Genomic DNA, 102875 nt, shown 5'->3' on the forward strand with positions numbered 1-102875 from the left:
AATGCGTCCCCGCTACCCGACAAGGTCCGCGGCGCCGACCAGCTCGCCACCGCATCCGTCCGGGCCGCCGGGAAGCGATGGCGTCCCGCCAAGTGGTGTAGGGGATCAAGGCACCGGAATTCGCAGGCCAGGGACGGTGGCTCCGCACGTTCGGGTGTTCAACTCGCGTTACCGGCCGGCTTCGTGGGCTACGCCTACACGTAGATCGTCTTCGGTCTCGAACCGGAATGCGTAGTACTTGATCCCCTACACCACGTCGCGGGACACGATCCGGGAAGCAGCACACCGCCGTTCCCGGCGAGAAGATCACCGCACAGGTCGTGCACTCCCTCGCCGGGGAGGTGATGGTCGCGCCGAAGCGGGATTCGAGCGCGGAGTCCTCGTGGAGCGGGCTGACGATGCAGTTGCTTGATTCCGAGGTTCTCCCGCCGTGGTCCTCATAGGATCAGCGAGATCGGCCGACGTGCAGGCGGATTCGTGGGGAGGCCACTGGTGGTGCTGCAAGTGCGCGGCGTCGTATTGCCGCAGCGGGAGGAGCGATCCTTCTGGATCGATGGCGACCAGCTCAGGGCCGGGACTGCCCCGGATGCCGACCTCGCCATCGACGGCGGCTGGCTGCTGCCGGGCCTGGTCGATGCGCATACCCATCCCGGCACCGAGACTATCGAGGACCCGTTCAGTGACACGACGCTTCGGCGGCACCTGACCGATCACCGCGACGCCGGAGTGCTGCTGGTACGCACGCCCGGGTCCGCAGCCCGCATCCCCGACTGGGTGAACGAAGACCCGGACATGCCCCGTGTCCACTCGGCCGGACGCTGGCTGGCCACCCCGGGGCGTTTCTTCCCCGGCTTCGGAAGAGACGTGAGTGAGGCCGACCTGGTCCACGCAGCCGTGGAAGAAGCCACCGCGTCCTCGGGTTGGTGCAAGGTCATCGGGGACTGGAGGCACGACGAACCCGCACTGCCACTGGACATCCTCACTGCTGTCGTCCAGGCCGTGCACACGATCGGCGGCCGGGTGGCCGCGCACTGCCAGACCAGCGAGGGCAGTCGCAACGCCGTCCTGGCCGGAGTCGACAGCCTCGAGCACGGCATGCACCTGGACCCGGGCCTGATCGATCGGATGGCGGACCAAGGCACCGCGTTCGTCCCCACGCTCAGCGTCTTCGGCTCCGGAGCCGACCGGCGGCGGGCCGCCGAGCCGAGCGCCCGCCGGGACTGGTGGCTGGCCGGATGGGACGCGATGCTTCCCAACGTGAGGGCCGCATACGAGGCCGGTGTCACCATCCTGGCCGGCACTGACAGCTTCCCGTGCGGCACCGTCACCTCGGAGATCGAATGGCTGGTCCGTGCGGGGCTGTCGCCCGAGGCGGCGCTGGGCGCGGCCTCCTGGTCGGCCCGGTCCTACCTTGGCCTGCCCGGCCTGGTCGACGGAGCCCCCGCCGATCTTGTCGCCTACGACACCGACCCCACGCTCGACGCTTCCGCTCTGGCCCACCCCAGCCGCATCATCCTCCGCGGCCGGGTCATAGCCTGAAGGTCAGTGTCAATCCACCACTCTTGACAATGACTCCGGCGGCGCACGTATATGCTGCCCGCCGCCGAGGGGGGCGGGACGTCAGCACTGCTCGGCTCCCTCCTCCTGACAAGCGGCTGCTTCGCTCTCTTCCTGATCAGCACCGGTTTCGGCTTCGGCGACGTGAAGCTCGCCCTGGTCCTGGGCACGGTCAGTGACGGCCTCGTGAGCCTGCCCGAGCCGTTCCAGCTGCGCTTCCGCCGCGCTGATCGCGGCCGTGATCCGCTCGGCCTGCTCCTGCAGCCGGGCCACCCTCGCGCGGACCTTCTTCTCCCGGGCCTCCCGCAGACGGTGCACCGACTCATCAGCCACCTCCACGAACATGACGCGAGCAGCCGAACGCCCGAACTCCCCCGCCACCAGCCGAAGATCACGCCCGACCAGCAGCAACCCACCGATCACATGCGGAATGCAGATGGCCTCTCCATGCCTCGCCTGGTCCGGGGCGTCCTCACTGCCGGCCAGCGCCTCGTCGCCTTGGCCCAGTCACCCGAAGATCCGCCGACCTTGTCGGCCGGTGAATCGCTTGCCCAATTACCGCCATATCCGGCTCAGTTCGTCTGCGAGCGGTCGGTCATCGCGGGGTCAGGGGTCCCGCGACGGCTTCGAGGTCCGAACGCAGCATGGGGCGCGTCTGCTGGGAGAAGGAGCGGACATACGGCCACATGACCGCCCGGCCGGCCCACATCGCGGGGGTGACGGCCCACAGGACGCCATTCCGGTCAGTGAGGTGCGACCAGGCGTGGGCGTAGCCACGGGCCACGTCGGCTCCCAGTCGCTCGACGAGGTCGCCGGGGATCAGGGTGGCGCGAGGCAGCGGTGGCGTCCATCTTGGCAACCTCCCCCGGAAGCCGACCCCATGCCGACGTCGGAGCCGACACACCTCGATCACCGCCGTGACCGTCACGCCGACAGGACCGGCGAACAGGGCGACGAAGTAGGCCGGAGGCAGGTCCGCGGAGGGGTAGGTGTAGACGAGGTCGACAAGGAGGGCGTGCCCCACAGCGGTCAGCCAGACGAGAGGCACGCAGGTGAGAGGGCGGACGAGGGGATGGGGCCCACGTTGAACGCGTTGCGGTGAACCAGGTAGAGGACATGAGGAGGCCGAGCCCGAGCAGCGCACGCGGCAGCAGCAACCGCTCGATGACCGGGTCGACCACCTGCTCGGCAACGGCGCTCGCGACCGGCTGGCCGAACTTCCCGGGCAAGGCACCGGGCCCGGCGAGGCCCACAGCATCCGCGGCGGTGAACCGGAGAATACGGAACGGCCCGTAGATCCGCCGGGCCGGCCGCCACGGCAGGAGAAAATCGAGCACCCACGCCCCTGGCCCACCCGCCTGAGGCCGGCTGACGGCACGGTAGGGCGCCCTGTCGTCGAGGTCGGCGCCGGTCACAACGTCATTCCCCCCTGGGCCTTGAGCAGAGCAACGCCATGATGACATGGCAACGTCAAGCTGCTCGCCGCACCGTCCGGGCATCCGAATGAACGAGAACCACGACTCGGTCGATATGGCCAGCGGCCTCCGGTCGGGCACGGGCGAGCAGCCTTCGACCACGGCCTCGACCAGGACGGCGAGTCGTCCGCTGCGGGGCCGCGCCCAGGGACCACCTCACCGGTGGCCCGGCCGGCGGCTACCAGGGCATGGTGTGGTCCTGGTAGTCGAGGTACTTCAGACCCGGCTCGCCGCGGTGTCGGTCGATGGTGTCAGCGAGCCCGGGGACGACCTGATCAACCGTCAGGGGTGCATCAGGACCGCCCAGTTCGGTGCGGACGTGCCCGGGGCACATCAGCAGGAGGCTGTGCGCGGCGTCGGCGTACCGTGCGGCGTAGCTGCGCATCAGCTGGTTGAGGGCGGACTTGCTGGCCCGGTAGGCGTCCTGGCCGCCGCGGGTGTTGTGGGCGAGGCTGCCTTGCCGGGAGGACATCACGCCGATGGTGCCGTCGGCGACGACCAGCGGGCGCAGCGCCTCGACGACGCGCATCGGGCTCAGCGCGTTGGTGACCATGACGTCGGTGAACATCTCGGTGGGGACGTCGGCGATCGGCAGGTCGCCGCGGGTGATGCCGGCGTTGACGAAGAGCAGGTCGAGGCCGCGCCCGGCGAGCCGCTCGCGGAGCGCGTCGACCTGCTCGGGTTCGTTGATGTCCAGCTGCTCGACGGTGACCCTGCCGTCGGAAGCGTCCGCGAGGTCGTGCAGACCGGTACGGGCCTCGCCGCGAACGGTGCCGACGACGTTCCAGCCGCGGCGCGCGTACTCGGTGGCGAGGCCGAGGCCCAGGGTGCGGGAGGCACCGGCGATCAGAGCGGTGGGGCCTGTGGTGCTCATGCGTCCACCGCCGGCCTGAGGACCTCCTCGCACCAGGTGCGGAAGGCGGTGGGACTCCCCGTCTCCGCGGTGCGACGTACACCGTTGTCGAGGCCCTCGCCCTTGGCACGCATCATCGCGGCATAGCCCTCGACGAGGGCTTCTCCCGTGCCGTGGCCCTGGAGCGCGGCGCGGAAGTCCTCCAGGGACTGCCGGCGGTAGCGGACCGGGCGGCCGAGGACCTCGCTCATGATGCGGGCCAGGTCCGCGGCGGAGAGGTCCTCCGGGCCGAGCACGGGCACCTCGCCGGTCCCGGTCCAGCTGCGGTCGATCAGCAGCCGGGCCCCGGCCGCGGCGATGTCGCGGGTGCTGGCGACGGGGGCCTTGAGGTCGGCGGGGAGGGTGTCGGTGAAGACACCGTCGTCGCGGATCGAGGCGGTCTGGCGCAGCAGGTTCTCCATGAAGCTGGGGTTGGCGAGGGCCCGGTGGGCGACGCCGCTCGCCGCGATCAGGTCGTCCATCGCGAGGGAGGCGGTGACCAGCCCGGCGCGGTCGGCGACGGGGGTGCCGCGGCCGAGCGCGGAGACACTGACGACATGGCCGACGCCGTGGGCGGCGAAGGCCTTGGCGGCGGGGCGGGTGAAGTCGGCGTAGACGGCGTCCAGGGTGGGTGCCTGGCGGTTGGGCGGGGCGACCCAGAAGACGGCGCCGGCGCCGGCGAGGGCGCGGTCGAGCACGGCGGGGTCGCCGTGCGAGCCGGTGACGGCGTCGACGCGGTCGCGGACCGCGTCGGGCAGCCGGGCGGGGTCGCGGACGACGACACGGATCGGCTCGTCGGTCCGGTCCAGGAGGCCGCGCAGCAGCCGGCTGCCGATACTTCCGGTGGGAGTGGTGACTACGATCATGCCTTCGAGTCTCGGCCCGGGGGTTTCGGGCGTCCAATACCCTTTGCCCCCGCTCGATACCCTGAGGGCATGAGTCTCGATCTGCGCAAGCTCCGCTACTTCGTCGCGCTGGCCGAGCACGGCAACTTCGGGCGGGCAGCACAGCAGTTGTTCATCGCCCAGCCGGTGCTCAGCCGGCAGATCAGGGCGTTCGAGCGGGAGTTGGGGTGCACGCTGCTGAACCGGACGACGCGCCGGGTGGAGCTGACGGCGGCCGGGCATCAGCTGCACGAGGAGGCGAAGGGCATCCTGGCGGCGGTGGAGGCCGGGCTGCGGCGCGTCCGGGACGCCGACCGAGGCGTGCGGCGGCTGCTGGTCGCCTTCTCCCCCGGGCTGCATGTCTCGGAGGCGATCCGTGCCTTCGGGGAGCACCACCCGGAGGTGGAGATCGACGTCGTCCCGGCGCGCTGGTGGGAGAAGGACCTCCCGCTGCGCGACGGCCGCGCCCAGGTCGGCTTCCTGCGCCGCCCCTTCGACGACACGGGGCTGTCCGTCGTCCCGATCGGCAGAGAACCCCGGGTGGCCTGCCTCCCGACCAGCCATCACCTGGCGCGCCGTCAGGAACTGGCCCTGGCCGACCTGGAGGGCGAGCCGGTCCTGGACACCCCGACCCGCCGCCGCACCACCTCCGCGGAGGAGAAGTTCGAGCTGATCGCCTCCGGCCACGGCATCGCCCTGGTCCCACTGAGCGTCGCCCGCACCTACTCCCGCCCCGACCTGACCCACGTCCCGGTCACCGACCTGCCCTCCGAGGAAACCTGCCTGGTGGCCCCCACCACCACCCGCGAACCGCTGGTCCTGGCCTTCCTGGACATCGCCACCACGGCGCTCCGCCGCAGCTAGAGCCGGTCTCCTCGACGAAGGCCCCTCCCCGCCGAACGGAAATCCCAACGATCCGAGGGGACCGCTCGCCCACGGCCGGTGAACGATGCTCACTTCCCGGAGCCGGGCCACGTCGCCACGAGTGCTCGCCGATCTGGAAAGCGGGGACCGGGGACTGGCTCCTGGGCCGGTTCACCGTTGAGCCAGCACACTTGCTCGGGGGCGCCGTCGCCGGTGTCGTACAGACAGCACACTCCTCCGCTGTCGGCGGTGAGGTCGGTGAACGCCTTCCTGATGTTGGCCGACCGTGCGAACAAGCGGCTCATCCGCGACGTCGCTGCCCAGCACTCCACCGATGTGTAGCCAGGGTGCAGAAGGGACTCGAACCGGATCGTCCCGTAGATGTACCCGATCTGGACACGCCCGTCCGCCTCGGGCTCACGGCCGTTCGTCTGCGCGTACTCACGCAGTGCGTCATCGACGTCGAACAGCAGAGACATGTCGAGCTCGAGCGTGCTGCTCGTAGAGCAGCCGACCGGCTCGCTCTTGAAACCGGACGTGAACGGGAGGACGAGCCGTTCACCGCCGGGCAGGGTGATCTCAAGCGGCGGTACGGCACGTGCCGGTGGCGCCAGTTCCGCCAGTCCGGCCAACACCCTGGCGACGTTCCGAGGACGAAGAAAGATGTCGTAGCCGTAGACCAGCCCCATGTTTCCCCCGTCTCCGATCGATCCGCACCCTCTCACGACCCGCCCCTTGGGCGCTCGTCGGTTTGAGGAGCGTTTCGGAATGAGGTCCGCAGGCAGCGGAGGCGGCTGAGGCCGTCGGCCGGTTCGAGCAGGACCGTGGACGCCTGGGTCCTAGCGCAGCGCGGCGGCGACCAGGCCGTCGAGAGCCTCGCGCCGTACTTCGCCGCCGTTCACCAGCCGGTCGAAGACCAGTCCGTCGATGCAGGTCAGCAGAGTGTGCGTGCGGTTCTCGACGTCCGTGACGCCGTGCGCGGCGAGGAACAGCCGGACGGCCTCGCGGCCGGCGTTCTCGCGGGGCACGAGGATCTCCCGCAGCTCCGCGTCGCGCACGCTCTCGACGGCGCAGGCATGGCGGGCGAGCGAACGGCGGCGGCCCTCACCGGTGAGCCGCTGCCGGATCAGCAGCATCATGCCGTCCACCAGCTCCTCGACGGTGCGCAAGGGCAGAAGCTCTTCGGCCATCGTGTGAAGTTCCGCCTGGTCGCGTTGGACCAGACGTGTGACGAGTCCGGTCAGCAGCGCGGCACGCGTGCGGAAGTAGGCCGAGGTGGTGCCCGGCGGCATGGCGGATCTCCGGTCGACAGCGCGGTGAGTCAGGCCGCGTATCCCTTCGTCGACGAGCACGTCGAGAGCCGCGTCTGCCAGAAGGGTGCGCCGATCGGAAGCCATGCCCCCCTTTCTACACCCGTAGAGACTCGGATAGGGTGAGCTTCTACAGATGTAGAAGAGGGGGATGTCGGCATGGGGAACACGGCAGTGGTGGTCGGAGGGGGCATCGGCGGGCTGGCCGCCGCGATCGGTCTGTACCGCATCGGATGGGACGTGACGGTCCTCGAGCGTGCGTCCGTGCTCGAGGACGCGGGGGCAGGCATTTCGCTGGCCGCCAACGGACTGCGGGCACTGGACGAACTCGGCGTGGGCAAGGCGGTTCGGGAGGCGTCGCAAGGCCAGTACAGCGGCGGCACGCGGACGCCCCGGGGTGGCCGGCTGACCCGGATGGACGGCTCGGCACTGGAGAGGGCGGTGGGCACGCCGATCATGGGCATCCCCCGCTCCACCCTCCACCGACTGCTCCGCGACTGCCTGCCTGCCGAATCACTGGTGATCGGCTCGGAGGTGGCCGAGGTCGAGCAGACCGGCCCCGGGACGGTCCGAGTCGACTGCGGCGCCACGGTCCTGAACGCCGATCTGGTGGTGGCGGCCGACGGTATCGGCAGCAGAGTCCGCAGTCGTCTCTTCCCGGACCATCCCGGTCCGGTCTACAGCGGCTCGACGGTGCTGCGCGCCATCACCGAGCACGCGGTCGATCTGGACGCCGACTTCGAACTGACCTGGGGCCGAGGCGCGGAGTTCGGGCACATCGCCTTCCTGGACGGGCGGGCCGAGTGGCACGCCGTCCTCAGCCGCCCCGCCGCAACGCGGTTCGCCGACCCGCTGGCCGAAGTGCGCCGACGGTTCCACACCTGGCACGACCCGATCCCCGCCCTGCTCGACGCGACCCGGCCCGCGTCCGTACTGCACCACGACGTGAACGAACTCCGCACGCCGCTCCCCGCATACGCGGTCGGTCGGATCGCGCTGCTCGGCGACGCGGCCCATGCGATGACCCCCAACCTCGGACAGGGTGCCTGCCAGGCACTGGAGGACGCGGTCACCCTGGCCGCCGCCCTCGGCACCGAGTCCACCGTCGAGGCCGCGCTCGCCCGCTACGACGCCGAACGCCGGCCCCGCAGCCAGGCCGTCGCACGGGCTGCCCGGCAGGCCGGTCGAATGGGCCACCAACTGTCCCACCCACTGGCCGTCACCCTGCGGAACACGGCGATGCGACTGACACCGTCCAAGGTCGCCACACGTATGATCCTGCGCCATCACGCCTGGATCCCGCCGTCGCTGAACTGATCCGGTTCGCGCCCGCCGGCTCACTACCGGACACCTTCCGGGCCAAACGGCAGTGGCCCACGAGGAGACCTGCGGCCGATCGTGACGGCGCCGTCCTTCGACACCGATGAGGAAGCCCTGATCCTGGCCCGCGGCGTCCGGGCCGGAACCGTAGCCGTAGCCGTAGCCGTAGCCGTAGCCGTCAACGGATACAGCGAAGGCGACATCGGCACCCCCCTTGGGCGGTACAAGACCTCCGGATTCGGCGAACGGACCGACGCAGCCCGACTCGCCCCCAGGACGCCGGCGACCCCAGGCACTCCAACCGTCCCATCTCCGAACAGCTGACGCCCAGGGTCGGAAACCGGCGGTGACACTCCCGGAAGACAGAGGCCATGGCGTGAGTGAATAGGGGGCATGCTCTTCGACTTCACGCACGACCACGACGGCGAACGGCTCAGCGGTGCGCACGACGGCGACCCTCCGAGGCCACCGCTGTGGTACTGCATGGCGCAGCGCTCAGACACCAGCAGCACGGAGCTAGTTCTGCCGCTGGTACGGGAGTTCGTGGCCCACGGCTGCCGAGGAATCGCCTACGACTTCTCCGGACATGGCGAAAGCACCGGCAGACAGAGCGAGTTGAGCCTGCGGCGACAGGTTCGAGCAGGCCGTAGCGGTGATCGACGCGTACGCGGGGGCGGGCGGGCCGCGCTCCGGGCCAGGGCCGCCGCGGGCACACCCCGACCGAACCCACTGGCCACGGCGAGTGGGCGGGACGGCAGCCTGCGCAGCAAAACCGCCTTCCTGCTCGCCGTCCTGCGGTGCCGCACGCTCGCCGCCGTACGCTCCTTGCCGGTGCCGCCCACTGCGACCGACCCCGCCGTGCCCGATCCCACCGCATCCGGTCCCGCCGTGCCGACTCCCACCATGTCCCGCCCCGTCACGCCGGACCGCACCGGCCCTCACGTGCCATCCGCAGCCCCGGCCACTCCTCCCAGGAACAGGCGAATCCCGTGACACGACGCCAAGCCGCCACCGCCCCCTACCGCACCGGCCTGCTCGGCAACGACGACCCGCGCGAACGTGACCGTCTGGAGTCCATCCAGCGCAGCGTGGACAGGTTCACCACAGACATCGTCGACGGCCTTCCCGTCCAGGCGTCCTGGAACTGTCTGGAACTGGGAGCAGGCGCCGGCTCGGTCGCCTACTGGCTCGCCGCCCGCTGCCCCGAGGGACGCGTGGTCGCCGTCGACCTCGACACCCGCCATCTCGACGCCGGCCGGGCCGCCAACCTGGAGATCCACGAAGCCGACATCACGCGGCACGACTACGTGCCCGGCACCTTCGACCTCATCCACGCCCGCTACCTGTTCTGCCACCTCCGCGACCGGGACGAGATGATCACCCGGGCTGCCAGCTGGCTCTCCCCCGATGGCTGGCTCGTCATCGAAGAACCCTACGACCTGCCGCCCACGGACTCCCCGTTCCCGCTGGTCCAGCGCATCCTCAGCGCCTACCAGCACACCTGCAGGCAGCACGGCGCCGACATGACCTGGGCACGCAAAGTGCCCGCGCTGCTCGCCCGCAACGGGCTGACCGAGGTGGCCTACGCCGCAAACCCCGGCTGCATGGGTGGCCTCGACAAGGACCGCTGGCGCCCGCTGATCGAGCGGGCCGCCCCCGCCCTCCTGGCCGCAGGCCTCGTCACCGAGGGAGACCTCGGTCAGTTCACCGAACTGCTGAAGGACCCGGCGTTCATCGACATCCCTCAGCTGACCGTCTCCGCCTGGGGCCGTCGCCCGCCGCACACCCCACCGCCGGCCACACCCGTCGGCGAACGTGCGCGGGGGTGAGAGGCCTGGCCAGTTGCCTCGACCGGAGATCCCTGTGCAGAACAGCTGATGCAGGCTGGGCAGGGCATCCTGCACCGGCAACTACCACCGTCCGAGGCGGAGTTCGGCTCCCGGCAGGCCTGCTGGTGGCGGCTGGGCCGGTGGCACGAGGCCGGCGTCTTCGAGCAGCTGCATGTCGAGCACGGTGGTGCCCCTCCCTCAGATGCGGGTGCCGTCGCGGTCGAACTGCAGTGGGGTGACGCCGCCGACCGCCTCCCACAGGCGGCGCCGGAACTCCTCCTCAACGGAGCCGTACAACGGATGCCGGCGAAGGTGAGCGGGGTCGGCCCGGACGTGCTGACTCGGGCGCTGCCGGCCTTTTCCCACGAGGACGCCGAAGCCGGAACGGCCGGAGGCGCGACGCGCGCGGGTTCACTGCGGTGCCCGGCCGGACACACGCGTTGCGAAAAAACGGTTCGTTCGGTAGTTCTCATCGCCGGACGCGAGCAGTGCCTCCGGCGAACGCGCCGTGCCGGTCGCCTGATGCTTGACCGGCCTTCTCACCAGCGTCGATGAGACATCGGGAGAACCCTTTTGCGTACTCACCGTCCGCCCCGGCGGGAAGGCGGCCGTGATCGGCGACCACGGTTCCGTGAAGTACACGCTGCTGCGCCTGATCGTGGGCGTGGAGTGGCCGGACGCCGGCGGGTTGACCGTCGAGGCGCCCGGCGGGACGGCCTACCTGGCCGAGACCATCGATCTGCCCTGCGGCCGCACGACTTCGCCCACATCCTCTTCGCCGACCTCGCCGCCCGTGCGATCAGGGGCAGGGACGGCACCCGCTGGTCCGACTTCGGGCACCGGACCACCCCGGCCGACCTCGAACCGTGCACCGGCTGGCGATGGGCAATCCGGGCATCGTCCGTGAACTCCTGCGCTTCGCACGGCTGAGCCGCGGTGACGATCCCCGGTACGCGTTCTGACGGAACCAACCCGGTTGGCGGTGGCTCAGGCACTCCGACGACAAGCCGGCTTCTTGATGCTCACCCCAGCCGTGCTCGACAACACCCTCCACGTGGCCCGGCGTGGCACGGCGGGCAGCCACAGGCGGGCTCCCTCGACGGGCGCGGAGCAAAGGAAGCGCAAAGCCCGGGTTCGGAGTGTGGCACCGGCCGCGGAAAGCGCATGGGTTCCGGGGAGGCGCACTGGGCGGACTCTGCGGTTCTCGTCATCTAAACCGGGGTTCTGCCGATGGAATTCGTTGATCACCACGGCTTGTGATGAGGATTTACTCATGCCACTCTTCAGACTGTCGCGGCGCCGAGATCACTGCATGACGGGACGCATCAGCGAAGGGCAGCCGTGTATTTCGAGACACTCAAGGCCAAGATCCACCGCGCGACCGTCAGTCATTCGCACCTGGACTACCTCGGCTCCAGCACCATCGACTCGGACCTGATGGAAGCTGCCGGGATCCGACGTCACGCGAAGATCGACCTGGTCAACGTGACCAACGGAGCCCTCGCCGGGAGCGGCCTGATCCGCGGCGACCAGGTGGCCAGGCGTCTGACTCGCCGAGCCCCGGACCGGATCGTCGATCCCGGGGCCCGGCATCGACGGCGGAGCTTCGCCACCTGTGCAACGCCGACACCCCAATCCCTCCTCCCCGCCCCCTCCCAACGAGCCGGAACGAATTGGCCGCCACGCTTTCCGCACCGACGATGCCACCCACCTCCCGGACAACTCCGCGGAACACCCCACCGACAGCATCGACAGCATTCCGGGACTGACCAGACACTGCTCACCCTGCGAAATGTTGCGAGCGAAGCCGTCCTGACAGCACATCCGAAACCTCCGTCGGCCGAGCCCAGCCCGCTGCACGCTGCCCGCAGCCACCGCACGCCCCGGCGTACCCGATTCGAAGGAGACCGAAGATCACTCAGCAGACCATTCATCGCGGCAGCGCGGCGGCATGGATCGGGCGCGGGCTCGGGGCCGTCCCAGCCCCCGGACTCGTCATCGGCGGGATCGTCGGACTGCAGGGCGGCGCGGCACTGACCACCCACCTCTACCCGGTGGTAGGGCCAGCCGGAGTGGTCACCCTGCGGCTGCTCATCGCCGCCGCTGTACTGATCGCCGTATGGCGTCCAGGACTGCGATGGGACAGGACCACGTGGGCCGTGGTTGCCGGTGCCGGCGCGCTCCTCGCGGTCCATCACCTCAGCTACTACGAGGCCGTGGACCGCCTCCCGTTGGGTGCCGCCACCACCGTGGAGTTCGCCGGGCCCTTCCTGATCGCCGCGGTAGGGTCCCGCCGCGCAGCCTACCTGCTGTGGGCCTGCCTCGCCGCCGCGGGCGTGGTGCTGCTCAGCGCCTCAGGCCCTCACCTGAACGCCGAAGGCCTGGGGTTCGCCGCCCTGGCCGGCTGCTGCTGGGGCGGCTACATCCTGGTCGGCAAACTCCTCGCCGACCGCGTTCCTGATGGCCGCGGCCTCGCACTGGCGGTGGCCTGGGGCGCCCTGCTCAGCCTCCCCTACGGCATCGCCCAGGCGGGGACCCGGCTCTTCGCCCCGGCCACGCTGGCCCTGGCCGCCGCCGTGGCAGTCCTCTCCAGTGTCCTCCCCTACTCCTTCCAACTCGAAGCACTGCGCGGGCTCTCCCCGCGAGTCTTCGGCGTACTCACGAGCCTCGAACCAGCCATCGGCGCGCTGGTCGGACTTCTCCTTCTGGACCAGCACCTCACCATGCCGCAGTGGCTCGGCATCACCGCCGTGGCACTGGCATCCGTCGCGGCCACCCGAAGCGACCGCGGCAAACAGCGAAACAACAACGATACCGACGCAGCCCGGTCACCCGTCACCATGCTCGACCCATGAACACGCCGCGCCTGGCTTTGTTCACGTCCCTGGGCAGCAATTCGGCAGCACTTTCGGTGTCGCTCCCACGATGGTGATTGTCGACAATGTTCACTGGCGGAGCGGCACCAGGACCATCCTCGTGGGGTCGGGCCGCGGCTGTTCCTCCATCTGGTCTCGTGGAGCCATGACCGTCGACCGAGTAACTCTCTGCAGCCACCAGCAGGAGCTGTGACTCCGTGCGGGCGGGTCGCTCTCGACGTGGACGGGATGTCAGCGTATTCACCCGCAATCCGCGCAGAGCAGACGGACGTCTCGATGGCGTCGAAGAAGCCCGGCATCGTTTTCGCCCACGGCCTGCGGCGCCCGTTGTCCGGGGCCATCCCGCTGTGTGGCTGGTGGTGCAGGGGCTCGCCGTCGCGGTGGTGGTGTCCGCCGGTGTCTCGGCAGCCGCACTCTGGCGCCGACGGCCGACGCCGAGCCGGGCTGTCTGGCTGCGCCTGGGCCCGGTCGCGCCGTCCGCGGCCGGGTTCGTACCGTGGGCAGTGTGGTGGGTGTCGCCATGTGACGACCATCGTCCCCTCCACGGCTCCAACGGCCTTCTGAACACCTCCTGTTGGCTTCCTCCCCGGGCTGAGGCCCGGGGAGGAAGCCGATCAAGACGTACTCCTTTGACCGGGCGCTCACCCCTCCACCGCCCACAGTGGTGAAATGACCGCGCCGCGCAGGGATTTGGCGTGGAGTGATTCCATTCCGAGGTGGAGGGCGGTGGCGCCGCGCGTGTAGGCGTGGGTGATGGGGAGGTAGTAGGCGATGTTGAAGTACTCGTGGGCACCACGGAGCGTGGGGTAGTCGTAGCCGGTGGAGCGGAGCCAAAGGGTGTTGGCGTGGTGGTAGAAGAGGCTGAAGGCGGCCATACGACCCTCGGCGTAGGCGGCTTGGACGATGCCGGTGCCTGCCATGTTGTCGGCTTGGTCCTGGAGAAGACGGGCCATGACGGCGGGGTCGGCCGGGTGACCGTGGCGTTGCTGGAGCTGGGCGGCCAAGGCGCCGGCGGATTCCGCGCATTCGGAGAGGCGGAGGGTGCGCAGTTCGTATCCGGCCTCGGCGAAGGCACGGCGTTCGCGACGGATGGCGGTGCGCCGCTTGCGGGGCAGGGCGGCGAGGTAGTCGTCGAAGGTGGTGCCGGGGAGCGGGATACGGGCATCCTGGTTGAGCTGCAAGGGTTTGGTGCCGCAGGTGTCGGCGAGTTCGGCGGCGGCCGTGTCGGTGACGTACAGCCACCATGGCTGGGCTTGGTGGGCGGCGGCGAGCGACCTGGTCGCCACCACAAGTGCGCCAAGGGCTGCTCGCCGCGGGCCAGGGGCGAGGGCGTGGTGGAGCAGCGGGGCGTTGAGGTAACCGCGGCGGGCTCCGGCGAGGAGGGTTCTGGCGGGTGTGCGGCCGGGCAGGAGTTCGTGGACGCGGTAGAGGTCGTTGGGTTCGGTCCTGACCACGTACAGCGGTGCTGCGGCGACGAGCCGGCCGTCGTCGTGGACCAGGGCGTAGTGGACCTCGGCGGTCGGGTCGTGCTGCTGGGCGGCGAGCCACTGGTGGGAGAGGTAGAAGCCCGCTTGCTCGGCCAGCGCGTCCCAGGAGGCGGCAGGAACGTCCATGATGTCGCGGACCAGTCTGAGGATCACGGCGGGCTTCCTTCCGGGCGGCGGGTGTGCCCGCGATCAGTGGGACGTGGGGGTGGCCGCAGAAGCGGAGGCCGATGCCGATGCGGCGCTGTCGGTCGCTGCCGCCGGTGATACGCCGGCGGTGCGACGCGGGAAGATCCCGGGACGTACGAATACGCACGCGACGGCGACGGCCACGGCTCCGGAAGCACAGGTGAGCACGAAGGCGCTGTGGTATCCGGCCGACCCGGAGTGCTGGGCCAACTGCCCTGCCGCCAGCGCTGAGATTCCCTGACCGACGATCAAGCCGCTGCCGAGCAGAGCCATGGCCTCCCCCATGCGTTCCAGCGGGGCGGCCTGCTCCGCAAGGCTGAAGAGTGCGGTGAGGTGGGGGGCCACGGCCAGTCCGATGCCCGCGACAGCTGCAGTTGCGGCGGGGAAGCCACCCACGGCGAGCAGCGGCAGCAGCAGGACGGCCTGCGCGGAGATGGCGATGCGGAGCTGGAGCGTCACTTCGAGGGCGACTGGCCGGACCGTGATGAGCAGTCCGGCAAGTGAGCTGGTCACGGCCATCGCTCCCCAGACGAATCCGGCCATGCCGGTGTTGCCGAGGTGCTCGGAGAGTGCGCTGGTGCCCGCGTTGGCGCTTCCCCAGATCATGCCCTGGAGCAGCGCCATGCCGAACAGCACGACCAACGCGGGGTGCAGCAGCCTCGCCTGGGAGGCGGCTTCGGCGGGTGTTCCGGCCGGCGCGGTGGGATGCAGTGCGAAGAGCGTCCCGAAGACCGCGATGAGCAGTCCGGCCAGGACGAGCCCGGCCTCAGGCGCGATCAGGACCACCATGACGCCCGCGAGCGCCGGCCCCGCCATGAAGCTCACTTCGTCGACGGAGGTGTCGAACGAGAGCGCGCGGCGGGTCAACTCCTTTGCGGCTGCCTGGTCCTGGTCGTCACCGGGTTCGGTCAGGACGACCCACCGGGTGCGGGAGAGCGGACCGATCTGCGGCACGGTGAGGCCGACGGCGCCGGCAAGTGCCGCCTGCACGACGAACGGCATCGCGGTGAGCGCCGACGCGACGAAGAGGGCGATGGCCGCCGCGTTCGCCAGGGAGGCGACCAGGATGACGGGGCGGTGGCCGCGACGGTCGGCGCAGCGCCCGAGGAAGGGGCCGCCGACAGCCTGTCCGGACCACAGCATCCCGGCCGCGACTCCGGCGGCGCCGATGCCCCTGAGCTCGGTCAGCATCAGGAGAGTGCCGATGGGGCAGATCGCGGCAGGCAGCCGTGCCGCGAAGGAGATCGCGGGCAGCGCGGGACCCGCGATCTGCGTAACTCTTGGGGCGGTACGCCTCACTGACACGTCTTCACCTTCCAGTCATCACGGGGCGGACGCCGGGTCCTGCCGTACGGGCTCGGCCGGCGTCGCCTCCGGCGGTATGGAGTCCTGCGATCCGGCTTCTTGCGGTGCGGGGTCGCCCAGGCTCAGCACCGCCGGCACCGCCAGCAGATTCACCGCGCCGAGGACCACCCACGGCCAGGCGGGTCCCTGCCCCAGCAGCAGGGTGAGCACACCGGGGGCGAGCGCGTTCCCAAGACTCCAGGAGAGCTGGAAGACGCCGAGACAGCGGCCGCGGATGCGCTCGGGCGCCAGGGAGGCGCTGAGTTCACTGCTCGACGGCAGACTGAGCATCTCGGCGACCGTGAACACCGCCATCGCCAGCAGCAGACCGGTGGACACCGCCCAGCCCGGAAGGGCGAGCAGCACCCCGAAGACGGCGAAGGCCACGGCGTTGACCACAGCGGCCAGGGCCAGGACCCGTGTCGGGGACCGATGCTCGATCAGACGGGCCACCAGCGTCTGCACCAGAGCGACCAGCGCCATGTTGCCGACGATGCAGGCGCCCACCGACCAAGGCGCGGCGTGGAGCGTCTCGGTGGTGTAGACGGCGAGCAGTACCGGTGGCACGCTCGCCGCGAGGACGAAGGCCAGGTTGGCCACGGTCAGCCGCATGTAACGCAGATCGCGCAACACGGCTGCGTAGCCGTCGCGTCGGGTCACACCGGTGCGGTGCGGCACGCTGTTCTCGGAGTCCGGGCGCCAGGCGGCCATCAGGCACGCGGTGACCACGAAGGTCAGCGCGTTGGCCACGACCAGTGCTCGGACGCCGCTGTGGTCCATCGCGAGGGCTGCGGACGCCACGATGACCCCGAAACCTCCGCCGACGTTCCTCAGCGCGCTGATGAAACCGAACCAGCGGGCCTGGTCGTCACCGCGGGCGGCCAGCAGCACCAGGGCACGGCTCGACGTCCAGTAGGCACTCGATCCGGCCTGGACGGCGAACTGCACCACGATGATCTTCGCCACGGAGTCCGCGGCGAGGAAGGCCGAGAATCCGGCGGCCGAGATGATGTTGGCGACGATCACCACCTTGCGGGGTCCGAACCGGTCGGTCAGCGGGCCTGCGACGACCGCCGTGGGCAGAGCGAGGAACTGCCCGGCCGACAGCGCGGCGCCGATGGAGCCGAGAGACAGCGACGTCGTGGTGGTGAAGTAGATGACGGTGAAGGCCAGGACGAGCCCGTTGCCGAGGCTGTCCAGGATGTTCGCCGACACGAAGCGGCCGTGCCCCCTCGTGTCGGGAAGTCCCCACTTCTCCAGCAGGTTCCGTCCGGTCATCGCCGGCCACACGGCTCGGGGCGGCGCGCGGAGCGGGGCCGGACGCCACAGCCGTCCGCGTACGCCGTGCCGGTCGCGGTGGGCAGCCGGGGCTCGCTCACGACGCCGCCCGAGAGGCCTCGCCGAGCGCGCCGGCGGCGCGCGGGAAGAAGTCGACGAGCATCATGTCCCGGACGCCGACGGGCATGTCCCCGGCCACTTCCACGGCCGATACGCCGTGGAACACCCGCCGGTCGTCGATGATGACTGTCTCGAACGGTTCAGTGAGCAGGGTGGTGTAGAGCGGGGCCTTGTTCCGGTCGTACACATGCGAGACGCCGCCCTCGACGTCCTTGCGGAGCATCAGCACCTGGGCGACGAAGTGGTGGCCGTCCTCGTGGATGCCCTCGGGAGCGGGGAGTTCGCTGCCGTCTCGGGAGGCGACGATGCGGATCTGGTGGATGCCGATGGCGCCGGTGGCGGTGTCGAACGTGCCGGGGAGCCGGGTGAGGAGTGTCCGGACGAGGGCCTCCAGCAGCGGGGATTCGGCCACTTCCTGCTCGATGGGCTCGAACTTCCGGGACACCCCTCCGTGCAGAGGGTTGACGGCCAGGGACTGCCGGAAGGCGCGGTGCGGGGCGCGGACCAGCCTGGCGCGGTTCAGGTGGAACTCGCTGTAGCGGCGACGGCGGTAGCCCGCGCCGTCCTTCATGAAGCGGTCGACCGGCAGACCGTCCCAGGATCCGCGCAGTTGCTTGATCTCGGTCTCGCTGAACGCGTCGAGCGACTCGAGGATCTCGGCGGCAGGCAGGTGGACGTACGGCTCGGGCATGGTGCGATGGGGCCTTTCGTGTGGGGCGGCGCTGGAGGTGCTGTCTCCGCTGCTCCGGCGGTCAGGAGACCGTCAACGGACGGCTTGCACGGCGGGACCGGTGAGCAGCTCCTCGAGCTGCCCGAGCATCTCCGGCGACAGGACGTGGTGGCCGGCGTCAAGGGCCGTGATCTGCCGGAGGAAGGCGGTCTCGGCGCCGTACTCGCACGAGGCGATCATCAGGCCTCCGTACTCACGGCCGTCGACCACCAGAGTGGGGGTGATCTGGACGACGTCGAGGACCTGTTCGGCTTCCTTGATGAAGATGTCGGTGACGTTGTTGACCGGGAACTCCAGCGACCAGCGGCGCCTCGGGAGCACCGGCGTGGCCGGGGCCTTCCATCGGTCCAGCAGGATCTCGGTCATGCTCACGTAGGTGTTGCAGCCGGAGGCCGCCACCCCGAGCGCGGTGGCGCCGGACACCCGGGGATTGATCTCCAGCACGTAGTACGTGCCACCGCTGTAGATGATGTCCAGGTTGATCACACCGGTGATGCCGAGGGTGGTGCAGAGCTGCTTCAGCTTCTCCGCCACCGGCTCGAACGCCGCGTCGTCAGCGTCCCGGGGTGCGGAGGACCGGAGTTCCCAGAAGGCGAACGTGGGCTTGCCGCCGGTCGGGCCGGTGAAGCAGAGCGGCTGGACCGCGTACTGTCCGTCCGCACCTACCAGTTCGACCGTGCACAGCTCGCCGGTGATGCACCGTTCCATGACGAAGTTGCCCTCGTCAGGGGTGGCCAGGTACTGCTCCAGCTCCGCCGGGTCGCGGATGAAGCGGATGCCGTTGCCCGAACTCCCCCACACCGCTTTGGTGAGCAGCGGATAGCCGATCTCCTCGGCCTTGAGGCGGATGATGTCCGCGTACACCGGTACGGCGGCCGCGCCATTCTTCAGCAGTGTGCCGTCGATGAGGATGCCCTGCGGGGTGTCCAGGCCGTGGTCGGCAAGAATCTTCTTGGTCTCCCACTTGTCGGCCAGCAGACGGGAGGGGTCGATCCCGTTGGAGACCATGGGGATTCCGTGCCCGGCCAGCTTTGCCTTCACCACTGCGTCACGCAGTCCGGCCTCGTCCGGGAAGGACAGGGAGACCACGCCGTCGGCGCCCCAGGCCAGCAGGCGCTCGACGATCTGATCGGGGGTGGCGTCTTCGGGCAGCTTCTCCCAGCTGCCTCCGGGGAAGTCCTCGGCGCCACAGTCACCGTCGGTGTAGAAGATCCTGGCCTCGCGGCCCTCGTCAGTGACGGTACGGGCCAGCTCCGGGATGTACGGGCCTGCCCGAGAGATGGGGATCGAGCGGATATAGGCGATGCGCTTGATGTCTGACGCGGTCATGGATGATCCCCGTTCGATCGTGGACTTGGCTACGGCGGCCCCTCAGTCCGCCTCCCGGCAGACCTGCCGCCCCGGATCACGCCCGGCCCCTGTGACGGCAACGGACCTGACTCGTGCGACTTCTGACGTCTCGCCACATTTGGTGAGCGCCCGTTCAGGGGCACACCAACGGAGTCACCGGTGGGGCCGCCTCGCCGGGCGCACAGGCATGCCGTCAGATGTGCGTTCCGCCGGCACGGGAAGCGGAAGCATGAGTTACGGATTCCAGCTGCCCGCACGGTGCGGTGAGCCCGTGTCGGACAGAACGTCGACCGTTCGCAACGTGCCCCCACATGTCGCTCTGTTCGGTCCGGCGAACCTAGCCGGACCCCCATCTCCGGAACACTGCACGGGACTGACAATCTCAGCCCGTGGACAAATTTGGAGGATGCGATAAATCCGTCCGGTCGCGAGAGGCCGATCATCATCGGTTCTGTGCCTGTCGGACCGCTCGCCACCGCCCTTCTACTGGTACGGCCTTTGCTGTTGACCCACGCATCGGCCACATCGCCTGCCGAACCGAGTAGTTGGTGAACAGTCCAGTACTCGGGTGACCAGAGCGCCTCCGAAGAACCGGCGCCGGCACCGATCCACTTTCTCTGTACCTTCAGGCACGCCTCATTCCCGTCCGCACGGATCTGCAGCACCACTCGTAAACCGACAGGTAGTTCGAAGCCGCATCTCCGCATGTAAGGATCAGGCACGTGAGCGCAATTCGCGAAGACCTCGAACGGCACATCGAACAGGGCGTGATTCCGCCCTTCAACTACGCGTACCCGTCCCGCTCCGCCTACCGGCCCCTGAACGGAGCCTGGAACATCCAGGAAATCTGGGCAGAGGACTTGAAGCGACACCCCGTCCCCGAGCTCAACCTCTATTTGCACGTGCCGTTCTGTCGCTACAAGTGCGGATTCTGCAATCTGTACACCGTCATCTCCGAGGACATGGACGTGTACGACGCGTACATGGACGCGCTGTGCACCCAGATCCGCGATCACACAGAGATAATCCAGCGCCGCAGGCTGCGCACCATCTACATCGGCGGCGGCACTCCGAGTCTGCTGAGCCTGCGTCACTTCACCCAGCTCTTCGAGACATTGGACGACATCTATCCCAACTGGCGCAGCACCGTCGAAGAGGTGGCGATCGAGGCCACCCCCGACTCCATCGTCAAGGAGCCGGATACCTTGGAGGGCCTGATCTCCATGGGCCTGACCAGGGCCAACATCGGCATCCAGTCGCTGGTGCCCGCAGAGATCAGGGAGGCGGGCCGCGGCCAGGCCAACGAGCGGGTCATCCGCCGGGCCATCGACACCATCCGGGACAGGCAACTACCCAACCTCAGCACCGACTTGATCATGGGTTTCGCAGGTCAGACGAAGGAGAGCTGGCGGCACTCGGTCGACGAACTCGTGGCGCTCGCCCCGGAGACGATCAGCACATACTTCCTGACCGTCCGGCCTGACGCCTGGTTCTCCAAGACCGGCGCGTATCAGTACATGATGAGCCCGGATCTGTACGAGCGGTACGACTACGCCAACGCCGCGTTCCGCGAGGCGGGTTACACCCAGGAATCCAACGTCCGCTACAAGAAGCTCGGACGCGGCGGTTACCAGCAGAAGGTGCTGACCTTCCACGGTGTTCCATTGTTGGGACTCGGTGCCGGCGCCCGCAGCTACACCAGTTCCGTCGACTACATGGTCGGCAGTGTGAAGCCCAGCCTCACCGAGGTCGCGGATTACATCGACAAGGCCAAGAACCACGAACTCACCCCGGTCACCGGCTTCGTCCTCGATGACGAGGAGATCATCCGTAAGCGGCTGGTCCTGGACACCTTCGACCTGGATCTCAACGAACTCAACCGCTTCGGATACCGGGAGAAGGCACATCTCTTCGAACCGGTGATCACAGCAGCCGAGGAAGTCGGCCTGCTGCGCCGCCTGCCGACCGACCGTGTCCAGCTCACGCCGGAAGGCTTCAAGTACCGCGACATCCTGTCCTGGATGTTCTTCTCGGACAACGTCATCAACCTGGACCGTGAGTACTACGCCGGGCTGCACAGGAACAACAAGCGCGCGCAGAAGCACATGGGCAGCGAACCGCTCAGCATCTCGGGCCTGAAGACATCGACCGCCTGACAGACGCCTCACCGGCTTTTCGAGCACGCGAATATCCTGGTGCGGTCATCAAGTGCCGATGACCGCACCGGGAATCGTGATACGCCCGAAATCCCGGTCGCACACGGCCTGACGTACGACGACCTGTTCATGGCGCCGAGCCGTTCCGCCGTGGGGAGGCGGGTGCGTCCTGCCGCAGGACATCAACTGCCGGCGGGGTGTGCGGAAGGCATGGCGCTGCACACCAGTCGGTGATTCCGCCCCGGTCCGGACCGATCAAGGAGAAGAGTCGTGACTCAGCTGCTCATTGCCGCGGGCGGCGGTGGTGACGTGATCGGCACGACGCTGGTGCACCACGCGCTGCATGGCGGCGAGCCGGCCGTCGTACTCAGCTATTCGTGGGAGCGGCTGGTCGTGGACCCGATTCCCGGTCCGCGTTCCGAGCGGGACTTCACCGGTCTGCGGCCGCTCACCCCGCACCTCTCGCAGATCACGGCGGACTCGGGCACCATCGCCCCGGCGGGTTCCACTCTGCCCCGGCTGGCCGCCGAGCTGCCGATCACGCTGGGGCTGCTGAACCCGTACGGGGGCGTTCCGCAACTGGCCCGCCAGGTCGCGGAGGCAGCGGAGAAGTACGCCGTGGACGAGGTCGCGGTGGTGGACGTCGGCGGGGACGTCTTCGCGCGCGGCGACGAGCCGACGCTGCTCAGCCCGCTCCCGGACGCCCTGGTGATAGCCGCCTGCGTCGCCGCAGGGGTTCCGGCACATCTGCACCTCGCGGGCCCGGGTCTTGACTGCGAGATCCCTGAGCAGGACCTGCTGCCCGACCTGGGCACGGACTGGCTCACCCTCACCGAGGCCGATACCCGCGGCGTCGCTCACCTCTTCGACTGGCATCCGACGGAGGCCAGCGCGCTGCTCGCCGCGGCGGCGCGCGGACGGCGTGGCGGCTGCTTCGTACGCGACACCGGCAGACCGGTGGTACTCAGCGATGCCAGTGCCCGGGTCTACCGCATTCCCGTGGACCGGGTACTGGCCCGCAACCGGCTGGCCCACGAACTGTACACGCGCTCGGCCGCCACCCTGGACGAGGCGGAGCAAGCCAGTTGGAACGTCTGCGGATTCTCCGAGCTACGGCGCGAGCGCGAACAGTCCCTCCTGCTCCAGGAACGGAACTCCCCCGACAACTCGGTGGACGACGCCTGGCTCCGCCTCGACGCCTGGCTGGAACAGCTGGAGAACGCCGACTCCCAGGCCCATTACGCCACTTTCCGCTACCTGACCGAAGGGCTCGGCCTCACCGGCGACGCGGCACTGACCCTCCGCGCCCGGCTCGTCGAGCAGCGCCCGCACCAGTACGCCACACCCCTGTTCGCCCTCCGGTAACGGCCCACATCTCTCCTGCACCTGCTCGTCATCCTGTGCACCCCTCAGAAGGGACACCACTCCATGCCCAAGCTGCTCCTGCTCGAAGCGATGGGGAACACCGGCGAATATGTCTTCGATGCCGCCCGGGACATGGGCGTCGACGTCATCGTCGTCACCCACCAAGACGTCTTCGAGGACTGGTACTCCCCCTCGCTCCAGGCCAAGATCAAGCAGTACGGGAAGCTGGTGTTCACCGACTTCTCCGAGAGCGAGGGCGCGCTGCGGCACCTCGCGGAGCTGGCGCGGGCCGAGGACGTCGACGGCGTGGTCGCCTGCTGGGAGTTCCTGACCCCGCTCGTCGCGCGGCTCACCGCCGACCTCGGGCTTCCGGGCAACGACCCGGCACGGGCCCTGAGTTGCAGAAACAAGCGCATCATGGCGCGCGCCTTCACCGAGCACGGCATCCCGGCCCCCAGGACCGTGGCCGCGCGGACCGTCGCGGAGGCGTACGCACTGGTGGATGCAGCGGGCCTGGAGTACCCGATCGTGGTGAAGCCGGCCGAGCAGTCCGGTTCCTGGGGTGTGTCGGTGGTCCGCAGCGACGAGGAACTGAAGGCGGCCTTCACCACAGCCCAGTCCCATTTGTTCCAGATGCCGCACGGCATACCGCTGGACCCGCATGTGGTGATCCAGGAGTACGTCGACGGTGTCGAGTTCAGCATCGAGACAGTGGTGGCACGCGGGGTGGCGACCCCGCTGTGCCCGTACGACAAGTTCACCACCGACGGCGCCAAGCGGGCCGAGTTCGGACACACCGTCCCGGCGGAACTGGACGAGGCATCGGTACGTGTCGTGCAGCAGGCCGCGGTGGCCGCCGCGCAGGCGCTCGGCATCACCAACGGCGTCGCCCACACCGAACTCAAGCTGCAGCCGGACGGCACCACCCGGCTGATCGAACTCGGCGCCCGGCTGCCCGGTGACCATGTGGTCGCGCTGATGCGGCAGGCGCGCGGGATCGACGAAGCCAGGATCTACGTACAGCTGGCACTCGGCCTGGAGCCGTCCCTCACGCCCACCGCCGACACCGCGGCCGGCATCCGCTTCCTGACCCCGCCCCGCGGCGGGGTGCTCCGGTCGGTCAGCGGCATCGGACACTCCGACGCGGTGGCCGTGAGCCGCTTCACCGTCGAGCCGGGCGGCGAGGTGCGCGAGCCCGGGGACAACGACTCCCGGGTCGGATACGTGATACTGCACGCCGACACCGCCGCCAAGGTCAACGCGGCCGCGGCCAGGGTCCTTGCGGACGTCACCATCGAGGTCGCCTGATGTCCGCCGCTGCCAGGATCACCCGGCAGTATCTCGCGGGCCTGCCCGCCGGGTGCGCACCGGAGCGCTCCTGCGAGAACTCCCCCCTGGCCGGGGACATCTACGGCAGCGCCTTCCTGACCCGCCCGGTCTTCCTCGGCCGCGGCGAGAGCAACGCCCTCGGAGCCCGGCTCAGTGCGCTGTACGACCTGCTGCTGACCCTGCCCGACCGGCTGCACGACGGCGACCTGCGCGCCTTCGCCACTGCCCTCGGCTGGACTCCGGAACAGATCAGCGCCGCCCTACGGGCCGACGGTAGACCCCGCCGACTCCCGCGCAGCGCCCGCGCCGACCTCTATCGGAGTCAGGACGGATTCCGGCTTCTCGAACTGAACGGCGGTAGCCCGCTGGGAGGTTGGGATATCTCACTGCTCAATCGCGCGCTGCTCCAGGAACCGTACATCGCCTCGTTCGTGGACGAACACCGCCTGGAATCCACCGACGGAATCGCGGTGCTGACAACGCTGTGGCGGGAGTCCTTCCCCTCTTTCGACTCCGCCACCCGACCGGTCGTCGCCTTGCTCGAGTGGCCGGGGAGCTACCCCGTGATGGAGACACATCTGCGCCGGATGGCCACGCTGCTCGCCGCACACGGCGTCGAGGCGGTGCCGTGCCACCTCGGACAGTTGGAGTACTGCGCGGATGGCGTCCATGTCGGCCGGCGCCGGATCGACCTGGTCCACCGCTGGTTCGTCATCAACGACGTGGCCACCGCCGAGGACGCTGCCTTGCTCGCCCCGCTCTCCGAGGCCGCCGACCGGGATCTGGTCAGCCTCTTCACCCCGCTGGAGAACGAGGTCTACGGCAGCAAGGCCGCCCTGGCTCTGCTGAGCGACGATCGCCACCGTTCCTTGTTCGACCGGGCCGAGCTGGACGTGATCGACGGACTGCTCCCCTGGACCCGGCTGGTCCGCGACGAGAAGGTCGAGGCTGCCGGGGAACACGTGGATCTGCTCCGTTACGCGCTGGCGCACCGGGACGACCTGGTGCTCAAGGCAAGCAGCTCGCACAGCGGCCTCGACGTGCTGGCGGGCTGGCAGACGTCTGCCGACGCATGGGCGGCCGCCGTCCGCGCGGCGGTGGACGGCCCGGTCATCCTTCAGCGCCGCGTTCGCCCTGTGCCCGAGGACTTCCCTGCCCCGGGCGGCGGCCCGCCCGTACCCGCGGTCCTCACCTGGGGCGTCTTCCTCGCGGGGCACGGCTACGGCGGCGCATATCTGCGCGGCACCACCGCGCTGGACAGCGGAGTGATCAGCTCGGGGGCAGGCGGCCGTCTGGGCACCGTGTTCCTGGCCGAGGACGGGTAGGAGGGCGACACCCACGGCACGTGCGTCGGGATGGTAGAGGGCGTACGGTGCTTGGCGGAGCGAGGACTCCCTCCGCCGTGGCGGCCAGGCCTCTGCGCGATGATGGGTGCTTTCTGCCGCGCGGGCCCGGTATACGACATGGCCGACGCCGACCGCGCCGTCGGGCTCTTCTCCCATCCGGGGCCTGCGCGTCGGGGAGATCAGGCCGGCGGCGCCGGGCACCTTGCTGCTCACGAACATCCGGCGAAGCGGCTGGTGTTGGGGGGCGCCCGCATCTTGGAGGGCGCCCGCATCTTGGGGGGCGCCCGCATCTTGGGGGGCGCCCGCATCTTGTGCGGCGTCCGCTCGTGCGGCGTCCGGTAGGGTGCCAGTTGCCGTTGCCGCCCACTGGGACGTGCCCGCCCTTCTGGGCCTGCTGGCAGCGCACCGCCGCGGCCTGTCCACTCTCCGCGCCGCCGCAGCGCACTTCTGGGGGTCACGACACGCGAGGTCAGGCGGGTGGCAGCTGCCCGATGACGGACACCTTCCGGCGTGAGGCGGGGCAGGTCCACCATGCGTTGTCGGGTTCGACGCTCGGCCGCATCGGATGCCGGTGGCCGGGGCAGCTGGGCCACTGGATGAACTCGTAACCGGCCAGATGATCCTGGACAGCTTCGGCGAGACCGACGGTCATCGCGGGCACGTCATCGTCGGGCACGACGCGGCTACCGAACCGGGTCCCCTCATCGGTGCGCAGCCCGACGAGGATGCCGGGCAGCGTTCCTTCCCGGCCGGCCCACCAACGCAGCCCGGGCAACCGGACGGGCTCGGCCAGGAGATCGTGGCCAACCCGCGCGCAGGATGCGGCGAGGCCGGCCGGCACGCCCTCGACGGGCGCTCCGGCCAGCTTCCACTGCGCGAGAACCTGCATACTGACGACCTTAGCGCCGGGAAATCCCGTCAGCGGATGGTGGCCTTGGAGGTCGGGGCCGATCCGGCGGTGTCGGTCACGGCGTCCCCGCCGCCGTGTCCCACCGCTGATCACGAAAGAGAACGCGACCGGGTTCTCCTTGAACGGCCGCCCGCCGGAGACATGAGTGACCTGAGCCGTGAAGTGACCGTCTGCGCGGCTGCCTCCGGCTCAACCAGCGGTGTGTACGACTCGGGGTCAGCTCTCGGCTCAAGCGCCTACGGCACACCTGCCGCAGGCGCGGGCGAGAGACGACGATCCCATGCACCGACGAACTCTCCTCGGCGGCGCCCTCGCGGCGTCCTGACAGCGATCTTCTGGAGTAGTTCCGGCCTCAGTGGGGCGTCGCGACCGCAGTGCCGCAGGTCCGCTCGATCTCGGTGGCCGGGAACGGCGTCTGTTTGCTGTCGGTGAACCACCGGCGGTGGAATTCGCTCATGGCCACGCCAGTGCGGGCATGCCGGTCGATGATCCCGGCGATCTCGCGCGGGACGTCGTCGGGCTGGTGGCCGTTGATCCACTCACGCAGGAACGCCTCGTGTTCCACACCGCCGCCCAGGCCGTCAGGAAGGTGGTGGCGGAGCAGATGGCTCACGGTGTGGCAGTGGTCGTACGCGAGGTGGTCGGAGAGGAACTTCGCCTCGGTTGCTGACAGTTCGAAGCCGGAGCTGAGGGCGAGCCCGAAGTCCGCGAAGTACAGCAGGCGGCCGTCGGTCAGGACATTGGCGAAGTGGGCGTCGAAATGGACGAGTCCGTGCGAGCTCATGAAGGCGGTGCCGCGTGCCAGGGCTTCCTCCACCCACAGATACGCCGATGCCGCCCCGCCCTTGGGCGCGGCGGTCCGGTGGTCGTGCAGCCAGTCGGCGAGGGTCTGCGGGACATGTTCCAGGAAGAGCACCAGGCTGGAAGACGACCGGTCGATGGCCTCCAGCCGCTCACGCACGGCCGATGAGCCCTCCCAGTGCGCGACCGCCCCGTCGATGCCCCCGAACTCGTCGGCGAACCCATGGGGAGGGGAGTCGGGCAGGACGCGCCAGTGGTACATCAGCGGAAAGCCCTCGTACTCGTTGCCGAGGACCCAGTTGGTCGACATGACGTGCACGGCAAGTTCCCGCCAGGCCCCGAAACCGGCCGAGCCCGCCCCGTACTGGTAGAACGTCGGCAGTCCGAAGAGGTTCGCCGTCGACCGCGCGTTCTCGGGCCGTAACTCGGTGTCCGTCAGGGGGACTCGCTTGACGAATACCCGCGTGCCGTCGATGTCCAACTCCGCCGACCTGCCACCGACGCCGGATCCGAGCGGGTCGGCGGCAGCCACGGCCTCGCCGAGTCGACGGTCACTCAGCAGGGACAGGCGCGTGGCCACGGTCGCATACGTGGCAAGCCGCGCGGCATGGAACGGATCCGAATCACGCATCGACAACTCCTCGGTGCCCGGGGCCAGGGCTTCGGTGATCTCGCGAACGTGGTCGAGCGTATCCGCCACAGGAACCGCCGCAGCCGTAGCCCTGTCGCCCCGGGCCGAAACGAGAACCACCCCGGACGGCGACACGAGAACTTCCCGTCAGGTCCCGCTCTCGCGTCCGAAGAGTTCCGTCCGTACCCGCAACAAGAATGCTTGCCGGGTCGTGGTCTTGACCAGTGCCCTCTGGATCGCGTCGCGGAGTGTGGGCACCGAATTCAGGAAGGCGAGTGCCCGCACGGGGGTCTCCCGTCCGAGCTGCACAAGTGCGGGCTCCCAGGTGGAGCCTGTTGTCATGGGCAAGGCTCCCTCTCCCTGTGCGGTGAGCGCCTGAGGCGGCTGGTCGTGGTCGGCGAAGATGTTGAACGCCTGCTCCCCGCGCCAGCGGGATGGCTCGGCGAGGCATGCGCAGACAAATTCGTCGACCTGTTGCTCGGTCGCGCCGCCCGGACGACTTTCCGACTCGGCGTCGAGGGCATCGATGATGGCGCGAAGGCTGGGTCCGGTGAGTCGTCCTTGGTAAAGGACGGGTTCGTCGCTGCCCACCTTCGTTGCGTAGTAGTGGCCTTCGCCGAGCTTCTGCAGGGAATAGCTTTGGCCAAAGACTGTGTACGTTCCACCGCCGGGTGTTTCTCCGGCCGTCATGTAGCGGTTCTGCTGCTCTGTCAGGATCCTCTTCGCCGTTTCCCAGCGAACGGGATCAGCCGTGCCACCCTCGAGTTCGTCGGTTGCGCCGGCGGCGAGGCCGACGAGGTAGTCGACCGCTTCCTTGACGGCTGCCCAGGTGGCCACCTGCCGGGCACCCGGGAACCGGTACTCCACCTGGCTCTCGATCAAGTCCATGACGAGCTGCTGCAGCCAAGGTTGTTTGGTGACGATCCTCTGGTATTGCGTGTCCGTTTGCAGTTGGGCCAGGGTCTGAGGCTGGTCCTGCCCCGGCTGCCCCACTCTCACCGACCGCTGCACTGCCGCTGTCGCTCTGCCGTCGACACCGCCGTTCCGGTGACCGTCCAGGGCCGGTTCCGCACCAGTCCGCTGTACCGGTGCCGGCTTCGTCACCCGGGTCGCGTTCGCCTCCGCCTCCCTTTCGAAACGGTCGGACGGGTCCGACACACGCAAGCCGGAGCCGTTGTCGGCCATGACGGGCCCCTGACGCTGCTGGACGACGTGGGTGAGTTCATGAGCGAGGGTGTGCTTGTCGTTCCCGCCGTCTCCCATCACGACATGACTGCCGGAAGTGTACGCACGGGCACCGACCTCGGCCGCGGACGCCTTGGCCGTGCTGTCGTCATGGATACGCACGTCGGAGAAGCCGGCGCCGAGCCGGGCCTCCATATCACTGCGGGTCGCGTCGTCGAGCGGCCGGCCGCTGCTGCGAAACACCTCGTGGACGGCGGAGCGCTGGACCTGGGACTGTTCGGTCTGGTGACCGCAGCCCGGACCGTGCTGATGTTGCCCCTGGGCCTCTGACTGACCCGCCTGCTGCCGGATCATCTGTACGACCACTGCGTTCCCGACGGAACGCTGCAATGCGAGCAGAGCCCCGTCCGGCATGGCCGCGGGGCCGGGCGCGTCGGACGCAGCGCGGGTCGCCGGACGGCGCCGGCCAGTGACCGAGGTCTTGGCAGGCTCGTGTGCACGCATAAGCGGGCCTTCCGATAGGCAGGTGTGTCGTTTCCCCTTGCATACGTGACGGTTGGCCCGCGTACGAGAGCCGGAAGGGCAGAGTTCGAGGGTGCGGGGGCAGACTGTCGGGTGCGGTCATCGTGCTGATCTCCTTCGGGCTTCCACACCTCGAAGATCGGCCGGTGGCCGTTCGTCTATGCGGACTCCACCCCGATGCCGGAGCAAACCCCGGATCAGGTCGAACCCATACACCACTTCCATGGACGCAACCACCTCCGTCGTCGAGCACCCGGCCTGCCTGATGACTGGAGTACCGACGGGTTCCCCGACATTTCGGCACGCCGTCCACGTCCTCGCGAGCGGCGGTGACGGCCAGGACGACGGCGGCGATGTCATGGGGCCGGAACACGCATGCTGGTGGCGTACGGGGCGCGGTGGATGCCGCCCGGGTCGATGGCGCCGGTGCGCGGCGCGCGGGGCCTGGTCCACGGAGACGGCGAGCCACCAGGCCTCCGCGTCGTGCACGGTGCGGACTTCAGCCTTTCAGCCCGCGCCAGTGTGACGGTGCGTCATCCGGATACCCCCTCCATACCGTTCCGCAACGCGCGCGTGATCGGATCAATGGCATGCGGCGAATTGAGGCAGTGGTGGGACACCGGCAGGGTGTGAAGAGTGAGGGGATGGCGGGTCATCGGCTGCCACCGCTGCGCCGAAGCGGCGGGGATGACCGTGTCGGCATGAGGGCTCCACACCGTGATCGGGTACCCCAGCGGCCTGAGGTGGGGACCGTGCTCGTAGCCGTCGATCATGGCGAGGTCGGTACGGATCGCGCGCAGCGCCTCGCGTCGCACCTCGGCGCGATCCTCACGGGGCAAGGGGATGCCCAGCGTGGCCGCCAGGTCGACCAGGGCCGCGTCGGTCATCACCCGGGTGTTCAGGCCGACGGCGGCATACTCGGGTGGCGAGAAGGCCGCGCACACATGGAGGGCGAGTGCGGGGCTCCCCTGGCGGGCGAGCTCCCGCGCGGTCTCGTACCCGATGACGGCCCCCCTGCTGTGGCCCAGGATCATCAGGGGTTCCATGACATGGAGCGCGAGTTCCGCGGCCAGCCGGGCCGCGAACGCGACGAGTCCGGTGGCTGGGTCAGGGGCGGCCCGCCCCGGCCCGAGCCGGCGTGGATGCCGGATTCTCCCTGGTGTCGAGGCGGCCCGGGTAACGGGCGGTCAGGAATCTCACCTCGGGGCGCGAGGCCACGGGGCCACAGCGCGAAGTCACCGACGCCGCCGCCCACTCCGGGGAGCAGCAGCACGGCGGCTTCCGGGCCGAGCCATCCTCCGACTCCCATGCGGTCAGTACGGCGGCCGGTTCCGGTCGAGACCAGCGTGCCAGCGGCCGGCATCCCGGTCCCGGCCGGGAGTTGGCAGGCCAGGCCTTGGCCTCGGCGACCTGTACGGGCGTGAAGCGGGCCGGGCGCCCGCTGCGTTTGCGGTCGGCCAGGGCTGGCAGGCCGCCCTCGGCCAACCGGCCCCGGCAGGTGCGCACGGTGTCCACATGCACTCCGACCTCGGCGGCGATCCACGCGTTGGACCTGCCCCGGATCGCCAAGAGCACGATCTGTGACCGGACCCTGGCCTGGTACGGAGTCTTGTGATCGTAGGCCGCCTTTTCAGCCGTTGCCGCTCGGCGCGGTCAGAGTTATGGGGCGGGCGGCGGGAACTGGCACGGCAGACAGCCCGATCAGCAGAAGTGGATCGCAACGCCAGGGGGTCCTGCTCATGTCGTCTCGCGGTGGAAGGGGTCCAGGGCGGTGAGTTCTTCCTCCGACAGGCGCAGGGAGCCGACGGCGACGTTCTGGACGAGGTGGTCGAGGTCGCCGGTGCCGGGGATGGCCAGGACGTGGGAACCCTGGTGCAGCGTCCACGCCAGCCTGATCTGGGCTGCGCTGACGCCGTGGGCGCGAGCGACGGTGTGGACCTCTGGGCTGTGCTCGGTGGTCACGCCGGCGGTGCGTCCGGCGCCGGCGATCGAGTAGAACGGCACGAACGCGATGCGCTGTTCACCGCAGAGGTCGAGGAACTCCTTCTGCTCGGGCGATGCGCCGATGCCGTACATGTTCTGGACGCAGACCACCGGCGCGATGCTCTGGGCCTCGGCCAGGTGGTGAGGGCGGATGTTGGACAGGCCCAGGTGACGGATGAGTCCGGCTTCGCGCAGTTCGGCGAGTGCGCCGAAGCGTTCGGCGATCGAGTCGGTGCCCACGATGCGCAGGTTCACAACGTCGAGGTGGTCGCGGCCGAGCTGGCGCAGATTCTCCTCGACCTGGCTGCGCAGCTGCTCTGGGGTGGCGTGCGCCAGCCACTGGCCCGAGGGATCGCGGCCTGGTCCGACCTTGGTGGTAATGACGAGGTCGTCCGGGTAGGGGGCCAGCGCCTGGTTGATCAGCTCGTTGGCCGAGCGCAGCGGCGAGAAGTAGAACGCAGCAGTGTCGATGTGGTTGACACCGAGCTCGACCGCGCGGCGCAGCACACGGATCGCCTGGTCGCGGTCGCGTGGTAGGGCATCTGCCGCGAACGCCTCGCCGTGCTGCGGCAGGCGCATCGCGCCGAAACCGACCCGGTGGACCGTCAGGTCGCCGAGCTTCCAGGCGCCCGATGCCGCCGCGGTGATCGTCTGTGAGGTCATGGCGGGATGATCTCCGCACGGTAGGCTGGCCCGCCATTGATTCAGATATGTGTGAATCTATTGAGGAGTGGTTGTCCTGGCAGAGCTGGCGTTCTCGACAAGCGATCTGTCGCAGGTGCGGTTCGCCGTCTCACCGATGTGGGAGGTGGCGCCCAGCTTCCGGCTGCTGAGGTCCGGCACTGCGCATCCGGTCCACCGGCCCTGGGTCGACCAGGTACGCCCACGCCTGGTGGCGGCCGGGCTGGACCGGGGATGGCTCTGCGAGCTGATCCCGCCCACCGGCGGCTACGTCCCCGACTTCCTCAACCCGGCCCCCGCCGGCCCGGCCCCCAACCCGGCTGCAGAGCGGGACGCGGTCCGCGCCGCGCCCGCCGACCGAGTACGCCAGGACCTCGACCACCTGGCCCGCCACCAGGGAACCCTCGGCTCCCGGCTACGCGCTCTGCACAACGACCCACAGGGGCTCCTCGCCAAGGTCACAGAAGAAATCGAAACCTACTGGGAACTGGCCCTCGCCCCCTACTGGGCGCGAATCCGGGCGGTCCTGGACGCAGACATCCTCTACCGGGCCCGCCTGGCCGCCGAGCACGGCACCGGCCACCTCCTCGACGACCTGCACATCTCCGTGAGCTGGGACAACAACGTGCTGCGGATGTCCCGCCGCAAACAGCCGCTGACCCGCACGACGGCAGGCACAGGACTGCTGCTGATCCCCTCGGCCTTCACCGGACCGGGGCTGCGCACCCGAACGACGCCGCCGGATCCACCCCAACTCGCCTACCAGGCGCGCGGTGTCGGCTCACTCTGGCAGGCACGGCCCGTCACACGAGCCGACACCCTCTCCGCCGTACTGGGCCGCTCACGCACCCTGCTGCTGACCGAGTTGGAGATCCCGGCCTCCACCTCACAACTGGCCCACCGCACCGGACTCTCCTCAGCCGGGGTGTCCCAATGCCTCACCACGCTACGCGACGCGGGCTTGGTAAGCGCCCAACGCGCCGGCCGCTCCGTCCTCTACGCCCGCACCACCGCAGCCGAAACCCTCCTCCAAGCGGCCTCCACCTGACCTCACGTCAAACCCCCGAAGCCTTTTCGGAGCGGACTGCTCACCCGTAGGTAACGTCGAGGACGGTCCACCCCTGGTAGCCCGCCTCCTACGAGGGGCCGTTGCAGGGGTCCTCCACCTGTCCGCCGCGAGTGCGGACGGCCGCGTTGAGCGCGTCGGTAACGTGTTCGGCCCGCATGTGATCGTGGTGCAGTTCCGCCGCCGTGGTCAGCGCTGACACCGGCGCCCACACCAAGAAGGACGGCTCGACGGCAGTCGGGGAGCCCCAGGCCCGGAGTGATCTCGTCTGAGTGGAGGCCGGGCTCGGCGCCCTGGACTCCCTGCAGGCCGGTACTGCGCCGCTGCGCGAGACCCTGATACGCAAGGTCCTGGCCCGTCGCTGCCGTGGCACTGGTGCTGGTCGTGCGGCAACCACCGGTGTGGGCGGACGTCGCCCCCGACTGCAGGCTGCCCGCGCCCTCCGACCTGTGGGGCGAGGCGCGCGATGCCTTAGGGACAACCACCTTTGCGAAATCTCGCGCTGAGCGCCTCGTCGGTTTTCTCGTGGGCCGTAGACCCGGGGGCCGGCAGATCTCCCCACGTGTCCCACGAAACCCTGGTTCGCCGGACGACGGTCAGGGATTCGTCCAGGCCGCGGGGTCCTCCGCGAGGCTCAGGACCTCGTCGGGCAGCTTGGCCGCGGCCACGTGGGCCAGGGTGACCTCGCCGAGGATCTTGCGGACGTTGGCGCGTACGGCGATCCACAGCGGCAGCAGCGACTCCGCGGGACCGCAGTAGGAGAGCTCGGGTGGGCGCACTCCCCGCACCGAGACCAGGGGGCCGTCCGCCACGCGGATGACGTCGGCGATGGCGATCGACTCCGCCGGGCGGGCGAGCCGGTAGCCGCCCTTGCCGCCCCGCTGGCTGACCACAAGACCGCCCCGGCGCAGGTCGCCGAGGATGCCCTCCAGGAATTTGTGCGGGATGCCCTGCGCCGCGGCGATCGCCTCGGCCTTGAGCGAGGCCTCGCCCCCTGCGGCGGCCAGCTCCAGTGCCGCCCGCACCGCATAGTCCGCCCGCGCCGAGATCCGCATGCCGCGATTATCCATCACTGTCGTGTCCGCCCGCGCACCGGTCGCCCTCCCGGTCAGGCTGGAAGGGCGAAGGGTGGGTGCGCTCCGTTGAGGAAGTAGTCGCCCACCTCGCGCAGTCTGTGGGTGACCGGCTCGCGCAGAGTGTGTGTCCGGGTGTCGCGCCAGAAGCGGTCGAGGCCGTGCCGCGCGGAGGCGGCGTCGGCGCCGATGACGTCCAGGGCACGGGTGGTGATCTCCTGCGCGGCCCGGAAGGCGGCGGACTCGGCCACGCTCGCGAGGACGGAGATCTCCGCGCACTCCTCGTCGTCGAGTTCCTCGCCCTGTACCAGGCCGCGCACCAGGGCATCCACCGCCTGCTCGGCGAGGGCGGACGCGGCACGTGCGACGACGGTGAGCTCGCCGTACACGGTCAGCGCGTACGGATCTTGCGGCGGGCTGTCCGGCCAGGGCTGAGGCTCGAAGGGCTGCCAGGGGGACCTCATGACCCTTCCGTACTCGCGAATCTCGGCCAGCAGGCCCTCTGCCACGCCAAGACAGAACTGGACGGAGACCAGACGCGCGGTCGGCGCGGCCAGAGAGGCGAAGGGTGACAGGACGCCCTCGTCCGGCGAGAGGGAGCCGAGCACGTCGTCGGCCGCCACGGGCACGGAATCGAACTCCACGCCCCCACCGGCCGCCAGCCGCTGGCCGAAGGCGTCCCCGCTGCTGCCGCTCACGACGCCCGATCGGGCGGGGTCGACCAGGACGGCCAACGGCTCACCGGTGCCGTACCTGGCGGCGCGAACCACCAGCCGGTCGGCGATCCCGACTCCGGTGGCATACCTCTGGTAGCCGTTGAGCAGATAGCCGCCCGACCTGGGGGTCAGGATGAGTGGTGGTTCATGTGAGGCGATACCGCCTCCCCAGCACCACTGCCCTGCCGTCGACTCCCGCTCGATGCGGGCGGCACGGGTGTGGTCGGCGAAGAACCGGGCGCTGCAGGACAGGAAGTAGTGGTTGCCCAGCAGGTGGCCGATGGCACCGTCGGCCACGGCGACGGTCCGGATGACCGCGTAAGCCGTGCGCCAGTCCCCACCGCCGCCCCCGAGTTCGGCCGGTGCCGGCAGTGTCAGCAGCCCCGACTCGCGCAACCGCGCCACCTCGTCGAGCGGTGCCTTGCCGCTCTGTTCGCGCTCGACCGCGTCCGTTGCCAGGTCGTCCGCCATCTCACGGGCTATGTGCAGCCAGTCGACCTGCCCGGCTCCCGCGTCGGTCACCCCGTCCGCCGTCACCGTCATGTCCTCACCCGCTTCATGCGACTGCGGCTGTCGTTACAGCTCAGTGCTGTGGTCATGGCGTCTTCCTTCAGGGGGTCGAGGACGACGCGGTGCCCGGCGAGGCGGCGTGGGAGTGCAGCGGTGCGCAGTGACGCGTCGGCTTCATCATCCTCACCCCCCTCTTCGACCACCGTCAACGCTTTCCTAGTAATTCGATAGGGAAACTAGGAAAGCTGGCGTGTTCCGGCTGCTGCACGCTCCCGGATGGCGAGTTCACGATGTCGACCTCCCGCGGCCCTGGCCGCATGTCGTCGACGACGCGGCGACCTCGACGGTTGCCGCGGAGACGGCGAGTTCGCCGTGGGTGGCCAGTGTGCAGGGGTCCCGGGTGGCGGAGTCGACGGCCGACCGCGGTCAGGGACAGGGGTGCTGCGGGTCTGCACCTCGGGCACCGAGAAGCCCTCGTAGGCCCGCTGCTCGGCTCTCGCCGCCGGTGACCACGTTGAGCAGGAGCCGTCCGCCGGCCTGCCGTTGGAAGGTGGGGGCCATCTGCGCCGCGAGCCTCGGCGAGACGAAGCCGGGGCGGAAGGCGACGAGGAACGCCAGCCGCTCGGTGCTCCTCGGCGGCGCGGGCGATCTGGCTCAGGTAGGCGACGGTCGGCGGCCGGTCGCGCCGGACTCCGTGGCGGGGATGCCGTGGCCGCCGCCGACGAGGTGGCGGCTGTCGCCGTCGGCGGACAGGAACCAGTGGAAGGTGAGGGACACGCGGGGGCTCCGATCGGAGTTCGTTCAGCGCTCGTTCAGCGCTCCTCAGAGGAGGCCGTGCCGGGGCGGCTTGGTGCCGTTGAGCACGTAACGGCCGATGTGCTGGACCTTCCAGCGGACCGGGTCGTGCAGGGTGTGGGTGCGCGCGTCGCGCCAATGGCGGTGCAGGCCCAGGGAGTCGAGCACCGAGCGGGTGCCGGAGACCTCGAAAAGGGCGCTGGCGACCTCCACGGCGGCCTCCGCCGCCGTCACTTTCGCGGTGGCCACCGCGATCGACGCCTTGGCGGCCGAGTCGTCGGTCAGGTCGGCGCGGGCGTCGTCGACCGCGCGGGCGGCCTCGCGAAGCAACGCTTCGGCACCCCGTTCCCTGATCGCCAGTTCGCCGAACCGCTGGATCAGCAGCGGATCCTCCACGGCGGCCGCGTGCCCTTCGGCGGCGCTCTCGAACCAGGGGCGGCTCTTCGTACGGACGAACTCCACCGCCTCGGCCAGCGCCCCGGAGGCGATCCCGGCATCGATGGCCGCGTGCAGCAACTGAGCCACCGCGCCGTGGAGTTGGGGACCTTGGAAGGTGAGGTGGTGCGGCACGACGCGGTCGGCGGGCACGGGCACCGACTCCAGGCGGACGGTACCGCTGGCGGTGGTGCGCTGTCCCATGCCGTCCCAGTCGTCCACGACCGTGAGGCCGGGCGCGTCGCGCGGGACGTACGCCACGTGCAGGGTGTCGTCCTCGGTGCGGGCCAGGACGGGGATCCAGTGGGCGAACAGCGCGCCGGTGGAGTAGTGCTTGACGCCGTCGAGGACGTACGACCCGTCCGCGCGCCGGGCGAGGCGGGTGCGGATGTCCTGGACGTGCCGGGTGCCCGCCTCGGACTGGGCGTTGCCGAACCGTTTGCCGGCCAGTACCTCGCCGAAGAAGAACTCCTGCTGCTGGTCGGTCCCCTGCCGACGCAGCACGTTGACGTACACGAAGTGGCTCTGCGGGATCTGGGCCAGGCTGGCGTCGGCGGCGGCCAGCAGTCGGAAGATCTCGGCGAGCGTGTCCGCACGGACGTCCGCGCCGCCGAACCGGGCGGGCACGGTCACGGCGAGCAGCCCGGAGGCGGACAGCCGCTCCAGCTCCGCCTGCGGGAGCCTGCGCCGGGCGTCCCGCTCGGCGGCGCCCTTGCGGAAGTCCGCGGCCAGCTCCGCGGCCACGGCGAGGGCCTCGACGTCGTCCGCGATGACGTGCGCGGCGCTCATCCGGCGGCCGCCAGCACCGCCGTACGGCCGCCCAGCGCGGCCGAGAACTGGTCCGTGAGCTGTGCGAGAGCCTCGGCCGATCCCGGCGCGACGGTGAGTGTGCCGTCCTCGCCCACGGTGATGTCCTTGTCGAGCGTGAACCAGCCCGGCGTGATGTGCGCGGGACCCATGGAGGCCAGCACCGGGCGCAGGGCGCAGTCGATGGCCAGGACGTGGGCGGTGGAGCATCGGGTGGCCAGCGGGAGGACCGTCTTGCCCGCCAGGGCGTACTGCGGGAGCAGATCGAGCAGGGACTTCAGCAGTCCGGAGTGGGCGGCCTTGTAGACGGGGGTACCGATCACCACCCCCTCCGCCTGCTCGAACAGGGCGATGGCCCGAGCGATCGCCGGATGACCGAAGTCGGCCCCGAGCAGCGCCTCGGCAGGCAGGGTACGAACATCCAGCGCAATCACCTCGTGCCCCTGCGCGATGAGCCGCTCGTCCAGGTGACGCGGCAGCCGAGCGGTGCGGGAGGCGGCGGAGGGGCTTCCTGAGACGGACAGGACAGTGGCCATGGGAGGACCCTTCGGTTCGTCGTTTCGTGTGCGGGCCACGGTCAGGCGTGGGCGTCGGCGGGCTCGGACGCGGCTTCGTGTGCCTCCAGTTCGCGCACCAGGGGCAGCACCCGCTTGCCGAAGTACTCGACCTCCTCCAGGTAGTGCAGGAAGCCGAGGAGGAAGAGGTCGACCCCGAGCCGCTTGTAGGCGACGATCCGCTCGGCGATCTGCTCAGGGGTGCCGATCAGACCCGTGCGGAAGCCGTCGTTGTACTGGACGAGGTCCTCGAACGTGGAGTCCTGCCACATGCCCTTGCCGTCGCCGGTGGACGGACCGGCCTGCTGGACGGCGTCGCGGAAGCCGTGCACGGCCGGCGTGTCGGCCTTGGCGACGATCTCGCGGAGCGTCTCACGGGCCTCGGCCTCGGTGTCGCGGGCGATGAGGAAGCCGTTGAGGCCGAACCTCGGCGGCGTACGGCCCGCTCGGGCGGCTGAGCCACGGACGTCGTCGATCTGCTCGGTGACGCCGTCGAAGTCCTTGCCGTTGGAGAAGTACCAGTCGGAGACGCGGCCCGCCATGGCGCGCGCGGCGGTGGAGTTGCCGCCCTGGAAGATCTCCGGGTGCGGGCGCCCGGGGGTGTTCAGCGGCTTGGGCTTGAGGGAGAAGTCACGCAACCGGTAGAAGTCACCCGCGAGTTCGGCATGATCCTCGGTCCAGATCTGCCGCAGGGCGCGGATGAACTCCTCGGAGCGCCGGTAGCGCTCGTCGTGCTCCAGCCAAGGCTCGCCCAGCGCGGTGAACTCGCCCTTGAACCAGCCTGATACGACGTTGACGGCGAAGCGGCCGTTCGACAGGTGGTCGGCGGTGGCCCCGAGCTTGGCGAGCACACCCGGGTGCCACAGCCCGGGATGAACGGCGGCGATGACCTTGAGCCGCTGAGTGGCGAGCAGCAGGGCGAGACTGAAGCTGGTGGACTCGTGCTGGTACTCGGCGCCGTAGCTGGCCATGTAGCGGACCTGGCTGAGGGCGTAGTCGAAGCCGTTGTTCTCGGCGAGGACGGCGAGTTCGCGGTTGTAGTCGTAGCCCCAGTCGGTGCGCTGCTCGACGGTGCTGGTGACCAGACCGCCACTGACGTTCGGCACCCAGTAGGCGAAGCGGACGGGATCGGATCCGAGGTATGCGGAGGATGCGGGCACGGGAACTCCTGGCAGGAGAATGCTGCGCGGGCAGGACGAATGAGCTCCGCGGAATGCTGACACGCTGGAGCGGCGTTTCCGGGAAAGCCGTCGTCGCGACGGAACGGAGCCGTGACCGGAATTCACGGAAGGAAGTCGCGGAGGGACCGGGTGGGAGGGTTTCCCTCGGGAGCGCTCAGACCCGACAGCGACAGAAGGCGCTGGAAACACGCGCAAGGTCGACGTGGCGTCGTCGCGTGAGTTCCTGTCGCTGCATGTCACCGATCGAACCAGGAGGGAGTCCGGCCGGTCAAGAATGCCCGGACGTGATTCCACATGGTGAGAGTCGGTATTCACGAGGTTGTGACAGGGAATCCCTTGAACCCGGTCCTCAGGAGGACGCAGTCTCCTCTTCGTGCGTATCGAACAGCTCGAATACATCGCCGCCGTCACACGGCTCGGATCGCTGCGGCGCGCCGCCGAGGAACTGCACCTGTCCCAGCCGGCGCTCAGCGAGACCGTACGCAATCTGGAGCGCGAGCTCGGCGTCGACCTGCTGGAACGCAAGCGGACCGGGGCGAAGATCAGCGACGAGGGACGCGAGCTGCTGCCGCACATCATGAGCGTGCTGGACGCGGTCGACCGGCTGCGCGGCGCGGCCGGCGACCAGCACCGCATCCGCCGCATGGTCCGGCTCGGCACGGTGAACACCGCTACCGTGCCGCTGGTCATCCCCACCGTGCGCGAGTTCCGGGACGCGCATCCCCTCACCCAGGTGGAGTTGGTCGGCGCGCAGCAGGCCGACATCCACCGCGGACTGTTGGAGGGCGCCTTCGACCTGGGACTGGTGAACTACCTCCGGGGCGACGACCTGCCGCCCGGCTTCGAGACGACGGAGTTGCTCTGCGGCCGGCCGGTGGTGTGCGTGCGTCCGGACAGTCCGCTGGCGGCCCTCGATGCGGTGGACGCGGACAGTCTCCTGGCCGAGCCGCTGGTCGTGATGCGGTCCGGCTATGTGATGCACCGTTTCGTGCACCGGCTGCTCCGCGGCCGGACTCCGTCCTTCTCGTACTCCACCGACGGCGCGGAGATGGGCAAGCTGATGGTGGCCGAGGGGCTGGGGGCCACGGTGCTGCCGGACTTCAGCGTCGTCGGCGACCCGCTGGAACGACGGGGCGCGATCGCTGTGCGGCCGCTCGCGGGGGATGCGACCGACGTACTGCTGGTACTGCAGCGCCGCCATTCCGGCTCCGTTCCACGGGCGGTCCGCGACCTGCACGAGCTCTTCGTGCACAACGCTCAGACGTACGCGGCAGCTACGCGCCGGCTGACGGAGAGTTGATCCCGTGCTCATCGTCATGGGCGGACTGCCCGGCACCGGCAAGACCACGCTCGCCCGTCTCCTGGCGGCCCGGATCGGTGCGGTCCATCTGCGGATCGACACCATCGAGCAGGCCATCGTCCGATCCGGGGTGACCCGGCACCCGGTCGGTCCCGTGGGCTATGCCGTCGGATATGCCCTGGCCGGGGACCATCTGCGGCAAGGGCTGACCGTGATCGCGGAATCGGTGAATCCGCTGGGTGTGACGCGTGACGCCTGGCGGGACACGGCCGTCGGGGCGGGCGTGCGTGTCACCGAGGTGGAGGTGGTGTGCTCGGATCCGGCGGAGCACCGGCGCCGTGTGACCTCGCGGTCGGCCGACATTCCAGGTCTGCCGCTGCCGGACTGGCCGCAGGTCGTCGACCGGGAGTACGAGCCGTGGGCCCGCGTGCGCGTCGTCGTCGACACCGCGGGGCAGAGCCCGCAACAGTCACTGGCTCTGCTCCTCCGCGGCCTGGCATCGGGCTGACCGGTGACGGGTGGCTGTGCCAGCACCCGGCTCGGCCAAGTCGCCGCGAGCGCCCGGAGGTTCACGCCCCTCGACGTCGGTACCGAAGTCGAGGGGGCGGCGTCGTGCAGCGAGCGAGAGCCGTGGCGAAGGACGAACACGAGGTGGTCTCAGCATGGTTGTCTTCAGCGGTCGTCTTCACGTGGTCGTCTTCGCACGAAACGGTCTTCCGCTGTCGGCGCGGTGACGAGGCGGGCCGCGCCGAAGCGTGGCGTGCGGCTGCTGGGTGCGGTACTCCCGAGCATCAGCTCGCCGGGAAGGAGTGACCCCGGCGGCGCCATTCCTCCGCGAGCAGTTCGTACGAGCGGACCCGGTCCGTGTGGTCGTGGGTGATCGTCGTGATGAGCAACTCGTCCGCGCCCGTGGCCTCCTGGAGTTGTTCGAGCTGGTCGGCCACGCGGCCCGGTGAGCCGACGAACTGGGTGTCGAGGCGGTCCTGGACGAGGGCCCGGTCCTCGTCGGTCCATGTATGGGCACGTGCTTCCTCCGGCGTCGGGAACTCGATGGCGCCCTCGGCGCTGCGGATGCTGCGCACCCACGGGCCGTAGCCGGTGGCGAGTGCGCGGGCGGTGGCGTCGTTCTCGGCGACGACGACGTCCGCCGAGACGCTGACGTACGGCTTGTCGAGGAACTCGGAAGGCTGGAAGAAGGACCGGTAACCTTCCACCGCCTCAAGGACCGTGGCCGGGCTGACGTGGTAGTTCGCCGCGAACCGCAGACCGTTGCGGCCCGCGACAGCGGCGCTCTGACCACCGCTGCTGCCCAGGATCCACACCTCCAGGTCGGCGCCCTCCCCCGGCACGACATGCGCCTCGACGCCCTCCGGGGAGCGGTAGGTGCCGGCGAGCAGCGCGAGGATGTCGTCGATCTGCTCGGCGTAGTCCTGTGACTCGGCGCCGGGCAGCAGAAGCAGCCTGCGCTGCAGTGCGATGCGGGGTGAGCCGAGCAGGTGCTCGAAGGAGAAGCGGGGCGGGATCAACAGGCCGTTCGGGGCGCGGCCGTCGACGACCGGGGTCGCCGTCGGCAACGGTGCGGCCGGCTGTCCCGGCGGGCGGCCGCCCGAGCGGCCCAGGCCCAGATCGAAGCGGCCCGGGTGCAGCGCGTCCAGCAGGCCGAACTCCTCCACGGTGGACAGCGCCGTGCGGTGCCCGAGCTGCACGGCCCCGGAACCGAGCCGGATGGTGGAGGTGGCGGATGCGGTCAGGGCCAGGGCGACCGCGGGCGACGTGCCGGCGACGCCCGGATTGAGGTGGTGCTCGGCGAACCAGTAGCGGGCATACCCGAAGCGCTCGGCCTGCTGTGCGAGGTCGATGGAGTTGCGCAGGGCATCGGCTGCCGTCGAGCCGGAGGGGACCGGAACCAGGTCGAGAACGCCGAGGGCAGCATCAGACATGGACGGACTCCTGGGTGAGCGGCGGCGCCGGAAGCACGGGACCCCATACGAACGGCGGGTCCGGGATCTCTCGGCGCAGCACGGGGGCGACCTTGGACTGGAACAGCTCGAGGGAGGCACGGTGCTGGGACTCCGTCAGCCCGCCCGCGTCGGCGTGCAGGTGGAGCACGGTGTGTCCGAACCGTTCGTGGTAGCGGTGCACCTTGTCGATGACCTGCTGCGGGCTGCCGATCAGCGCGGAGCTGCGTTCGGCGAAGTCCTCCAGCGTCTCGAAGACGACCGGTAGGCCCGCCTTCTTGAAGAAGGCCAGGTTGGACTCGAAGACCGGCCGGTATGCGGCGAGGGCCTGCTGGGAGGTGGGCGCGACGTGGATGCCCGCCGTGCCCGCGCCGACGGCGATCTTCGCCGGGTCGTGGCCGTAGTGCTCCCAGCGCTCGCGGTAGTGGCGGATCAGCTCGGCGTACGGCTCGATGGGGTGGGTGACGTTCGCCGAGAAGAGCGGGTCGCCGTAGCGGGCGGCCAGCTCGACCGACTCCTTGCTGGTCGCGCTGCCGTGCCAGACCCGGACCGGCCGCTGGTACGGCCGCGGCCACACCTCGGCGTCCGTCAGCGGGGGACGGAAGCGGGTGTCGGCGGTGACCTTGTCCTCGCGCCAGATCTTCCGGAAGACCTCGTAGCTCTCGGCGTTGCGGTCCCACTGGTCCTCGGGCGTGACGTGGAACAGGTCGCGCTGCGCGGCGCCGTTGCCCTTGCCGATGATCAGGTCGAGGCGCCCGCCCGACAGGTGGTCGAGGGTGGCGTAGTCCTCGTATGCCCGGACCGGGTCCAGCAGGCTGAGCGTCGTGACGGCCGTGAACAGGCGGATCCGCTTCGTCAGGGCGGCGACATGGCTGAGTACGACGGTCGGCGAGGAGGAGATGAACGGCCGCTCGTGCCGCTCTCCCACGCCGAAGCCGTCGAAGCCGAGCTCCTCGGCGAGCAGCGCGTTGTCGACGACCTCCCGGAAGCGGTCGTGGGTCGGCTTCTGTACGCCGGTGAGGGGGTCCGGGCGGTGCACGATGAGTGTGATGGCGAGGAATTTCACGACGCCGCCCGCTCCTCGCCCCGCAGGTCGTCCGGGTGGGTGAGGCCGAGGTGGTGGCGGAGGGTCGGGCCCTCGTAGTCGGTGCGGAACACGCCCTGTTCCTGCAGGAGCGGGACGACCTTGTCGGCGAAGTCGTCCAGGCCGGTGGGGGTGATGTGCGGGACGAGGATGAAGCCGTCGCTGGCGTCGGCCTGGACGTACGCGTTGATGGTCCGGGCGACGGTCGCCGGGGAACCGATGAAGTTCTGGCGGTTGCCCGTCTCGATGACCAGGTCGCGGATGGACCAGTTGTGGGCGGCGGCCAGTTCGCGCCACTCTCGGGCGGTGGCCAGCGGGTCACGGTACATGCGGACCTGGGCGCGGCCCTTGGAGATGTGGTCGGCGCTGACGTCCGGGTCGATGTCGGGCAGCGGGCCCTCGGGGTCGTAGGAGGACAGGTCCCGGTTCCAGACGAACTCCAGGTGCTTGATGGCGGTGGCACCGCTGACCTGCTGTCGGCGCACCTCCTTGGCCAGTTCCTCGGCCTCTTCGTCCGTGTCGGCGAGGACGAAGCTCGCGGCGGGCAGGATCAGCAGCTGGTCGTGGCGGCGGCCGTACGTGGCGAGACGCTTCTTGACATCCGTGTAGAAGGCCTGGCCGCCCTCCAGGGTGGCGTGCCGGCTGAAGATGGCGTCCGCTTCGGAGGCGGCGAACTCGCGGCCCTCCTCGGAGTCGCCGGCCTGGAAGATCACGGGACGGCCCTGCGGCGAGCGCGGGACGTTGAACTGGCCGTGGATGTCGAAGTGCTGCCCGCTGTGGACGAAGGAGCCGACCTCGGCGTCCCGCAGGAAGGCGCCGGTGGCCTGGTCGGCGAGGATCTCGTCGCCGTGCCAGGAGTCGAAGAGCTCGTTCGCCGTGGCCAGGAACTCCTTCGCACGGGAATAGCGCTCCTCCTGGGGGAGGAAGCCGCCGCGACGGAAGTTCTCGCCGGTGAAGGCGTCCCAGGAGGTGACGACGTTCCAGGCGGCGCGGCCACCGGAGAGGTGGTCGAGGCTGGCGAACTGGCGGGCCACCTCATACGGCTCGTTGAAGGTGGAGTTGATGGTGCCGGTCAGGCCCAGGCGCTCGGTCACGGCGGCGAGCGCGGCGAGCACCGTGAACGTGTCGGGGCGGCCGACGACATCCAGGTCGTAGATCTTCCCGCCCTGCTCACGCAGCCGCAGGCCCTCGGCGAGGAACAGGAAGTCGAACTTGGCGCGTTCGGCGGTCTGCGCGAAGTGGACGAAGGAGCTGAACTCGATGTGGCTGCCGGCCTTCGGGTCGCTCCACACGGTGGTGTTGTTGACGCCGGGGAAGTGGGCGGCCAGATGGATCTGCTTCAGCGGCTTGCTCATGGTGGGTGCGGTCCTTCCGGCTCAGGCGGTCGCGGCGTAGCGGTTGGCGGGACGGGCGAGGCCCAGCAGGCCGCGCAGGGTGTCGGCCTCGTAGGCGGTGCGGAAGACGCCCCGGCGCTGGAGTTCGGGGACCAGGCCGCGGGTGATGGCCGGCAGGTCGTGGCCGGCGACGGCGGGCCGCAGCCGGAAGCCGCTCAGACCCTCCGCTGCCCACTCCTGCAGCAGGTCGGCCAGTTGGGTGGACGTACCAGCGAAGATCCGGGCATCGCTGGTGTAGGGCTCCCCCGCGAGGGCGTCGAGGCGCGCGCGCCGGTCCTCCGCAGCGGCCTGCTCATCGTTCAGGAAGACCACCAAGTCCCCGAAGATGTGCGGAAGTTCGGCTGCCCGGTCGGCGGTCTCCCGCTCGGCACGGATCTCGGCGACGATGGCGCGGGCCTGCTCGGCGTCGTGCGGGGTGACGTAGCCGATGTCGGTCTGGCGGGCCACGAGCCGGTACGGAACGCTCTGGTGGGCGAGGGCGGTGACCAGCGGCTGGCCCTGCGGCGGACGCGGGGTGATGGACGGGCCCTTGACGCTGAAGTGCTCGCCCTCGAAGTCGATGTAGTGCAGTTTGTCCCGGTCGATGAAGCGACCGGTGGCCACGTCCCGGATCTCGGCGTCGTCCTCCCAGCTGTCCCACAGCCGCCGCACGACCTCGACGTAGTCGGCGGCCTCGTCGAACAGCTCGGTGAGGCGCTCCTGCCCGGACGGCGTCCGCAACTCCTCCAGGCTGATCGGCGGGAAGGCGCGACGGCCGAAGTGGTCGGCCTCGTGCGGGCGGGCGGAGATCTGCACCCGCAGACCCGCGCGGCCGGTGCTGACGTAGTCGAGGGTGGCGATCGCCTTGGAGATGTGGAACGGCTCCGTGTGAGTGGCGATCACCGTCGGCACCAGGCCGATGTGCCGGGTGAGGGGAGCGATGCGGGAGGCGGTCAGCACGGCGTCGAGACGGCCGCGGACCTGGTCCGTACGGCCGTCCAACTCGCCGATGGGGGTCCCCCCGGTCGAGCGAAGTCGAGACTGGGGGAGCGAGGACTGCAGGCCGAGGCCGTCCTCGAAGGTGACGAAGTCGAGCAGGCCGCGCTCGGCCTCGGCGACCAGGTCGGCCCAGTACCCGGCGGTGAACAGGTCGCGGGGGCGGGCGACCGGCTCACGCCAGGAGGCCGGGTGCCAGCCGGTGCCGTCCAGGGCGACGGCAAGGTGCAGGTGGGAAGGGGGAGTTGAGGACACGAGGGTGCCTTCCTGGAGGTCCGTATGAGATCACCGGCCCACGGCCGGGGTGGGCGCACGGCGCTGGGAAACGGGGTCAGGAACAACAGAGGGCGCCGGCCACGCGCTGGAGGTCGATGTGGGGCCGGCTGTGGAGGTGCACAGCACGCAGGACACGTGTCACCCGGCCCACCTCCACGTCATCACGTCATCGCCTTCGACAAGGACAACGGCACAGCTATGCCGTTTCTTCCAGGACGGCTGCCTCGGTCTGCCGTACGAGTGAGAAGACCGTACGGCGGCGCAGGGTGAAGCCGATCGACTCGTACAGCCGGATCGCGTTCGCGTTGTCGGCCCTGGCGTGCAGGAAGGGCTGCTCGCCGCGCTCCTTGATGCCGGCCGCCACGGCGCGGACCAGCCGGGTGGCCAAACCCCGGCCGCGATACGCCGGGTCGGTGCACACGGCGCTGATCTCGGTCCAGCCGGGTGGGTGGAGGCGTTCGCCGGCCAAGGCGATCAGGCGGCCGCGGTGGCGGATGCCCAGGTAGGTGCCCATCTCGACGGTGCGGGGCAGATAGGGGCCGGGTTCGGTGCGGGCGACCAGGTCGAGGATCTCGGACACGTCGTCGGGGCCGAGCCGTACGGCCTCGGGGTCGCGCTCCGCGCGCAGGCCGGTGTCCACGAGCTGGACCCCGTGTCCGGTACGCACGACCTCCCAGCCCTTCGGAGCCTCGGTGACGCCCCGCACCGAGGCGGTGCCGCCGGGGCCGACGAGCGCGGCGAGGTCGGCCCAGGCGCGCGGGTCGTCCTCGTCGGAGACGGCGTGGAAGGGAGCCACGTCCTGGTGATAGCGAGCGGCGTGGCCGATGCGTTCGGCGAAGTGGGCGTGGGGGCCGGTGAGCGCGGCCCAGGCGGGGTTGTCCAGGATGTGCCAGGCGCTGGTGTCGAGGGTGGTGACGGACATGGTGTGGCGGTCTCCGGGGTGCGGCTCGGGGTGTTCTGCGCGCGGGGACTCCACCGCGGGGCGACGGACGGTGGAGTCCCCGGCGCACGGTGGTCAGGAGTTGTCGAGCGGCAGGCCCGGCGGGTTGACCTCGGACTTGGCGACGGCCTCGTTGGAGAGGTTGTACGCCTTGAGCCACTCGGCGTACTGACCGTTCTTGATCAGGTAGTTGATGGCGTCGGCGAGCGGCTTGGCGAGTCCGCTGTCCTTCTTCGCCGTCGCCGCGATCAGGCCCTGCAGGCTCGCGCCCGCGCCGGAGTAGGTGCCCGCGGTGCGGGTGGCGTTGGGCGTGTCGGCCACCTGACGGTTGTGGTAGGCGAAGCCGGGGTTGGGGCCGAAGGAGGCGTCGACCTTGCCGCTGTTCAGGGCCAGGTAGGTGCTGGTGCTGTCCTGGAAGTACTTGACGGTGAGCTTCTTGCCCTCCTTGGCCAGCTTGTCCCTCCACTCCAGGAGGATCCTTTCCTGGTTGGTGCCGGAGCCGACGGCGATCGTCTTGCCGGCGAGGTTCTCGTAGGTGCCGCCGAAGTTCCAGGTGCTCTTCTTCGGCACGATGAAGGCGAGGTTGTCCTGCCGGTAGGAGGCGAACTCGTACTTCTTCTTGCGCTCCTCGGTGTCGGTGACGTTCGAGAAGGCCACGTCGGCCTTGCCGCTGTCGATGCCGACGAAGAGGTTCTCCCAGGTGGAGTTCTTGACCTCGGCCCTGAGCCCGAACACCGCGGCGACCAGACGGCCGAGGTCGGGCTCGGAACCGGTGAGGGTCTTCTGGTCGTTGCCGACGTACGCCAGCGGCGGCAACCCGGCGGGCAGGGCACCGATGCCGATCTCCAGCTTGCCGCTCTTCCTGACGGCGGCGGGCAGTTCGGCGCTGATCGCCTTGACCTCGGAGACCTTGATGGTGGTCTGGGTGGCGGCGCCGTTGGAGACCCGTCCGATGACGACCTCGCCGGCCTTGGCGGCGTCGGTGGAGGTGGCCGCGTCGCTGTTGCCACCGCAGGCGGCGAGCCCGGTGGCGAGGGAGGCGACGGCGGTCGCCGCGGTGATGCCGCGTATCAGGCTGCGTCGGGTGAAGTGGGTGCGCATGGCCGTTCCTTGTCGCTGAAGGTGATGAGGGTGGCGGGGGGAGGTCGTGGGAATGCGGCGGGTCAGAGGACCTTGCTCAGGAAGTCCCGGGTCCGCTCGTGCCGCGGTGTGTCGAGGACCTCGGAGGGCGGGCCCTGCTCGAGGATCTTGCCGCCGTCGATGAAGACGACCCGGTCGGCGATCTCACGGGCGAAGCCGATCTCGTGGGTGACGATGACGAGCGTGGTGCCGCTGGCCGCCAGGTCCTTGATAACGGCGAGGACCTCACCCACCAGTTCGGGGTCGAGGGCGGAGGTGGGCTCGTCGAAGAGGATGACGCCGGGGCGCAGGGCGAGGGCGCGGGCGATGGCGACACGCTGCTGCTGTCCGCCGGAGAGCTGGCGGGGGTACGCGCCGGTCTTGTCGGCGAGACCGACGCGGCCGAGGAGTTCGCGGGCGAGTTCCTGTGCCTCGGGCTTGCCGAGCCGGCCGGTGGCGACGGGAGCCGCGGCCACGTTGTCCAGCACGGTCAGGTGCGGGAAGAGGTTGAAGTTCTGGAAGACGAAGCCGATCCGCCCGCGCTGGGTGAGGATGGCCCGCTCACTGAGCTCCTTGAGCCGCTCGCCCTGCCGCTTCACGCCGATCAGCTCGCCGTTGATGCTGACGTGACCGATCTCCGGCCTCTCCAGATGGTTGATGATCCGCAGCAGGGTGGACTTGCCGGAGCCGGAGGGGCCCAGGATGACGGTGACCTCGCCCGGGCGGACGGTCAGGTCGACGCCGTCCAGTACCCGATGGGTGCCGTACCACTTGTGCACGTCGTGGACCTCGACGGTGGCGGCCTCGACGTCCGCCAGGGCCTCGCGCGTCGTGACGGTCATACGGCGGCCTCCCGGCGGATACGGGCTCGCAGGTCGGTGAGACCGGTGCGGAGTTTCTGCAGCGGCGTCGGCGGCAGGCTGCGGGTGGCACCGCGGGCGTAGTGCCGCTCGACGTAGAACTGGATGACGGAGACGACGCTGGTCAGGATCAGGTACCAGACGGTGACGACCAGCAGCAGCGGCACGATGTCGCCGGGGTAGGTGGAGCCCATGGTCTGTGCGGAGCCGAACAGGTCGAGCAGGGAGACGTAGAAGACCAGCGAGGTGCTCTTGATCAGTCCGATGAGCTGGTTGACGTAGTTCGGGACGATCGAGCGCAGTGCCTGCGGGAAGACGATCCGGCGGAACTGGTAGCCCTTCGGCAAACCGAGCGCCGCGGCCGCCTCGTGCTGGCCCTGGTCGACGGAGAGGATGCCGCCGCGTACCACCTCGGCCGCGTAGGCGGCCTCGTTGAGGCTGAGGCCGACGACGGCGACGGCCATGTCGGTGGCGAGTCTCGACTCGTCGAAGGAGAAGAAGGCCGGGCCGAAGGGGATGCCGACGCTCAACGTCTTGTACAGGGCGCTGAAGTTGTAGAGGAAGATCAGCACCACGATGAGCGGAATGGAGCGCAGCGCCCAGACGTAGGTCCAGCTGACCGCGCGCAGCACCGGGCTCTTCGAGAGCCGGCCCAGTGCGAGCACGATGCCGCCGGCCAGGCCCAGCACCGCGCTGCAGGCGGTGACTTCAAGGGTGATCAGCAGGCCGTCGAGGATGGTGGGGCGCAGGAACCAGTAGCTCCAGCGGTCCCACTGGTAGAAGGGGTTGGTGACCAGTCCGTGCACGAACTGGGCGACGAGGAGCAGCACGATCGCGGTGACGATCCAGCGGCCTGGCCGCCGCAGCGGAAGAACCCGCTGGGCGGCAAGGAGTTTTGACGGTTCGTCGGTGGGCGGCGCCTCGGCGAGGGTGACGGTGTCACCAGGGGGTTCACTCATGGTGGGCTCCGGCTGGGTGGGAACACCCCGGAAGCACGGCGGTGTGCGACGGCGCACACGACGGCGAGGTACCGGGGGCGGGGAGGGCAACGGCACACCGCGCGGGCGCGGTGTGCGTCAGGAGGTGCGGGGGCTGCGGGAAGGTGTCAGCCCCGACGGCGGGCGCGGCCCGGTGCGGTACACAGTGCGCTGTTCACGCGGAGCAGATCGACGGCACGGTCGGCGACGAGCGGGGTCAGCAGGCTCGCGTACGGCTGTGCGCAGCCCTGGGGGCGGCGCCTCGCCGTCCGGGGGGCTGCGTACATGGCGTCACCGTCACTGTTCCGGCCCCAGGGGCCTCGCGCTTACCGAGACATCATCGGTCGGGTCGTCACCTGGGGCACCCCACCGCGGTGGGAGGGTTGCCGGTCAGCAAGCCAGGGCTTATCGCTGACGCTCATGACCGTTCTGGGCGCTAGTTAAGACAACGGCACGAACGTATGTCAACGCCGGTCCAGCAGATGGAACAGCAGGGCGGGCGGCGTGGGCCGTCCGGTCCAGGATGCGGACGGCTGCTCCGGTGGTCTCCAGGCCCTGGCAGCGGGTGCGATGGCGGCGTTCGAGGCCGTCGACGTCGAGGTGGCCGCCGAGGGCCGGGTGGGCGGCCGGGCGGCGGCGCGCAGGGCACACGTCTCCCACCGCCGCGCCGGCCCAGGCCGGTCGGTCCGGACACTCCGGTCCGACCGCGGTGCGGGCGGGTTCCCGCCGCTCCGGGAAGTGGAGGCGGCGGGAGTCGCGAGCGGACCGGCCGCGGAAAGCGGTTCAGCCATGGAACTGGTTCGCCGGAACCTGGAGGCCGTAGTGCTCGCGCAGGGTCGTACCCTCGTACTCCTCGCGGAACAGGCCCTTGCCGCGCAGGATCGGCAGCACATGCTCCGCGAAGGCCGCGAGGCCGGACGGCAGGGCGGGCGCCATGATGTTGAACCCGTCCGCGGCACCGCCCTCGAACCAGGCGATGATGGTGTCCGCGATCTGCTCGGGCGTGCCGACGGACTCGAAGTGGCCGCGCCCGCCGCCGAGCCGGGAGATGATCTGCCGGACCGTCAGCCGTTCGCGTACCGCGAGGTCGATGATCAGGTCGGAGCGGCTCTGCGAGCCCTCCAGCTTCGGCCTGGCGAGGATGGAGTCCGGCAGGAGTTCGTCGAGTTCGAAGACCGACGGCTCGGTCTCGAACACGGCGGCCAGCTGGCGCAGCCCGTACTCCGGAATGCGCAGCTCGTCGAACTCCCGTGCGAGCGCCCGGGCCTCCTCCTCGGTCGACCCTATGTACGGGACGATCCCCGGCAGGACGATCAGTCCGTTCGGGTCGCGGCCCGCTGCCCGGGTCCGTGCCTTGATGTCGGCGTAGAAGGCGGCGGCGCGTTCGTACGTCGTGTGGGCGGTGAAGACCGCCTCGGCGTGGCGGGCCGCGAAGTCCTTGCCGTCCTCGGAGGAACCGGCCTGGACGAGCAGCGGGTAACCCTGCGGCGGACGCTCGACGTTGAGCGGGCCGGCCACCTTGAAGTACCGGCCCTGGTGGCCGAGCCGGTGCAGCCGCGCGGGGTCGGCGTAGCGTCCCGTGGTCCTGTCCGCGATGACGGCCCCGGCCTCCCAGCTGTCCCACAGCGCCTTGGCGACCTCCAGGAACTCGTCGGCGCGGGCGTAGCGCTCGGCGTGGCCGGGACGGTCGTCCCGGCCGAAGTTGGCCGCCTCGTCAGCCCCGGCCGAGGTGACGATGTTCCAGCCGGCGCGGCCCTCGCTGACGTGGTCGACGGACGCGAGCCGGCGAGCGAGGTTGTACGGCTCGTTGTACGTCGTCGACACGGTCGCGATGAGGCCGATCCTGCTGGTCGCCTGGGACAGCGCGGTCAGCAGTATCAATGGTTCGAGCTGGCCCGGCGGCCGGAACTCGCCGGTTCCGATGAGGGCGGGGCCGTCCGCGAGGAACAGCGAGTCGAACGTGGCGCTCTCGGCCAGCTGCGCCAGCTCGATCCAGTGCCGCAGGTCGAAGTCCGCCCGGGGGCTGCTGCGCGGGAGCCGCCACGCCGCCTCGTGGTGGCCCGCCTCCATGAGGAAGGCGTTGAGGTGGAGCCGCCGTCTCGCGCTCATGAGGTGACCTTCAGCTTGGAGCTGTCGTAGCCGGCCGGGAGGAGGTTGTCGGTGATCGACTTGACGTCGACCTTCTTGGTGATCTGACCGGCCGTCAGGAAGGCGTCGGCGAGCTTCTGCTCCAGCTCGATGTCGGGCTGCTCCAGCGGGGTCACCCGGTTCGAGTAGGCGGCCAGGGACGCCTTGGCGTCGTCCAGTGGGATGCCCTGCTCCTTCGAGAGCGCCTGCGCGTAGTCGTCGGGATTCCTGACGGCCCAGGCGAATTCCCGAGAGAGCCTCTTCAGGACGTCCGTGAGAGCCGCGCGTTTGGTCTTGTCCTTCAGCGACGTGTCACTGGCGACGTAGTAGCTGCTCGTCTGGTCGATCGGCGGCAGACCCTTCACCAGGATGCGTGCGCCGTTCTTGACCGCGATGGCCGACTGCGGGTTCCAGATCGACCAGGCGTCCACCTTGCCGGTGTTGAACGCCGTCGCGCCGGCCGCCGGGTCGAGGAAGACCAGCTTGGCGTCCTTGGGGGTGAGGCCGACGCTGCTCAGCGCGTTCAGGGCCAGACCGTGGGCCGAACTGCCCTGCGGAACAGCGATCTTCTTGCCTTTGAGGTCGGCTGCCGTCCTCAGCTTCGAGCCCTTCGGCACGATGATGTTCTCCACGGCCTGGTCGGGCGTGAGCGAGCGGTTGGCGGCGACGACCTTGAAGCCGTACTCCTTGGCGGCGCCGGTGATCGGCGGTACGTCGCCGACGCTGCCGAGGTCGATGTCGCCCGAGGCCGCGGCCTGCACGAGCGGCGGGCCGTAGGTGAAGCGGGCGAACTTCACCTTGTACGAGGCGTTGTCGAACACACCGGTAAGCTTCGCCAGCTCCTGGCTGCCATCACCGCCGTTGTCGCCGATGGTGAAGGTGTACGTGCTCCACTCAGGGTGCTTGGCGTCGCTCGCGTCGACGGCGTTTCTCAGTGGCGCGGTGGTGTTCGACGACGACGATCCGCAGGCGACGAGAGTGCCCGCCAGGGCGAGCGAGCCGACGACGCCGATGAGTCTGGTGGTTCTCTTTCGCATGGGTTGTCGTGCTTTCTGTGCTCGGTGAGGGTATTCGGCGAAGTCAGTGCTGGACGGCGAGGCCAAGGTCTTCCAGGAGCCGGGCGCGGAGTTCCTCGCGTGCGACGCTCGCCTCACGGTCCGCGGCAGAGAGGCGCACGTCGTGCGAGGTGCCGATGCGGCCATCGCTCATGACGACGATGCGGTCCGCCAAGGCGATCGCCTCGTCGACATCGTGGGTGACGAGCAGCATGGCGGCGTGGTACCTGGTGCGCAGCGCGCGTACGAGGTCGTGCATGCGCAGCCGGGTGATGGCGTCGAGGGCCGCGAACGGCTCGTCGAGCAGCACGAGTTCGGGTTCCGAGACCAGTGCCCGCGCGAGCGACACCCGCTGGGCCTCGCCGCCGGAGAGCTCCTTGGGCCATGCCTTCTCACGGCCCGCCAGGCCGACCTCGGCGAGCACGTCGCGGGCCCGCGCCTCCGCGTCAGGTCCGTGCAGGCCGAGCGTGACGTTGCGCAGGACCCGTTGCCACGGCAGCAGCCGGTCGGCCTGGAAGACGATCGCACGCCGTGCCGGGACCTCCACGCGCCCTCCGTCGGGCCGGTCGAGTCCGGCGAGCAGACGCAGAAGGGTGCTCTTGCCGCAGCCCGACGGTCCGAGCAGGATCACCAGCTCCTCGTCGGCGAGGGTGAGGTCGAGGTGGTCGAGCACCACCCGGTCACCGAACTGGCGGACCACCTGCTCCACGGCGACCCCGGACTGCCGACGGGGCTCGGTCGCGACCGCGCTGCTCATGACGCCTCATAACTGGGTCGCCACCGCAGCAGCACCCGCTCGAGAGCCCGGACGAACTGGTCGGCGAGCAGACCGAGGAGCGAGTAGATCACCAGGCCCACGAAGACCTGGTTGGTCTGGAGATAGGTCTGCCCCTGAGTGATGAGGAAGCCGAGTCCCTTGTCGGCGTTGACCGTTTCGGCGGCGACGAGTCCCAGAACGCTGTACGCGAGGGAGAACCGGAGCCCGACCAGGAACCCCGGCAGGGCTCCGGGCACCAGCACGCGCGTCACCAGGCGCCAGGTGCCCGCGCCCGTCGTACGCGCCATCTCGATCAGCCGCTGGTCGACGCCCCGGATCGCGGCGAACAGGTTGAGATACATCGGGACACCGGCGCCGAAGGAGATCAGCAGCACCTTCGTGAGCTCGTCGATGCCGAACCACACGATCATCAGCGGCAGCACCGCGAGGAGGGGGATCGTGTTGAGCACCTGCACCAGGCCGTTGAACAGGTACTCACCGCTGCGCAGCAGCCCGCCGAGCACTCCGGTGACGATGCCCACCGTCAGACCGATCGCGAGGCCGATGCCGGCCCGTTGCAGCGAGATGGCCAGGTCGGGTCCGAGGACGCCCTGCTGCCACAGATCGGCGGCGGACTTCACGATCGAGGTCGGTGCCGGAGCGTAGGTCTTCGCAAGCACTCCGGCCCGGGCGAGCACCTCCCAGGCGACGAGGATCACGACGGGAGTCGTGTAGACGCCCAGCGGCCAGCGCAGGCGCGCGCGGAGTGTGCTGAGCGGAGTTCGGCGGCGGGCGTCGCTCGGCAGGAACACCTCGCGTTCCCGCGCGCTCGTCGTCTCGGAGTCCGGGCTCTCGGCGACGGCGGGCGCCGTGAGGCCGAGCTCGGTCATGCGGCCACCTCCACCACGCTGCTGTAGTGCGAGGCGTCGCCGACGAGTTGCTCGCTGTGGCGTCCGTCGACGCCGACCGGAACATCGCCGGAGATCGTCACCCGGTTGAGGCGGCGGGGGTGGTCGTCGTAGTTGTCCACCCCGTAGTGCTGGGTGATCCGGTTGTCGAAGATGAGCAACTGGTTGGGCGACCAGGTCCAGCGCAGGATGTTCTCCGGACGCGTCACGTACGACTGGAGGATGCGCAGCAGTTCGGCCGACTCGCTGCTCGACAGGCCGACGACGCGCTTGGCGAACCCGCCGATGAGCAGCCCGCGTTCGCCGGTCAGCGGATGCAGCCGCACGACCGGGTGCTCGGCCTCGTAGGGCGTCGAGACGAAGGCGCGGTCGTACTCCTGCCGCCGCGCCGTCGTGGCCGATGGGCGGGCGTAGTCGTACTGGTTGGTGTGCACGACGCGCAGCGTGTCCGCGAGGGCGCGCAGCGGTTCGGGCAGGTCGCGGTAGGCCGCCGCGGCGTTCGCGATGAGCGTCTCGCCGCCGTACGGCGTGGTCACGACCGACCGCAGGGTGGTGGCCTGCGGCGGGTTGACCACGAAGGAGACGTCCGTGTGCCACTCGTCGGCCTTGGACGTCTCGCTGTCGACGGCGAGCACGTTCGTCGTACCGTCGACGGCCGGCACGTTCGGGTGAGCGGTGGTGAGGTCGCCGAACCACCCGGCCACACGCTCCTGACCGGCGTTGTCGAGGTTCACGTCGTCGAACACGATCGCCTTGTGCTCGTTGAGGGCGTCACGGAGCGCCGTGACCGTCAGGGGGTCAGGCGGCGCGGCGAGATCGACGCCCTCGACGACCGCGCCGATGCGGCCAGTGAGTTTGCGGACGGACGGAGGCATGAGGGGGTCCCTCCCGGACAGATGGGGCACGCCAACGGGTGCTGGACCTCGGGGCGTTGGGCAAAAGGGCTGGTATTGCGCAGGACTGATCGACCACACGCGGAACGCCGGGCCGGGCGGACCGGGGAGAAGAACACATGGTCGCAGGACCGCTACAGCCGCGTTCTCAGCGACCGCGTCGGCGGGCGCGAACAGGTTCCCGGATCATCACGGGAAGGAGCGGAGACGGGGAGCCCTCAGGAGGTGGGGACGACGAGCCCGCGGGGAGGCATCGCAGTGTCGGCGGCTTTGCACCGCCGCTGCCAGGCACGCGCCATGGGCGCACACCGGCCGCCGCCGGGGAGCACTTCCCGGGTCAGCGACAACAAAACGCGCTGGAGACGTGCGCCAGATCGATGTGGCGCCGCCGGGTCAGGTCCACGCGCGGGTTCATGGTTCGGGAGTTCAGCAGATGTCCACCAGGCTGGTCAAGAACTTCCCGGAGAGGTCTTGCATTGCGGACACGGCGAACGTCTCAGCCTCCTCGGGACACGCTCAGAGGCAGACGGCCACGGCGATGCGCTGGACCATCTGCAGGATCCCGCCGGCCACTCCCGTGGCCTCCGCCGGAGCGTGCTGGACCGGTGAGAAGCCGGACTGGGCCATCGCGACAGCCGTGCCCAGCGCATACGGCTTCGACGAGGTCAGCGCCGGGTGCACCAGCGGCGGACGGCCCCGTCGTACTCGTCGATGCTGATGCTCGTAGCTGCTGGTGCACGGCGAAGACGGCTGCCGAGTCTCGGGCGGTACGCGGAAGCGGGGCGGCCATCGGGAAGCCAGGGTCGGGGTGAGCACCGCGCACGGCGAGCTCGGCAACAGGCAGCACCGCCAGCCTCCCGGCGCTGCGGGGACGCCATGGCCGGGGTCCATGAGGATTCCTTCACGGAGGACTGACCCGGGCGCCTCACAACTACGCCCGGAGGGCGGCTGGTTGAGGGCGAGAGAAGGCTGCAGGCAGAGCGAGGGGCGAGATCGGAACGATGCGTCCACCATACGCCCCGGCGGATGAGATGCCCCTCCCTCATGTTCGACCTTGACACTCACAGGGGCGGGCGACGTACGTTGAAGGGGAAAGTTCCTCACAGGTGGAGGCTTTGATGCACGTACTGGGCGCGGCACCGCGCGGTGCGTGCACCGGTGCGCGGCTCATCACCCGGCGGCATGTCGACTACTGCCGTACTTCCTCCGCCGTCTGTCCTTCCGTAGACGCCTGACCCCTGCCGGCCGTCCCACCGGTCGTCTCGTCGTGGCCCTGTGGCCGCGAGTCCTCGTGTTTCCCGGAAGGAACCCCATTGACCGGCCCCGCCCTGCACCTCGCCGTCGAGACGGACGGCGACGGCGCCCACCCCGCGGCCTGGCGCCGCGCCGCCCACTCCCCCGCTCACCTGCTCACCCCGCGCCGCGTGGCCCAGGTCGCCGCCATCGCCGAGAACGCCGGGTTCACCCTGATCACCCTGGATGACGGCGTGCTGCCGCCCGGGGCCGCACCGGATCCGGTGGGCCGTATCGGCGCGGTGGAGCGGGCGGCCTTCGCCGCGGCGTCCACGAGCACCATCGGGATCGCGCCCGTCATCCCGGTCACGTATGCCGAACCCTTCCATGTCTCCAGCCAGTTGGCGTCCCTGGACCACATCTCCGCCGGCCGCGCCGGGTGGGTGGTGACGGAGGAGGAGCGTCCCGAGGCGGCCCGGGCCTGGGGACGGCCGCTGATCGCCGACGCCGCCACGCGGGCCCGGGAGTCCCGGGACGGCGTGGAGGTGGCCCGAGCCCTGTGGGACTCGTGGGAGGACGACGCGGCCATCCGGTCCGTGGCCACCAGCCGCTATCTCGACCGCGAGCGGCTGCACTACATCGACTTCACGGGCGAGACGTATGCCGTCAAGGGCCCGGCGATCGTGCCGCGCCCGCCTCAGGGGCAGCTTGTCGTCCTGGGCCGGCCGGACCGGGTTCCCGCCGCACAGCTCGACGTGGCTCTCGTCGAGGGGCGCGACCTCGCGTCGGTCGCCACAGCCGCTGCTGCCGCCGGTACGCCCCGCGTCTTCGCCGAGGTCGACGTGGCGCTGGACACCCCGCAGGCCACGGCCGCCGAGCGCGTCGCCGATCTGGAGCGGCACGCGGCGTGGAGCGACCGGGGACGGCTGCGGCACATCGGCACCGCAGACCAACTCGTCGCCCTCCTGGAAGGATTGAGCCGCCACGTCGACGGCGTACGGCTGCACCCGCTGGTGCTGGACGAGGACCTGCCCGTCCTCTCCCGCCTCGTGCTGCCGGCCCTGTCCGGACGACGCCTCGTCGCCCGCCCGCTGCCCGGTACGTCCCTGCGCTCGGCCCTCGGTCTGGGGCGCCCTGCCAATCGCTTCGCCGCCGCCTCCGCGGCGGCCCAGGAGGACGCCCGATGACCCGCACCGATCCCCTCGACGTCCCCCGGCCGCACGCCCAGCTGCACTTCGGGGTGTTCTTCCAGGGCGTCAACCACTGGACCATCTGGTCCGCCCCCGACAGCGGCTCCCAGATCGACCCCGCCTCCTTCCGCCGGGTCGCCCAGACCGCCGAACGGGGCCTGTTCGACGCGTTCTTCCTCGGCGAGGGGCTGCGGCTGCGCGAGGTAGACGGCAAGATCCACGATCTCGACGTGGCCGGGCGGCCGGACGCCATCACCCAGCTCGCGGCACTGGCCGCGGTCACCCGCCGGATCGGCCTGGTCTCCACCTCCAACTCCACTTTCAACGAGCCCGCCGACCTCGCCCGCCGCCTTTCCGGCCTCGACCTGCTCTCCGAAGGCCGCGCCGGCTGGAACGTGGTGACCACGGACAACGCCTGGACCGGCGCCAACTTCCGCCGCGGCGGCTACCTCGACCACGCCGACCGCTACCGCCGCGCCGAGGAGTTCCTCACCGTGGCCCGCGCCTTGTGGGACGGCTGGGAAGACGGAGCAGTCGCCGACTCCGCGCGGGCACGGGAATGGTCGGTGCCCGGTGCCGTACGCCGAGTGCACCACCGCGGACCGCAGTTCGACGTCGACCTCGCCCCCACCCTGCCGCGCAGCGCCCAAGGCCACCCCGTGATCTTCCAGGCTGGGGACTCCGGCGAGGGGCGCGACTTCGCGGCCCGCAACGCCGACGTCGTCTTCTCCGCGCACGGCAACGACTTCGACGACGCGCTGGCCTTCGCCGACGACATCCGGCGCCGGCTGCGGGCGGTCGGTCGGCCCGACGACGACCTGCGGATCCTGCCGGGCACCGAGATCATCCTCGGCGCCACCGAGGAGGAGGCCCAGGAGAAGAAGCGCTGGATCCGTCTCCAACAGGTGACCCCCGCCACGGCGTTGGGGATCGCCGGACTGCTGTGGGGCATCGACCTCTCGGACCGCGACGCCGACGGGCCACTACCGAAGGAGGATCCGGTGGTCACCGCGAACGACGGCTCCTTCGGCGCCCGGCGCATCGCCGACCCGCGCGCGGTCGTGGCCGAATGGCGGGCGAAGGCGGAGGCACACGGCTGGTCGCTGCGCGAGACCATCATCGCGCTCGGCCCGCAGCGCGGGCACGTCGGCACCCCGTCCGGTCTTGCCGACAAGTTCGCCCACTTCGTGCGGCACGGCGCGATCGACGGCTTCAACGTCACGCCCTACCTCATCCCCGACGGCCTCGACGACATCGTCGACCTGCTCGTCCCGGAACTGCAGGAACGCGGGATCTACCGCACCGAGTACACCGGCACCACCCTGCGCGAGAACCTCGGCCTGCGCGAACCCCTCACGCACCGGTCCGCGCGAAACCGACGGCAGGCGGGCTGAGCACCGGGATGCCCCGTCCACTGAGGACTGAGTACACATGACTGACAAGAAGCTGTCACACAGGGACGGAATGCGGGTCCGGCCGACGGCCGTTCTGACTGACATGACTGTTGGAGTAGCGCTCAACGCGTCCGATGCGCCGAACCAGGTCGACGCCACCGTACAACTGGCCCAGGAGGCAGCGGAGTTCGGTGTCACGTCGGCCTGGTTCGGGCAGACCTTCGGCGCGGACTCACCCCAGCTCGCGGCCATCGTCGGGCGCGAGGTGCCCGGACTGCAGGTCGGGACCTCCGCGATCCCCGTCTTCGGCCGCCACCCGCTGCTGGTCTCCAGCCAGGCCCAGACCGCCCAGGCCGCGACCCACGGCCGCTACCACCTCGGTCTGGCCCTGGGCACGAAACTGCTGACGGAGAACGGTTTCGGCCTGCCCTTCGAACGCCCCGTCGCCCGGCTGCGTGAGTTCCTCACCGCCTTGCGGCAGTTGACCGAGACCGGCACGGCTGATTTCCACGGCGAGCTGCTCACCGCGACCACCCCGGTCCCGGCGCGGGTAACGGGTGCCGAGAGCGGTGTCCCCCTGCTGGTCGCCGCGATGGGGCCGCAGGCGCTGCGGGTCAGCGGTGAGCTGGCGGACGGGATCCTGCCCTACCTGGCGGGACCGCGCGCCCTGGCGGAACACATCGTTCCCGCCCTGACCGCCGCCGCCGAGGCCACCGGCCGCCCCGCGCCCCGGATCGTCGCCCTGGTGCCCGGCGTGGTCACCGACGACGTGGACGCGGTGCGCGCCAAGGCCACCGAGAACCTCGCCTTCTACGAACAGATCCCGTCCTACGCCCGGGTCATCGAACTCTCCGGCGGCCGGCGTGCCGCCGACCTGGCCGTGATCGGCGACGAGAAGACCGTCGAGGCCGAGGTACGCCGATACCGCGACGCAGGCGCCACCGAGGTCGTGTTCTCGGGCACCGAGATCGCGGGAGAAGCCGACCGCCGACGCACCTGGCGCCTCCTCGGCGAACTGGCCCGCTGAACAGCCCCGAAGACCCAACAGCCCCTAGTGAGGGAGATTGCCCATGACCACCGAGGCCACCGCGACGGACCTGCAGGCCTTCACCGAGAACTGGCTGGCGTGGTACCGAGCGCAGGAGGCCCGGCTCGCCGCTCCGCACGGTTTCCTGGCGATCACCGGCCTGCACTGGCTCGACGAGCGGCCGCAGCGCTTCCCCGACGCGCCCGGTGCGTGGCGCACCGGCCCCGACGGGGTCGTCGTGGACCTCGACGACGGCGAGGAACTGCTCGTCGGCGGAACGGCGGTGCACGGTGAACACCGTTTCGGCGTGCTTCCCGAACGCGGCGGCGTCGACGCCGTCTGGGGAGACGCCGTCATCGAGGTCGCCAGGCGCGGCGGGCACGACATCGTGCGCCCCCGGCACCCGGACGCGCCGCTGCGCACCGCCTTCACCGGAACGCCCGCCTACTCCCCCGACCCGCGCTGGGCCGTGACAGGCCGGTACGTCCCCTTCGACGAGCCGCGGCCGACCACCGTGGGCGCCGCGGTCGAGGGCCTGGAGCATGTGTACGACGCTCCGGGCAGGGTCGAGTTCGAGCTGGACGGGCGCCCGCTGTCCCTCACCGCGTTCCCCGGACATGGTGCGGGCCGACTGATGGTGCTGTTCACCGACGCGACCTCCGGGGTCACCACCTACGCCGCCAACCGGGTCCTCGCCCTGGAGCCGACCGCCGCCGACGGCACGGTCGTCCTGGACTTCAATCGCGCCGCGAACCTGCCGTGCGCCTACACGGACCTGGCCACCTGCCCGCTGCCCCCGGCCGGGAACCGGCTGCCGGTGGCGATCGAGGCCGGCCAGAAGATCCCCCGTGAGCGCGGCGGTTCCTGAGCCGGGCTCGGCCATTGACCAACGGCAAGATCTCTCCGTACGATCACGAGTGGCATTGAGTGTCAGCGTCAAGCCCTGGCTCGCTGACCGGCAACCCTCCCGCGCGGTGGGGTGCTCCAGGTGAAAGCCCGGCGGGATCACCGAAGATCCCGCAAGCGCGTGGCCCCGTGACCGGGGCCGGACAAGTGGAGGACGGTATGCGGCACGGTGGTGACCTCAGCGCCCATGTCGTCGGCGCCACCGTGTTCTCCCGGCTCTCGCGTCGGCGCCACATCGACCTCAGGCGCTCGACCAGCTGTCTCTGTCAGGCCTGACGGGCCTTCCCACCGCTGGTCGCGGTCCGGCACCAGTCCTCGCCGCGTCCGTCTGCGCCTGATCCTCATCTTTCCCTGATCCCTGTCTGCACAGCGCTCCCCCGGCGTCGGCATCGCGCCGACCGAGGCCGCACGCCCACGCACGGCCATGTCCCGTACAGCCACCGTGCCTGGTGACACGAGTAGGAGAAGCCCTCTGTGACTGCACTTGCCCATGTCAGAACTTCTCGGTGGGCGGCGCTGACCGCCCTTGTGACCACCAGCGTTCTGCTGGCCGCCTGCGGATCGGGCGGCGGCGATGCGGGCAGCGGCACCGGGCAGCCCAGGTCCGGCGGCACCCTGACCTTCGCGGTGGGCTCGGACGCCGGCTGCGTGGACCCGCAGCAGGTCGCCAGCAACGAGACCATCTATTCGGTGCGCCAGATCGTGGACTCCCTGACGGACCAGGACCCCAGGACCGGCAAGATCGCGCCGTGGCTGGCGAAGAGCTGGGACGTCAGCTCCGACGCCACGACGTTCACCTTCCATCTGCGCCCGGGCGTCACCTTCAGCGACGGGTCGAAGCTGACCGCGCAGGTGGTCAAGGACAACTTCGACGCGGTGCCGAAGCTCGGCGCCCTGGGCACTCTCGCCGAGGGCTACCTGAGCGGTGTGAAGAGCACCACCGTGGTCGATCCGCTCACCGTCAGGGTGACGTTCAACCGGCCCAACGCCCAGTTTCTGCAGGCCACTTCGACACACTCGCTCGGCATCGAGTCCTCGGCCAGCGTGACGAAGACCCCGCAGCAGAAGTGCAGCGACGGCGTGATCGGTTCCGGGCCCTTCGTGCTGAAACAGTACGTGCAGAACCGGTCGCTCACCCTCGCCAAGCGCACCGGATACGCCTGGGGTTCCTCGTTGTGGACCAAGAAGGGCGAGGCGTACCTGGACAAGCTGGTGTTCAAGGTCGTACCGGAGGCGGGTGTACGGGCGGGCAGTCTCCAGTCCGGCCAGGTGGACGCGATCAGCAGCGTGGGCAAGGCCAACGAGGCGGCGCTCAAGGGCGGCCAGGTCATCCTCCGGCGACGGGCCAACCCCGGCATCGTGTTCGGTCTCGGCCTCAACAACTCGCGGACGGCCCTGAAGGACGCGAGGGTGCGCCAGGCGATCCTGTACGCCATCGACCGGCAGCAGATCGCCGACACCGTGTTCCCGACCGGAACCCAGCCGGCGACCAGCGTCCTCGCGCACACCACTCCCGACTACACCAGCCTCGCCTCCGGCCTCGCCTTCGACGCGGCCAAGGCCAAGTCCCTGCTGGATTCGACCGGTTGGAAGACCGGCAGCGACGGCCTCCGTACCAAGGGCGGCAAGAAGCTGAGCCTGACCGTCACGTGGTTCCCCAACGCCGCCACCAACCAGCCCGCGCTGGAACTCGTCCAGCAGCAGCTCAAGGCCGTCGGTGTCGAGGTGGTCCTCAAGCAGCTCCAGGTCACGCAGTTCGCCCCGACGCTCCAGTCGGGTGACTTCGACGCGGTATGGGGGAACGTGACCCGCGCCGACCCGGACATCCTGCGCAGCTCCTTCTCCACCAAGCTGGCCAACTTCTACCACCTGCCCGCAAGCTCCCTCGACACGTCGCTGTCCGAGCAGGCCGCGACCGCCGACGCGGCCAAGCGCAAGCAACTGGTCGATCAGGCCCAGCAGTCGATCGTGCAGAACGCCTCCTACGTGCCGGTGGTGGAGCTTGAGACCCAGCTGGGTGTGGCGACGAAGGTGCACGATCTGAACTTCGACGCCTCCAGCCGGCTGCAGCTGCACGACACCTGGATCGGCTGACGCATGCGCCGCTATGTGATCAAACGGCTCACGCAGGCGCTCGGTGTGCTGTGGGCGGCGTACACGGTCTCGTTCCTGGTGCTGGACTATCTGCCGGGCGATCCGGTCACGGCGATGGCCGGTGCCGGGATGGACTCGGGGCAGGTCGACCCGAAGCAGATCGCCGCCCTGCGGCACGAGTACGGCTTCGACAAGCCGGTGCTGGCGCAGTACGCCGAGTACCTCGGCCGGGCCGTGCGCGGGGACTTCGGCGACTCGGTGTCCACCGGTCGCCCGGTCACCTCGACGCTGGCCGACGCCCTGCCGCAGACACTGCAGCTGACCGGAGCGGCACTGCTGCTCGCGGTGGTCCTCGGAGGTGGTCTGGCGGTTCTGGCGACCTACACCGCTCGGCGCTGGCTGCGGCAGCTGCTGCTGTCGCTGCCGCCGCTGGGGGTGTCCGTCCCGACGTTCTGGGTGGGGCTGCTGCTTGTCGAGGCGTTCTCCTTCCGGCTGCACTGGTTCCCGGCGTTCGGCAACGACGGCCTGACGGGGGTGGTGCTGCCGGCCCTGACGCTGGCGGTCCCGACCGGCGCGCAGGTCGCCCAGGTGCTTGCCAAGAGCCTGCTCACGGCGCTCGATCAGGCGTTTGTGGAGACCGCGCGGGCCAAGGGCGCCGGCCGGTGGCGGGTCCATCTGCGGCACGCGCTGCGCAACGCTTCCCTGCCTGCGCTGACGGTCGTCGGTCTGCTGGTGGGGCAGCTGATCGCCGGTTCGGTGGTCGTCGAGACGGTGTTCTCCCGCGACGGCCTCGGCCGGGTGACCGCGGCGGCGGTCACGGCCCAGGACATCCCGCTGGTCCAAGGAGTGGTGGTGTTCGGTGCGCTGATCTTCGTGACGACGAACCTGGTCGTCGACCTGGTCTATCCGCTTCTGGACCCGCGGATCGTGGTGGCCTCGGACAGAAGGGCGGCACTCGCATGAGCCAGAGCCTTGTGGACGACGTCGACGACCCGGCCGAGGCTGCACTGGGACCGTCCCGCCCGGTCGCGGCGGGGCCGGTGCCTGATCCCGGGCGCCGCATGGACGTACGGCGGCTGCTGCGCTTCGTGGTGCGCCGCCCGGGTCTGCTGCTGTCGGTGGTCGTCCTCGTGCTGATGGTGCTGGCCTCGTTCTGGCCCGACCTGTTCACCTCGCAGGACCCGCTGAAGGGCGTGCCGTCGCAGAACTTCCGCGGCCCGAGCGGCAGTCACTGGTTCGGCACCGACGAGTTGGGCCGCGACGTGTTCTCCCGGGTCGTCCATGGCGCCCAACTCTCCCTTGAGGCAACGCTGATCGCCGTGCTGGTCGCGTTCGTGGTCGGCGGTCTGCTCGGCGTGGTCGCCGGGTTCGTGGGCCGCTGGGTGGACGACGTGGTCATGCGCTTCGTCGATGTCCTGCTCTCCATCCCCGCGTTGTTCATGTCCCTGGCCCTGGTCACCGCGCTGGGCTACGGCACGGTGAAAGTGGCGGTCGCGGTCGGCATCGCCAGTGTGGCCGCGTTCGCGCGGGTGGCGCGCGCGGAGGTCCTGCGGGTGCGGCAGGCCGTCTTCGTCGAGGCCTCACGCGCCGGCGGAGCACGCTGGTACTCGGTACTGGCCCGGCATGTGCTGCCCAATGCGGCGGGCCCGGTGATCGTGCTGGCCACCCTCGACTTCGGTTCCTCCATCCTGGCCGTGTCGGCCCTGAGCTTCCTCGGCTACGGGGCGCCCCCGCCGGCCCCGGAGTGGGGGACGTTGATCTCCGACGGCCGCAACTACCTCGCCAACGCCTGGTGGCTGACCGCGCTGCCCGGGCTGGCGATCGCCGCGACCGTGCTGGCCGCGAACCGCATCGCCCGAGCCCTGGACGGCGAATGGTCCCGGCAGCGATGACCGACGAACGTGAGAACGGTGAGGACGTGACCACACCACTGCTGGAGATACGCGGTCTGTCGGTGTCGTACCGCACCCGGGGCGGCACGGTCGAGGCCGTCCGGGGCGTGGACCTCGACGTGTGGCCGGGACAGGTGACGGCGGTGGTCGGCGAGTCCGGCTCCGGCAAGAGCACGACCGCGCACGCCGTCACCCGGCTCCTGTCGGCGAACGGCCGTATCGACGCGGGCACGGTCCGCTTCGGCCGGCACGACCTGGCAGCCCTGTCCGAGGCGGAACTGCGCACCGTACGCGGGGCACGGATCGGACTGGTCCCCCAGGACCCGACGGTCTCGCTCAACCCGGTCAAGCGGATCGGTGACCAGGTCGCCGAGGTGCTGCGCATCCATGGTCTGGCGACCCGCCGATCGGCTCCGGCAGAGGCGGTCGCCGTGCTGGACCGGGCCGGGCTGCCCGACGCGGCCGTCCGGGCCCGGCAGTATCCGCACGAACTGTCCGGCGGCATGCGGCAACGCGCCCTGATCGCCATCGCCATCGCCGCCCGGCCCGAGCTGATCATCGCCGACGAGCCCACCAGCGCGCTCGATGTCACCGTCCAGCGGGTCATCCTCGACCATCTCCAGCGCCTCACCGAGGAGTCGGGCACCGCCGTCCTGCTCGTGACCCATGACCTCGGGGTCGCCGCCGAAAGGGCACAGCGGCTGGTCGTGATGGCCCAGGGCAAGGTCGTCGAGGCGGGCCCCACCCGTGACATCCTGGCCGACCCGCAGGACGACTACACCCGGCACCTGCTGGCCAGTGCACCGAGCCTGACCACCGCCCGGCCCCGCACCCCGGTCTCCACCCCCGAGGCGCAGACGGCGCCTCTGGTCGAGGTGCGCAACCTGGTCAAGGAGTTCAGGCTGCCCCGCACCGGGGACGGCCCCCGGACCCTGCGCGCCGTCGACGACGTCAGCCTCACGCTCCACCGGGACCGGACCCTCGCCCTGGTCGGCGAGTCGGGCTCGGGCAAGTCCACCACAGCCCGCCTGGTGCTCCGCCTCGCCGACGCGACCGCCGGGCAGATCCTGTTCGACGGCACCGACGTCACCGCCGCCAAGGGCGCCCAGGCCAGGCAGTTGCGCCGCCGCGCCCAGCTCGTCTACCAGAACCCGTACGCGTCGCTCGACCCGCGCTTCTCCATCGGCGAGGTGATCACCGAGCCGCTGCGCGCCTTCAAGGTCGGCGACCGCGCCTCCCGGCTCGCCCGGGCCCACGAACTGCTCGGCCGGGTGGCGCTTCCCTCCGCCATGCTGGAGCGCCGGCCGGCGGAGCTGTCCGGCGGCCAGCGGCAGCGCGTGGCGATCGCCCGCGCCCTCGCCCTCTCCCCCGACCTGGTGGTCTGCGACGAGCCGGTCTCCGCTCTCGACGTGTCCGTGCAGGCCCAGGTCCTGGAGCTGCTGGCCGAGTTGCAGGCCGACACAGGGGTGGCCTACCTCTTCATCTCGCACGACCTGGCCGTCGTACGGCAGATCGCGCACCACGTCGCCGTCATGCGGGGCGGCCGCGTCGTCGAGACAGGCCCACCGGAGGAACTGTTCACCCGCCCTCGCCACGAGTACACCCGCGAACTGCTCGCGGCCATCCCCGGCGGTCACGTCCCCGACCCCGCCTCCGAGACCACCACGAGCCGAGGAGCAGCGTCATGAGCACCCCCACCATCACCTCGTTGGCCTTTCTCACCCCGGGCAACTTCGCCGACGACGACCCGTACACCGGCCTGGAGGAGACCCTCCAGCTGTTCGAATACGGCGAACGGCTCGGCTACGACGGAGCCTGGATCCGCCAGCGCCACCTGGAGCACGGCGTCGGCTCCGCCGCGGTGTTCCTCGCCGCGGCAGGCCAGCGCACCGAGCGGGTCGAGCTGGGGACCGCGGTCATCCCCATCGGGTACGAGAGCCCGTTCCGTCTGGCCGAGGACCTCGCGCTGGCCGACGTACTGTCCCGCGGCCGCCTCCAGGCCGGCTTCAGCACCGGCATGCCGCACGCCGAACTGCTCGGCGACCTGGTGTACGAGGGGGACTGGCGCGGCTTCGACCTGTCGTACGGCAGGATCGCCCGCCTCGTCGACAACCTGCGCGGCGGCTACCTCGGCGGCCCGGACACGGTGATCCGCTCGCCCGGCAACGTCCAGCGGCCGCGGCTGCAGCCGCACAACCCCGGTTTGGTGAAGCGGATCTGGTACGGCGGAGGCAGCCTGCGCTCGGTCCGCTGGGCCGCGGAGAACGGTCTCAACCTGCTGTCCGGCAACATCGTCTCCGGCGAGGACACCGACGCTTTCACCACCGCCCAGCTGAACCTGCTTTCCGAGTACCGGCGCAGCCTGGGCGACGACCGGCCGACGGCGCGGGTGGCGCTCGGACGGGTGATCGTGCCGTTCGACAGCGCCGGCACCGCCACCCGGGCCCGCTACCGGGACTACGCGGCCAGTCGGCACGAGCGCACCCTGAAGCCGCAGACCCTGGCGACGCTGGGCCCGAAGCGATTCCTGTTCGCCCCGGACGTGGTCGGCACCGCGGAACAGATCCTCGAACAGCTGGCAGCCGACCCCGTCCTCGCGCAGGTGTCGGAGCTGCGCCTGGAACTGCCGTACGAGTTCCATCGCGAGGAGTACGAACAGATCCTGCACGACGTACGGCACCTGATCGCCCCCGAACTCGGCTGGCGCCCCGCTTCCCCGGCGTTTCAGGAGACGGGCCGGTGAGTCCCGTTCCAAAGCACCGGTCCGGCCGGAGTGCCAGACAGCGGACCGCCTCGGCCGCGCCCATGGAGTGCCCCACCAGTGCGACGTCGAGCAGCTCCGGGTGGGCGGGCAGGTGAGCCAGGTCGTCGGCGAGACGGTCGCGGCCGTGACCACGTCCGGGCCCGTCGGAGCGCCCGTGCGTGCGCCGCTCGTGGACGACGCAGCGCATGCCGGCAGCGATGACCGCGGGGACCTGGTAGTTCCACATCCCGCTGGTGAAGGCCCAGGCATGGGCGAGCACGACGGTGCGGCCATCGGCTGGACCCGCCTGCGCGCGGCTCGGCCCGTCGGTGTGCCGTTCGACGGACAGGCGTCACAGGGAACGGCCGGCCGATCGGATCACGCGAGGATTCGCTGCCCCTACGAGGTCCAGTACCGGTCGCGGGGCAGATTTGTGCCCTCTTGACGTCGGCTGCCAAGACGGCGTCGCGCAGCCATGTGGCGTCCGCCAACCACCGCGCCCTGTCCTTGCCGCGCCCAGCCGGAGGGCACGGCGACAGCTGGGTCTTGGCACCGGGCTCTGTCGACTCACGCCCCTGAGAGCCGCGACTCGGAAGGTACTCCGGACATTTTCCAGGCACAATCCGGCCAGCGCGGAAGCTGACCTGATCGCATTCGAACGAATCTTTTGCAATTGACGGCAACTCCACGTCACGGGCAGCCTCGCAGTGGAAAAAGCGGCATATGGGAGAGGTGGAGAGTGGCAGACGAAAATGGGAAATCCGCCGACGAGCCCTACGTAATCCGCGGCCGAGGCAAGGACAAGGCCCCCGCAGGCACCTTCGCGCTTTTCGCCGACGTCAACTACAACGTCGGCGGCCCACGGGACAAGATCCTCGTCATCCCGGCCAAGGGCACGGCAAACAACTTCAGCGATTACGGATTCGATCAGAGCGATGACGGCGTGAGTTCCGTCGTCAACAACACGAACAACGACAACATCCTCTTCACACGCACCAATCAGGGCGGCAGCCAGCTGCCCGTGAGGGCCGGCACGTCGATCGACGACATGACGAAGATCCCTCTGGCGGGCAGCCCGACCAGCACGTGGAACGACCAGGCACAGTCCGCCCTCGCCTTCGCCCAGCCAGTGCCGCTCCCCGTGTTCACCGCCCCCGCGGCCGGCGCGCAGACCGAGAACCGCCGCCAGCCTGTCCAGGGCACGGCCGCCCCCGACGTGCAGCAGGTGCTGCTCTACGAGGATGCCAAGCAACTGGGCACCCTCCCGGTCAAGGACAGCAAGTGGGAGTACACCCCGGACGCCGACTGGCCGCTCGGGCAGCACAATCTCGCCGCCATGGCCGTGCGCGACGACGTGACCTCCGGCAAGGCGTATGTACGCTTCTACGCCACGCTCCCGAGCCCCGTCGTGGACGTCACGTCACCCAGGAACGGCGCAGAAGTCGACACCGGAGCCTCGATCGCCGGCGTCGCCTTCAACGCCGATTCGGTGAACCTCACCGAGGGCAGCACCAAGCTCGGCAGCGCCAAGGTGAACGGCCAGAACTGGTCCTTCCTCCACGAAGGCGGATGGAGCCCGGGCAGCCACACGGTGACGGCGAAGGCCGTACGCGGCAGCCAGGAATCGGAGCCCGACACGGTCACATTCACCGCGGCGAAGAAGAATCTCACCGTGGACTACAAATTCAACTCCAGCTGGCAGGACTGGGAGACCCAGAAGTACATCTACTCCTACGACATCACCATGTACGCCGGTGAATGCGACGTGAGGCACTGGAACGTCGGATTCGGCCAGCTTCCGGTGGGGTCGGTGCTCTACAAGGAGTTCACCAACACCTTCTGGGGAATGATCATCGAAGACGGCTCCAACGGCGACGTCCTCCTCGGCTCGCCCCCCGAGGGCATCCACGTCGTCCCGAAGGGCGGCAAGCTGGATATCCGCGTCCTCGTGCTCTACCCCACGCAGGACGAGGCGTACAAGCACCTCTACGCCCTCTTCGCCAAGTCCCTGTCCGAGTAGCGGCGCCCGCCGCCTGGCCCGGCGACGCCCTGCGGGCACCGCCGGGCCTTTCCGCCTGCCTGCCGGCACGTCCCGCACCGCGGACAGGTGCGCCGACTTGGGCGTGAGCACCGGCCACGCCGACTTCGACGAACCGAACGAGCTGGTCCGGGCGCTCGACGGTGTGGAACGGGCACTGATCATCAGCGTCGGCATCGACATCGACATCGACGACCGGCTGCCCAAGCACGCCAGAGCGATCGAAGCCGCCGCGAAGGCGGGCGTGGGCCACGTCCTGTTCACCTCCATCACTCTCGCCGGCGACCCGAGCCACCCCAATCCCCTCGTCCCCGAACGGGTACCCGGTCGCTCCGATGAGCGGATACGTATGCCCGCCCGCCGAGAAAAGCTGTTGCCAGTGGCCCCCATCGGATGTCTGATTGATCGGACACCGATCAGGGGAGGGAACATGAGGACGTCGCTGCCCACCCCCTCATTACACACCGACCGCCTTCGACTGCGGGCCTTCGAAGACACGGATGCGAACGACCTCTTCGCACTGCACAGCAGCGCCTACGTGCTGCGCTACTGGGACTCGCCCCCGTGGAACGATCGTGTGCGCGCCGAGAAGTTCATCACGGCTTGCCGGCACATGGCGCAGGAGGGCACCGGGGCGCGGCTGGCCGTAGATCGTGTGTCCGACGGAGCATTCATCGGATGGTGCAGCCTGAGCAGGTGGCATCCGGACTACCGCAGCGCGTCGCTCGGCTACTGCTTCGACGATGCAGCGTGGGGCCACGGCTACGCGACCGAGGCCGCGCGCGCTCTGCTGCGGTGGGCTTTCGACACGCTGGACCTAAATCGGGTCCAGGCCGAGACCGATACACGCAACCTGGCTTCTGCCCGTGTGCTGGAGAAGCTCGGCTTCGAGCGTGAAGGGACGCTACGAGAAGACTGCGTCGTCAACGGCGAGGTCTCTGACTCGTGGGTCTACGGGCTGATCAGGCGGGAGTGGCAACCGTCGTCCGAGCCGGTTCCCGCCCACTGAGTTCCGTCGCTCGGCCACTCGGTATCGGCCAACCCCGAGCAACTGATCACTGCGCCTCATCCACACAAGTCGGCGAAGCGGACTGAGTGTTACGCCGGTGCACCTCGTTGCGCCAACAGCGGCTGGACCTTCCCCATCGCACGCGTGGCGGTGGAGCGGCCCACTCCGGACCAACAGGCCGGCGCGGCGTGTGTGTGGTGCCATGCCGCAGATTCACCAGCGTCGCCGACAGGCAGTCGACATTGCTCGCGTTCCTGAACCACCTCCGTGAAGCAGTGACTGCGAAGGCGCAGGGCGTTGATGACGGGCAGGGGCGAACGCCCGGTGTGCCCTCTGGCACCAGAGTTTACGGCTTGGCCAAGCACCTGACGGCGGCAGAGCTTTTCGCTGGCCTGGGCCTTCGAGGGTGCCGATGTCGAGCGACGAGGACAGCGTTCCGGTGGAACCGTCAGTCTGTTCACGAAGGATGTCTGCGTGGCCGGCAGACGAGCCGCGGACCACAGCCACTCGTTGACGGCGGCGATGAGGACAGTTGCCTCATGACGGGCTAGGTTTGCCGTGATCGAGGCCAAGGTGAAAGTCAGGTGCGGGACATCCTGTCCATGGCCATGATGTTGATCATGACTGGATACACCGACGTTCCTGCCCGGCTGGGTGAGAGTGCTCTGTCTGATGGGCGGCTGCTCGGCTGGGCCGAGTGGGGGCCGTTGGACGGGGTGCCCGTTCTGTTGTGTCCTGGTGCGGCTACGAGCCGGTGGCTGGGGTTCGGTGCAGGCGTTGTTGAGGCGCTCGGAGTGCGTCTCGTATCTGTGGATCGTCCCGGTCTCGGTGTCTCGACGCCCGCCCCTGGGCGGACCTTCTCTGACTTCGCTGGAGATGTGCGTCAACTCTGTGTGCTGCGGGGGCTGGGACACCCGGTTGTGGTCGGGAATTCGCAAGGTGCGCCATTCGCTCTCGTGTGCGCTGCGGAAGGGGTCGCCTCGGCGCTGGCCGTCGTCTCGGGTGCGGACGAGTTCGCCAGGCCGGAGTTCGCTTCAGTGCTGAACGCGGACCTGCGCGGTCTCGTCGAGCGGACTGAGTCCGATCCGGCTGGCGCCGAGAAGCTTTTCGCCGGCTTCACTGCGGATGCGATGTGGGACATGGTCATGGCCGGGAGCCCAGGGTGTGACCTTGCCGTGTACCAGGATCCTGCTTTCGCGGCTGGTTACCGCAGGGCCTTGGACGAGGGATTTGCTCAAGGTGCCGCTGGTTACGCTCGTGACACGGTCCTGGCGATGGGGCGGTGGCCGTTCGCCCTCGACGAGATCGATGTCCCCGTCGATATCTGGTACGGCGAGCAGGACACCAGCCACTCGCCCGACAACGGAGCATTGCTCGCTGCCCGTGTGCCCGGTGCTCGTCACCATGTCGTGCCAGGGATCGGCGGCGCCCTGCTGTGGACCCATGCCGAGTCGGTCCTCAGGCTCCTTCTTGAAAAGACCGTCACCGACCAGTAGACGATCCGCTCGTGGCCGTGCTGGGGCGCGGGGCGTGCACGTGCCGGACAGCGATCTCCGTCCAGCTGTGCGGGTGGCCGAACATGTGCAGGTCCGGGAGATTGATGACGATGAGGGCAGGCGGTTGCTGCGGATCATCCGCAGAGGCACGGGGTCGGGGGTGGTCGTGCCGCTCCGGCCGCCGACGCCTGCCTGTCCTTGGAATTCGGCGAGCACGTCGCCGCCCGCGTCCCCTACCCCGACGAGCGCACCATACTCGGACTCACCGACGCCGGCCCTCTCCTGATCGCCCACCGCGTGACCAGCGACCCCGACCAGGACCGCCGCCTGTTGCGCGCGGAGTTGAAGGCCCCCGCCGCCACATGCCAGCTCGACTACCCCGTGACGCCGACCAGGCCGGCCACCGAGCGCGCCGCCCGCCGCCGAACCGCATCGGAGTACCTTCGCTCTACTCCTTCAAGGGCGCGCCCTTCGGCGTGCCGGGCGGCTCTGGCCGCCCCGGCCAGGCACGCGGACCTCGGCCGCCCCCGTACGGCCGGCGACCGCCGACACCCCCACGGCACCCGACCAAGCAAAGAAGCCCCCCACGCGATCGAACGCGAGGGGCTTCATCGTCTGCCCTGTCGGCAGCCCGGGGAAGGAAGCCGCACGAGAGCGAGGCACTTTCCCCCTCCCACCAGGGACGCCCGCTACTCCCGAGCCACGCCGGTGATGCCGCAGAGGCACACGTCAGATGACGGCGCCAACGGCGTGGAGGACCAAACCAACGACGGCAACCGCCGCGCTCGCGGCAACACCGAGCACACTGCCGATAGCAGAGAGAATCATGACAGACCTCCACACAAGGATGTAGTCGGACGAACTTACTGCTGTCTTCATGACGTCGTACGACTGCTCGCATTACGGGTCAGACGCGCCGTACGCGATCAGAACTCACCCCAATGGAGGCCGGTAGCACCAGGGGCGCTACAGCGCACCCCCGGACCCCGCCCACGCGTGGATCAGGGGCAGTCGGCACTGCCCTGCACTGCGGATGCTGTCCCGAAGTTCCCGGTTGGCGGCGTTCAGTTTCTCGGCCTTCGCGCGTACCCGTTGTTGGCGTCCCGCCGAGTGGCGTAGCCGGTCGAGCGACGTGAACGCGCGAGTGTCTGCGCGGGGCGTGCACCCGCTACCCCTGAGTGCTCCCTGAACATGGGCAGGCCATCGCAAGTCTCCCTGGCGTACGGGCAGTTCGTCCGGAGGAGCGCCGATGGCCTTGTCCCAGTCCGAACCTGTGGCGGGCAATCGGACTGTGGAGGACGACGATGAACCGGCATACGACGATGGCGACTTGCCGATGCGGGACGCATTGAGGGTTTCGAAGGCGGACCGGTTGGTTGTGACACGGCGGTCGAGGAGCGCGGCCGTGGACTGCCCCGGATTGGGCTGGCTTCAGTCACCTTGTGGCCGCCGCTGTCGGGCTTGTCTCGTCGCGGCGAGGCCGGATGCGTCCATTACTGACAGTGCTCACGGGATGTCGCACAGTTGCTCAGCACGAAAGCGCGGGGCCCGGAGCAAACGGGACGCCAGATTATGAGCGCTGTCCGAGCAGGCGGAGTTGCACGAACAGGTCGCCCGGGTCTCCTCCGCGCAGGCCGGTCTGGCCTTGCCCGGTGAGGCGGATACGAGTGCCGTCCCGGACGCCGGGCGGGATTCTGACGGAGAGGGTGCGTCGGGTGCGTACTCGCCCCTGGCCTGTGCACCTGTCGCAGGCGATGGAGGCGACTGTGCCGCTGCCGTCGCAGGCCTCGCACCGTATGGCCGTGTCGAAGCTGATCTTCTTGACGGTGCCGGACCGGGCCTCGGCAGAGTCTATGTCCGTATGAATCAGCAGATCCTGGCCTCGACGGTCTTCGGGTGCCGGCGCCCGGTTCCGCCACGCCAGCCGGTCTCGCAGTCTGGCGTGGCGGAACTGGTAGACGGACCCCGCCTGCCGCAGGACGCCGCGCCGGTGGGCATCGGCCAGGAAGCCCTCCAGACGCCAGGGCAGCAGCCCGCGGGCGGCGAGCAGCGACCGTGCCACCAGGTAATCGGCCCACGGTGACTGGGTGAGCAACGCGGGCACGGTGAAGGCCGCGGCCAGCGCCGCGAGCCGGAAGGCCGGAGTCGCTTCGGTCGGGTCAGCAGCCGACATGGTGGCAAGGGCCGGTTCGGTGATGAAGAAGACGATCAGCACAGCCAGCCCGGTGACCGTGACCAGCGTCCGTCGTCGGCTGACGGTGAGCGAGCGGTGCGGGCTACTGGCCTCGTCGCGATCGACCCGGCTGCCCGCCGCGACCATGAGCCAGGCCAACAGCAGCAGCGCGAGCACGGCCGCGGCCAGCCCTCCCAGCACGAGGAGGATCTGCAGCACAGGGCTGCTGTTCGGCCCGGCAAACGCTGCGGCGGTCAGCCCGACGAACAGCACCATGACCCAGCCCACCGGAAAGACCGTGAGGCGTAACAGAAGCCCGAGATGGGGCCGGAACCGGACCTTTCCCCGAGCGAGACCGTCCGGGACCCGCATGGTGAAGCTGAGGAACAGGCACCCCACGTAGAGGAAGAACACCGGGCCGCCCATGTCGTCGTCCAGGGTGAAGTCCTGTCCATCGGCAATGGGCACCACCATCCACACGATCACCAATGCCAGCAGGCCCAGCACCCTTCGCTCTCGCCAGTGCTTCGGCCTGCGTCGCAGTTCCCACCATGAGATGTCCTCGCCGTTCAGGTCGGTGAGGCGGCGGGCCAGGGTGGCCAGCCAGCGGTTGGCATCGTCCGCGCGCCAGTTGCGCGGCGGGCGTCGGCCCCTGGGCGGGGGTGGTGCCGGGCCGTCCGGGTACACCGCGGGAACGAGCGCGTCCAGGAGATGGCGTTCGACGGCCGCGGCAGTGGGGAACCCTGTCGGGTCGATGAGTTCGGCGGGACGGGTGTCCGGCTCCCGGTAGGCGACGCGCGCCAGCCAGAGCATCAGTGGCATGGACAGACACCGGGCCAGGTTGCCGTGCGGCCGCTGCGTCAGGTCGTCCAGCACCGGCTGCCAGCGTGCCGCGTGCTGCGGTGTGGCGCTGCTGCGCAGGTACTCTGCGGCCGCCTCGGCGGACAGGGGGTCCGCCTGTACGACCGCCGCCGACCGCAGCACGGAAGCGGCGCGGGCCGCCTTCGCGTAGGCGCTCGTGCGGCAGGTGAGGATGAGGGAACCACCCGCTGCCAGAGCGTCGTTGAGGCTTTTGAGGGCCAGAGGGGCGTGGTCGGGCGGCAGTTCGTCAAGACCGTCCAGCACGGGCAGGATCCGCCGGTCGCGGACGAGGCCCCGCGCTGTCTCGGCCGTCAGCTGCGGGTAATCACGGAGCAGACAGTGCTCCAGCCAGGTGTGCAAGTGCTCCTCACCTGGACGCCACGACGCGATCGGCAGCAGAACGGGCACGGCGTCCCCGACGCGCATCTCCTGCAGCAGCTCGATCACCAGCAGTACGGCCAGTGTCGTCTTGCCGACCCCCGCCTCGCCCAATACCACCAGGCGACGCTGCCGCAGCGCGAGGAACGCGTTGGAGAACGCGCCTGAGCCCGCGCTGCTTCCCTCAGCGCTGTCTCCGATCAAATGAGGGTGATCCCCGAACTCCGTATCCCGCACGACCCGCCACGGGACTGGGATCGGCACCGGGTCGAACAGGCCGCGCATACGGGCTTCTTCACGCCACTGCGCCAGCACCGTACGGGCGAGGTCACGTGCCGCGGCCTCCTGCGGATCGTCGATGACGAGCTGGAAGTAGTTGTTCTGGACACCTCCGGCCCCCAAGTTGATGGCGGTCGGACCATAGAAGGTGTTGCCGAATACCCATCCCTGCGCGGCGCCGGCGGACTCCGACGCGCTCACGCCCCTGACCCGAAGTGGTTGTCCTGCCGGTTACGGTCCCCGACCTGGATCGCGGCAGGCCCGTGGAAGACATTCCCCTCCATCCGCGCGCCGCTGTCGGCGGCGTTGCGCGCCTCAGCCACCAGGGCGCGCAGCTCGGCAGCCGCCTCCTGGCCCGCCCGCTCGTCCAGGTCCTCCAACAGCGTCTCGAACCGGCCACGCCACCCCTCCGCCTGCACTTGGCGCACCCGATCCACCTCGTCCCCGACAGCGGAGACCAAGGCGGCCGCGGTCACGTCCAGCCGCTCCAGCTGGGCCCGTTCACGCTGCGGGTCGCCTCGGCCCAGCAGAAGAGCCGCCCGCTGCCGTATCCCCGCCCATGCTTCCGTACCCGCGGCCTGTGCCACCGCGGTACCCCCCGCGGCGGCGAGCGCCGTCAAGGCCTCCGTCAGCATCTCCGTCCACTCCCCTCTTCTGCGCTCCCTCGACCGTACCGCCAGTGAGGGCGCTCCACAGCACCGTTGGGCGGCAAGGCCGCCGCGGTGGGGCGGCAGCGGTCGCAAAGCCGACGCCTTCTTCTCCGGGCGCCGTCACAGCGGCCCTCTCCGCCGTCCTGGCCGTGGTCCCGATTCCGGATGCCATCAGGTTCGCCAGGCTTCTGCGCTCGCCGCCTCGGTGCGGGGAAAATCGAGGCGGGCACCCGGTAAGCCGTGGAGTCTGTGCTGCCGGTCAGCTCGCCCAACAGCGGCAAGCGGGTCCTGCCGGCGTGCATACGCACGCAGTGCTTGAAGCGGCCCGGGACCTGAACGTTGGAGACCGGGCGGTTCGCCACCAATCGGCCGAGATCCGGCGGCTGATGGCCTGGCTCAACGGTTATTCGGACCGTCAGCGGAAACCATCCCACTCTGAAGTGACCGAACCACCTCGGCAGCGGGTGCTGCGGGCTCGGATTTTGGCGCCGGCAGGGCGTGTCCGACCGTTCGGTTCACCTACGTGGAGGACGGTTCGCCCGGCGCGTTTCCCAGTCGTCTCCCGCGCGCAACATGTACGCGCCGCGCACCCCCACCGGTACCGTCCCGCGTCCTCGGCCCATGACGCTCAGCCGCGCCGCTCCCGCCCGAGACGCCGCCCCGCCAGCAGCACAACCACCGGGAAGAGAGCCCCGCCACGCTGAGCGCGAACGTCAATCCCCGAGGACGGGCCCTTCGCGACAAAGCCCGAACGGGCGCGCGCGGCGGTGCTGCGTGCGCCCGGGTCCGCGCTGCCGATCGCCTGGGTGACCGCTGACGCGCCCTACAGGAAGGAACGGGGCTTCCAGCAGGCCCTGGAGGATGCGACATGGCGCGTCATATCCAGCGTCCAGCACGATCAGGACCTGCCGGTGGCCCGGCCGCCACTGGCCGTCGGCGACGAGCTGGTCGCCTCGCGGAGCTGGACCGTGGTCACCGCGGTGACGTCGTCCCCCGGCTCCAGGCGGACCGCGGTCCAGCACCGCCGCCCAGCACCGTCGTCCACAAGGTTCGGCCGGTCTCCAGCGCGGCCACGATCGAGCCCGGCCAGCCCGGGACCATCTGCACCACCCACACAGGCGCAGGCACGACTGGACCCCGCCCGGCGGTCGCCCGGCCCATGACACCGCCCCCGGGCCCTTCCCACGAGAGTGCTCGGGACCACCGGGCCTCCGGATGCAGCCCGGCGCCCCCTGGTATGGCCCGGGGGTCAGCGCACCCTGACGGTCTCGGCCGGCCCGACCATTTGCAGGCGGAGCTTGTTCGAGCCAAAGTCAGCCTCGTAGAGCGCGCCGCGGAACTGCAGCGTGCCTCGGTGCTTCGCCTGTACCCAGGTATCGACGGCGCCACCACGGCCGATGCCTCCGTGAGCGCACTTCACCGTACGCCAGGGCCCTTTGCCCTGCCGCTGCTGCACACAGAACTTCTGAAGGACATCGCTGTCGTTCTCGGCGTCCCCCTTCACGTGGACGCGCGCGCCGACCTTGACGGTGTGCGGGCTCACCTTGAAGTCGTAACTGACCTTCGCGGAAGCCGTGACCGCACTCAGCCCGAGCGCCGATATGCCGACCGCTGCAACGACGGCCGCACGCGCAGCACGCCGGTCGAGAGCACTCATCGTTTGTCTCCCCCTACGGATGGTCTTGTGCTTGGCAGCTTCGAAGAGGCGGAGGATACGAGGCTGTTCCTCGGCCTGTAGCCACCGGTTCCGTGCACCAATCGCAACCTGTCAGAGGGAGAACACGAGAGCGCCGTTGCCTCGCCGTTCATGAATTTTTCGGCGGTTCCCGACGAGCCGGAATCCGGACCCGTCACAACTGGCCGTAACGGCCCCGTTCACGTGCCGTGGCCCAGCGTCCCTGCACCGGCAGCGGATCGTGACTCGAACCGCACCTCAGGACATGATCCGGCCATGCGCATACGGAGGGCAGTGCGGTGGGTTGTGTGGGAACTGTGGTCGGTGTGCCTGGTCGTCGCAGTCGGGACCGTCGTGGTGGTGACGGCAGAGACGCTCGTCCTGCTCACTCGCTGCCGGACCTGGACGGACGGCTGTTGAACACTTCGCGTGAGGCGCCTGCCCGTCCGGGACGGCCGCGGCCGATCTGCGTGATCCAGAAGCCCATCCAGGCACCACCCCGCTCATCTCCGGGGTGGTGCCTGCCGCACGCCGTTCGGAAAGCTCAACGAGCCTTCCGGACCTCGGCCGCGTGCCCGTCTTGCACGTCGACCTGGAATTCCACCTTGTCCCCCTGGCGCAGATTCGCCCTCTCTGCGGGACTTGAAACGTCATCCCGAGAGAAATGCCGTTTGGGACCGTCGTCGTCCTTGATGCGGCCCGTGCCCTGCGCCTGGTTGAACTCCTCGATCTTGCCTGTAGACATGGCTGCGTTCCCATCGCTCGGCGGTACTGAGAGGCCCCGGGTTACGAGTGGGTGCCCACGGCCAGCGAACCCGCACTCACGTGCGGCAGCGACTGCTGTGATCCGAACGGGTGACGGCACCCATGAGGACCCGGCCGGAACCTCAGTGCTCCCATACCTCCGCACCGTGGCCATGCCACTTGAAGACCCACGATCGCATGACGCTCAGCCATGCCCTCACCCTCACTCAGCCGCAGGTGAGGCGCACTCGGGCGACGCCTGTCAGTGGTGGCCGGCAACCCCACGGGGTCAGGCTGTTCACCTCGGCCGACGCGTTTCCCCAAATGCTGCGGAGGAACGGCGTCTGTGCGGCCGCCACGACGGGGCGACGCGGCGGCCGCGTCTCCGGCACTCGGCCCTCATGCTCAGTGGTCGGCTCCGGAAGTCCTTCGGGGGTTCCACCGGAACGCCTGCGCCATGGCCTTGTAGCGGTCTCCGAAGACTCGGAGCCGGTCCCTGGTCTCGGCGAGGTCGGTGAAGCCGTTGGGCGAGACGACCTGGCGCTGGACGACGGAGAAGCAGATCTCCACCTGGTTGAGCCAGCAGGCGTGTACCGGGGTGTGGGCCATGCGACCATGCCCGTGTTCGGGACGGCGGCGGCCAAGCGGTCGGCTGCTTCCTTCCCGCGGCGGGAGGAGTCGTTGTCGACGACCCGGAAGGCGCGCTTGGCGCCGGCGTACGGTTCTTGGCTCATGACCTGGGTGACCAGGGTCATGAGCGGATCGAGGCCGGTGCGTGGTTCGGTGCGGCCGAACACGCGGGCGCGGTGGACGTCGTAGGCGGCAAGGCAGGCCAGCGGCCCGCCGCGGCCGTATGTGTGGCTCACGCACATAGGCCGCCTCGGGCCGGAAACCAGGGCCGGAGGGGAACATCCAGGAGCGGTGCGGCCAGGGCTTGAGTGCTTCCTGGCCCAGCGGGCGGCGCACGGCGGAGGCCGACACGGACGAAGCGATGCCTCGAAGCATGGCCTCACGGGCCAGTTCCGGGTACGGCCGGCGGGACAGTGGCGCCCCGGTCCCAGCGGGCAACTGGCAGGCCCGTGCCTTGATTTGGGTAACCGGCAGCGCCGTGGACGAAGGAGGCCCCGGCCGGGACGGCTGCGGTCGGCCGAACCGCGTATGCCGTACCTGGCGAACCGGCCCCGCCGGCTTCCGCACGGTGTCCAGGTGCAGGCCCGTCTGGCGGGCCTTGCGCACGTTGGAGCGGCCCCTGGCCGCATGCAGCACGAACTGCGCGCGCATCCGGGCCTGGTAGGGGGCCTTGTGGCGATGGGCGGGAGCCGGTGAGGTCGCGGCCGCAGGTACCGACGCGTCCGCCGCTGCCGGTTTCGGCACGAAAATGTAGGCGAGCACGGAGCCGATGATCCCGGCCGTCGCAGCGGCGATCAGGACCCGGTTCAGGGCCTCGGGCAGAGCTGCGCTGTGCTGTTGAAACCGTACGTCGAAGACCGCGACTCCCAGTGTTTGCCCCAGTTGCCGAAAGGTGGTCATGGCTCCGGCGGCCATACCTCCGAGATCTCGTGCAGCGTCCAGACATCCACCGCGGACGAGAGCGAAGCGCTGCTGCTCCGCAAGCTCCCCAGAACCAGCCGCGTCACCGCCGTCTCCGCCCACCTGCTGCTCGGCAACTACGCCCTGCCCGACAACTGTGCCGGGCCCGCCCGCCTCTCCCCCGACCAGGCCGCGCTGCTCACCCCGCCGCCCGCCGAAGCCAGCGTCGTCTCCCTGGAGCCCGCGGACCACCCGCTCTTTGATCTCCTGTCGCGAGACGGACGGGCGAGCCACACCGAACTCGCGGCCGCGACCGGTTGGTCCGAATCGACCGTGCGACGCCGACTCGCTGTCCTGCGCCAGTCCGGAGTGCGCACCCTCCTCGTCGACATCCCGCCGGCCGCCCTCGGCTTCCGGACCGAAGCCCGTCTGTGGATGGCCGTTCCGCCCTCCCGGCTCACCGTCGTGGCCTCCGCGATGGACGACCATCCCGAAGTCTCGCTCGTGGCCCAAACCACGGGCCCCACCAACCTGCTCGCGGCCGTCAACTGCAGGAACTCCCTTGACCTGGCACGGTACTTGACCGAGTGGATCGCCTCACTGGACGCGATCCACACAATTGAGACGGCCCCCGTCATCCGCACGGTGCAACGAGCCGGAGCCCTGCTTCCGCTCGAACGCTGAGCCACCAGCAGCTCGCGAGAAATCCTGCCCGCCAGACCGGCCGACGTCGACGTCCTTGCCCACGGGAGCGCCCGGCACCGCGATGCGCTCACGACTCAGGTCGTGTCAGCCTCCTGCGGCGGCGCCGTCCCTGCGGGGGTCGGCGGCCGCGAGGAGTGCGCCGCCGGGGGTGATGTCGATGAGGGCGGCTCCGCTGCGCAGCGGTACGGCTGTTGCGCAGGGGTGGCCCAGGGCGCGGAGTCCCGGCAGGAAGCGCTCGGCTCTGGTGCCCTGTTCCACGTCGGAGCGGACGTCGCGCAGGCCGTTGCAGTGGTTTGTGGTGGTCTGGCCGCTGACATGGCCGTGCGCGAGGGCTGTGCGCGGGTCGAGGTGGTGGATGAGCGTGTCGAGGATCTGATGGGCCACGTAGTCGGGGATGGGGCCGCCGCCGGCCGAACCGGCCACCAGGCGTGGCCTGCCCTGGGGAGTGAAGACCAGGGTGGGGGCCATCGAGGTGGTGGGGTGTTTGTGCGGTTCCATGAGGTTGTGGCCGCCCGTGCCTGCGGGTGCGAAGTTGGTGAGGGCGTTGTTGAGGACCATGCCACGGACGAGGAGTCCGCAGCCGAAGTTCTGGTTCACCGCGGTGGTCATGGACAGGGCGTTGCCATATCCGTCCACGATGCTCACCTGGCTGGTGGCGTCGTTGCTGACGGTGCCGGGGGCCGTGGCGGCGCACCGTCCGGGGCGTACGCCACGGACGGCGGTGGTCGAAGAGATCAGTGCGGCCCGCCGGTCGAGGTAGGCAGGTGACAGGAGCCCTTCCACGGGGATGTCACCGAGGTCCGGGTCCCCCGCGCAGGCCCGTGCGTCCACTCCGGCCAGTCGTCCGGATTCGATCAGCAGATGAGCATGGCCGAGTGTGCCGGGCGTCCGTGCGGCGATGCCCTTGCGGTCGGCCAGGCCGAGGATGCCGAGGACGTCGATGCCGCCGAAGGCCGGCGGTGGGGCCGTGCACACCCGGTAGCCCACAGCCCGGCGGCACAGGGGAGCCCGCTCGCGGGCCCGGTAGTCGGCCATGTCCCGCACCGTCATGAGTGAAGGGATCACCGCAGGCCCCCGGCTGTCGGTAGCGGGCTTGAGGGTGCCGCGCGCGGCACCCTGCACCAGGGCAGGTGCGATCCCGCCGCGTGGTGCGTAGAAGGCGTCAGCTCCGCCGGCCGCGACCTCGTACAGGACCCGGGCAAGCTCAGGGTTGGCCACCCTGGCTCCGGTCGGCATGGGCCGCCCGCCCGGGCAGTACAGGGCCCGCACATCGGGGTATGCACAGCCCTCCCCGGCCATGTCGTGAAGGTAGCGGCCTGCCGGAAAGCCGCGGGCAGCCAGCCGCCTGCCCGCGTCGAAGAGAGAACCCCAGGGCCGGCGGCCGAACCGGCGATGGAGCAGGCCGAGAACCCTCACCGTGCCGGGAACCCCCACCGCGCGCCCTGTGTGCTCGACGCTGTCGCCAAAAGCCCGGATGCCGAGGCGCTGTTCGTGCTCGGTGGGCAGGCGCAGTCCCCGAGTGGTCACGGCCGGGGCCTGCGCGAGCCCCTCGAAGAAACGGACACGACGGCGCCCAGCGTCCCAGTAGAGGATCTGGGTGCCCCCACCCAGCCCGGACGACTGCGGCTCGACCACCGCCAGCACCGCCTGTACGGCCACCGCCGCATCCGCCGCGCTACCCCCACGCCACAGCACCGCACAGCCCGCCAAGGCCGCCGGCGGGCTGGCAGCCGCAACCATGAACCGCCTCCCCCCTACCGGACCGGCAGCAGAACGGCCGACAACCGGCACGCACACACCGTGCCGCACCACCCCGACGGGAAATCCCGTCCCACTCCCACCGGACCAGACACCCGGCGCGAGAAACAAGAACGAGCAGAGAAGGGGCACGAGGACGTTCAACACACAGCGGCGAAACCGCACACAGCCTCCGGAACACAGCCCACCGACACCTCGCAACGCCCGCACCCCGCCACCCGCCGCACGGCGAAGACATCCAGCAGCACAGCCGCAAGGCAAACACACCAACACGAGCAGCACGGACAAGACCCGCCGAAGCGCGCGTGGTCGGGGTCGAGGTACCAGTCGTAGTGTCGCCGGCCCATGGCGGTGGGATCGAGACCGGGCAGCAGCGCAGCCGTCGGCTCGGGTCCGGGCGGGGCGGTCTGGGTGGTGTCGTGGTCTTCAGGCAGGAGATAGCCGGTGCCTTCGTCGAGTTCGACGGCCTGCGCGCCGGTGCCGGCCAGGGCCTGGCGGGTGTCGGTGAGACTCCGGCCGGTCCACCGCTTCACGTCATCGACGGTGACCGGACCGAACGCCTCGAGATAGCGGCGGGCCAGGCGGTCCTCGCGTCCGCGACGGCGATGCGGATGAGGGGCCGGGCGGAAGTCCAGCGGAACGGTGCCGGGGCCCAGGAGCTGGCAGGTCGGGAGCGGCGGATACGGCCCTCCGCGGCCAGCACGGCCAGGACGTGGGAGCCGGTGCGTTGCCGTGGCTGGTAGAGCTTGCCGGGGAAGACAGTGATCTGCTCGCGCAGATCGGGTATGTCGGCGGCGAGTTGGGCGGCGCGGAAGACGGGGCCGGGCCGACGGTTCGAGCCGGGCGAAGGCAGCCTGGACACCTCGCAGCGGGCTGGGGCAGCCGACGAGATGAGCCCCGGCGTGAATCCCGCGGTCGGCCACTGCTCCGATGAGCGGATGGATGTGCCCGGCAGCCGGGTGAACTCCCGTGTCCGGGAGATCGGCTACGTGTTGGACTGGGCAGTCGTCCGGGCGGGCCGGGTGCTCCTCCCGCCGGGACGGCAGCCCCGGGGCATTGCCCGAGACGGATCCTCGCCCTCTCGACCTCAAAGAAAGCGAGTCATGATCGTCATGAAGAAGATGCTTGCGGTTACCGCCGCTGCCTGCGCCGTCGTCCTGAGCGGAGCGGGCCTGGCGGCCGCCGACGCCGATGCAAAGGGCGTCGCAGTGAACTCCCCCGGCGTGCTCTCCGGCAACGTGGTTCAGATCCCGATCCACATCCCGATCAACGCCTGCGGCAACACCGTCACCGCCATCGGCGGACTGAACCCGGCCATCGGCAACACCTGCGTCAACGGCTGATCTGACGGGACAGGCCGAACCGGGCCCCATGGGCCTTCGTGTGTCCGAGTGAGCGTGGGCGGCCAGACTTCCCCTCTCGGCCGCCCACACATACTGAACCAATCAGGACCGCACGGGAACGATCACCCCCCAGCGCGGCGGCATCAGACGGCGGTGGACGGTTTGACCGCGATCAAGTACAGCCTCGAACCGCTGCGCCCGCGCAGCGACTTCGCCCCGGACAGCGCCCGCAGCGCGCTCACCGACGGCGGCCACGACCCGACGTAACCGGATCAAATCCGCGTCACCGGTTGAACGTCGAGAGAAGACGGCCTCGCGCACATACTGTGCTCCACACTCGGTTACTGCGTGGCATCGGCGGGGCGCCGACGCAGGCCCGTGCCGACCTGCGCCGGGCCGCGAAGGCCGGCGAGCCGGTCGGTGACGAGCTCATCGACGCCCTCGTCCTCCCGCTCGTCGAGAAGTCGGTGCCGGAATGGTGGCCGAGTGCCGCACCGACTGGCTGGTACCGCCGATGGCCGGTACCGCCGTGATCGGGGCGGTTGCGCAGGTGCCGACCACCGCCATCGACCGGCCGGCACCGCCTGCCGTCCACCGGCCCGACGGCGGGGCCGGCCCGCGGCGCCACTACCGCACCGGCGCTGTCGGACCGGAGGGGGCGCGTTCGCTGGGGGCGCTCTCCTCGCCTACGCCGCGACCGGCCGGATCCCCTTCGGCAGTGGCGCTGCCGATGCCCTCACACACCCGCAGCGACGACGCGCAGCCCACCATCGACGAATGGGTGAACGCCCCAGTGCCGGCCACGCGATCGGAGAAGGCGGCCGCCCAGCGCCTGGCCAACGTGATCGTGACTTTCACCCCGAGGCGCAGACCATGTTCGTCACCTTCCACGACGACAGCAACTGGACCGACATCGTCCGCAGCCTCATGTTCGGCAGCTGCTCCGAAGCCCGACAAGACTTCCCCAACGACACCACCCGGCCCTACGGCTGTACCGTCGTCGTCGACCGCGAATCCATGGCCGGCCCAGTCATCGCCGGTTTCCGCGACGTCACCCACATCGACAGCTGCCGCGTACAGTCCCCTCAGGCATCGATCACGTCTATGCCCTCTTCCTTCAGCCTACCGCTGTCATTCCAGAGAGCGTCGAGCCCAGAACAGGACGTGACCGCTGTCACCCTCGGGCACGAACTCCTCGTGGACCACGTCAAAACCGGCCTGCACGAGCCATGCGCGGTTGGTTTCGGCGTCGGCGTGGCTCCACCACATCGCGGCCCCACCACCGAGCCAGTTCTCATCGGTCCCGGTCCAAGCACGATGCCCGGTGGTGCTCAGGAACCAACCCCCCGGCCGCAGCCAAGAAGCGATCCGCTGCAGCAGGGTCGGCTGTTCCTCCACCGGAACATGGATCAGGGTATACAGGCAGACGACGGCGTCGAAGCTGCCTTGAGGGAGCTCCAACATCGTGGCATCAACCCGGATGAAGTCGGCGCAAGGCACAAGCTCCCGGGCTCTGCGGATCTGGACCTCGCTGATGTCGACGCCCGTCACGCGGTGGCCCGCCACCACCAGCGACCGTGCTACGGGAACACCGTTGCCGCACCCGATATCCAGGACAGTGCCCGCATCAGGGAGCCGACCGAGCAACTCCTCGATCCACGACCCGTACTTCGACTCGCCGCCAAACGCCCACTCATAGCGCTCCGAAAGCACGTCATACCCGCGCCGGACCAATTCCTTCGGATCTCCAACGTCCACGCTCGCACGCTACGACGCGCCCACCAGGAACGCGACCGCATTTCGTCCGGATCCGTGGCCGATCCTCCGCCCAGATGCGATGTGCCGTCGCATGGTGATCCTAGGCCGTGTTGCCGGGTGCCATGCCGCTGCCACCGGCGGAACAGGCCATAGACCCGACCCCACGGCCCGTACTCGACAGACACGTCCTGCCACGGGACACCCGTCCGGACCTGGAACGTATGCCGTCGATCAGCTGCCGTCGCGACCAGCCGGCCGCGTCACGAACCTGCCCGGACAGCACACCTAGAGGGCAATCCCTCTCAGCACGCCCGCTCCGGTCCGGCTGCTACGGGTGTGCACGACGTGGCGCCCGATGAGATCCCGCTGTCCGGCGTCCGCAAGTGAGCGACGGGATTGGGCGGCCGGCTACGACCTCGGCCTCGGTGCTGGTGGGCCGCGTCGCTCGCTGCATGAATCCGGCGGCCAGCAGCTTGTTCAGGAACCATGCGCAGTTCGGCCCGGTCGCCCAATCGCTCCCGCGCGACCCCGGCGAACCCTCGCGACATCCCCGACCAGACATTCAACGAACTGTTTACGGCTCTGCCCTCACACACGGCGACCGCGCGCTGGTCGCCTTCTGCATCTCGGCCGGCCCGCGCGCCTCGGAACCCCTCGGCGTCAGCCGGGACCAGGTGAGCCCCGGCGGCCAGACGACCGGCGGCATCGTCGGCTGTCAGGTTTCCGGGATCGGTCATGATCCAGCCGAAGAGGCGGCGGGACCGTGGAGCCGGGCGGTGCACTGGTGGCGCTGAGGTGGCGGCCTTGCACGGGCGGAGACAGTGGCGGACGCAAAACCCAAAGGACACCCGTGGTTCCCGCGAAAGAGAGAACCCCTTAACAGGTCTGCATTACAAGGTAGTTGCCCATCGGCCGCCACCGATGGCGCATCCAGCCGTTGCGTGCAAAACTGTCATGCTCATGAAATTCATCCCTCGGAGGGTATCTTGCTGACTCTGCGACGTCCCCACCTGCCCTGGGCCAAGCGGTCCGCGGTGCTGATCGCCGCCATCGCATCCGTGCTCAGCGTGTCCGCCGTCAACAGCCCTGCCGCGAACGCGGCGGTATACAGCTCCTGCAGCATCGACGGATGCTCCGACGCAGCCTCGGCCAACTCGACCTGGTCCGACCTCGGATATCCGACCACCCGGGGCTGGGTCGACTGGCCGAACGGCCAGTGCAGCTACGCGGGCGGCGAGTACTACAACAACGACGGGCAGTTGCCCTCCGGCGACACCTTCTACGAGTACGACGTCTACCCGCGCACCTGCGGCGCCCACCGCGACGCGTACCGAATCGTGGTCGACTCCGACACCGGCGCGGTCTGGTACTCGCCCGACCACTACTCCGACTTCTACCAGCTCTGACACTTCACCAGGACATCAACGATCCGCGTCCTGCGGCCTGCTGGTGAGTGCGGTGAGCTGTTGCCCTGTCAGGGGCGGTTCGCCCAGGACCGCCCCTCCCACATGGAGCCGTCGCGGTTCAGGATCCGCCATGTGAAGATCGATGGCCAGGGTGACGTGGTGAGAGTCCGAGGCGGCGGTTCGCACCAGCTCAGTTTCGATGTGCTGCATGATTGTTCGGGGTGCGGCAACGCCATCAACCAGGTGATCGTTGGGCTGGCCAGCCAGGATCGAGCCCAGGCGTCGGTATGGAAGGGAGGGGTCCATCTGCCATGCGAGTACCTCCCGGTGGAGCGGTCATCGCGTCTGCCCAGCTGCCGGGCCTCCTGCGAGCCGAGGGGGCTCAGCGCAGTCGGCGTACGCGCAGGACCAGATCGTCGGCATGGTGCGCGCCGGCGCCACCACCCGGTGCCACACGTGGCCGTTGCTCGTCCACCTCTGTCTCCCAGTCGTCGTTGAGCAGATCGGCAATCATCGAAGGCCAGACGTAATCAGCCGGGTCGAAGCCGCTGTCGTTCGCGTGCTGGACGTCCATTCCCGCGTGGTGCACGAGCAGCAGCACGCCGCCGGGTGCGACGGCCGCGAGCAGCGCTCGCTCGGCCGCGGCGTCGGGGGTGCGCAGCAAGGCCGGGTACTGCGCGGAGACCAGGTCGAAGGAGGCTGGCGGGAGCACCGCATCGGTGAGCGCGGCGTGTACCCAGTGAACAGCGACGCCGGTGTCCCGGGCGTGCCCGGCCGCACGTTCCAGCGCCACGCCCGAGACCTCGAGCGCGGTCACGTCCCAGCCGCGGCGCGCGAGCCAGACGGCGTCCGCGCCCTCGCCGCAGCCGACGTCGAGCGCTCGCCCAGGTGTGAGCCCGGCGACCTCGGCCACGAGCGCACCGTTGGGCCGGCCGCTCCACAACTGTTGTCGGCTTGTGTACCGGTTGTCCCACTCCGCCTGGAGCGCAGGGTCTCCGACGTAGCCGTCGGCAGGCGGGGGAATATCTGACGCGGGCGGCGATCCTGCTGCGATGTTGTCGGTCACGGGCCCAGCGTCGCCCACCACGTCTCGGCCTGCCACTGCTGTTGCCGGTCCGGCAAAACGGCGTCCAAAGGGCGTCGTATGCGTCCGACGGGCACCTCGACTTGTCCAACTCTGCTCCGTCCGCTTGCGGTGGCCGGACGAGGGGGCAACGAAGCGAAGCAGCAGGGCGATCCAGCCAACGTGGACGCTGTCGACGCCCCACGCCTGCGGCTGCAGCGCGCGGCATCGTGAAGCGCTCCGGGAGCCTCCATCAGACCCGGAGCGCCTCACTTCGCCTCGTACCCAAGCTGGCAAGAAGAGTCTGGTCAGCTCGGCGGTGTGAGGCTCCGCGTGGGGTCCGTACATGTCCCAGATCACCGCCGCCACTGCCGAATCGAACGCCAGGTCACCCCCTGTCTGTCGGCGCCGGTCTTCTTCATGACGTCCATCGCCTTCGCCAGGTGGCCGTATGACCGTCCTGCCGACGCCTCCCCGCTGTCGCAGCCGTTCTTCCAGCACGCCTTCCCCGCCGGGACCGCCATCGCCGTCGCCTCCGGCCTGGTCGGCTACGTCCTCGTCCTGCGCGCCCAGGTCTTCACCGGCGACGCACTCAGCCACGGCGCCTGCACCGGCGCGATGGCCGCTCTGGTTCGCGGCGCCGACCTCCGCCTGGGCCTGTTCGCCGCACCCATCGCGAGGGCGCTCCTCTTTGGCGCCTTCGGCCGCCGGGCGCAGCCCGACGACGTGGTCATCGGAAGTGTCTTCTCCTGGACCCTGGGCCTGGGCGCCTTCTTCATCACCCTCTACATGACCTCCCGCTGCACCACCAATGGCACCCGGGGGTGAGCGTGCTGTTCGGCTCCGTCTTCGGCATCCCCCCCGGCAGCGCCGTGGCCGCCGCGCTGGTGGCCGCCGGGGGCGGCCTGCTGGTGGTCCTCATCGCGCCGCCGCTGCTGTTCACCGCGCTCGACGAGAGCGTGGCGGCAGTCTGCGGGGTACCCGTCCGCCTGCTCAGCTACGGCTTCCTCGCCCGACCGCCCCTACCAGGCACTCGCCCTCTCCGCTGCGCTGGCGGTACAGGAGATGCGGGCAGGGTTGTTCACCTCGTACTCGGTGCCGAGGACGCCGCCGAGCTTCGCCATCATGACCGTCCCCACGGCCGTCTACGCCGCGACTTTCCTGATACGACGGCCCGCCTCCGACCCCCGAACTACGGTGAACGGCTCTTCCCTTGCCGCCCCGGCCCCGCCCACCGCCGCGCCCGGTGGAAGGCGGCCACGCCGACGCTCGTGCCGTCACCGTCGACGGCGTCCAGCACCTGGTGCCGCAGCGGCTGGTGAAGGCGTACGAGCGCGGGCTGCCGCGCCCCGAGGGCTGATCCTTCAATGGCTTCCGACCGACTGCCCGTCACCGTCCTGTCCGGCTTCCTCGGCGCGGGCAAGACCACCCTCCTCAACCACGTCCTCCGTCCTGCACGCGGCGCTGACCGGCTGCCTCATGGCCAGCAGGGAGAGCCTCCCGCCCATGGATCCGTTCCCCGCCCGGGACACCTGCGGCATCGACGACACCTGCGAGCGCGAGCATCCCGAACTCCTGACGGGCGCCTGAAACCCCCGATCCGGCAGACCGCCATGGGAACGCGCTCCCGCCGGCTCCGTTAGGAGCTGGTTGTGCCGCGCATCCGGGTGTCGTACAAACCGGACGTGTACGGCGTATCCCGCACACGCGTGACCACAGATGGCCCATCCGGATGGTGGATTGTGACGGGATCCTCCCGGTGAAGCACCTCCCGAAATCCGGACCCGCGTCGATAATGACCTTGTGCGCTCACTAGTCAGGAACTCCATACTGCCCCTGACCCTGGTCATCCTCGGGGCAGCCGCGGTGGTGGGCGACGCTGCAGAGGAAACCCATACGGCCAAGAGCAGCGCGCGCAGCGGTTTCGGCAAGTCCGGCGAGCCCGGTCAGTCCCCACAGGGCCAGGACCAGGACATCTCCGCGACGGCCCCGGCCAAGGACGGCAGCGCGTACACCCCCCGTAGGACCGAGGAGAACGCCCGGGTCGGCGCGGTCTTCGAGAAGGACGACCAGGGCGCCCACTTCTGCACGGCGAGCGTGGTGCGGAGTCCCGGCCGGAACATGCTGATCACCGCGGCCCACTGCGCCTTCGACGCCGACTCCGGACAGCCACTGAACGACCTGGTCTTCGCCCCCGGCTACCGCAACGGCAATAAACCCCTCGGCCTGTGGAAGGTCAGCAAGGTGGTCGTCGACGACCGCTGGGCCAGGTCGCAGGACGAGGACCTCGACTTCGCCTTCCTCGTCCTCGACCAGAAGGACGGCAAGGACATCCAGGACCTTCTGGGCGGCAACACCCTCGGCATAAACCGCGGCTTCGACAACAAGGTCAAGATCACCGGCTATCCCACCAGCCGTGACACCCCGATCTCGTGCCAGAACCACACCACGAAGTTCAGCGACACCCAGTTGCGCATCCAGTGCGCCGGTCTCGAGGACGGGACCAGCGGCAGCCCCTGGCTCGCCGACTACGACCCCAAGAACCACACCGGCACTCTCATCGGCGTCCTGGGCGGTCACGAGGGCGGCGGCGACCAGGACGATGTCTCCTACGCCGCGTACTTCGACGACGACATCGCCAAGCTCTACCGACGCGCCCAGGACGCGTACTGAGCCCAGTCCATCCGCTCCCGGTGCCGATCACCCGGGCACCGAACGGGACGGCGATCTGGACCCCGAGCGAGCCGACACCGCCCGCCGCGGCGCGGATCAGTACGGTCTCGCCCTTGCCGAGGCCCACCCGCTTGATGCTCTGGCAGGCGGTGAGCCCCGCCGGCGGCGCCCCCGGCGCCTGCTCCCAGGTGAGCGCGGCCCGCTTCCTGCCAGGTCTTCTGCGGTCTACGCGGCCCGCCCGCCGACGAGCCGCCCAGCAGGTCCTCACCCAGCGGCATGCCCTCCGGCAGACGAGCGGTACCGCCGACAGGCCCGGCCCCTCACTCCCCTTTGGGTTCTGGCAGGATGACGGTGATTGTGCGTGACCCGCAGGCTCGCGGCTGCGGGCGTACGGGACGCATGCAGCCCCGGAAGACCGTCAGCCACCGGTGAGCGCCCCGGCGCACGTCACGGCCCGGCCCTGTCCGAGAATGATCGTCGACACGGTTATGACGGTCGGATGGGGGATGCGTTGACGACAGGTACGAAGCGGGACGGGAGGAAGCGGGCGGACGGTCTGGCATATCCACGCCGCCCGGTGCTGACCGCATTGTCGGTTCCGGTGGCCGCGCTGCTCCTCCTTGTCGGTGGGGTATTGGGGCCGCTGCGCTGGATGCTGGTGCCCTCGATCGTGCTGTGTCTGGTCGGCGTGGTCTGGCTGCTGGTCGCGGTGATCTCGTTGTCTCCTTCCGCCGTGCTGCGGAGGGTTGCCCTGGCGCTGATGTTCGCGCCGATGATCGCCACGCCGCTCTGCGCCATGCAGGCGTCCCAAGCCCTGGTCCTGCAGTCTCGAGGCGTATCCCGCCCGGCCGCTGTCACACGGATCGAGGTCCACCACGGGAAGTCGACCACGTACGACTGCACGGTCCGATACGACGGTTCTGCCACGCCGGTCACCGATACCGTCTCATGCGACGCAGGAGACCGGGTCGGCGAACACGTCCTGGTGGTGCGGGACCCCGGAGGGCTGGTCGATCCGGAATTCGACTGGCAGGTCAGTGCCGCCCGGGTCGATGTCGTGTTTGCCGTCATGTCAGAGATCGCCTTGATGGCCATCTCCGTGCTGGCCGTCGCGGTCGGCGCCGTCATTCACCTCGTCCGCCGTCGGCGTGCGGGCACCGGCCGCCCCGACGGCACAGACACTCAGACCCTCCGGCTCAGGCGCTCGGCAGCCAGTTGAAGTGTCTCTTCTCCCGGCTCTCGTAGAGCGCACAGACGGTGGCCCGGCCGAGTGCGAAGAAGCCCAGAGTGCCGCTGATGGCCGCCGCTGTGTGGACGCCCGAGCTGACCGCGGGCGTGCTGCCGCGTTCGTACCAGGACATTGTCGAGGTGCTTGCGGACGCGGTGCGTCCGATGCGGGCGCATCACATCTGTGCCGCGCCGGGTCTGTCCAGGGGCACAGCAAGGTGGAAGGTTCCCGGTCGAAGCTGCATTGGCCGGTCGAGCGGGCCGGCTGACGGAGGCCCCGGGACGTGATCGCCTTCGTCGGGCAGAGGCTCGGGCAGACGGCCTGACAGCGGCCCCTACGGCCCAGATGCCCTCAGCGGCACAAACGGCTGCTGCCCGCCAACGTCGTCGAAGAACCCGACGCGCCCGGGTGGATTCCCGACGTGCGGCTACGATCGGACGGTGATCCAGAGCGCGCACCTGGCCGGTGTCTTCGACGATCTGGCCGACAGCTATGACCACGGGCACCACGAGGAGATCGCGCGGGCGCTGATCTCCTGGGTGACCCCGGGGGTGGACGACGCCGTCGCGGATGTGGCCTGCGGTGCGGGAGCCGTCGCCCTTCAGCTCGCGCGGAACCGGCCCGCCTCCGCCGCACCCGTCCTGGCCGTCGACCTGTCCCCCGGCATGGTCGCCGTCGGCCGTGCCCGCGCCATCGAGCTGGAGTGTGCCCCGGCGGTCGACTGGCGTGTCGGCGACGCCGTACCGCTGCCGGTCCCCGATCAGTCGCTCGACGTCGTGTTCTGCGCCTCCTCGCTGCATTTCCTGGGCGTCCGGGCCGTGGCCGACTGGCGGCGCGCGCTGCGTCCGGGCGGCCGGGTGGGCTTCTCGCTGCCGCTGGCCACGCACTTCCGTCCGTCACAACGCTTCGTCGAACTCCTCGCGCGCGATGTGCCGTTGCCCGGCAGTGCGCAGGAGGCCAGTGCCTGGGCCGAGTCCCGCGGATTCACCGGGGCCGCGTCCCGGGTGCTGGTCCTCGGCACGCGTCGTGTGGTGGTGACGTCGGCAACCTGCCAGGGCCAGCGGTGAGCTCGTACGCGGCTTCGGGCGTGGCGCATCAGCCGTCCGCGCGATCTCCGGCCCGCGCGCCCGGTCGAGCACCGGCCGGGCGGTCCAGATAGGTCGCGCGGTCGCTGTGCCACGCGCGCCGCAGTGGGTCCCGTACCGCCCGGGCGCACAGCCCCGCTGGAGTGATCACTGCGAAGTACAGTACGGCCAGGCCGAGTTGGAGCAGTCGTTCAGTCGCTCGGGATCGTTGCACGCCAGTCCCCCTCCTCGCGCCATGCGGGCTGGTCGCGCTTGTCCAGGAGACGGTCGCCGAGGACGAGGAGATCGATCCGGGTGCGCATGAAGCAGGCGTACGCCTCCGCCGGGTCACGCACGATCGGCTCCCCACGGACGTTGAAGGACGTGTTCACCAGCACCGGGCAACCCGTGCGGTCCCGGAAGGCGGTGAGCAGCGCGTGGAAGCGGGGGTTGTGCTCCGCGGTCACCGTCTGCACCCGGGCCGAGCCGTCCACGTGGGTGACGGCCGGGACGGTCGAGCGCGCCACGCGCAGCAGGTCCAGGCCGGCGGCGCTCTCGGCCTCGGCTCCGCACTCCCGGCGCCGGGCCGCGGCGACCTGCGCCGTCAGCAGCATGTAGGGACTCTCCTGCGACAGGTCGAACCAGTCCTTGGCGTCCTCGGCGAGCACAGCGGGGGCGAACGGGCGGAAGGACTCGCGGAACTTGGTCTTGAGGTTGAGGGTGGACTGCATGGCGGGATCGCGCGGGTCGGCGAGGATCGACCGGTTGCCCAGCGCCCGCGGGCCGAACTCCATCCGCCCCTGGAACCAGCCCACCACCCGGCCCTGCGCCAGCTGCGCCGCGACCCGCTCGACCAGTTCCCGTTCCGGGAGCCGTACGGCGGGGTATCCGCCGCGGTTCAGGAACCCCTCGATCTCGCCGTCGGTGTAGCCGGGCCCGAGCAGCGCGCCCGCCATGGCGTCCGTGCCGTGCCGCACATGAGTGCGGGGTGCGCCCCGGCGGTGCGACTCGGCCAGGGCCGCACCGAGCGCCCCGCCCGCGTCGCCGGCCGCCGGCTGGACCCAGATCTCGTCGCAGACACCGTCGGCGAGCAGACGGCCGTTGGCCACGCAGTTGAGCGCGACCCCGCCGGCCAGGCACAGCCGTCGTTCGCCGGTACGGCGCAGGGCGGTTCGGGCCAGGCGCAGCATGACCTCCTGGGTGACCTGCTGCACGGAGGCCGCCAGGTCGAACTCCCTTTCCGTGAGCGGGCCTTCGGGTGTCCGGCGGGGCCCGTCGAAGAGTTCCTCGAAGGCCCGGCCGACCATGGTCCGCCCGTACTGGAAGGTGAAGTACCGCAGGTCGAGGCGGAACGAGCCGTCGGGCTTGATGTCGATCAGCCGCTGCCGTATCAGCGGTGCGTAGCGCGGGATGCCGTAGGGGGCGAGGCCCATCAGTTTGTACTCGCCCGAGTCGACCTTGAAGCCGCAGAAATAGGTGAACGCGGAGTACAGCATGCCGAGCGAGTGTGGGAAGCGCAGTTCCGCGAACGGGACGAGGCTGGTGTCCCGGCCGTGCCACAGGGATGTCGTCGCCCACTCCCCCACCCCGTCGACGCAGAGCACCGCGGCGGAGGGGTACGGGCTCGGGTAGAAGGCAGACGCCGCGTGCGAGGCGTGATGCCGGTACGCCACCAGCGACGGGAGCTTCCGTCCGGGCGCCAGCTCGGCCAGCCGCGCCCGTACGTCGTCCAGGGCCCGGCGCTTCCAGCCGGCCCACTGCGGGAACGCCCGCCGGAACACGGGGTAGCCGTGCGGGGCGGTCGCGAGCCAAGTGGCCAGGACGCGGCGGAACTTCAGCGCCGGGTCCTCGTAGAACGCCACGGCCGCCAGCTCGTCGAGGCGCAGTCCGCTCTGGCGCAGGCAGTATGCGACGGCGTGGGCGGGGAAGCCGGGGTCGTGGCGACGCCGGGTGAACCGCTCCTCCTGGGCCGCCGCGAGCGGGACACCGTCCGCCACCAGGGCGGCCGCGCTGTCGTGGTAGTAGGCGGAGATGCCCAGGACCGGGCCGTCGCCCATGCCGGTGCTCATGTCAGAACAGGGGGTAGACGGAGTCGTCGTCCTCGGGCTGCGGGCGCAGCCGGGACGGGGGCGACGGCGGGTCGGCAGGCTGGTCCGGTGGTGCGGCGGGGGGCTCCGGGTGTGGGCCGCTCCGGTGCCGGAGCCAGGTGGTGAGGCGGCGGACGGCCGATGCGGGTGCCCCGCCGCCGTCCCCGCTCGTCGGGTCGCTCATCGATGGGCTCCTCATCCTCATGCCAGGTCGAGGTGGTGCGCGAGCTGCCGTGCCACCAGGTCGTAGCCGAGGTCGGTGCCGTGGACACGGTCGATGAACAGCCAGTCCTCGGGTGCCGCGGCCTCACCGAGCGCCACGTTCATGTCCAGGAAGGGCACGCCGAGCCGGGCGCATCCCGCGGCCAGCCGGTCGGCGTAGGCGCGACCGACCGCCATGGTGGAGATGTCGTTGTGGAACCGGCGGAAGTTGGAGACCTCGTCCAGTTCGTCGAAGAGCAGCTTCTCGCGGGGCAGCGGTTCTTCGCGCACCCAGGGGGCGAGCGACTGGAGGACGAAGGCCAGCCGGGCGCCGAGGCCGTCGGCGAGCGTCTTCCACCCGGCGAGATGACGGATGGTCAACTCTGACGCGTGGGCGACGCGTTGCTCGGGCGGCGGTACGGCCTCGGGGGCGGGCCCGCAGTCGAAGAAGGCGCCGTGCCGGCCCTGCTTGTCCTCGGGCAGCCGGCTCAGTACCAGGTTGTTGACGCCCGAGAGCAGCACGATGTCCTCAAGAGGCGGGAGTTCGTGCTGGAAGAGGGTGAACAGCAGAAGTTCCTGGGCCGAGTTGTGGCTCTGGCCTGACAGGTTGAGCCAGGGCAGGCGGGGTGCGTGGGCGGTCCACAGGCGTGCGGTGATCGTGGCCGCGTCGCCGGTGGCGCCCACGCCGAAGACCGCGGAGCTGCCCGCGAGCAGCCGCGCCGGGCCGTCGGGGCGGTCGTCGCCGACCGTGGCCCGCAGCCCGCCGGGGCCCGGGGTGACCCGGAAGCCGTGCCGGTCGGTGGTGTAGACGGGGGTCTTCTCGTTGCCGTACTGGAAGTAGCCCAGGTACGGCTGGTCCTCCAGGACGAAGGTGTAGTGCTCCATGTGCGGGGCGAACTCGGCGCGGGGTGACGTCATCGCGGAGGGGCTCCCTGGTGTGGACGGGGTGGACGGGTGCTCAGCGGGCCGGCGTCGGGGGCGGCGGCTCGGGCAGGGAGCCGGGGCGGTCCTCGCGGATCAGGTCCGCGTTGATGGCCATGGCGGCCAGTCCGCCGCTGGCGGCGGCCATCGCTGCCTGCTGCATGTTCCGGCCCAGGTCGCCGGCGACGTAGAGGCGGGGCAGGCTGGTGCGGCCGCGGTCGTCGGTCTGTACGGACTCCAGGTCCGGCGCCTCCAGCCAGGGCCGCAGCGGGGCCACCCGGGGCTCGATGTCCAGGTGCAGGAACAGCGCCCCGTAGGGGACGGTCCCGCCGTCGGCGAAGACGACCTCGACGCCCTCGGGGTGCGGCCTCAACTCGCGTACACCGTCGGGGAGGACGGGCACTCCGGCGGCGTTGAGCCGGTCCTGTTCGTCCTGGGGCAGCGTGCGTCGGTCGGTGAGATAGGTGATGTCGTCGGACCACACGGTCAGGGTCGCGGCGAGGCACTCGCTGGGCACGCCGCCGCCGTAGACGGCGAAGCGGCGTTCGCGGACCTCCCAGCCGTGGCAGTACGGGCACTCGAAGACGGCCGTGCCCCACAGGTCCGCCAGTCCCGGGACCGGGGGCAGCAGCGAGCGGACCCCGGCGGCGTACAGCAGGGTGCGGGCGCGGACGGTGCCGGACTCCTTGGTGGTGACGACCACGTGGTCGCCGCCGGACTCGGCGGAGACGACATCGTCGTCGCGGAACGTGACGTCGTAGGAGGCGAGTTGGGCGCGGGACCTGGCCCGGAAGTCGGCGATGGCGGCGCCGTCGTTGGTGAGGACGTTGTGCATGACGCCCGCGGCCATGTTACGGGCGTCGCCGGAGTCGACCAGCAGCACGCGGCGGCGTGAACGGCCCAGGTACAGCGCGCCGTTGAGGCCCGCCGGGCCGCCGCCGACGATCACCGTGTCATAGAGCTGAGTGTCCAATGGTCATCCCTTTTCGTGCGGTGGGGCGGGGGGTTCGTCGTGCAGCGGGGCGAGCAGGAGCAGGGCGCCGAGGGCCAGGACGCTTCCGCACACCACGAACACCGCGGGCACGGTGAGCGCGGCGGCGAGCAGGCCGCCCAGGGTCGCGCCGACGGGCATGCCGCCCCAGGAGCACAGCCGGGACACGCTCATCACCCGGCCCTGGAGGTCCTCCGGGGTGAGCCGTTGGCGCAGGGACATCACCGGGATGTTCCAGCCCATCATGAGGACGCCGTTGGCGGCGAGCGCGAGCGCGGCCAGGGCGGGGTGGCGGGCCAGGCCGAGGGTGACGTAGGCGGCGCCGGAGCCGGCCAGGGACCAGCGGCCCAGCCGTACGGTGGGCAGCCGGTCGGCGGCTCGGGGTGCCAGCCAGCTGCCGGTGACGGCGCCCACCGAGCCTGCGGCGAGCAGCAGTCCGTAGCCGGTCTGGCTCAGCCGCAGGGTGCGCTCGCTGAGCAGGACCAGCATCGAGAAGGTCGCCGAGAACACCAGGCCGTACAGGGCGCTCGCGGCCAGGGTGAGGCGGAGGGTGCGGTGTCCGAGGACGAAGCGCAGGCCCTGGCGGATGTCGCGGAGCACCCCGTCGCGGGCGCCGGGCGGTGCCGGTTCAGGGGGTGCGGGCTCGGGACCGGTGCGGGCGAGCGGGGCGAGGCCCAGGAGCAGTAGCGCGGCCAGTGCGTACAGGGTGCCGCCGGTGGCGAGCGCGGCCGCGGCGGTCAGTCCGGCGAGCAGGCCCGCGACGGGCGGTCCGACCATCTCGTTGAGCACGATCTGGGCCGCCGACAGCCGTCCGTTGGCGCGTTCCAGATGCCGTTCCTCGACCAGCCTCGGCAGCATCGCGGGCGCCGCGGTGTCGGCGAGGGTCTCGGCGATGCCGAGGAGGAAGGCCAGCCCGTAGAGCAGGGGCAGTGCGCGGTCGGTGGCGAGGACGAGGGCCGCGCCGAGCAGGGCCGCGCCACGGACCACGTTGCTGCCGAGGACGATTCGTCGTCGGTCGAAGCGGTCGGCGAGGACTCCGGCCGGGAGCGCGAACAGCAGCCAGGGCAGCATGTTGACGGTGGTCAGTCCGGCGACCGCCGCGGGGTCGGGGTGGTGGGCGACGACCAGCAGCGGCAGCAGCGTGCGGGTGATGCCGTCGCCCGCGTTGGAAGCAGCCGTGGACGCCCACAGCCACCGAAAGGGACGGCCCAGGTCCGTTCTTCGGCTGTGGGACAGGACGGGGCGGGTGGTGCTAGCCAAGAACGCTCCCCTCGGCCCAGGTCCGCAGGCCCAGGAGGCGTTCGCCGAGTCCGGTCAGCGTCGCAGGGCCGTACAGGTCGGCCTCGGCCTTGCGGATTCCGCCCTCGGGCGGATGCGGCGGGACACGGTCGCGCCAGAACCGCACCCGGGCCTCCCTCAGGTCGGCGTGGTCCTCCCAGGCGGGTGCCATGGTCAGGTACTGGGCCATGCGCACCCGGGATGCGGAGACGTTGGGGTGCACGCCGTGCGGCAGCAGACTGTTGAAGACGATGAGGTCGCCGGGTGCCACCTCCGGGGTGGTGATCGTGTGGCCGGTGGTGTCCGGGGTGAACGGATCGCGGTCGGCGGGCTGCCCGCTCACCCATTTCTCCCACTCCGTGAAGATCTCCGGGACACACTGGAAGCCGCCGATCTCCTCGTCGCCGTGGGTCAGCGAGAGCACCGCCTGGCAGCTGACGGGCAGCGGTTCGGTGGAGGTGTCCACGTCCCAGTGGATGAATCCGTCGAAGGCACGGGGCCCCCGGTTGGGCGGGTTGACGTTGGCGAAGTCGATGGTGACCCACAGGTCGGCGCGGTCCCAGATGTCGGCGAAGGCGTCGTAGACCCGCGGGGTCTGCCGTACGTCCCACTGCGCCTGGTGGTTGTACATCTCGACCAGTCCGCTGTGGCCCGGCAGCCGTTCGTTCCCGGTGTGCGGGGAGGTCCAGGTGGCGGGGTCTTCGGGGCGCATGTCGAGGAAGGAGCACAGGCCCTCGGTGAGGGCGGCGACGGTGTCCGGCGCCACGGCCTGACGGACGATCACATAGCCTCGGGTGATCCAGTGTTCCCAGTCCGCGGGAGACAGGACGCGCAGGGGTTCCCTCTTGTGGATGTCTCGGAGTTGGGTGGCTGCCACGGACACTCTCCAGGGTGCTGTGCGGGGTCGGGGTGGTTCACTCGGCGATCAGGCGGCGTTCGGGCAGGGCCACGGCGTCCAGTTCGGTCTCGGCGAGCAACTCCAGTGCCTCGTCGACGTGGTTGAGGATGGGTCGGCCGCCGCCGTTGGCACTGGTGTTGATGAGTACGGGCAACCGGGTGCGGGCGGCGACCGCGTGGCACAGCCGGTGCAGCAGGGGCTGGGTGTCGGGCCGTACGGTCTGCAGGCGGGCGGTGCCGTCGATATGCCGTGCCTCGGCGAGCTGCCGGGCCCGGTCGGGCCGTACCCGTACGGCGAACAGCATGGTCTCGGTGTGGTCCAGCGGGCCGGTGAAGTACTGGTCGGCGACCTCCTCCGGGCAGATGGGGGCGACGGGCCGGAACCACTCCCGCTGTTTGATGGTCTCGGAGACGTACTGGCGGGCGCCGAGCCAGTGGGCGGAGACCAGCAGCGAGCGGTGTCCGAGGGCCCGCGGGCCGGTCTCCAGGCCGCCCTCCAGCCACGCCACGCACCGCTGTTCGGCGAGGAGTTCGGCGACGGCCTCGACGAACTCCTCGTCGCCGTCCGCGCGGCGCAGGGACAGTCCGAGGCCGCGCAGGCGCGCCGCGAGGCCGTCGGCAGGGGAGGTGGCATCGCGGTCGAGTGGGTCCAGGCCCTGCAGGGACGGTCCGGCGTAGGCCAGGTTCGCCCAGGCCGAGCGGCTGATCAGGGCGGGCCGGTCTGCGGGGTCGGCGACGGCGAGCGCCGCGCCGAGGGCGATCCCCGAGTCGTCGCAGCAGGTGGGGACGGACACGCGGGTGAACTGGCCGCACTCGGCGAGCCTGCTGTTGGCGGTGATGTTGAGCGCGCAGCCGCCCGCGTAGCAGAGCGTGGCGTAGCTGGGGAAGCGCCGGCTGAGTCCGATGACGAGCCGGGTGAGGTCCCGTTCCACGGCGGTCTGGAGGGTGGCCGCCAGATCCCGGCAGACACGGTCGTCCGGCGAGGTGCCGATCGCCGTGGTGGTGCCGTCGGCGGTGCGGATCTCGTCGGGGAAGACCGAGCCGAAGGAGTGCACGACGTCGTCGTCGGAGGAGTCGGCGAGGCCCGCGTCCAGATAGCCGCCGCTGTCCGGGTCGTACTCCCACCAGGTGTCGGTGTAGCGCAGCGCCGTGCCGGTCAGGCGGTTCTCGTCCAACGGCTCGTACAGATCCGGGGAGGCGCGCCGGGTGGACTGCGGGACGAGCATGGCGCGCAGGACGGGAAGCAGCGTGGCGTCGGTCTCACCGGTGGCGGTCAGTCCGAGGAGTTTGCCGGTATCGAACTGGCTGCCGTGGATGCGCCGGGCGAGCGCCTCGTAGACCAGGCCGAAGCGGGGGCCGGTGCGGTTGGTGAAGGACTGTACGGGCGTGAGCCGGTCACCGTCGCCGAGGCAGACCATGCCGCACTCGGCGTAGTTGCCCGTGCCGTCCAGGGCCAGCACCAGGGCCTTGCGGGCGCCGGAGGTGTAGTAGGCGAGGGCGGCGTGGGCGTAGTGGTGGCGTACGGCGGTCAGGGTGACGTCGTCGAAGCCCTTGGCCAGCGGCCAGTCCAGGGGTTTGATCACGCGGGTCACGGCGTCCGCCAGGCCGGTGCCTCCGGGCGCCGTCCAGCGGGCGTCCTCACCGACGAGTTCGACCAGCGCCGGGGGCAGCACCTGGCAGCGCGGTGTGTACCAGTCGGCCACCGCGATACGGGTCACCGGGCTCGCGGCCCGTGCGCGCAGTTCGGCCAGCCATGCGGCGGCGGCCTGCGGGAAGTCGCCGTTGCCGCCGCACACATGGCGGAATCCCAGGCGGCGCTCGGCCTCGATGACACGGTAGCCGCCCGCGTCGGTGAGCGCGGCGCCCGCGTCGTGGCCGAAGTGCATGCCGATCGTTGCCATGGAACCAGTCACCCTTCCTGGGCCCGGACCTCACGTCGCGGGGCCGGATCGTGGATCGGCGGCCCGCCACGCGTGCGGGCGGGCCGTTGCGGGGGGGGTGCCTCTATGTCTTTCGTCA

93 protein-coding genes, 6 pseudogenes and 2 riboswitches are annotated in these 102875 nt (G+C 70.1%); of the genes and pseudogenes, 37 read left to right on the forward strand and 62 right to left on the reverse strand.

Annotation, left to right across the window (positions count from 1 at the left end; translation table 11 throughout):
* The first annotated feature begins 492 nt into the window (after window positions 1-492).
* A complete protein-coding gene (locus tag BIV23_RS27680; RefSeq protein WP_079173411.1) occupies window positions 493-1539 on the forward strand; it encodes an amidohydrolase family protein in 1047 nt (348 codons plus the stop codon).
* A gap of 81 nt (window positions 1540-1620) precedes the next feature.
* On the opposite strand, the gene BIV23_RS50540 is transcribed toward BIV23_RS27680, so the two are convergent.
* The 4 genes from BIV23_RS50540 to BIV23_RS27700 all read right to left on the reverse strand — a co-directional run bounded on the left by BIV23_RS50540 (window position 1621) and on the right by BIV23_RS27700 (window position 4790).
* Window positions 1621-1968, reverse strand: coding sequence for a hypothetical protein (locus tag BIV23_RS50540; RefSeq protein WP_177240056.1), 348 nt, complete (start codon window positions 1966-1968; stop codon window positions 1621-1623).
* Between the two features lie 184 nt (window positions 1969-2152).
* Complete coding sequence (locus BIV23_RS50545) at window positions 2153-2605, reverse strand: hypothetical protein (RefSeq protein ID WP_071383698.1); 453 nt, start codon at window positions 2603-2605, stop codon at window positions 2153-2155.
* Window positions 2606-3210: 605 nt separating this feature from the next.
* Entirely contained in the window at window positions 3211-3906 is a 696-nt protein-coding gene (locus BIV23_RS27695; protein WP_071383699.1) for an SDR family NAD(P)-dependent oxidoreductase, read from the reverse strand.
* On the reverse strand, window positions 3903-4790 hold the full coding sequence (locus BIV23_RS27700) for an NAD(P)H-binding protein (protein WP_071383700.1): 888 nt from the start codon (window positions 4788-4790) through the stop codon (window positions 3903-3905). The genes BIV23_RS27695 and BIV23_RS27700 overlap by 4 nt, the downstream gene beginning before the upstream one ends.
* Before the next feature lie 69 nt (window positions 4791-4859).
* Here BIV23_RS27700 and BIV23_RS27705 point away from each other — a divergent pair, with 69 nt between their 5' ends.
* The gene (locus BIV23_RS27705) at window positions 4860-5672 is read left to right on the forward strand and encodes a LysR family transcriptional regulator (RefSeq protein WP_071383701.1); all 813 of its coding nucleotides are present in this window, start codon (window positions 4860-4862) and stop codon (window positions 5670-5672) included.
* An 89-nt stretch (window positions 5673-5761) separates the two neighbouring features.
* Here BIV23_RS27705 and BIV23_RS27710 read toward each other — a convergent pair whose 3' ends face one another.
* Together BIV23_RS27710 and BIV23_RS27715 are read right to left on the reverse strand one after the other, a co-directional pair.
* A complete protein-coding gene (locus BIV23_RS27710; protein ID WP_071383702.1) occupies window positions 5762-6361 on the reverse strand; it encodes a hypothetical protein in 600 nt (199 codons plus the stop codon).
* Window positions 6362-6511: 150 nt separating this feature from the next.
* Window positions 6512-7069, reverse strand: coding sequence for a TetR/AcrR family transcriptional regulator (locus BIV23_RS27715; RefSeq protein ID WP_071383703.1), 558 nt, complete (start codon window positions 7067-7069; stop codon window positions 6512-6514).
* Window positions 7070-7141: 72 nt separating this feature from the next.
* On the opposite strand from BIV23_RS27715, the gene BIV23_RS27720 reads away from it, so the two are divergent.
* The 4 genes from BIV23_RS27720 (at window position 7142) to BIV23_RS27730 (ending at window position 12986) form a co-directional block, all read left to right on the forward strand.
* The gene (locus BIV23_RS27720; RefSeq protein WP_071383704.1) at window positions 7142-8299 is read left to right on the forward strand and encodes an FAD-dependent monooxygenase; all 1158 of its coding nucleotides are present in this window, start codon (window positions 7142-7144) and stop codon (window positions 8297-8299) included.
* Window positions 8300-9291: 992 nt separating this feature from the next.
* Window positions 9292-10131: a class I SAM-dependent methyltransferase gene (locus tag BIV23_RS27725; protein ID WP_071383705.1), complete on the forward strand. Its 840-nt coding sequence runs from the start codon at window positions 9292-9294 to the stop codon at window positions 10129-10131.
* A gap of 1341 nt (window positions 10132-11472) precedes the next feature.
* Entirely contained in the window at window positions 11473-12168 is a 696-nt protein-coding gene (locus BIV23_RS54030) for an aspartate 1-decarboxylase (RefSeq protein WP_079173413.1), read from the forward strand.
* A 17-nt stretch (window positions 12169-12185) separates the two neighbouring features.
* The gene (locus tag BIV23_RS27730) at window positions 12186-12986 is read left to right on the forward strand and encodes an EamA family transporter (protein ID WP_245790668.1); all 801 of its coding nucleotides are present in this window, start codon (window positions 12186-12188) and stop codon (window positions 12984-12986) included.
* A 662-nt stretch (window positions 12987-13648) separates the two neighbouring features.
* On the opposite strand, the gene BIV23_RS27735 is transcribed toward BIV23_RS27730, so the two are convergent.
* The 5 genes from BIV23_RS27735 to BIV23_RS27755 form a co-directional block, all read right to left on the reverse strand.
* Window positions 13649-14647: a GNAT family N-acetyltransferase gene (locus BIV23_RS27735; protein ID WP_071383706.1), complete on the reverse strand. Its 999-nt coding sequence runs from the start codon at window positions 14645-14647 to the stop codon at window positions 13649-13651.
* Between the two features lie 36 nt (window positions 14648-14683).
* Entirely contained in the window at window positions 14684-15985 is a 1302-nt protein-coding gene (locus BIV23_RS27740; protein WP_071383707.1) for an MFS transporter, read from the reverse strand.
* Between the two features lie 18 nt (window positions 15986-16003).
* The gene (locus tag BIV23_RS27745; RefSeq protein ID WP_079173415.1) at window positions 16004-17302 is read right to left on the reverse strand and encodes an MFS transporter; all 1299 of its coding nucleotides are present in this window, start codon (window positions 17300-17302) and stop codon (window positions 16004-16006) included.
* Window positions 17303-17399: 97 nt separating this feature from the next.
* Complete coding sequence (locus tag BIV23_RS27750) at window positions 17400-18113, reverse strand: 2OG-Fe dioxygenase family protein (RefSeq protein WP_071383708.1); 714 nt, start codon at window positions 18111-18113, stop codon at window positions 17400-17402.
* A 72-nt stretch (window positions 18114-18185) separates the two neighbouring features.
* Complete coding sequence (locus tag BIV23_RS27755) at window positions 18186-19481, reverse strand: ATP-grasp domain-containing protein (protein WP_071383709.1); 1296 nt, start codon at window positions 19479-19481, stop codon at window positions 18186-18188.
* Between the two features lie 743 nt (window positions 19482-20224).
* On the opposite strand from BIV23_RS27755, the gene BIV23_RS27760 reads away from it, so the two are divergent.
* The 4 genes from BIV23_RS27760 (at window position 20225) to BIV23_RS27775 (ending at window position 25677) form a co-directional block, all read left to right on the forward strand.
* Window positions 20225-21658: a coproporphyrinogen-III oxidase family protein gene (locus BIV23_RS27760; RefSeq protein ID WP_071383710.1), complete on the forward strand. Its 1434-nt coding sequence runs from the start codon at window positions 20225-20227 to the stop codon at window positions 21656-21658.
* 270 nt (window positions 21659-21928) lie between these two features.
* Window positions 21929-23023, forward strand: a complete 1095-nt coding sequence (locus tag BIV23_RS27765; protein WP_071383711.1) for a DUF1152 domain-containing protein — start codon at window positions 21929-21931, stop codon at window positions 23021-23023.
* 63 nt (window positions 23024-23086) lie between these two features.
* Window positions 23087-24331: an ATP-grasp domain-containing protein gene (locus BIV23_RS27770; protein WP_071383712.1), complete on the forward strand. Its 1245-nt coding sequence runs from the start codon at window positions 23087-23089 to the stop codon at window positions 24329-24331.
* The gene (locus BIV23_RS27775; protein ID WP_071383713.1) at window positions 24331-25677 is read left to right on the forward strand and encodes a hypothetical protein; all 1347 of its coding nucleotides are present in this window, start codon (window positions 24331-24333) and stop codon (window positions 25675-25677) included. The genes BIV23_RS27770 and BIV23_RS27775 overlap by 1 nt, the downstream gene beginning before the upstream one ends.
* Before the next feature lie 490 nt (window positions 25678-26167).
* Here the strand turns inward: BIV23_RS27775 and BIV23_RS27785 are convergent, their stop codons facing one another.
* From BIV23_RS27785 to BIV23_RS27805, 6 genes are all read right to left on the reverse strand, one after another.
* Window positions 26168-26587, reverse strand: coding sequence for a hypothetical protein (locus BIV23_RS27785; protein WP_071383715.1), 420 nt, complete (start codon window positions 26585-26587; stop codon window positions 26168-26170).
* A 373-nt stretch (window positions 26588-26960) separates the two neighbouring features.
* Complete coding sequence (locus BIV23_RS27790; protein WP_071383769.1) at window positions 26961-28040, reverse strand: protein kinase family protein; 1080 nt, start codon at window positions 28038-28040, stop codon at window positions 26961-26963.
* Between the two features lie 147 nt (window positions 28041-28187).
* Entirely contained in the window at window positions 28188-29579 is a 1392-nt protein-coding gene (locus tag BIV23_RS54035; protein ID WP_425443533.1) for an eCIS core domain-containing protein, read from the reverse strand.
* 701 nt (window positions 29580-30280) lie between these two features.
* Entirely contained in the window at window positions 30281-30898 is a 618-nt protein-coding gene (locus BIV23_RS27800) for a thioesterase II family protein (protein WP_079173417.1), read from the reverse strand.
* Window positions 30855-31322, reverse strand: a complete 468-nt coding sequence (locus tag BIV23_RS52245; RefSeq protein ID WP_245790669.1) for a helix-turn-helix domain-containing protein — start codon at window positions 31320-31322, stop codon at window positions 30855-30857. The genes BIV23_RS27800 and BIV23_RS52245 overlap by 44 nt, the downstream gene beginning before the upstream one ends.
* Window positions 31323-31484: 162 nt before the next feature.
* Entirely contained in the window at window positions 31485-32393 is a 909-nt protein-coding gene (locus tag BIV23_RS27805; RefSeq protein ID WP_071383717.1) for an aldo/keto reductase, read from the reverse strand.
* A 67-nt stretch (window positions 32394-32460) separates the two neighbouring features.
* Here BIV23_RS27805 and BIV23_RS27810 point away from each other — a divergent pair, with 67 nt between their 5' ends.
* Window positions 32461-33459: an ArsR/SmtB family transcription factor gene (locus BIV23_RS27810; protein ID WP_245790670.1), complete on the forward strand. Its 999-nt coding sequence runs from the start codon at window positions 32461-32463 to the stop codon at window positions 33457-33459.
* 614 nt (window positions 33460-34073) lie between these two features.
* Here the strand turns inward: BIV23_RS27810 and BIV23_RS27815 are convergent.
* The 7 genes and pseudogenes from BIV23_RS27815 to BIV23_RS54040 all read right to left on the reverse strand — a co-directional run bounded on the left by BIV23_RS27815 (window position 34074) and on the right by BIV23_RS54040 (window position 39783).
* Window positions 34074-34532, reverse strand: a complete 459-nt coding sequence (locus BIV23_RS27815) for an RrF2 family transcriptional regulator (protein ID WP_071383718.1) — start codon at window positions 34530-34532, stop codon at window positions 34074-34076.
* Window positions 34533-34585: 53 nt separating this feature from the next.
* Window positions 34586-35809, reverse strand: a complete 1224-nt coding sequence (locus BIV23_RS27820; protein ID WP_071383719.1) for an acyl-CoA dehydrogenase family protein — start codon at window positions 35807-35809, stop codon at window positions 34586-34588.
* Between the two features lie 404 nt (window positions 35810-36213).
* Window positions 36214-36553, reverse strand: a pseudogene (locus BIV23_RS46895) (LLM class flavin-dependent oxidoreductase); the annotation flags it as partial.
* Window positions 36554-36598: 45 nt separating this feature from the next.
* Window positions 36599-37795, reverse strand: coding sequence for an SfnB family sulfur acquisition oxidoreductase (locus BIV23_RS27825; protein WP_071383720.1), 1197 nt, complete (start codon window positions 37793-37795; stop codon window positions 36599-36601).
* The gene (gene ssuE, locus BIV23_RS27830; protein ID WP_071383721.1) at window positions 37792-38349 is read right to left on the reverse strand and encodes an NADPH-dependent FMN reductase; all 558 of its coding nucleotides are present in this window, start codon (window positions 38347-38349) and stop codon (window positions 37792-37794) included. Before ssuE ends, BIV23_RS27825 begins: the two co-directional genes overlap by 4 nt.
* A 41-nt stretch (window positions 38350-38390) precedes the next feature.
* Window positions 38391-39527, reverse strand: a complete 1137-nt coding sequence (gene sfnG, locus BIV23_RS27835; RefSeq protein WP_071383722.1) for a dimethylsulfone monooxygenase SfnG — start codon at window positions 39525-39527, stop codon at window positions 38391-38393.
* 175 nt (window positions 39528-39702) lie between these two features.
* A complete protein-coding gene (locus BIV23_RS54040) occupies window positions 39703-39783 on the reverse strand; it encodes a putative leader peptide (protein WP_425443537.1) in 81 nt (26 codons plus the stop codon).
* Window positions 39784-39921: 138 nt separating this feature from the next.
* Between BIV23_RS54040 and BIV23_RS27840 the strand changes: the two genes are divergently transcribed.
* Together BIV23_RS27840 and BIV23_RS27845 are read left to right on the forward strand one after the other, a co-directional pair.
* Window positions 39922-40848: a LysR family transcriptional regulator gene (locus BIV23_RS27840; RefSeq protein ID WP_071383723.1), complete on the forward strand. Its 927-nt coding sequence runs from the start codon at window positions 39922-39924 to the stop codon at window positions 40846-40848.
* Window positions 40849-40852: 4 nt separating this feature from the next.
* A complete protein-coding gene (locus BIV23_RS27845) occupies window positions 40853-41356 on the forward strand; it encodes a P-loop nucleotide/nucleoside kinase family protein (RefSeq protein ID WP_071383724.1) in 504 nt (167 codons plus the stop codon).
* A 283-nt stretch (window positions 41357-41639) separates the two neighbouring features.
* On the opposite strand, the gene BIV23_RS27850 is transcribed toward BIV23_RS27845, so the two are convergent.
* From BIV23_RS27850 to BIV23_RS52260, 16 genes are all read right to left on the reverse strand, one after another.
* The gene (locus tag BIV23_RS27850; protein WP_071383725.1) at window positions 41640-42788 is read right to left on the reverse strand and encodes an LLM class flavin-dependent oxidoreductase; all 1149 of its coding nucleotides are present in this window, start codon (window positions 42786-42788) and stop codon (window positions 41640-41642) included.
* Window positions 42781-43872 (reverse strand): LLM class flavin-dependent oxidoreductase, encoded by a 1092-nt coding sequence (locus tag BIV23_RS27855; protein ID WP_071383726.1) that lies wholly within the window; start codon window positions 43870-43872, stop codon window positions 42781-42783. The genes BIV23_RS27850 and BIV23_RS27855 overlap by 8 nt, the downstream gene beginning before the upstream one ends.
* Window positions 43869-45245, reverse strand: a complete 1377-nt coding sequence (locus BIV23_RS27860) for an NtaA/DmoA family FMN-dependent monooxygenase (protein WP_071383727.1) — start codon at window positions 45243-45245, stop codon at window positions 43869-43871. The genes BIV23_RS27855 and BIV23_RS27860 overlap by 4 nt, the downstream gene beginning before the upstream one ends.
* Window positions 45246-45266: 21 nt before the next feature.
* Window positions 45267-46514 (reverse strand): LLM class flavin-dependent oxidoreductase, encoded by a 1248-nt coding sequence (locus BIV23_RS27865; RefSeq protein WP_071383728.1) that lies wholly within the window; start codon window positions 46512-46514, stop codon window positions 45267-45269.
* Window positions 46515-46590: 76 nt separating this feature from the next.
* Window positions 46591-46692: a putative leader peptide gene (locus tag BIV23_RS54045; protein WP_425443535.1), complete on the reverse strand. Its 102-nt coding sequence runs from the start codon at window positions 46690-46692 to the stop codon at window positions 46591-46593.
* Between the two features lie 39 nt (window positions 46693-46731).
* Window positions 46732-47457, reverse strand: coding sequence for a GNAT family N-acetyltransferase (locus tag BIV23_RS27870; RefSeq protein WP_071383729.1), 726 nt, complete (start codon window positions 47455-47457; stop codon window positions 46732-46734).
* 93 nt (window positions 47458-47550) lie between these two features.
* Complete coding sequence (locus tag BIV23_RS27875) at window positions 47551-48576, reverse strand: transporter substrate-binding domain-containing protein (RefSeq protein WP_071383730.1); 1026 nt, start codon at window positions 48574-48576, stop codon at window positions 47551-47553.
* Window positions 48577-48638: 62 nt separating this feature from the next.
* Window positions 48639-49436 (reverse strand): amino acid ABC transporter ATP-binding protein, encoded by a 798-nt coding sequence (locus BIV23_RS27880; protein ID WP_071383731.1) that lies wholly within the window; start codon window positions 49434-49436, stop codon window positions 48639-48641.
* Window positions 49433-50413, reverse strand: coding sequence for an amino acid ABC transporter permease (locus BIV23_RS27885; protein WP_071383732.1), 981 nt, complete (start codon window positions 50411-50413; stop codon window positions 49433-49435). Before BIV23_RS27885 ends, BIV23_RS27880 begins: the two co-directional genes overlap by 4 nt.
* 146 nt (window positions 50414-50559) lie before the next feature.
* Complete coding sequence (locus BIV23_RS50550; RefSeq protein ID WP_177240057.1) at window positions 50560-50718, reverse strand: hypothetical protein; 159 nt, start codon at window positions 50716-50718, stop codon at window positions 50560-50562.
* Window positions 50719-50748: 30 nt separating this feature from the next.
* A riboswitch (SAM riboswitch) is annotated at window positions 50749-50857 on the reverse strand.
* A gap of 357 nt (window positions 50858-51214) precedes the next feature.
* Window positions 51215-52540: an LLM class flavin-dependent oxidoreductase gene (locus BIV23_RS27890; RefSeq protein ID WP_071383733.1), complete on the reverse strand. Its 1326-nt coding sequence runs from the start codon at window positions 52538-52540 to the stop codon at window positions 51215-51217.
* Window positions 52537-53595 (reverse strand): aliphatic sulfonate ABC transporter substrate-binding protein, encoded by a 1059-nt coding sequence (locus BIV23_RS27895; RefSeq protein ID WP_071383734.1) that lies wholly within the window; start codon window positions 53593-53595, stop codon window positions 52537-52539. The genes BIV23_RS27890 and BIV23_RS27895 overlap by 4 nt, the downstream gene beginning before the upstream one ends.
* A 43-nt stretch (window positions 53596-53638) precedes the next feature.
* Window positions 53639-54370 carry an ABC transporter ATP-binding protein gene (locus tag BIV23_RS27900; protein WP_071383735.1) on the reverse strand — a complete coding sequence of 244 codons (732 nt, stop codon included), beginning with the start codon at window positions 54368-54370 and terminating at the stop codon, window positions 53639-53641.
* The gene (locus BIV23_RS27905; RefSeq protein WP_071383736.1) at window positions 54367-55260 is read right to left on the reverse strand and encodes an ABC transporter permease; all 894 of its coding nucleotides are present in this window, start codon (window positions 55258-55260) and stop codon (window positions 54367-54369) included. Before BIV23_RS27905 ends, BIV23_RS27900 begins: the two co-directional genes overlap by 4 nt.
* Window positions 55257-56153 (reverse strand): TauD/TfdA dioxygenase family protein, encoded by an 897-nt coding sequence (locus tag BIV23_RS27910; protein ID WP_071383737.1) that lies wholly within the window; start codon window positions 56151-56153, stop codon window positions 55257-55259. Before BIV23_RS27910 ends, BIV23_RS27905 begins: the two co-directional genes overlap by 4 nt.
* Window positions 56154-56687: 534 nt before the next feature.
* A complete protein-coding gene (locus BIV23_RS52260) occupies window positions 56688-56852 on the reverse strand; it encodes a hypothetical protein (protein ID WP_245790671.1) in 165 nt (54 codons plus the stop codon).
* Window positions 56853-57484: 632 nt separating this feature from the next.
* On the opposite strand from BIV23_RS52260, the gene BIV23_RS27915 reads away from it, so the two are divergent.
* The 10 genes from BIV23_RS27915 to BIV23_RS52265 all read left to right on the forward strand — a co-directional run bounded on the left by BIV23_RS27915 (window position 57485) and on the right by BIV23_RS52265 (window position 68650).
* Window positions 57485-58591 carry an LLM class flavin-dependent oxidoreductase gene (locus BIV23_RS27915; protein WP_071383738.1) on the forward strand — a complete coding sequence of 369 codons (1107 nt, stop codon included), beginning with the start codon at window positions 57485-57487 and terminating at the stop codon, window positions 58589-58591.
* Window positions 58588-59988, forward strand: coding sequence for an NtaA/DmoA family FMN-dependent monooxygenase (locus BIV23_RS27920; protein WP_071383739.1), 1401 nt, complete (start codon window positions 58588-58590; stop codon window positions 59986-59988). The genes BIV23_RS27915 and BIV23_RS27920 overlap by 4 nt, the downstream gene beginning before the upstream one ends.
* Before the next feature lie 103 nt (window positions 59989-60091).
* Window positions 60092-61015, forward strand: coding sequence for an LLM class F420-dependent oxidoreductase (locus BIV23_RS27925; RefSeq protein WP_071383740.1), 924 nt, complete (start codon window positions 60092-60094; stop codon window positions 61013-61015).
* A gap of 43 nt (window positions 61016-61058) precedes the next feature.
* Window positions 61059-61883, forward strand: coding sequence for a DUF1684 domain-containing protein (locus tag BIV23_RS27930; RefSeq protein WP_071383741.1), 825 nt, complete (start codon window positions 61059-61061; stop codon window positions 61881-61883).
* 51 nt (window positions 61884-61934) lie between these two features.
* A riboswitch (SAM riboswitch) is annotated at window positions 61935-62047 on the forward strand.
* Between the two features lie 33 nt (window positions 62048-62080).
* Entirely contained in the window at window positions 62081-62197 is a 117-nt protein-coding gene (locus BIV23_RS53610; RefSeq protein ID WP_342746384.1) for a putative leader peptide, read from the forward strand.
* 252 nt (window positions 62198-62449) lie between these two features.
* Complete coding sequence (locus tag BIV23_RS27935) at window positions 62450-64015, forward strand: ABC transporter substrate-binding protein (RefSeq protein ID WP_425443536.1); 1566 nt, start codon at window positions 62450-62452, stop codon at window positions 64013-64015.
* A 3-nt stretch (window positions 64016-64018) separates the two neighbouring features.
* Window positions 64019-64978, forward strand: coding sequence for an ABC transporter permease (locus tag BIV23_RS27940; protein WP_071383743.1), 960 nt, complete (start codon window positions 64019-64021; stop codon window positions 64976-64978).
* On the forward strand, window positions 64975-65907 hold the full coding sequence (locus BIV23_RS27945; RefSeq protein ID WP_071383744.1) for an ABC transporter permease: 933 nt from the start codon (window positions 64975-64977) through the stop codon (window positions 65905-65907). The genes BIV23_RS27940 and BIV23_RS27945 overlap by 4 nt, the downstream gene beginning before the upstream one ends.
* Window positions 65904-67595, forward strand: coding sequence for a dipeptide ABC transporter ATP-binding protein (locus BIV23_RS27950; protein WP_107471282.1), 1692 nt, complete (start codon window positions 65904-65906; stop codon window positions 67593-67595). The genes BIV23_RS27945 and BIV23_RS27950 overlap by 4 nt, the downstream gene beginning before the upstream one ends.
* Window positions 67592-68650: an LLM class flavin-dependent oxidoreductase gene (locus tag BIV23_RS52265; protein WP_071383746.1), complete on the forward strand. Its 1059-nt coding sequence runs from the start codon at window positions 67592-67594 to the stop codon at window positions 68648-68650. The genes BIV23_RS27950 and BIV23_RS52265 overlap by 4 nt, the downstream gene beginning before the upstream one ends.
* A gap of 46 nt (window positions 68651-68696) precedes the next feature.
* On the opposite strand, the pseudogene BIV23_RS54050 reads toward BIV23_RS52265, so the two are convergent.
* Window positions 68697-68897: pseudogene (locus BIV23_RS54050) on the reverse strand (alpha/beta fold hydrolase); the annotation flags it as partial.
* Between the two features lie 492 nt (window positions 68898-69389).
* Between BIV23_RS54050 and BIV23_RS27965 the strand changes: the two are divergent.
* From BIV23_RS27965 to BIV23_RS27975, 4 genes are all read left to right on the forward strand, one after another.
* Window positions 69390-70670: a hypothetical protein gene (locus tag BIV23_RS27965; protein ID WP_071383748.1), complete on the forward strand. Its 1281-nt coding sequence runs from the start codon at window positions 69390-69392 to the stop codon at window positions 70668-70670.
* Between the two features lie 448 nt (window positions 70671-71118).
* Complete coding sequence (locus BIV23_RS27970) at window positions 71119-71697, forward strand: GNAT family N-acetyltransferase (protein ID WP_071383771.1); 579 nt, start codon at window positions 71119-71121, stop codon at window positions 71695-71697.
* Window positions 71698-71972: 275 nt separating this feature from the next.
* On the forward strand, window positions 71973-72248 hold the full coding sequence (locus tag BIV23_RS46915) for a DinB family protein (RefSeq protein WP_245790677.1): 276 nt from the start codon (window positions 71973-71975) through the stop codon (window positions 72246-72248).
* 69 nt (window positions 72249-72317) lie between these two features.
* A complete protein-coding gene (locus BIV23_RS27975) occupies window positions 72318-73193 on the forward strand; it encodes an alpha/beta fold hydrolase (RefSeq protein WP_071383772.1) in 876 nt (291 codons plus the stop codon).
* Window positions 73194-74763: 1570 nt separating this feature from the next.
* Here the strand turns inward: BIV23_RS27975 and BIV23_RS27980 are convergent.
* The 6 genes from BIV23_RS27980 to BIV23_RS28000 form a co-directional block, all read right to left on the reverse strand.
* Window positions 74764-77085 carry an NACHT domain-containing protein gene (locus tag BIV23_RS27980; RefSeq protein WP_071383749.1) on the reverse strand — a complete coding sequence of 774 codons (2322 nt, stop codon included), beginning with the start codon at window positions 77083-77085 and terminating at the stop codon, window positions 74764-74766.
* On the reverse strand, window positions 77082-77519 hold the full coding sequence (locus BIV23_RS48955) for a hypothetical protein (RefSeq protein ID WP_071383750.1): 438 nt from the start codon (window positions 77517-77519) through the stop codon (window positions 77082-77084). The genes BIV23_RS27980 and BIV23_RS48955 overlap by 4 nt, the downstream gene beginning before the upstream one ends.
* 913 nt (window positions 77520-78432) lie before the next feature.
* Window positions 78433-78579, reverse strand: coding sequence for a hypothetical protein (locus BIV23_RS50555; protein WP_177240058.1), 147 nt, complete (start codon window positions 78577-78579; stop codon window positions 78433-78435).
* A 204-nt stretch (window positions 78580-78783) separates the two neighbouring features.
* A complete protein-coding gene (locus tag BIV23_RS27990) occupies window positions 78784-79191 on the reverse strand; it encodes a hypothetical protein (RefSeq protein WP_071383751.1) in 408 nt (135 codons plus the stop codon).
* A 562-nt stretch (window positions 79192-79753) separates the two neighbouring features.
* The gene (locus BIV23_RS27995) at window positions 79754-79954 is read right to left on the reverse strand and encodes a cold-shock protein (protein ID WP_071383752.1); all 201 of its coding nucleotides are present in this window, start codon (window positions 79952-79954) and stop codon (window positions 79754-79756) included.
* 404 nt (window positions 79955-80358) lie between these two features.
* Window positions 80359-80562: a hypothetical protein gene (locus BIV23_RS28000; protein ID WP_071383753.1), complete on the reverse strand. Its 204-nt coding sequence runs from the start codon at window positions 80560-80562 to the stop codon at window positions 80359-80361.
* A gap of 894 nt (window positions 80563-81456) precedes the next feature.
* Here BIV23_RS28000 and BIV23_RS28005 point away from each other — a divergent pair.
* Window positions 81457-82167 carry an Lrp/AsnC family transcriptional regulator gene (locus BIV23_RS28005; protein WP_245790672.1) on the forward strand — a complete coding sequence of 237 codons (711 nt, stop codon included), beginning with the start codon at window positions 81457-81459 and terminating at the stop codon, window positions 82165-82167.
* A gap of 105 nt (window positions 82168-82272) precedes the next feature.
* Here the strand turns inward: BIV23_RS28005 and BIV23_RS28010 are convergent, their stop codons facing one another.
* The 3 genes from BIV23_RS28010 to BIV23_RS53620 all read right to left on the reverse strand — a co-directional run bounded on the left by BIV23_RS28010 (window position 82273) and on the right by BIV23_RS53620 (window position 84808).
* Complete coding sequence (locus BIV23_RS28010) at window positions 82273-83928, reverse strand: gamma-glutamyltransferase family protein (protein ID WP_071383754.1); 1656 nt, start codon at window positions 83926-83928, stop codon at window positions 82273-82275.
* Window positions 83929-84086: 158 nt separating this feature from the next.
* On the reverse strand, window positions 84087-84581 hold the full coding sequence (locus BIV23_RS53615) for a DNA glycosylase AlkZ-like family protein (RefSeq protein ID WP_342746385.1): 495 nt from the start codon (window positions 84579-84581) through the stop codon (window positions 84087-84089).
* Window positions 84476-84808 carry a hypothetical protein gene (locus tag BIV23_RS53620; RefSeq protein WP_342746386.1) on the reverse strand — a complete coding sequence of 111 codons (333 nt, stop codon included), beginning with the start codon at window positions 84806-84808 and terminating at the stop codon, window positions 84476-84478. The genes BIV23_RS53615 and BIV23_RS53620 overlap by 106 nt, the downstream gene beginning before the upstream one ends.
* A 241-nt stretch (window positions 84809-85049) precedes the next feature.
* Between BIV23_RS53620 and BIV23_RS28020 the strand changes: the two genes are divergently transcribed.
* Together BIV23_RS28020 and BIV23_RS48960 are read left to right on the forward strand one after the other, a co-directional pair.
* Window positions 85050-85289: a chaplin gene (locus BIV23_RS28020; protein WP_071383756.1), complete on the forward strand. Its 240-nt coding sequence runs from the start codon at window positions 85050-85052 to the stop codon at window positions 85287-85289.
* 362 nt (window positions 85290-85651) lie between these two features.
* A pseudogene (locus tag BIV23_RS48960) lies at window positions 85652-85768 on the forward strand (alpha/beta hydrolase); the annotation flags it as partial.
* A 148-nt stretch (window positions 85769-85916) separates the two neighbouring features.
* Here the strand turns inward: BIV23_RS48960 and BIV23_RS49725 are convergent.
* Window positions 85917-86348: a hypothetical protein gene (locus tag BIV23_RS49725; protein ID WP_143079123.1), complete on the reverse strand. Its 432-nt coding sequence runs from the start codon at window positions 86346-86348 to the stop codon at window positions 85917-85919.
* A 72-nt stretch (window positions 86349-86420) separates the two neighbouring features.
* Complete coding sequence (locus tag BIV23_RS28030) at window positions 86421-87047, reverse strand: class I SAM-dependent methyltransferase (protein WP_071383758.1); 627 nt, start codon at window positions 87045-87047, stop codon at window positions 86421-86423.
* A 986-nt stretch (window positions 87048-88033) separates the two neighbouring features.
* Here BIV23_RS28030 and BIV23_RS28035 point away from each other — a divergent pair.
* Window positions 88034-88453 (forward strand): ribonuclease domain-containing protein, encoded by a 420-nt coding sequence (locus BIV23_RS28035; RefSeq protein ID WP_079173419.1) that lies wholly within the window; start codon window positions 88034-88036, stop codon window positions 88451-88453.
* A 382-nt stretch (window positions 88454-88835) separates the two neighbouring features.
* Here BIV23_RS28035 and BIV23_RS28040 read toward each other — a convergent pair whose 3' ends face one another.
* Window positions 88836-89519, reverse strand: coding sequence for a class I SAM-dependent methyltransferase (locus tag BIV23_RS28040; RefSeq protein ID WP_071383759.1), 684 nt, complete (start codon window positions 89517-89519; stop codon window positions 88836-88838).
* 417 nt (window positions 89520-89936) lie between these two features.
* Between BIV23_RS28040 and BIV23_RS52275 the strand changes: the two genes are divergently transcribed.
* The 4 genes and pseudogenes from BIV23_RS52275 (at window position 89937) to BIV23_RS28055 (ending at window position 92189) form a co-directional block, all read left to right on the forward strand.
* On the forward strand, window positions 89937-90344 hold the full coding sequence (locus tag BIV23_RS52275; RefSeq protein ID WP_071383760.1) for a metal ABC transporter permease: 408 nt from the start codon (window positions 89937-89939) through the stop codon (window positions 90342-90344).
* Window positions 90345-90733: 389 nt separating this feature from the next.
* Window positions 90734-90876, forward strand: a pseudogene (locus BIV23_RS28050) (50S ribosomal protein L32); the annotation flags it as partial.
* Window positions 90877-90883: 7 nt separating this feature from the next.
* Window positions 90884-90979: pseudogene (locus tag BIV23_RS54055) on the forward strand (GTP-binding protein); the annotation flags it as partial.
* A gap of 340 nt (window positions 90980-91319) precedes the next feature.
* A complete protein-coding gene (locus BIV23_RS28055; RefSeq protein WP_071383761.1) occupies window positions 91320-92189 on the forward strand; it encodes a trypsin-like serine peptidase in 870 nt (289 codons plus the stop codon).
* Between the two features lie 13 nt (window positions 92190-92202).
* Here the strand turns inward: BIV23_RS28055 and BIV23_RS52280 are convergent.
* Window positions 92203-92394 (reverse strand): annotated as a pseudogene (locus BIV23_RS52280) (NADP-dependent oxidoreductase); the annotation flags it as partial.
* Window positions 92395-92790: 396 nt separating this feature from the next.
* Here BIV23_RS52280 and BIV23_RS28065 point away from each other — a divergent pair.
* Window positions 92791-93408 (forward strand): hypothetical protein, encoded by a 618-nt coding sequence (locus tag BIV23_RS28065; RefSeq protein WP_218161882.1) that lies wholly within the window; start codon window positions 92791-92793, stop codon window positions 93406-93408.
* Here BIV23_RS28065 and BIV23_RS50560 read toward each other — a convergent pair.
* The gene (locus tag BIV23_RS50560) at window positions 93386-93550 is read right to left on the reverse strand and encodes a hypothetical protein (RefSeq protein ID WP_177240060.1); all 165 of its coding nucleotides are present in this window, start codon (window positions 93548-93550) and stop codon (window positions 93386-93388) included. The two genes, BIV23_RS28065 and BIV23_RS50560, sit on opposite strands and share 23 nt — an antisense overlap.
* A 307-nt stretch (window positions 93551-93857) precedes the next feature.
* On the opposite strand from BIV23_RS50560, the gene BIV23_RS28070 reads away from it, so the two are divergent.
* Window positions 93858-94484 carry a class I SAM-dependent methyltransferase gene (locus BIV23_RS28070; protein WP_071383764.1) on the forward strand — a complete coding sequence of 209 codons (627 nt, stop codon included), beginning with the start codon at window positions 93858-93860 and terminating at the stop codon, window positions 94482-94484.
* A gap of 209 nt (window positions 94485-94693) precedes the next feature.
* On the opposite strand, the gene BIV23_RS28075 is transcribed toward BIV23_RS28070, so the two are convergent.
* The 7 genes from BIV23_RS28075 to BIV23_RS28105 are packed head-to-tail and all read right to left on the reverse strand — an operon-like array spanning window position 94694 to window position 102757.
* Window positions 94694-96550, reverse strand: a complete 1857-nt coding sequence (locus tag BIV23_RS28075) for a carbamoyltransferase family protein (protein WP_218161883.1) — start codon at window positions 96548-96550, stop codon at window positions 94694-94696.
* Between the two features lies 1 nt (window position 96551).
* Window positions 96552-96752: a hypothetical protein gene (locus BIV23_RS28080; RefSeq protein WP_071383765.1), complete on the reverse strand. Its 201-nt coding sequence runs from the start codon at window positions 96750-96752 to the stop codon at window positions 96552-96554.
* Between the two features lie 17 nt (window positions 96753-96769).
* Window positions 96770-97687 carry an SGNH/GDSL hydrolase family protein gene (locus tag BIV23_RS28085; protein WP_245790673.1) on the reverse strand — a complete coding sequence of 306 codons (918 nt, stop codon included), beginning with the start codon at window positions 97685-97687 and terminating at the stop codon, window positions 96770-96772.
* Between the two features lie 40 nt (window positions 97688-97727).
* Window positions 97728-98663 (reverse strand): NAD(P)/FAD-dependent oxidoreductase, encoded by a 936-nt coding sequence (locus BIV23_RS28090; protein WP_071383766.1) that lies wholly within the window; start codon window positions 98661-98663, stop codon window positions 97728-97730.
* Between the two features lie 3 nt (window positions 98664-98666).
* Window positions 98667-99941, reverse strand: a complete 1275-nt coding sequence (locus BIV23_RS28095; RefSeq protein WP_245790674.1) for an MFS transporter — start codon at window positions 99939-99941, stop codon at window positions 98667-98669.
* A complete protein-coding gene (locus BIV23_RS28100; protein WP_079173420.1) occupies window positions 99934-100836 on the reverse strand; it encodes a phytanoyl-CoA dioxygenase family protein in 903 nt (300 codons plus the stop codon). Before BIV23_RS28100 ends, BIV23_RS28095 begins: the two co-directional genes overlap by 8 nt.
* A 37-nt stretch (window positions 100837-100873) precedes the next feature.
* Window positions 100874-102757, reverse strand: a complete 1884-nt coding sequence (locus tag BIV23_RS28105; protein WP_245790675.1) for a carbamoyltransferase C-terminal domain-containing protein — start codon at window positions 102755-102757, stop codon at window positions 100874-100876.
* Between the last annotated feature and the right edge of the window lie 118 nt (window positions 102758-102875).

The sequence above is a fragment of the Streptomyces monashensis genome, from assembly GCF_001866665.1.
In the GTDB taxonomy this organism is placed as follows: Bacteria; Actinomycetota; Actinomycetes; order Streptomycetales; family Streptomycetaceae; genus Streptomyces; species Streptomyces monashensis.

What these genes read in the sequence shown, in the direction of transcription:
- BIV23_RS27900 (WP_071383735.1), bottom strand. Translation starts at nt 54,370, where the DNA reads ATGAGCAGCGCGGTCGCGACCGAGCCCCGTCGGCAGTCCGGGGTCGCC.
- BIV23_RS27815 (WP_071383718.1), bottom strand. Translation starts at nt 34,532, where the DNA reads ATGCGGATCTCGGCGCGGGCGGACTATGCGGTGCGGGCGGCACTGGAG.
- BIV23_RS27880 (WP_071383731.1), bottom strand. Translation starts at nt 49,436, where the DNA reads ATGACCGTCACGACGCGCGAGGCCCTGGCGGACGTCGAGGCCGCCACC.
- BIV23_RS27925 (WP_071383740.1), top strand. Translation starts at nt 60,092, where the DNA reads ATGACTGTTGGAGTAGCGCTCAACGCGTCCGATGCGCCGAACCAGGTC.
- BIV23_RS28020 (WP_071383756.1), top strand. Translation starts at nt 85,050, where the DNA reads ATGATCGTCATGAAGAAGATGCTTGCGGTTACCGCCGCTGCCTGCGCC.
- BIV23_RS27920 (WP_071383739.1), top strand. Translation starts at nt 58,588, where the DNA reads ATGACCCGCACCGATCCCCTCGACGTCCCCCGGCCGCACGCCCAGCTG.
- BIV23_RS27875 (WP_071383730.1), bottom strand. Translation starts at nt 48,576, where the DNA reads ATGCGCACCCACTTCACCCGACGCAGCCTGATACGCGGCATCACCGCG.
- BIV23_RS27820 (WP_071383719.1), bottom strand. Translation starts at nt 35,809, where the DNA reads ATGACGGTGACGGCGGACGGGGTGACCGACGCGGGAGCCGGGCAGGTC.
- BIV23_RS27945 (WP_071383744.1), top strand. Translation starts at nt 64,975, where the DNA reads ATGAGCCAGAGCCTTGTGGACGACGTCGACGACCCGGCCGAGGCTGCA.
- BIV23_RS28080 (WP_071383765.1), bottom strand. Translation starts at nt 96,752, where the DNA reads ATGAGCGACCCGACGAGCGGGGACGGCGGCGGGGCACCCGCATCGGCC.
- BIV23_RS27870 (WP_071383729.1), bottom strand. Translation starts at nt 47,457, where the DNA reads ATGTCCGTCACCACCCTCGACACCAGCGCCTGGCACATCCTGGACAAC.
- BIV23_RS27860 (WP_071383727.1), bottom strand. Translation starts at nt 45,245, where the DNA reads ATGAGCAAGCCGCTGAAGCAGATCCATCTGGCCGCCCACTTCCCCGGC.
- BIV23_RS54040 (WP_425443537.1), bottom strand. Translation starts at nt 39,783, where the DNA reads ATGCAGCGACAGGAACTCACGCGACGACGCCACGTCGACCTTGCGCGT.
- BIV23_RS52275 (WP_071383760.1), top strand. Translation starts at nt 89,937, where the DNA reads ATGACGTCCATCGCCTTCGCCAGGTGGCCGTATGACCGTCCTGCCGAC.
- BIV23_RS27705 (WP_071383701.1), top strand. Translation starts at nt 4,860, where the DNA reads ATGAGTCTCGATCTGCGCAAGCTCCGCTACTTCGTCGCGCTGGCCGAG.
- BIV23_RS28000 (WP_071383753.1), bottom strand. Translation starts at nt 80,562, where the DNA reads ATGGCCCACACCCCGGTACACGCCTGCTGGCTCAACCAGGTGGAGATC.
- BIV23_RS54035 (WP_425443533.1), bottom strand. Translation starts at nt 29,579, where the DNA reads ATGATCCGGCAGCAGGCGGGTCAGTCAGAGGCCCAGGGGCAACATCAG.
- BIV23_RS27850 (WP_071383725.1), bottom strand. Translation starts at nt 42,788, where the DNA reads ATGTCTGATGCTGCCCTCGGCGTTCTCGACCTGGTTCCGGTCCCCTCC.
- BIV23_RS27895 (WP_071383734.1), bottom strand. Translation starts at nt 53,595, where the DNA reads ATGCGAAAGAGAACCACCAGACTCATCGGCGTCGTCGGCTCGCTCGCC.
- BIV23_RS50550 (WP_177240057.1), bottom strand. Translation starts at nt 50,718, where the DNA reads ATGTACGCAGCCCCCCGGACGGCGAGGCGCCGCCCCCAGGGCTGCGCA.
- BIV23_RS27940 (WP_071383743.1), top strand. Translation starts at nt 64,019, where the DNA reads ATGCGCCGCTATGTGATCAAACGGCTCACGCAGGCGCTCGGTGTGCTG.
- BIV23_RS27745 (WP_079173415.1), bottom strand. Translation starts at nt 17,302, where the DNA reads ATGACCGGACGGAACCTGCTGGAGAAGTGGGGACTTCCCGACACGAGG.
- BIV23_RS27930 (WP_071383741.1), top strand. Translation starts at nt 61,059, where the DNA reads ATGACCACCGAGGCCACCGCGACGGACCTGCAGGCCTTCACCGAGAAC.
- BIV23_RS27700 (WP_071383700.1), bottom strand. Translation starts at nt 4,790, where the DNA reads ATGATCGTAGTCACCACTCCCACCGGAAGTATCGGCAGCCGGCTGCTG.
- BIV23_RS27790 (WP_071383769.1), bottom strand. Translation starts at nt 28,040, where the DNA reads ATGCGTGATTCGGATCCGTTCCATGCCGCGCGGCTTGCCACGTATGCG.
- BIV23_RS27910 (WP_071383737.1), bottom strand. Translation starts at nt 56,153, where the DNA reads ATGCCTCCGTCCGTCCGCAAACTCACTGGCCGCATCGGCGCGGTCGTC.
- BIV23_RS27805 (WP_071383717.1), bottom strand. Translation starts at nt 32,393, where the DNA reads ATGACCTCACAGACGATCACCGCGGCGGCATCGGGCGCCTGGAAGCTC.
- BIV23_RS27825 (WP_071383720.1), bottom strand. Translation starts at nt 37,795, where the DNA reads ATGAGCGCCGCGCACGTCATCGCGGACGACGTCGAGGCCCTCGCCGTG.
- BIV23_RS50560 (WP_177240060.1), bottom strand. Translation starts at nt 93,550, where the DNA reads ATGTCCTGGTACGAACGCGGCAGCACGCCCGCGGTCAGCTCGGGCGTC.
- BIV23_RS27750 (WP_071383708.1), bottom strand. Translation starts at nt 18,113, where the DNA reads ATGCCCGAGCCGTACGTCCACCTGCCTGCCGCCGAGATCCTCGAGTCG.
- BIV23_RS53610 (WP_342746384.1), top strand. Translation starts at nt 62,081, where the DNA reads ATGCGGCACGGTGGTGACCTCAGCGCCCATGTCGTCGGCGCCACCGTG.
- BIV23_RS27715 (WP_071383703.1), bottom strand. Translation starts at nt 7,069, where the DNA reads ATGGCTTCCGATCGGCGCACCCTTCTGGCAGACGCGGCTCTCGACGTG.
- BIV23_RS27975 (WP_071383772.1), top strand. Translation starts at nt 72,318, where the DNA reads ATGACTGGATACACCGACGTTCCTGCCCGGCTGGGTGAGAGTGCTCTG.
- BIV23_RS52265 (WP_071383746.1), top strand. Translation starts at nt 67,592, where the DNA reads ATGAGCACCCCCACCATCACCTCGTTGGCCTTTCTCACCCCGGGCAAC.
- BIV23_RS48955 (WP_071383750.1), bottom strand. Translation starts at nt 77,519, where the DNA reads ATGCTGACGGAGGCCTTGACGGCGCTCGCCGCCGCGGGGGGTACCGCG.
- BIV23_RS27890 (WP_071383733.1), bottom strand. Translation starts at nt 52,540, where the DNA reads ATGAGCGCGAGACGGCGGCTCCACCTCAACGCCTTCCTCATGGAGGCG.
- BIV23_RS27970 (WP_071383771.1), top strand. Translation starts at nt 71,119, where the DNA reads ATGAGGACGTCGCTGCCCACCCCCTCATTACACACCGACCGCCTTCGA.
- ssuE (WP_071383721.1), bottom strand. Translation starts at nt 38,349, where the DNA reads ATGGCCACTGTCCTGTCCGTCTCAGGAAGCCCCTCCGCCGCCTCCCGC.
- BIV23_RS27775 (WP_071383713.1), top strand. Translation starts at nt 24,331, where the DNA reads ATGTCCGCCGCTGCCAGGATCACCCGGCAGTATCTCGCGGGCCTGCCC.
- BIV23_RS27905 (WP_071383736.1), bottom strand. Translation starts at nt 55,260, where the DNA reads ATGACCGAGCTCGGCCTCACGGCGCCCGCCGTCGCCGAGAGCCCGGAC.
- BIV23_RS27770 (WP_071383712.1), top strand. Translation starts at nt 23,087, where the DNA reads ATGCCCAAGCTGCTCCTGCTCGAAGCGATGGGGAACACCGGCGAATAT.
- BIV23_RS28010 (WP_071383754.1), bottom strand. Translation starts at nt 83,928, where the DNA reads ATGGTTGCGGCTGCCAGCCCGCCGGCGGCCTTGGCGGGCTGTGCGGTG.
- BIV23_RS27995 (WP_071383752.1), bottom strand. Translation starts at nt 79,954, where the DNA reads ATGTCTACAGGCAAGATCGAGGAGTTCAACCAGGCGCAGGGCACGGGC.
- BIV23_RS27710 (WP_071383702.1), bottom strand. Translation starts at nt 6,361, where the DNA reads ATGGGGCTGGTCTACGGCTACGACATCTTTCTTCGTCCTCGGAACGTC.
- BIV23_RS28075 (WP_218161883.1), bottom strand. Translation starts at nt 96,550, where the DNA reads ATGAGCACCGGCATGGGCGACGGCCCGGTCCTGGGCATCTCCGCCTAC.
- BIV23_RS28105 (WP_245790675.1), bottom strand. Translation starts at nt 102,757, where the DNA reads ATGGCAACGATCGGCATGCACTTCGGCCACGACGCGGGCGCCGCGCTC.
- BIV23_RS27695 (WP_071383699.1), bottom strand. Translation starts at nt 3,906, where the DNA reads ATGAGCACCACAGGCCCCACCGCTCTGATCGCCGGTGCCTCCCGCACC.
- BIV23_RS28085 (WP_245790673.1), bottom strand. Translation starts at nt 97,687, where the DNA reads ATGACGTCACCCCGCGCCGAGTTCGCCCCGCACATGGAGCACTACACC.
- BIV23_RS27885 (WP_071383732.1), bottom strand. Translation starts at nt 50,413, where the DNA reads ATGAGTGAACCCCCTGGTGACACCGTCACCCTCGCCGAGGCGCCGCCC.
- BIV23_RS27785 (WP_071383715.1), bottom strand. Translation starts at nt 26,587, where the DNA reads ATGCAGGTTCTCGCGCAGTGGAAGCTGGCCGGAGCGCCCGTCGAGGGC.
- BIV23_RS27950 (WP_107471282.1), top strand. Translation starts at nt 65,904, where the DNA reads ATGACCGACGAACGTGAGAACGGTGAGGACGTGACCACACCACTGCTG.
- BIV23_RS27720 (WP_071383704.1), top strand. Translation starts at nt 7,142, where the DNA reads ATGGGGAACACGGCAGTGGTGGTCGGAGGGGGCATCGGCGGGCTGGCC.
- BIV23_RS27990 (WP_071383751.1), bottom strand. Translation starts at nt 79,191, where the DNA reads ATGAGTGCTCTCGACCGGCGTGCTGCGCGTGCGGCCGTCGTTGCAGCG.
- BIV23_RS27755 (WP_071383709.1), bottom strand. Translation starts at nt 19,481, where the DNA reads ATGACCGCGTCAGACATCAAGCGCATCGCCTATATCCGCTCGATCCCC.